This is a genomic window from Klebsiella sp. C349492, from assembly GCF_042055345.1.
Taxonomy (GTDB): Bacteria; Pseudomonadota; Gammaproteobacteria; order Enterobacterales; family Enterobacteriaceae; genus Klebsiella; species Klebsiella scottii.
Window position 1 is genome coordinate 285,745 of sequence record NZ_JANQCE010000006.1, and the last position, 115,343, is coordinate 401,087.

99 protein-coding genes and 3 pseudogenes (1 of these 102 running past the window's edge) are annotated in these 115,343 nt (G+C 58.3%); 59 read left to right on the top strand and 43 right to left on the bottom strand.

The genetic code is table 11. The annotated features are described in order from the left end of the window. The 20 genes from pduB to NWP14_RS21455 form a co-directional block, all read left to right on the top strand. Positions 1-763, top strand: partial view of a propanediol utilization microcompartment protein PduB gene (pduB, locus tag NWP14_RS21360; protein ID WP_095098793.1) — the 3' portion only. 50 nt of this gene lie to the left of the window's left edge; only the last 763 of its 813 coding nucleotides appear in the window; the start codon falls outside the window, past its left edge; the stop codon is at positions 761-763. Between the two features lie 18 nt (positions 764-781). Beyond that, positions 782-2,446 carry a propanediol dehydratase large subunit PduC gene (pduC, locus tag NWP14_RS21365; RefSeq protein WP_095098795.1) on the top strand — a complete coding sequence of 555 codons (1,665 nt, stop codon included), beginning with the start codon at positions 782-784 and terminating at the stop codon, positions 2,444-2,446. Between the two features lie 10 nt (positions 2,447-2,456). Continuing rightward, positions 2,457-3,131 (top strand): propanediol dehydratase medium subunit PduD, encoded by a 675-nt coding sequence (gene pduD / locus NWP14_RS21370; protein WP_159865456.1) that lies wholly within the window; start codon positions 2,457-2,459, stop codon positions 3,129-3,131. Positions 3,132-3,145: 14 nt separating this feature from the next. Beyond that, positions 3,146-3,661 carry a propanediol dehydratase small subunit PduE gene (gene pduE, locus NWP14_RS21375; RefSeq protein WP_095098799.1) on the top strand — a complete coding sequence of 172 codons (516 nt, stop codon included), beginning with the start codon at positions 3,146-3,148 and terminating at the stop codon, positions 3,659-3,661. 9 nt (positions 3,662-3,670) lie between these two features. Further along, positions 3,671-5,503, top strand: a complete 1,833-nt coding sequence (locus tag NWP14_RS21380) for a diol dehydratase reactivase subunit alpha (RefSeq protein ID WP_095098801.1) — start codon at positions 3,671-3,673, stop codon at positions 5,501-5,503. After that, complete coding sequence (locus NWP14_RS21385; RefSeq protein WP_095098804.1) at positions 5,493-5,843, top strand: glycerol dehydratase reactivase beta/small subunit family protein; 351 nt, start codon at positions 5,493-5,495, stop codon at positions 5,841-5,843. The genes NWP14_RS21380 and NWP14_RS21385 overlap by 11 nt, the downstream gene beginning before the upstream one ends. A gap of 19 nt (positions 5,844-5,862) precedes the next feature. Next, the gene (gene pduJ / locus NWP14_RS21390) at positions 5,863-6,138 is read left to right on the top strand and encodes a propanediol utilization microcompartment protein PduJ (protein ID WP_001057755.1); all 276 of its coding nucleotides are present in this window, start codon (positions 5,863-5,865) and stop codon (positions 6,136-6,138) included. Positions 6,139-6,161: 23 nt separating this feature from the next. Then, entirely contained in the window at positions 6,162-6,626 is a 465-nt protein-coding gene (locus NWP14_RS21395) for a BMC domain-containing protein (protein ID WP_375215940.1), read from the top strand. Beyond that, positions 6,626-7,258, top strand: coding sequence for a phosphate propanoyltransferase (locus NWP14_RS21400; RefSeq protein WP_346430752.1), 633 nt, complete (start codon positions 6,626-6,628; stop codon positions 7,256-7,258). Before NWP14_RS21395 ends, NWP14_RS21400 begins: the two co-directional genes overlap by 1 nt. Next, positions 7,255-7,746 (top strand): microcompartment protein PduM, encoded by a 492-nt coding sequence (gene pduM / locus NWP14_RS21405; protein WP_095098813.1) that lies wholly within the window; start codon positions 7,255-7,257, stop codon positions 7,744-7,746. The genes NWP14_RS21400 and pduM overlap by 4 nt, the downstream gene beginning before the upstream one ends. Positions 7,747-7,749: 3 nt before the next feature. Next, positions 7,750-8,025 carry a propanediol utilization microcompartment protein PduN gene (pduN, locus tag NWP14_RS21410; protein WP_095098816.1) on the top strand — a complete coding sequence of 92 codons (276 nt, stop codon included), beginning with the start codon at positions 7,750-7,752 and terminating at the stop codon, positions 8,023-8,025. A gap of 9 nt (positions 8,026-8,034) precedes the next feature. Next, positions 8,035-9,042 carry a two-domain cob(I)yrinic acid a,c-diamide adenosyltransferase PduO gene (gene pduO, locus NWP14_RS21415; RefSeq protein ID WP_375215941.1) on the top strand — a complete coding sequence of 336 codons (1,008 nt, stop codon included), beginning with the start codon at positions 8,035-8,037 and terminating at the stop codon, positions 9,040-9,042. Then, on the top strand, positions 9,039-10,430 hold the full coding sequence (gene pduP, locus NWP14_RS21420; RefSeq protein ID WP_346430749.1) for a CoA-acylating propionaldehyde dehydrogenase PduP: 1,392 nt from the start codon (positions 9,039-9,041) through the stop codon (positions 10,428-10,430). The genes pduO and pduP overlap by 4 nt, the downstream gene beginning before the upstream one ends. Before the next feature lie 12 nt (positions 10,431-10,442). Further along, on the top strand, positions 10,443-11,555 hold the full coding sequence (gene pduQ, locus NWP14_RS21425; RefSeq protein ID WP_095098826.1) for a 1-propanol dehydrogenase PduQ: 1,113 nt from the start codon (positions 10,443-10,445) through the stop codon (positions 11,553-11,555). Further along, positions 11,552-12,907 (top strand): 4Fe-4S dicluster domain-containing protein, encoded by a 1,356-nt coding sequence (locus tag NWP14_RS21430; RefSeq protein WP_375215942.1) that lies wholly within the window; start codon positions 11,552-11,554, stop codon positions 12,905-12,907. The genes pduQ and NWP14_RS21430 overlap by 4 nt, the downstream gene beginning before the upstream one ends. Positions 12,908-12,909: 2 nt before the next feature. Continuing rightward, positions 12,910-13,464 (top strand): propanediol utilization microcompartment protein PduT, encoded by a 555-nt coding sequence (pduT, locus tag NWP14_RS21435; protein WP_346430747.1) that lies wholly within the window; start codon positions 12,910-12,912, stop codon positions 13,462-13,464. Further along, positions 13,464-13,814, top strand: coding sequence for a propanediol utilization microcompartment protein PduU (gene pduU / locus NWP14_RS21440; protein WP_095098836.1), 351 nt, complete (start codon positions 13,464-13,466; stop codon positions 13,812-13,814). Before pduT ends, pduU begins: the two co-directional genes overlap by 1 nt. A gap of 4 nt (positions 13,815-13,818) precedes the next feature. After that, positions 13,819-14,271, top strand: a complete 453-nt coding sequence (pduV, locus tag NWP14_RS21445) for a propanediol utilization protein PduV (protein WP_095098838.1) — start codon at positions 13,819-13,821, stop codon at positions 14,269-14,271. Further along, the gene (locus NWP14_RS21450) at positions 14,256-15,470 is read left to right on the top strand and encodes an acetate/propionate family kinase (RefSeq protein ID WP_375215943.1); all 1,215 of its coding nucleotides are present in this window, start codon (positions 14,256-14,258) and stop codon (positions 15,468-15,470) included. The genes pduV and NWP14_RS21450 overlap by 16 nt, the downstream gene beginning before the upstream one ends. A 92-nt stretch (positions 15,471-15,562) precedes the next feature. After that, the gene (locus tag NWP14_RS21455; protein WP_375215944.1) at positions 15,563-16,462 is read left to right on the top strand and encodes an L-threonine kinase; all 900 of its coding nucleotides are present in this window, start codon (positions 15,563-15,565) and stop codon (positions 16,460-16,462) included. Here the strand turns inward: NWP14_RS21455 and cobD are convergent. Both cobD and amiC read right to left on the bottom strand, forming a co-directional pair. Then, positions 16,433-17,518, bottom strand: a complete 1,086-nt coding sequence (cobD, locus tag NWP14_RS21460) for a threonine-phosphate decarboxylase CobD (RefSeq protein WP_346430745.1) — start codon at positions 17,516-17,518, stop codon at positions 16,433-16,435. The two genes, NWP14_RS21455 and cobD, sit on opposite strands and share 30 nt — an antisense overlap. Positions 17,519-17,533: 15 nt before the next feature. Continuing rightward, positions 17,534-18,787, bottom strand: coding sequence for an N-acetylmuramoyl-L-alanine amidase AmiC (gene amiC / locus NWP14_RS21465; RefSeq protein WP_095098850.1), 1,254 nt, complete (start codon positions 18,785-18,787; stop codon positions 17,534-17,536). Between the two features lie 229 nt (positions 18,788-19,016). On the opposite strand from amiC, the gene argA reads away from it, so the two are divergent. After that, complete coding sequence (gene argA / locus NWP14_RS21470; RefSeq protein WP_041147023.1) at positions 19,017-20,348, top strand: amino-acid N-acetyltransferase; 1,332 nt, start codon at positions 19,017-19,019, stop codon at positions 20,346-20,348. 65 nt (positions 20,349-20,413) lie between these two features. Here argA and recD read toward each other — a convergent pair whose 3' ends face one another. The 12 genes from recD to rppH all read right to left on the bottom strand — a co-directional run bounded on the left by recD (position 20,414) and on the right by rppH (position 38,965). Then, positions 20,414-22,252: an exodeoxyribonuclease V subunit alpha gene (gene recD, locus NWP14_RS21475; RefSeq protein ID WP_375215945.1), complete on the bottom strand. Its 1,839-nt coding sequence runs from the start codon at positions 22,250-22,252 to the stop codon at positions 20,414-20,416. Continuing rightward, positions 22,249-25,794, bottom strand: a complete 3,546-nt coding sequence (recB, locus tag NWP14_RS21480) for an exodeoxyribonuclease V subunit beta (protein ID WP_375215946.1) — start codon at positions 25,792-25,794, stop codon at positions 22,249-22,251. The genes recD and recB overlap by 4 nt, the downstream gene beginning before the upstream one ends. Next, the gene (ptrA, locus tag NWP14_RS21485; protein ID WP_375215947.1) at positions 25,791-28,676 is read right to left on the bottom strand and encodes a pitrilysin; all 2,886 of its coding nucleotides are present in this window, start codon (positions 28,674-28,676) and stop codon (positions 25,791-25,793) included. Before ptrA ends, recB begins: the two co-directional genes overlap by 4 nt. A 129-nt stretch (positions 28,677-28,805) precedes the next feature. Next, positions 28,806-32,177, bottom strand: coding sequence for an exodeoxyribonuclease V subunit gamma (gene recC / locus NWP14_RS21490; RefSeq protein WP_375215948.1), 3,372 nt, complete (start codon positions 32,175-32,177; stop codon positions 28,806-28,808). A 12-nt stretch (positions 32,178-32,189) separates the two neighbouring features. Continuing rightward, entirely contained in the window at positions 32,190-32,513 is a 324-nt protein-coding gene (locus NWP14_RS21495) for a prepilin-type N-terminal cleavage/methylation domain-containing protein (protein ID WP_375215949.1), read from the bottom strand. Further along, positions 32,498-32,905: a DUF2509 family protein gene (locus NWP14_RS21500; RefSeq protein ID WP_375215950.1), complete on the bottom strand. Its 408-nt coding sequence runs from the start codon at positions 32,903-32,905 to the stop codon at positions 32,498-32,500. Before NWP14_RS21500 ends, NWP14_RS21495 begins: the two co-directional genes overlap by 16 nt. Next, positions 32,902-33,465, bottom strand: coding sequence for a prepilin peptidase-dependent protein (locus NWP14_RS21505; RefSeq protein WP_095098867.1), 564 nt, complete (start codon positions 33,463-33,465; stop codon positions 32,902-32,904). The genes NWP14_RS21500 and NWP14_RS21505 overlap by 4 nt, the downstream gene beginning before the upstream one ends. After that, positions 33,456-33,923: a prepilin peptidase-dependent protein gene (locus NWP14_RS21510; protein ID WP_375215951.1), complete on the bottom strand. Its 468-nt coding sequence runs from the start codon at positions 33,921-33,923 to the stop codon at positions 33,456-33,458. The genes NWP14_RS21505 and NWP14_RS21510 overlap by 10 nt, the downstream gene beginning before the upstream one ends. A gap of 334 nt (positions 33,924-34,257) precedes the next feature. After that, on the bottom strand, positions 34,258-35,052 hold the full coding sequence (thyA, locus tag NWP14_RS21515) for a thymidylate synthase (RefSeq protein ID WP_095098874.1): 795 nt from the start codon (positions 35,050-35,052) through the stop codon (positions 34,258-34,260). 6 nt (positions 35,053-35,058) lie between these two features. Next, the gene (gene lgt, locus NWP14_RS21520) at positions 35,059-35,934 is read right to left on the bottom strand and encodes a prolipoprotein diacylglyceryl transferase (RefSeq protein ID WP_095098877.1); all 876 of its coding nucleotides are present in this window, start codon (positions 35,932-35,934) and stop codon (positions 35,059-35,061) included. Positions 35,935-36,175: 241 nt separating this feature from the next. Next, the gene (gene ptsP / locus NWP14_RS21525) at positions 36,176-38,422 is read right to left on the bottom strand and encodes a phosphoenolpyruvate--protein phosphotransferase (RefSeq protein ID WP_346430736.1); all 2,247 of its coding nucleotides are present in this window, start codon (positions 38,420-38,422) and stop codon (positions 36,176-36,178) included. 12 nt (positions 38,423-38,434) lie between these two features. Further along, positions 38,435-38,965 (bottom strand): RNA pyrophosphohydrolase, encoded by a 531-nt coding sequence (gene rppH / locus NWP14_RS21530; protein WP_095098883.1) that lies wholly within the window; start codon positions 38,963-38,965, stop codon positions 38,435-38,437. A gap of 453 nt (positions 38,966-39,418) precedes the next feature. On the opposite strand from rppH, the pseudogene NWP14_RS21535 reads away from it, so the two are divergent. From NWP14_RS21535 to NWP14_RS21555, 5 genes and pseudogenes are all read left to right on the top strand, one after another. Then, positions 39,419-39,559 (top strand): annotated as a pseudogene (locus tag NWP14_RS21535) (hypothetical protein); the annotation flags it as partial. A gap of 88 nt (positions 39,560-39,647) precedes the next feature. After that, positions 39,648-40,343 carry a DNA mismatch repair endonuclease MutH gene (gene mutH, locus NWP14_RS21540; protein WP_375215952.1) on the top strand — a complete coding sequence of 232 codons (696 nt, stop codon included), beginning with the start codon at positions 39,648-39,650 and terminating at the stop codon, positions 40,341-40,343. Between the two features lie 63 nt (positions 40,344-40,406). Beyond that, positions 40,407-41,120 (top strand): TerC family protein, encoded by a 714-nt coding sequence (locus tag NWP14_RS21545; RefSeq protein WP_045857424.1) that lies wholly within the window; start codon positions 40,407-40,409, stop codon positions 41,118-41,120. A 123-nt stretch (positions 41,121-41,243) separates the two neighbouring features. Continuing rightward, positions 41,244-41,462, top strand: coding sequence for a YgdI/YgdR family lipoprotein (locus NWP14_RS21550; RefSeq protein ID WP_004867116.1), 219 nt, complete (start codon positions 41,244-41,246; stop codon positions 41,460-41,462). Between the two features lie 234 nt (positions 41,463-41,696). Beyond that, the gene (locus NWP14_RS21555; RefSeq protein WP_095098891.1) at positions 41,697-42,737 is read left to right on the top strand and encodes an NADP(H)-dependent aldo-keto reductase; all 1,041 of its coding nucleotides are present in this window, start codon (positions 41,697-41,699) and stop codon (positions 42,735-42,737) included. A gap of 57 nt (positions 42,738-42,794) precedes the next feature. On the opposite strand, the gene lplT is transcribed toward NWP14_RS21555, so the two are convergent. Together lplT and aas are read right to left on the bottom strand one after the other, a co-directional pair. Further along, positions 42,795-43,988: a lysophospholipid transporter LplT gene (lplT, locus tag NWP14_RS21560; RefSeq protein ID WP_346430735.1), complete on the bottom strand. Its 1,194-nt coding sequence runs from the start codon at positions 43,986-43,988 to the stop codon at positions 42,795-42,797. Next, positions 43,981-46,140 carry a bifunctional acyl-ACP--phospholipid O-acyltransferase/long-chain-fatty-acid--ACP ligase gene (gene aas, locus NWP14_RS21565; protein WP_375215953.1) on the bottom strand — a complete coding sequence of 720 codons (2,160 nt, stop codon included), beginning with the start codon at positions 46,138-46,140 and terminating at the stop codon, positions 43,981-43,983. The genes lplT and aas overlap by 8 nt, the downstream gene beginning before the upstream one ends. Before the next feature lie 781 nt (positions 46,141-46,921). Between aas and galR the strand changes: the two genes are divergently transcribed. Further along, positions 46,922-47,938 (top strand): HTH-type transcriptional regulator GalR, encoded by a 1,017-nt coding sequence (gene galR, locus NWP14_RS21570; protein WP_346430734.1) that lies wholly within the window; start codon positions 46,922-46,924, stop codon positions 47,936-47,938. On the opposite strand, the gene NWP14_RS21575 is transcribed toward galR, so the two are convergent. From NWP14_RS21575 to NWP14_RS21590, 4 genes are all read right to left on the bottom strand, one after another. Next, positions 47,899-48,378 carry a GNAT family N-acetyltransferase gene (locus NWP14_RS21575; RefSeq protein ID WP_375215954.1) on the bottom strand — a complete coding sequence of 160 codons (480 nt, stop codon included), beginning with the start codon at positions 48,376-48,378 and terminating at the stop codon, positions 47,899-47,901. The two genes, galR and NWP14_RS21575, sit on opposite strands and share 40 nt — an antisense overlap. Next, positions 48,375-49,148, bottom strand: a complete 774-nt coding sequence (locus NWP14_RS21580; RefSeq protein WP_041147044.1) for a GntR family transcriptional regulator — start codon at positions 49,146-49,148, stop codon at positions 48,375-48,377. The genes NWP14_RS21575 and NWP14_RS21580 overlap by 4 nt, the downstream gene beginning before the upstream one ends. A 67-nt stretch (positions 49,149-49,215) precedes the next feature. Further along, on the bottom strand, positions 49,216-50,643 hold the full coding sequence (locus NWP14_RS21585) for a glycoside hydrolase family 1 protein (protein WP_375215955.1): 1,428 nt from the start codon (positions 50,641-50,643) through the stop codon (positions 49,216-49,218). Positions 50,644-50,650: 7 nt separating this feature from the next. Next, positions 50,651-51,988 (bottom strand): PTS sugar transporter subunit IIC, encoded by a 1,338-nt coding sequence (locus tag NWP14_RS21590; protein WP_095098910.1) that lies wholly within the window; start codon positions 51,986-51,988, stop codon positions 50,651-50,653. A 312-nt stretch (positions 51,989-52,300) separates the two neighbouring features. Here NWP14_RS21590 and NWP14_RS21595 point away from each other — a divergent pair, with 312 nt between their 5' ends. Further along, complete coding sequence (locus NWP14_RS21595) at positions 52,301-53,329, top strand: LacI family DNA-binding transcriptional regulator (protein ID WP_189339854.1); 1,029 nt, start codon at positions 52,301-52,303, stop codon at positions 53,327-53,329. On the opposite strand, the gene lysA is transcribed toward NWP14_RS21595, so the two are convergent. Then, complete coding sequence (lysA, locus tag NWP14_RS21600; RefSeq protein ID WP_095098916.1) at positions 53,299-54,561, bottom strand: diaminopimelate decarboxylase; 1,263 nt, start codon at positions 54,559-54,561, stop codon at positions 53,299-53,301. The genes NWP14_RS21595 and lysA overlap by 31 nt on opposite strands. A 134-nt stretch (positions 54,562-54,695) precedes the next feature. Between lysA and NWP14_RS21605 the strand changes: the two genes are divergently transcribed. Next, positions 54,696-55,622 carry a LysR family transcriptional regulator gene (locus NWP14_RS21605; RefSeq protein ID WP_375215956.1) on the top strand — a complete coding sequence of 309 codons (927 nt, stop codon included), beginning with the start codon at positions 54,696-54,698 and terminating at the stop codon, positions 55,620-55,622. On the opposite strand, the gene NWP14_RS21610 is transcribed toward NWP14_RS21605, so the two are convergent. Continuing rightward, positions 55,609-56,301, bottom strand: coding sequence for an aspartate/glutamate racemase (locus tag NWP14_RS21610; protein ID WP_375215957.1), 693 nt, complete (start codon positions 56,299-56,301; stop codon positions 55,609-55,611). The two genes, NWP14_RS21605 and NWP14_RS21610, sit on opposite strands and share 14 nt — an antisense overlap. A gap of 139 nt (positions 56,302-56,440) precedes the next feature. Here NWP14_RS21610 and NWP14_RS21615 point away from each other — a divergent pair, with 139 nt between their 5' ends. The 5 genes from NWP14_RS21615 to NWP14_RS21635 all read left to right on the top strand — a co-directional run bounded on the left by NWP14_RS21615 (position 56,441) and on the right by NWP14_RS21635 (position 61,514). Further along, a complete protein-coding gene (locus tag NWP14_RS21615; protein ID WP_095098925.1) occupies positions 56,441-56,767 on the top strand; it encodes a cupin domain-containing protein in 327 nt (108 codons plus the stop codon). A 518-nt stretch (positions 56,768-57,285) separates the two neighbouring features. Next, on the top strand, positions 57,286-58,176 hold the full coding sequence (locus NWP14_RS21620; RefSeq protein WP_041147051.1) for a carbohydrate ABC transporter permease: 891 nt from the start codon (positions 57,286-57,288) through the stop codon (positions 58,174-58,176). Further along, positions 58,169-59,071 (top strand): carbohydrate ABC transporter permease, encoded by a 903-nt coding sequence (locus NWP14_RS21625; protein WP_045857405.1) that lies wholly within the window; start codon positions 58,169-58,171, stop codon positions 59,069-59,071. The genes NWP14_RS21620 and NWP14_RS21625 overlap by 8 nt, the downstream gene beginning before the upstream one ends. A gap of 12 nt (positions 59,072-59,083) precedes the next feature. Then, positions 59,084-60,211 (top strand): ABC transporter ATP-binding protein, encoded by a 1,128-nt coding sequence (locus NWP14_RS21630; protein ID WP_375215958.1) that lies wholly within the window; start codon positions 59,084-59,086, stop codon positions 60,209-60,211. A 16-nt stretch (positions 60,212-60,227) separates the two neighbouring features. Then, the gene (locus NWP14_RS21635) at positions 60,228-61,514 is read left to right on the top strand and encodes an ABC transporter substrate-binding protein (RefSeq protein ID WP_041147054.1); all 1,287 of its coding nucleotides are present in this window, start codon (positions 60,228-60,230) and stop codon (positions 61,512-61,514) included. Between the two features lie 118 nt (positions 61,515-61,632). On the opposite strand, the gene NWP14_RS21640 is transcribed toward NWP14_RS21635, so the two are convergent. The 4 genes and pseudogenes from NWP14_RS21640 to NWP14_RS21655 all read right to left on the bottom strand — a co-directional run. Next, positions 61,633-62,976, bottom strand: a complete 1,344-nt coding sequence (locus NWP14_RS21640) for a carbohydrate porin (RefSeq protein ID WP_375215959.1) — start codon at positions 62,974-62,976, stop codon at positions 61,633-61,635. A 128-nt stretch (positions 62,977-63,104) separates the two neighbouring features. After that, on the bottom strand, positions 63,105-64,538 hold the full coding sequence (locus NWP14_RS21645; protein WP_375215960.1) for a glycoside hydrolase family 32 protein: 1,434 nt from the start codon (positions 64,536-64,538) through the stop codon (positions 63,105-63,107). Positions 64,539-64,556: 18 nt separating this feature from the next. Next, complete coding sequence (locus NWP14_RS21650; RefSeq protein ID WP_331833588.1) at positions 64,557-65,798, bottom strand: MFS transporter; 1,242 nt, start codon at positions 65,796-65,798, stop codon at positions 64,557-64,559. A gap of 65 nt (positions 65,799-65,863) precedes the next feature. Beyond that, positions 65,864-65,932: pseudogene (locus NWP14_RS21655) on the bottom strand (hypothetical protein); the annotation flags it as partial. Positions 65,933-66,041: 109 nt separating this feature from the next. On the opposite strand from NWP14_RS21655, the gene NWP14_RS21660 reads away from it, so the two are divergent. Then, complete coding sequence (locus NWP14_RS21660) at positions 66,042-67,037, top strand: LacI family DNA-binding transcriptional regulator (RefSeq protein WP_346430728.1); 996 nt, start codon at positions 66,042-66,044, stop codon at positions 67,035-67,037. On the opposite strand, the gene NWP14_RS21665 is transcribed toward NWP14_RS21660, so the two are convergent. Then, complete coding sequence (locus NWP14_RS21665) at positions 67,038-68,456, bottom strand: sugar porter family MFS transporter (protein WP_095098944.1); 1,419 nt, start codon at positions 68,454-68,456, stop codon at positions 67,038-67,040. 308 nt (positions 68,457-68,764) lie between these two features. Further along, positions 68,765-69,526 carry a 2-dehydro-3-deoxy-D-gluconate 5-dehydrogenase KduD gene (kduD, locus tag NWP14_RS21670; protein ID WP_095098946.1) on the bottom strand — a complete coding sequence of 254 codons (762 nt, stop codon included), beginning with the start codon at positions 69,524-69,526 and terminating at the stop codon, positions 68,765-68,767. A gap of 548 nt (positions 69,527-70,074) precedes the next feature. On the opposite strand from kduD, the gene NWP14_RS21675 reads away from it, so the two are divergent. Then, positions 70,075-71,250, top strand: coding sequence for an oligogalacturonate lyase family protein (locus NWP14_RS21675; RefSeq protein ID WP_095098949.1), 1,176 nt, complete (start codon positions 70,075-70,077; stop codon positions 71,248-71,250). 193 nt (positions 71,251-71,443) lie between these two features. Here the strand turns inward: NWP14_RS21675 and NWP14_RS21680 are convergent, their stop codons facing one another. The 3 genes from NWP14_RS21680 to NWP14_RS21690 form a co-directional block, all read right to left on the bottom strand. Beyond that, positions 71,444-72,139 (bottom strand): porin, encoded by a 696-nt coding sequence (locus NWP14_RS21680; RefSeq protein ID WP_095098952.1) that lies wholly within the window; start codon positions 72,137-72,139, stop codon positions 71,444-71,446. A 254-nt stretch (positions 72,140-72,393) separates the two neighbouring features. Then, on the bottom strand, positions 72,394-73,572 hold the full coding sequence (locus NWP14_RS21685) for an acetyl-CoA C-acetyltransferase (RefSeq protein ID WP_331833587.1): 1,179 nt from the start codon (positions 73,570-73,572) through the stop codon (positions 72,394-72,396). A 116-nt stretch (positions 73,573-73,688) separates the two neighbouring features. Beyond that, on the bottom strand, positions 73,689-74,558 hold the full coding sequence (locus tag NWP14_RS21690; RefSeq protein WP_095098958.1) for a LysR family transcriptional regulator: 870 nt from the start codon (positions 74,556-74,558) through the stop codon (positions 73,689-73,691). A 140-nt stretch (positions 74,559-74,698) separates the two neighbouring features. Between NWP14_RS21690 and NWP14_RS21695 the strand changes: the two genes are divergently transcribed. From NWP14_RS21695 to NWP14_RS21720, 6 genes are all read left to right on the top strand, one after another. After that, positions 74,699-75,160, top strand: a complete 462-nt coding sequence (locus tag NWP14_RS21695; RefSeq protein WP_331833586.1) for a multidrug/biocide efflux PACE transporter — start codon at positions 74,699-74,701, stop codon at positions 75,158-75,160. Between the two features lie 135 nt (positions 75,161-75,295). Continuing rightward, on the top strand, positions 75,296-76,525 hold the full coding sequence (locus NWP14_RS21700; RefSeq protein ID WP_375215961.1) for an amino acid permease: 1,230 nt from the start codon (positions 75,296-75,298) through the stop codon (positions 76,523-76,525). Between the two features lie 117 nt (positions 76,526-76,642). After that, a complete protein-coding gene (locus NWP14_RS21705) occupies positions 76,643-77,509 on the top strand; it encodes an aldo/keto reductase family oxidoreductase (RefSeq protein WP_346430727.1) in 867 nt (288 codons plus the stop codon). 403 nt (positions 77,510-77,912) lie between these two features. Continuing rightward, a complete protein-coding gene (locus tag NWP14_RS21710) occupies positions 77,913-78,617 on the top strand; it encodes a flagellar brake protein (RefSeq protein WP_095098970.1) in 705 nt (234 codons plus the stop codon). A gap of 4 nt (positions 78,618-78,621) precedes the next feature. Next, entirely contained in the window at positions 78,622-79,206 is a 585-nt protein-coding gene (locus tag NWP14_RS21715; RefSeq protein ID WP_375215962.1) for a LuxR C-terminal-related transcriptional regulator, read from the top strand. A gap of 160 nt (positions 79,207-79,366) precedes the next feature. Continuing rightward, on the top strand, positions 79,367-80,083 hold the full coding sequence (locus tag NWP14_RS21720; RefSeq protein ID WP_331833583.1) for an EAL domain-containing protein: 717 nt from the start codon (positions 79,367-79,369) through the stop codon (positions 80,081-80,083). Between the two features lie 89 nt (positions 80,084-80,172). On the opposite strand, the gene NWP14_RS21725 is transcribed toward NWP14_RS21720, so the two are convergent. The 8 genes from NWP14_RS21725 to NWP14_RS21760 form a co-directional block, all read right to left on the bottom strand. Further along, positions 80,173-80,775 carry a fimbrial protein gene (locus NWP14_RS21725; RefSeq protein WP_223261780.1) on the bottom strand — a complete coding sequence of 201 codons (603 nt, stop codon included), beginning with the start codon at positions 80,773-80,775 and terminating at the stop codon, positions 80,173-80,175. 62 nt (positions 80,776-80,837) lie between these two features. After that, positions 80,838-81,833 (bottom strand): fimbrial protein, encoded by a 996-nt coding sequence (locus NWP14_RS21730; RefSeq protein WP_095098981.1) that lies wholly within the window; start codon positions 81,831-81,833, stop codon positions 80,838-80,840. Then, complete coding sequence (locus NWP14_RS21735) at positions 81,824-84,310, bottom strand: fimbria/pilus outer membrane usher protein (protein WP_375215963.1); 2,487 nt, start codon at positions 84,308-84,310, stop codon at positions 81,824-81,826. The genes NWP14_RS21730 and NWP14_RS21735 overlap by 10 nt, the downstream gene beginning before the upstream one ends. Before the next feature lie 11 nt (positions 84,311-84,321). Beyond that, positions 84,322-85,023: a molecular chaperone gene (locus NWP14_RS21740; protein WP_095098987.1), complete on the bottom strand. Its 702-nt coding sequence runs from the start codon at positions 85,021-85,023 to the stop codon at positions 84,322-84,324. A 94-nt stretch (positions 85,024-85,117) separates the two neighbouring features. Further along, positions 85,118-85,726, bottom strand: coding sequence for a fimbrial protein (locus NWP14_RS21745; protein ID WP_095098989.1), 609 nt, complete (start codon positions 85,724-85,726; stop codon positions 85,118-85,120). A gap of 487 nt (positions 85,727-86,213) precedes the next feature. Further along, positions 86,214-86,915, bottom strand: a complete 702-nt coding sequence (locus NWP14_RS21750) for a helix-turn-helix transcriptional regulator (protein ID WP_095098992.1) — start codon at positions 86,913-86,915, stop codon at positions 86,214-86,216. A 6-nt stretch (positions 86,916-86,921) separates the two neighbouring features. Beyond that, a complete protein-coding gene (locus NWP14_RS21755; RefSeq protein ID WP_095098995.1) occupies positions 86,922-87,311 on the bottom strand; it encodes an amino acid-binding protein in 390 nt (129 codons plus the stop codon). Further along, entirely contained in the window at positions 87,304-87,630 is a 327-nt protein-coding gene (locus NWP14_RS21760) for an antibiotic biosynthesis monooxygenase (protein ID WP_095098998.1), read from the bottom strand. Before NWP14_RS21760 ends, NWP14_RS21755 begins: the two co-directional genes overlap by 8 nt. A 385-nt stretch (positions 87,631-88,015) precedes the next feature. Here NWP14_RS21760 and NWP14_RS21765 point away from each other — a divergent pair, with 385 nt between their 5' ends. Continuing rightward, entirely contained in the window at positions 88,016-88,228 is a 213-nt protein-coding gene (locus NWP14_RS21765; RefSeq protein WP_095099001.1) for a YdgH/BhsA/McbA-like domain containing protein, read from the top strand. A gap of 95 nt (positions 88,229-88,323) precedes the next feature. Here the strand turns inward: NWP14_RS21765 and NWP14_RS21770 are convergent, their stop codons facing one another. Next, a complete protein-coding gene (locus NWP14_RS21770; protein WP_095099004.1) occupies positions 88,324-89,196 on the bottom strand; it encodes an EamA family transporter in 873 nt (290 codons plus the stop codon). An 81-nt stretch (positions 89,197-89,277) separates the two neighbouring features. Between NWP14_RS21770 and NWP14_RS21775 the strand changes: the two genes are divergently transcribed. Then, complete coding sequence (locus NWP14_RS21775; protein ID WP_346430725.1) at positions 89,278-89,784, top strand: MarR family transcriptional regulator; 507 nt, start codon at positions 89,278-89,280, stop codon at positions 89,782-89,784. Here the strand turns inward: NWP14_RS21775 and NWP14_RS21780 are convergent. Beyond that, positions 89,781-90,737: a nickel/cobalt transporter gene (locus tag NWP14_RS21780; RefSeq protein WP_346430859.1), complete on the bottom strand. Its 957-nt coding sequence runs from the start codon at positions 90,735-90,737 to the stop codon at positions 89,781-89,783. The genes NWP14_RS21775 and NWP14_RS21780 overlap by 4 nt on opposite strands. A 114-nt stretch (positions 90,738-90,851) precedes the next feature. Between NWP14_RS21780 and NWP14_RS21785 the strand changes: the two are divergent. Then, positions 90,852-91,164 (top strand): annotated as a pseudogene (locus NWP14_RS21785) (MarR family winged helix-turn-helix transcriptional regulator); the annotation flags it as partial. 58 nt (positions 91,165-91,222) lie between these two features. Here the strand turns inward: NWP14_RS21785 and NWP14_RS21790 are convergent. Next, positions 91,223-91,696: an Lrp/AsnC family transcriptional regulator gene (locus tag NWP14_RS21790; RefSeq protein WP_189339848.1), complete on the bottom strand. Its 474-nt coding sequence runs from the start codon at positions 91,694-91,696 to the stop codon at positions 91,223-91,225. Positions 91,697-91,847: 151 nt separating this feature from the next. Between NWP14_RS21790 and NWP14_RS21795 the strand changes: the two genes are divergently transcribed. From NWP14_RS21795 to NWP14_RS21860, 14 genes are all read left to right on the top strand, one after another. Further along, positions 91,848-92,459 (top strand): LysE family translocator, encoded by a 612-nt coding sequence (locus NWP14_RS21795; protein WP_095099016.1) that lies wholly within the window; start codon positions 91,848-91,850, stop codon positions 92,457-92,459. Between the two features lie 938 nt (positions 92,460-93,397). Continuing rightward, positions 93,398-94,003 carry a tyrosine-type DNA invertase gene (locus NWP14_RS21800; protein WP_331833577.1) on the top strand — a complete coding sequence of 202 codons (606 nt, stop codon included), beginning with the start codon at positions 93,398-93,400 and terminating at the stop codon, positions 94,001-94,003. 637 nt (positions 94,004-94,640) lie between these two features. Next, on the top strand, positions 94,641-95,237 hold the full coding sequence (locus tag NWP14_RS21805) for a tyrosine-type DNA invertase (protein ID WP_375215964.1): 597 nt from the start codon (positions 94,641-94,643) through the stop codon (positions 95,235-95,237). 495 nt (positions 95,238-95,732) lie between these two features. Beyond that, positions 95,733-96,281: a type 1 fimbrial major subunit FimA gene (gene fimA / locus NWP14_RS21810; protein ID WP_095099025.1), complete on the top strand. Its 549-nt coding sequence runs from the start codon at positions 95,733-95,735 to the stop codon at positions 96,279-96,281. Between the two features lie 71 nt (positions 96,282-96,352). Further along, entirely contained in the window at positions 96,353-96,892 is a 540-nt protein-coding gene (locus NWP14_RS21815) for a fimbrial protein (RefSeq protein WP_143350157.1), read from the top strand. Positions 96,893-96,927: 35 nt separating this feature from the next. Beyond that, positions 96,928-97,653 carry a fimbria/pilus periplasmic chaperone gene (locus NWP14_RS21820; RefSeq protein ID WP_375215965.1) on the top strand — a complete coding sequence of 242 codons (726 nt, stop codon included), beginning with the start codon at positions 96,928-96,930 and terminating at the stop codon, positions 97,651-97,653. A 74-nt stretch (positions 97,654-97,727) separates the two neighbouring features. Then, entirely contained in the window at positions 97,728-100,364 is a 2,637-nt protein-coding gene (locus tag NWP14_RS21825; protein WP_375215966.1) for a fimbrial biogenesis usher protein, read from the top strand. A 13-nt stretch (positions 100,365-100,377) separates the two neighbouring features. Next, positions 100,378-100,905: a fimbrial protein gene (locus tag NWP14_RS21830; protein WP_375215980.1), complete on the top strand. Its 528-nt coding sequence runs from the start codon at positions 100,378-100,380 to the stop codon at positions 100,903-100,905. Positions 100,906-100,917: 12 nt separating this feature from the next. Then, on the top strand, positions 100,918-101,421 hold the full coding sequence (locus NWP14_RS21835) for a fimbrial protein (protein ID WP_375215967.1): 504 nt from the start codon (positions 100,918-100,920) through the stop codon (positions 101,419-101,421). 17 nt (positions 101,422-101,438) lie between these two features. Further along, the gene (locus NWP14_RS21840; RefSeq protein WP_159236240.1) at positions 101,439-102,344 is read left to right on the top strand and encodes a fimbrial protein; all 906 of its coding nucleotides are present in this window, start codon (positions 101,439-101,441) and stop codon (positions 102,342-102,344) included. Then, positions 102,331-103,815 carry an EAL domain-containing protein gene (locus NWP14_RS21845; protein ID WP_375215968.1) on the top strand — a complete coding sequence of 495 codons (1,485 nt, stop codon included), beginning with the start codon at positions 102,331-102,333 and terminating at the stop codon, positions 103,813-103,815. Before NWP14_RS21840 ends, NWP14_RS21845 begins: the two co-directional genes overlap by 14 nt. A gap of 177 nt (positions 103,816-103,992) precedes the next feature. Then, positions 103,993-105,672 carry a ShlB/FhaC/HecB family hemolysin secretion/activation protein gene (locus tag NWP14_RS21850; protein ID WP_375215969.1) on the top strand — a complete coding sequence of 560 codons (1,680 nt, stop codon included), beginning with the start codon at positions 103,993-103,995 and terminating at the stop codon, positions 105,670-105,672. Further along, a complete protein-coding gene (locus NWP14_RS21855) occupies positions 105,672-106,220 on the top strand; it encodes a toxin-activating lysine-acyltransferase (RefSeq protein ID WP_375215970.1) in 549 nt (182 codons plus the stop codon). Before NWP14_RS21850 ends, NWP14_RS21855 begins: the two co-directional genes overlap by 1 nt. Beyond that, the gene (locus NWP14_RS21860; RefSeq protein WP_375215971.1) at positions 106,213-114,558 is read left to right on the top strand and encodes a hemagglutinin repeat-containing protein; all 8,346 of its coding nucleotides are present in this window, start codon (positions 106,213-106,215) and stop codon (positions 114,556-114,558) included. The genes NWP14_RS21855 and NWP14_RS21860 overlap by 8 nt, the downstream gene beginning before the upstream one ends. 291 nt (positions 114,559-114,849) lie before the next feature. On the opposite strand, the gene NWP14_RS21865 is transcribed toward NWP14_RS21860, so the two are convergent. Continuing rightward, on the bottom strand, positions 114,850-115,311 hold the full coding sequence (locus NWP14_RS21865; protein ID WP_375215972.1) for a SymE family type I addiction module toxin: 462 nt from the start codon (positions 115,309-115,311) through the stop codon (positions 114,850-114,852). Positions 115,312-115,343 lie beyond the last annotated feature (32 nt).

Genomic DNA, 115,343 nt, shown 5'->3' on the forward strand with positions numbered 1-115,343 from the left:
AGTGGCAGCGCCGGAACGGCAGGTCATCCCTACTGAAACCCATCCAATACGAGAGACGGCTATGGCAGAGAAAAGCTGCAGTTTAACGGAGTTTGTCGGGACCGCCATTGGCGACACCCTGGGTCTGGTTATCGCCAACGTCGATAGCGCCCTGCTGGAAGCGATGAAGCTTGAGAAACGCTATCGCTCCATTGGCATTCTCGGCGCGCGAACCGGCGCGGGCCCGCACATTATGGCCGCAGACGAAGCGGTTAAAGCCACTAACACCGAAGTGGTCAGCATCGAACTCCCCCGCGATACCAAAGGGGGAGCGGGCCACGGTTCGCTGATTATTTTAGGCGGTAACGACGTTTCCGACGTCAAACGCGGGATCGAAGTCGCGCTGAAAGAGCTCGACCGCACCTTCGGCGACGTTTACGCCAACGAGGCGGGCCACATCGAGCTCCAGTACACCGCTCGCGCCAGCTACGCCCTCGAAAAAGCCTTCGGCGCCCCCATCGGCCGGGCCTGCGGCATTATCGTCGGCGCACCCGCTTCCGTAGGGGTGCTAATGGCGGATACCGCGCTTAAGTCGGCCAACGTCGAGGTTGTCGCCTATAGCTCGCCGGCGCATGGCACCAGCTTTAGCAACGAAGCCATTCTGGTCATTTCCGGCGACTCGGGTGCGGTACGCCAGGCGGTTATCTCCGCCCGGGAAATCGGCAAAACCGTCCTGGCGACCCTCGGTTGCGAACCGAAGAACGATCGCCCGTCCTACATTTGATACCCACGAGGCTGACTCATGAGATCGAAAAGATTTGAAGCACTCGCGAAACGCCCGGTGAATCAGGACGGCTTCGTTAAGGAGTGGATCGAAGAAGGCTTTATCGCGATGGAAAGCCCGAACGACCCAAAACCCTCCATTAAAATCGCTAACGGCGCGGTGACCGAGCTGGACGGGAAACCGGTCAGCGAATTTGACCTGATCGACCATTTTATTGCCCGCTACGGCATCAACCTGAACCGTGCCGAAGAAGTTATGGCGATGGACTCGGTCAGGCTTGCCAACATGCTGTGCGATCCTAACGTTAAGCGCAGCAATATTGTCCCCCTGACGACGGCCATGACCCCGGCAAAAATTGTCGAAGTCGTGTCGCATATGAACGTCGTTGAGATGATGATGGCGATGCAGAAAATGCGCGCTCGTCGTACGCCGTCGCAGCAGGCGCATGTCACTAACGTCAAAGATAACCCGGTACAAATTGCCGCCGACGCAGCCGAAGGCGCATGGCGCGGGTTTGATGAGCAGGAAACGACCGTCGCCGTTGCCAGATACGCGCCGTTTAATGCGATTGCCCTGCTGGTTGGCTCACAGGTTGGCCGTCCCGGCGTGTTGACCCAATGCTCTTTGGAAGAAGCCACCGAACTCAAGCTCGGCATGCTGGGCCACACCTGCTACGCCGAAACCATTTCGGTCTACGGGACTGAGCCCGTCTTCACCGACGGTGACGACACCCCGTGGTCGAAAGGCTTTCTCGCCTCGTCTTACGCATCGCGCGGTTTAAAAATGCGCTTCACCTCAGGCTCTGGTTCAGAAGTTCAAATGGGCTATGCCGAAGGTAAATCGATGCTCTATCTGGAAGCTCGCTGCATCTACATCACCAAAGCCGCTGGCGTGCAGGGTCTGCAAAACGGCTCCGTAAGCTGCATCGGCGTTCCCTCTGCGGTGCCCTCGGGTATTCGTGCGGTACTGGCGGAAAACCTGATCTGCTCCGCGCTGGATCTGGAATGCGCCTCCAGCAATGACCAGACCTTCACCCACTCCGATATGCGCCGCACCGCGCGTCTGCTGATGCAGTTCCTGCCGGGCACCGACTTTATATCTTCGGGTTATTCCGCGGTGCCGAACTACGACAACATGTTCGCCGGTTCCAACGAAGATGCGGAAGATTTTGACGACTACAACGTTATCCAGCGTGACCTGAAAGTGGACGGCGGTCTGCGCCCGGTTCGTGAAGAGGACGTTATCGCAATTCGGAATAAAGCCGCCCGCGCTCTGCAGGCCGTATTTGCCGGAATGGGCCTGCCGCCGATTACCGATGAAGAGGTCGAAGCCGCGACCTACGCCCACGGCTCGAAAGATATGCCAGAGCGCAATATCGTCGAAGACATCAAGTTCGCCCAGGAAATCATCAATAAGAACCGTAATGGCCTGGAGGTGGTAAAGGCCCTCGCTCAGGGTGGGTTTACCGATGTTGCGCAGGACATGCTCAATATCCAGAAAGCCAAGCTGACCGGCGACTACCTGCATACCTCGGCCATTATCGTCGGCGACGGACAGGTGCTTTCGGCCGTGAATGACGTCAATGATTATGCCGGTCCGGCAACGGGCTATCGCCTGCAGGGTGAACGCTGGGAAGAGATTAAAAACATCCCTGGCGCACTTGATCCTAACGAGCTCGGTTAAGGGGTGAGAAATGGAAATTAATGAAAAATTGCTGCGCCAGATAATTGAAGATGTGCTCAGTGAAATGAAGAGCAGCGATAAACCGGTCTCATTTAATGCGCCGGCAGCATCTGCCGTCCAACAGGCCGCAACGCCCGCTGGCGACAGCTTTCTGACAGAAGCTGGAGAAGCCCGCCAGGGCACGCAGCAGGACGAAGTGATTATCGCCGTTGGTCCGGCATTCGGCCTGTCTCAGACCGTTAATATCGTCGGCATACCGCATAAAAACATCCTGCGTGAAGTGATCGCCGGTATTGAAGAAGAGGGGATCAAAGCGCGCGTAATTCGCTGCTTCAAATCCTCGGACGTGGCGTTCGTCGCCGTTGAAGGCAACCGGCTGAGCGGCTCGGGCATTTCCATCGGTATCCAGTCAAAAGGCACCACGGTTATCCACCAGCAGGGGTTGCCGCCGCTCTCCAACCTCGAGCTGTTCCCCCAGGCTCCGCTTCTGACGCTGGAAACCTATCGCCAGATTGGTAAAAACGCCGCGCGCTATGCGAAGCGCGAGTCGCCGCAGCCGGTCCCGACGCTAAATGACCAGATGGCCCGCCCAAAATACCAGGCGAAGTCGGCCATTTTGCACATTAAAGAGACCAAATACGTCGTGACAGGCAAAAACCCGCAGGAACTGCGCGTGGCGCTCTGATAAAGGATAACCCCATGAATACCGAAGCAATTGAATCAATGGTCCGGGACGTTTTAAGCCGCATGAATAGCCTGCAGGATGACGCCCCCGCAACGGCAAGCAGCGGCGCTCCTGGCCAGGCTAAGGTGAGCGACTATCCGCTAGCCAATAAGCACCCTGAATGGGTTAAAACCGCCACCGGCAAAACGCTGGATGACTTCACCCTGGAAAACGTACTGAGTAACAAAGTCACCGCTCAGGATATGCGAATTACCCCGGAAACCCTGCGTCTACAGGCGTCGATTGCTAAAGATGCGGGCCGCGACAGGCTGGCGATGAACTTTGAGCGAGCCGCCGAACTGACCGCCGTACCGGATGACCGCATTCTTGAAATCTATAACGCTCTTCGTCCGTACCGCTCAACGAAAGAAGAGCTGGTGGCTATTGCTGACGATCTCGAAAGCCGTTATCAGGCAAAGATTTGCGCAGCTTTCGTTCGTGAAGCAGCGGTGCTGTACGTCGAGCGTAAAAAGCTCAAAGGCGACGATTAAGGAGCCGGGATGAGATATATAGCTGGCATTGATATTGGGAACTCATCGACAGAAGTCGCGCTGGCGCGACTTGATGAGGCTGGCGTGCTGACGATGACCCACAGCGCGCTGGCGGAGACGACCGGAATCAAAGGCACGTTGCGTAACGTGTTTGGCATTCAGGAAGCGCTCTCCCTCGCGGCAAGACGCGCAGGGATCAATGTCAGCGATATTTCGCTCATTCGTATCAACGAGGCCACGCCGGTTATTGGCGATGTCGCCATGGAGACCATTACCGAAACCATCATTACCGAATCGACCATGATCGGCCATAACCCGAAAACGCCGGGCGGAGTGGGTATCGGCGTTGGGCTGACGATTACCCCAGAGGAGCTGCTGACGCGCCCGGCGGATAGCCCCTATATCCTGGTCGTTTCATCAGCCTTCGATTTCGCCGATGTCGCGACCATGATTAACGCTGCGGTACGCGCCGGATATCGGATTACCGGCGTCATTCTGCAGCGTGACGATGGTGTGCTGGTTAGCAACCGGCTGGAAAAAATAGCGCCGGTTATCGATGAAGTGCGCCACATCGACCGTATTCCGCTGGGGATGCTGGCGGCGATTGAAGTTGCCGTTCCGGGGAAGGTTATTGAAACACTCTCCAACCCTTACGGCATCGCCACCGTGTTTAACCTCACTGCCGATGAGACAAAAAACATCGTGCCAATGGCCCGCGCGCTCATAGGCAACCGTTCCGCCGTGGTGGTTAAAACGCCCTCCGGAGACGTCAAAGCCCGCGCTATCCCGGCCGGAAATATTGAGCTGCTTGCGCAGGGAAAAACCGTGCGCGTCGATGTCGCCGCCGGAGCGGAAACCATCATGAAAGCAGTTTCCGCCTGCAGCCGGCTGGATAACGTCATCGGGGAAGCCGGAACCAACATTGGCGGCATGCTGGAGAATGTTCGTCAGACGATGGCCGTCCTGACGAACAAACCGAGTAGCGAAATCTTTATTCAGGATCTGCTGGCCGTCGATACCTCCGTGCCGGTTAGCGTGACCGGCGGGCTTGCCGGCGAGTTCTCGCTGGAGCAGGCCGTAGGCATTGCCTCAATGGTGAAATCAGACCGCCTGCAAATGGCGATGATTGCCCAGGAAATAAAGCACAAGCTCAGCATTGACGTCCAGGTTGGCGGCGCCGAAGCGGAAGCCGCCATTTTAGGCGCGCTAACCACGCCGGGTACGACGCGCCCGCTGGCGATTCTCGATCTCGGCGCCGGCTCAACGGATGCTTCAATCATCAACCCTCAAGGCGAGATCGTCGCAACCCATCTGGCGGGCGCCGGGGATATGGTCACGATGATTATTGCCCGTGAGCTCGGGCTTAGCGACCGCTACCTGGCAGAAGAGATTAAAAAATACCCGTTAGCCAAAGTTGAAAGCCTTTTCCATCTGCGCCATGAAGACGGCAGCGTCCAGTTTTTCCCGACACCGCTCCCTGCTGGCGTTTTTGCACGCGTCTGCGTGGTGAAACCCGATGAACTGCTGCCTCTTCCCGGCGATTTAGCGCTGGAAAAAGTGCGCGCCATTCGCCGTAGCGCCAAAGAGCGTGTTTTTGTTACCAATGCGCTGCGCGCGCTGCGTCAGGTCAGCCCTACCGGCAACATTCGCGACATTCCTTTTGTGGTGCTAGTGGGCGGGTCAGCCCTTGATTTTGAAGTTCCTCAGCTCGTTACCGATGCGCTGGCCCACTACCGGCTGGTCGCCGGACGGGGAAATATTCGCGGTAGCGAAGGCCCAAGAAACGCGGTGGCTACCGGGCTGATCCTCTCCTGGTACAAGGAGGTTGCGCATGGAGAGTAACCACACCGCGCCGGCAATCATCATTATCGCCCTGGCCGACTGCATCAACCTCTGGCGCGAAGTGCTGCTGGGTATTGAAGAGGAAGGCATTCCATTCCTGCTTCAGCAGCAATCGGCCGGGGACGTAACCAGCTGCGCATGGCAGGCGGCGCGAAGCTCGCCGCTGCTGGTTGGCATCGCCTGCGACCAACGCACGCTGGTCGTGCACTACAAGAATTTATCCGCATCCGCGCCGCTTTTTACGCTGATGCGCCATCAGGACAGTCAGGCCCAACGCAGTACAGGTAACAACGCGGCACGGCTTGTCAAAGGGATCCCTTTTCGGGATCTAAATAGCTAAGCAACAGGAGAACCGTAGTATGAACAACGCACTGGGACTGGTTGAAACAAAAGGGTTAGTGGGTGCCATTGAAGCTGCTGACGCGATGGTGAAATCCGCCAACGTGCAGCTGGTTGGCTACGAAAAAATTGGCTCCGGCCTTGTTACCGTGATGGTGCGCGGTGATGTCGGCGCGGTAAAAGCAGCCGTCGATGCGGGCAGCGCGGCGGCAAGCGTGGTTGGCGAAGTGAAGTCCTGCCACGTTATTCCACGGCCGCACAGCGACGTTGAGGCCATTTTACCGAAATCAGCCTGATCGAAGCCAATAAGGAACACCGCGTGAAGCAATCACTGGGATTACTCGAAGTTTGTGGTCTGGCACTGGCTATCAGCTGCACCGATATCATGGCGAAATCCGCTGCTATCACGCTGGTCGCCCTCGAAAAAACCAATGGGTCAGGCTGGATGGTTATCAAAATTACCGGGGATGTGGCCTCCGTGCAGGCGGCCATTATGACCGGTAAACAGTTTGCCGAACGGCATAGCGGTCTGGTTGCCCACAAGGTTATCGCCAGACCCGGAGAAGGGATCCTGCCTACGGACTCCCCTCTCTCCTCCGTTATGCCGCCTGAATCCGATGAACCCGATACGGCTGACGTCATCGTTGCAGAAGCGCCGGCAGATGAAGAACCGTCGGCCGCCGAACGGGTCAGTTGCAACCTGTGTCTGGACCCACAATGCCGGCGCCAGAAGGGCGATCCTCGTTCACTCTGCCTGCATTCAGGTAAGCGGGGTGAAGAGTAATGGATAAACAGCTGCTGGCCTCGACGGTGAGCAAAGTTCTCGATGAGATGCGCGAGCGCCCGATTCCTCTGGGCGTCTCGAACCGCCATATCCATCTGTCCGCACAGGATTACGCGAGGCTTTTCCCCGGCCACCCGATTGCGGAGAAAAAAGCGCTGCTGCAGCCAGGACAGTATGCCGCCGAGCAGACCGTCACCCTGGTTGGTCCGAAGGGCCAGCTAAATAACGTGCGCCTGCTGGGGCCGCTGCGCTCAGCAAGTCAGGTAGAAATATCGCGCACGGATGCCCGCACGCTGGGGATTACGGCGCCGTTAAGAATGTCCGGTAACCTGCAGGGGACGCCCGGCATCCGCCTGGTCAGCCCATTTGCCGAACTGGATTTACCCTCCGGGGTTATCGTCGCCCAGCGGCATATTCATATGTCGCCCCTTGATGCGCTGATCCTTCGCGTAGCCCACGGCGACCGGGTCTCCGTGGCGATTGAAGGTAACGACCGTCGGCTGATCTTCGACAACGTCGCCGTACGCGTGGCGGCGGAAATGCGCCTCGAAATGCATATTGATACCGACGAAGCCAACGCCGCAGGTGCCGATAACCCGCAAGCCTTCGCCAGGCTGGTAAGTTCGCGATGAACGGCGAAACCCTGCGGCGAGTTATTGAGGAGGTCGTCTCCCGGCTGCAGCAGCGCGCCCGCAGCACGGCCACGTTGAGCGTGGCGCAGCTTCGCCAGATGGACGGCCTGAGCCTGTGCTGTCAGTACGCTTCGCTGCGCATTGTGCTCATCGACCTTCCCCTGCTGGGCCGGCTTGTACAAAGGGAAACCGCAGATCCGGGGGTCGCGATCATTCATCACGCCATTGCTTTGGGTATCCACGTCGAGCTCGCCCTGCATAGCGGTCTGCTGCAGGCTATGCCACTAAAAAAACTGGCCCGTCTACCGGTGACGTTTACCGACGAGCATGGGCAGCCGCTCGTTCTGCATGCCGCCCCGGTGCTCAGCTATCGCGATGTCGCCGGTCGGGACGCCGGGCGCGTGGTCCTCCACCGCCGGTGCGTGGTTACCGCTCTGGCGCGGGAGGCAGCGAGCGCGCGCAATATTCAATTAATCAAGCAGGAGTAAATCATGCATCTGGCACGAGTCACGGGCGCGGTTGTCTCCACGCAAAAATCGCCCTCCCTGATAGGGAAAAAGCTGCTGCTGGTCCGTCGGGTCAGCGCCGATGGCGAACTTCCCGCATCGCCGACGTCAGGCGATGAGGTTGCCGTTGACTCCGTAGGCGCAGGCGTCGGTGAACTGGTGCTGCTCAGCAGCGGCTCCAGCGCCAGACATGTTTTTTCCGGGCCGAATGAGGCCATTGACCTCGCCGTGGTTGGCATTGTCGATACGCTTTCGCGTTAAGGGGAAATTATGGCGATTTATACCCGAACGGGTGACGCAGGCACCACCTCACTATATACCGGCCAGCGCGTGAGCAAAACCCACCCACGCGTTGAAGCCTACGGCACGCTGGATGAGCTGAATGCGGCGCTGAGCCTGTGTACCTGCGCCGCCGCGGATGAAAACCATCGCACCTTACTTGAGGCCATCCAGCAGCAGATTTTCTGGTTTAGCGCCGAGCTGGCCAGCGACAGCGAGCAGCCGTCACCAAAGCAGCGCTACATCAGCAGCGAAGAGATCTCCGCGCTTGAGGCCGCAATCGATCGGGCGATGGACCGCGTCGAACCGCTTCACAGTTTTATTTTACCCGGACGCAGCGAAGCCGCGAGCCGCCTACATTTTGCCCGTGCGCTGGCCCGTCGGGCCGAACGTCGCCTGGTTGAGCTGGCGGGAGAAGTTAACGTTCGCCAGGTATTGATGCGCTACCTCAACCGGCTATCGGACTGCCTGTACGCGCTGGCTCGTGCCGAAGATAGCGTTGCGCATCGCAACAGCATCATTAGTGAAATCAGCGCGCGCTATCTGGCTGCCAGCCAGCCCCCCCGCAGCAAGGAGACTCTTATGGCCCTCTCATTCAACGATCTCCATCAGCTTACGCGGTCCGCCGTTGAGCGCGCCCGGCAGCTTGAGGTGCCGGTAGCGATCGGCATCGTCGACGCGCACGGCACGCAAACGGTGATTTGGCGGATGCCGGACGCTCTGCTGGTCAGCAGCGAGCTGGCGCCAAAGAAAGCCTGGACCGCGGTGGCGATGAAAACAGCCACTCACCTGCTTTCAAGCGCGGTGCAGCCCGGCGCGCCGCTTTATGGTCTGGAGAGCCAGATGCAGGGAAAGGTCGTCACCTTTGGCGGCGGATACCCCTTGTGGCGTGAAGGCCAGTTGATTGGCGGCCTGGGTATCAGCGGCGGCAGCGTTGAACAGGACATGGATATTGCACAGGCCGCCATGGCGGCTATTAACGTGGGAACTAATCAATGAATACTTGTGAACTCGAAACCCTTATCCGCACCATTTTGAGCGAGCAGCTGGCCCCGGCACAAGCGCCTCATCAACCGCAGGGCAGCGGCGTCTTTCAGTCCGTCAACGCAGCGGTTGATGCCGCACACCAGGCTTTCTTACGCTACCAGCAGTGTCCGCTCAAAACTCGCAGCGCCATTATCAGCGCCCTGCGCCTGGAGCTGACGCCCCATCTTTCTCCCCTTGCCGCCGAAAGCGCGGCAGAAACGGGAATGGGCAATAAAGAGGATAAGTTCCTCAAGAATAAGGCAGCGCTGGACAACACGCCGGGAATCGAGGATTTAACCACTACCGCGCTCACCGGCGATGGCGGGATGGTGCTTTTTGAATATTCACCGTTTGGCGTTATCGGCTCCGTTACGCCGAGCACTAACCCGACGGAAACGATCATCAACAACAGCATCAGCATGCTGGCGGCGGGCAACAGCGTTTATTTTAGCCCACACCCGGGAGCAAAAACCGTCTCTCTGAAGCTCATCAGCATGATTGAAGAGATCGCCTTCCGCTGCTGCGGTATCCGTAACCTGGTGGTCACCGCCGCGGAGCCAACGTTTGAAGCCACCCAGCAGATGATGGCCCATCCAAAGATTGCCGTACTGGCTATTACCGGTGGTCCGGGAATTGTCGCTATGGGAATGAAAAGCGGGAAAAAAGTCGTGGGCGCCGGAGCCGGTAACCCGCCCTGTATCGTTGACGAAACCGCTGATTTAGTCAAAGCCGCCGAAGATATCATCAACGGCGCGGCGTTCGATTACAACCTGCCGTGCATTGCCGAGAAGAGCCTGATTGTGGTGGAGAGCGTCGCCGATAGTCTGGTACAGCAAATGCAGGCATTTGGCGCCTTGCTGCTAACCACCGCAGAGGTCGACAGGCTCCGCGCCGTCTGCCTGCCGGAAGGACAGGCGAATAAAAAGCTGGTCGGGAAAAGCCCGGCAGCTCTGCTGACGGCGGCCGGCATTAGCGCGCCGGCAAAACAACCTCGCCTGCTGATAGCCGTCGTCAGCGCCGACGATCCGTGGGTCACCAGCGAACAGCTGATGCCGATGCTGCCCGTTGTCAAAGTGAGCGATTTTGATAGCGCGCTGGCGCTGGCCCTGAAGGTGGAAGACGGCCTGCACCACACCGCCATCATGCACTCGCAAAACGTTTCACGCCTGAACCTCGCAGCCCGCACGCTGCAGACCTCCATCTTCGTGAAAAATGGGCCGTCCTATGCCGGTATCGGGGTCGGCGGCGAGGGCTTTACGACCTTTACTATCGCTACGCCAACGGGTGAAGGCACCACCTCAGCGCGAACGTTTGCTCGCTCCCGGCGCTGCGTACTGACCAACGGCTTTTCTATCCGCTAACGAGGTAGGGTAATGAAGACCTTTTCGCTACAAACCCGGTTGTACAGCGGTCAGGGGAGCCTGCAGGTGCTCAGACGCTTTACCAACAAGCATATCTGGATAATCTGCGATGGCTTCCTGGCGAGCTCGCCGCTCATCGGGACGCTGCGCGCTGCGCTGCCGGCGGATAATCGTATCACTATTTTTAGTGAGATAACGCCGGACCCTACTATCGATACCGTCGTCCAGGGGATTGCACAAATGCAGGATCTGCAGCCCCAGGTCGTCATCGGGTTTGGCGGCGGTTCGGCGCTGGATGCGGCGAAGGCTATCGTCTGGTTCAGCCATCGGTTCGGCATTGAAATTGAAACCTGCGTTGCCATTCCTACCACCAGCGGTACCGGTTCAGAAGTGACCAGCGCCTGCGTAATTAGCGACCCTGATAAAGGTATCAAATACCCGCTGTTCAACAATGCGCTGTATCCGGATATGGCGATCCTCGATCCAGAGCTGGTGGTCAGCGTCCCGCCGCAGATCACGGCCAATACCGGAATGGACGTACTGACCCACGCGCTGGAAGCCTGGGTTTCGCCACACGCCAGCGACTTTACCGATGCGCTGGCGGAAAAAGCCGCCAAACTGGTATTCCGCTATCTGCCCACTGCGGTGGAAAAAGGTGACTGCGTGGCGACGCGGGGAAAAATGCATAACGCCTCAACGCTCGCAGGTATGGCGTTCAGCCAGGCCGGGCTCGGGCTTAACCACGCAATAGCCCACCAGCTCGGCGGGCAGTTTCATCTGCCGCACGGTCTGGCCAACGCGCTGCTGTTAACCCCGGTTATCCGCTTTAACGCCGGCGTTCCACGTGCCGCCAAACGCTACGCGCGGCTGGCCAAAGCCTGCGGCTTTTGCCCGCCAGAGGCCAATGATGTCACGGCGATAAATGCGCTGATTCAGCAAATCGAACGCCTCAAGCAGCGCTGCGCTCTCCCCTCATTGGCCGTCGCACTTAAAGAAGGAAGATCCGACTTTTCAGCGCGCATTCCGGCAATGGTGCGGGCCGCGTTGGCTGACGTCACGCTACGCACTAATCCGCGCCCGACCAGCGCCGAGGAAATTCGGGAACTGCTGGAGGAACTGCTATGAGTACCGCCGCCAACACCGTTGCAATGCCCCATAGCGCGGATGAAATTCGTGAGCGCGTTCGCACTGCGGGCGTGGTTGGTGCGGGAGGCGCGGGGTTTCCCGCTCACGTCAAGCTCCAGGCGCAGGTGGAGATCTTTCTGGTTAACGCCGCCGAGTGCGAACCCATGCTCAAGGTTGACCAGCAGCTGATGTGGCAGCAGGCTTCGCGTCTTGTACGCGGCGTGCAGTACGCGATGACGGCAACCGGCGCGCGCGAAGGGGTGATAGCCCTGAAAGAAAAATATCGCCGGGCCATCGATGCGCTAACCCCGCTGCTGCCTGCAGGTATCCGGCTCCACATCCTGCCCGATGTCTATCCGGCTGGCGATGAGGTGCTGACCATCTGGCTGGCTACCGGTCGCCGGGTCGCGCCTGCCGCGCTGCCGGCCAGCGTCGGCGTGGTCGTTAATAACGTGCAAACCGTCCTCAATATTGCCAGAGCGGTCGAGCTGCGGTATCCGGTAACGCGCCGAACGCTGACCGTCAACGGCGCCGTTGCCAGGGCGCAAACGCTCACCGTGCCTATCGGCATGTCGTTACGCGAAATCCTCAACCTTGCCGGCGGGGCAACCGTCGACAATCCGGGGTTTATTAACGGCGGGCCAATGATGGGAAGCCTGGTGAAATCGCTGGACTCTCCGGTGACCAAAACCACCGGTGGGCTGCTGGTGCTACCGAAAAGCCATCCTCTCATTCAGCGACGGATGCAGGACGACCGCACGGTCCTTTCCGTTGCCCGCACCGTCTGCGAACAGTGTCGGCTGTGCACCGATCTCTGCCCAAGACACCTGATTGGCCACGAACTCTCGCCCCATTTGCTGGTTCGGGCAGTGAACTACCTGCAGGGCGCTACGCCGCAGCTGCTGCTTAGCGCACTCACCTGTTCGGAGTGCAACGTCTGCGAAAGCGTAGCCTGCCCGGTAGGCATCTCGCCAATGCGCATTAATCGCCTGCTGAAGCGCGAGCTGCGGGCGAAAAACCTGCGCTATGAAGGGCCGCTGCATCCGGCCGACCAGATGGCGAAATATCGCCTGGTGCCGGTGAAGCGGCTGATCGCCAAACTGGGGCTAAGCCCCTGGTATCAGGAAGCGCCGCTGTCCGGGTGCGAACCTTCTGCCGAAAAAGTCACGCTGTTGTTACGCCAGCATATTGGCGCAAGCGCAGCGCCGTGCGTGGCAGTAGGGCAACCCGTCGTGCGCGGGCAATGCGTCGCCGATATTCCAGCGGGCGCGCTGGGCGCCCCTGTGCACGCCAGCATTGACGGCACGGTTTCGGCCATCAGCGAACAGGCTATTACGGTTGTAAGAGGTTAACTATGTCTCAGGCTATCGGTATTTTAGAACTCACCAGCATCGCCAGGGGAATGGAGCTCGGCGATGCGATGCTGAAAAGCGCGAACGTCGACCTGCTGGTCTGCAAGACCATTTGTCCGGGTAAATTTCTGTTAATGCTCGGCGGCGACGTCGGCGCGGTACAGCAGGCGATTGAAACCGGCACCTCGCTTGCCGGAGAAATGCTAGTCGACAGTCTGGTGCTGCCCAATCTTCACCGCGATATTCTCCCGGCAATAAGCGGCCTGAATAGCGTTGACCAGCGCCAGGCCGTCGGGATCGTCGAAACCTGGAGCGTCGCAGCCTGCATTAGCGCGGCAGATCGGGCGGTGAAAGCCTCGAACGTTACGCTGGTACGCGTGCATATGGCATTCGGTATCGGCGGCAAGTGCTATATGGTCGTCGCGGGTGAGATTTCAGACGTCAACAATGCGGTAGCTGTGGGTAGCGAAAGCGCGGGTGAAAAGGGGCTGCTGGTTTACCGCTCGGTAATTCCGCGCCCGCATGAGGCAATGTGGCGACAGATGGTGGAGGGATAATGGAAAAGCAGCAAACAACAGATCGCATGATTCAGGAATACGTCCCGGGTAAACAGGTCACGCTGGCGCACCTTATCGCTAATCCAGGTCAGGACCTGTTCAAAAAGCTGGGTTTGCAGAATGCGGTATCGGCGATCGGCATTCTCACCATTACCCCCAGTGAAGCCTCAATAATTGCCTGCGATATCGCCACCAAATCGGGCGCGGTAGAGATAGGCTTTCTCGATCGCTTTACCGGCGCCGTGGTGCTTACCGGGGACGTTTCCGCCGTTGAATATGCGCTGAAGCAGGTTACACGCACGCTGGGCGAAATGATGCGCTTCACCGCTTGCCCAATTACACGGACCTAAGCTCATGAAACGTTTGATGCTTATCGGCCCCAGCCAGTGCGGCAAGACGTCCTTGACCCAAAGCCTGCGCGGCGAAGCGCTCCATTATAAAAAAACGCAGGCGATTGAATGGTCCCCGATGGCCATCGACACGCCGGGTGAATACCTCGAAAACCGCTGTCTTTACAGCGCGCTGCTGGCCAGCGCCTGCGAAGCCGACGTTATCGCACTGGTGCTGAATGCCGACGCGCAGTGGTCGCCGTTTTCTCCCGGTTTTACCGCCCCGATGAACCGCCCGACCATCGGCCTGGTGACCAAGGCCGATTTAGCGCCCCCGCAGCGCCTTTCTCTGATTGAGGGCTGGCTTGAACAAGCCGGCGCGCAGCGGATCTTTATTACCAGCGCGCTCAATAAATCGGGACTCACCGCCGTACTGGCTTTTTTGAATGCGAAGGAACCCCTATGTCTCACAAAATAATGGCCATTAACGCCGGCAGCTCATCGCTAAAATTTCAGCTGCTGGCAATGCCTCAGGGTGAAATGCTCTGCCAGGGATTGATAGAGCGTATTGGTATGGCGGACGCCCGGGTGACGATAAAAACGCCAGCCCACGGCTGGCAGGAGAGGGTCCCTGTTGCCGATCATCGTGAAGCCGTGACTCTGCTGCTGGAAAAGCTCCTCCGCCACGGCGTGATCGGCAGCCTGCATGAGATTGACGGTATCGGCCATCGCGTCGCCCACGGTGGAGAGCACTTTAAGGATTCCGCGCTGATTACCGAGGGGTCGCTGGCTGAAATTGAACGCCTTGCGGAGCTGGCGCCGCTGCATAATCCGGTCAATGCGCTCGGCATTAACGTCTTTCGCCAGCTGTTGCCCACCACACCCGCCGTCGCAGTGTTTGATACCGCCTTTCACCAGACGCTGGATGAGCGCGCCTATCTCTACCCTCTTCCCTGGCGCTATTACAGTGAACTTGGTATCCGCCGCTATGGTTTCCACGGCACCAGCCACAAATACGTCAGCGCCCTGCTCGCAGAGCAGCTCGGCGTTCCGCTCAGCGCGCTGCGGGTGATCTGCTGCCACCTGGGCAATGGCAGCAGCGTTTGCGCGATTAAAGGCGGCCATTCTATCAATACCTCAATGGGATTTACGCCCCAGTCCGGCGTGATGATGGGGACCCGCAGCGGCGATATTGACCCATCAATCCTGCCGTGGATTGCCCAGCGGGAGGGGAAAACGCCCCAGCAGCTTAATCATCTGTTAAACAATGAGTCCGGGCTGCTCGGCGTCTCCGGCGTTTCGCATGATTACCGCGACGTCGAGCAGGCGGCAGATGCAGGCAATCACCGGGCGGCTCTCGCCCTGTCGCTTTTTGCCGAGCGGATCCGCGCGACGATCGGCAGCTACATTATGCAGATGGGCGGCCTGGACGCGCTGATTTTTACCGGCGGCATTGGCGAAAACTCCGCGCGCGCGCGATCCGCAATCTGCCATAACCTGCATTTTCTCGGCCTGTCGATCGATAGCGAGAAAAACCAGCAGAATGCGGCCTTTATCCAGGCCGACGGCTCGGTCGTTAAAGTGGCGATTGTGAATACAAATGAAGAGCTGATGATCGCCCGCGACGTTATGCGCATCGCCCTCTCCGCGCGGGCGGATCTGTGCGTTTCGGCGTAAAACAGCCGCCCTCAGGCTTGAGTGAAATCATGGTAATAGCGGGATCGCCATGACACTATGCGCCATGAAAAATCGAGTGGAAAGGTGAACCGGTGGCCGTTGCACAATGTCCCGCATCCTGCGGAGAGCTCATCCAGGGCTGGATCCTTGGCAGTGAAAAGCTGGTCTCCTGCCCCGTCGACTGGTACAGCACCGTCGAGGTGAGCGCCGCGCCGCCTCTGCCTGATGAACGCCCGCTTTCCCGGGCAATGGTCGAGCGGCTTTTAGACTACTGGCAATACCCGGCAGGCCTGAGCCGCGACATCCGTATCGAGGTGCACTCGTCGATTCCTGTCGCCAAAGGGATGGCCAGCAGTACGGCAGATATTGCCGCTACCGCGGTGGCCACGGCGCATCATCTCGGCCATACGCTGTCGGAGTCCGAGCTGGCGCGGCTTTGCGTCTCCCTGGAACCCACCGACAGCACCATTTTTCGCCAGCTCACGCTTTTCGACCATAACGACGCCTCGACGCAAATTGCCTGCAAGTCCCAGCCACAGCTCGATCTTTACGTTCTCGAAAGTCCCGTAACGCTACGCACAACGGATTATCATCGCCTGCCCCGCCGGTCCCGGCTGCTCGCCAGCTCGGCTACGCTACAGCTGGCGTGGGAAAAGATACAGGATGCCTGTCTTAGCGGCTGCCCGCGGCGGATGGGGGAAGCGTCGACGCTTAGCGCGATTGCCAGCCAGCTGCTGCTGGCAAAACCCGGTTTTACCTCGCTGCTGGCGCTGGTGGAAGAGTGCGACTTATACGGTCTGAACGTCGCTCACAGCGGCAGCGTTGTCGGCCTGATGCTGGACCGGCGGCGGCACGATATCGGCTATATACAGTGGGCGCTGGCGAAGAGGAGCATGAGCGAGCACTGGCCGCGGCAGCACCTGCTGAAGATGGTGCAGGGCGGCGCCCGCCTGCTTGCCGCTTCAGGCGTTCGCGCCAGCGATGCGCCTTAATGCGCTAATCAGCCGCTGATTCTCCTCCGCGCTGCGGATCGCCACGCGGAAATAGCCCGCCCCGAGGCCGGGATAGTTGGCGCAGCTGCGAATCAAAATATGCTGCTGCAGCAGCGCATACTGCAGGTCGATCCCCGGCATATCGGCGCGCAGAAACAGATAGTTTGCCTGACCCGGATATACCGTTAAGCCGGGAAGCCGGCGGAGCTGTTGGTAAAAACGCCGCCCCTCTTCGGCCAGCCACTGCCGGGTCTTCTGCTGGTAGGCGCTATCCTGCAGAATAATTTCCCCCGCCAGCGCGGCAAACGCGTTGATCGACCACGGCATTTGCCGCTCGCGCATCCGGGCGACGGCGCGCTCATCGCCGTTGACCAGATACCCCAGACGCAGGCCGGGTATGGCATAGAACTTCGTCAGCGAGCGTAGTACCCAGATATGCGGGTTATCGCGCAGCAGAGGGATAAACCCCGGCTGGTCGGGAATAAAATCGATAAAGGCTTCATCCAGCACCAGCGCGATGCTTAACGCTTTGCAGCGCTCGGCAATCGCCGCCAGCAGCCGGCGCTCCGGCAGCAGGCCGGTTGGGTTGTTGGGCGTACACAGGAACAGGCAGTCCAGGTCTGGCGTCAGGGCCGCGAGAAGGGCCTCGGTCAGCTGCCAGCCATCCTCTTCACGCAGAACGAACTCGCGGATCGCGCAGTCCACCGAGCTCAGCGCGCGGCGATATTCGGCAAAGCCGGGTATCACGATCATCGCCTGACGCGGCTTCAGGCCGTTTACGACGGTGAAAATAGATTCGGTTTCGCCATTCCCCGCCACGATCCACGAGGCGGGAATGTGGTGATGCTCGGCCAGGGCCTCGTGCAGCTGCTGATAGTCCACGTCGGGATAGCGCTCTGCGCGGTCAAGATTATCGATCAGAGCGCGCTTCAGGCTTTCAGGCATGCCCAGCGGATTAATATTGGCGCTAAAATCCAGCAGCCGATCGGGCTTAATGCCCAGCAGCGCCGCCGCCTCCCGCGTATTGCCGCCATGCGCGCTCTTTAACAGAGCCATATCCCGCTCCTTTTATCAGCCACGCCTTGCCAGCGTTGCGCCATCGGCGAAGTAGGCCTTAATCCCCGCCAGTATCGACTCGGCAACTTCCTGCTGGAAGGTCGCCGTTTTCAGCTTACGCTCCTCCTCCACGTTGCTGATAAACGCGGTTTCGACCAGGATCGACGGAATATCCGGCGCTTTCAGCACCGCGAAGCCGGCCTGTTCAACCTGGTTTTTGTGGAGGTTATTAATTTTGCCCATCTTTTGCAGCACCGCCTTACCAAACTTCAGGCTATCGGCGATGGTCAGCGATTGCACCATATCAAACATCGTATGGTCGACGTAGCGATCGCCGCTCTTGCTGACGCCCCCCACCAGATCGGAGGCGTTCTGGGTTTGCGCCAGATACTTAGCCGCGGTGCTGGTAGCGCCTTTGGTTGAGAGCGCAAATACCGAAGAGCCCCTCGGCTGGCGGCTGGTAAAGGCATCGGCGTGAATCGAGACGAACAGATCGGCACGCTGCTTTTGCGCCTTGGCGACGCGCACCTTCAGGGGAATAAAGACATCTTCGTTGCGGGTCATATAGGCCTTCATATTCCCCTCTTTTTCGATCAGCGCCCGCAGCCGGCGGGCAATCTGCAGCACAACGTCTTTCTCGCGGGTATGGTATTTGCCTACCGCGCCGGAGTCTTCACCGCCGTGTCCCGGATCGAGCATAATCACAATCGGCCGGTCGCGCCCGGCTTTACCCGGCTTCGGCCCGCTTTCTGCCGGCGGCACCTGACGATCGAGATCGCCCTTGTTGTAATCTTCCAGCAGCGCCAGCAGCGGGTCCTGCACATCGGTCGCCGTAGACGGATAGAGATCCATCACCAGGCGCTCTTTAAAGCCGGCAACCGGCGCGAGGGCAAAGAGCTGCGGTTTCACATTCTGTTTGAGCTCAAACACCATGCGCACCGTTTGCGGATCGAACTGCCCGACGCGAGCGGACTTAATATAGGGATCGTCGTCGCGAATGCTAGTTCCCATGCCTTTTAGCACGGAATTAAGGTTAACCCCTTCCAGATCGACCACCAGCCGCTCCGGATTGCTCAACGCAAACTGCCGATATTTCAGCACATGGTTGGATTCCACCGTAACGCGCGTATAGGTTGACGACGGCCAGACGCGCACGGCGACGACCTGTGCAACGGCAGCTAAACCAACCGGACTGACGCTCATTAACCACATAGCGCTCGCCCCCTGTAAAAAACGGCGACGGCTTAATCCTGACTTGTATCCCGGCATGCCACTCCCAAGCAATAAAAACGCATTCGTATCCAAAACAAACAGATTGACCAGAAACTTTAACGAAAGCCGTATAACCTGTCATCAATAAAAGGGTAAACAATCTTTGGTAGCGCGCTTTAAGTCACAGTTCTTTCGCAGGTTCGGGACAAATTTTGGCTTGCGTTTACGGGGAAAACAGAATAAAAATACACTTATTACGAATAATCATGCATTGAGGGTTGTTGTCATGGTGAAGGAACGTCGCACCGAACTGGTAGAAGGATTCCGCCATTCTGTTCCCTATATTAACGCCCATCGGGGAAAAACGTTTGTCATCATGCTGGGTGGCGAAGCCATTGAGCATGAGAATTTCTCCAGCATAGTCAATGACATTGGTCTGTTACATAGTCTGGGCATTCGCCTGGTGGTGGTCTATGGCGCGCGTCCTCAGATAGACGCCAACCTGGCCGAACATCATCATGAGCCGCTTTACCACAAACAGACGCGCGTGACTGACGCCAAAACCCTCGAACTGGTTAAACAGGCCGCCGGCATGCTGCAGCTGGAAATTACCGCGCGCCTGTCGATGAGCCTCAACAACACCCCGCTCCAGGGCGCCCACATCAACGTCGTGAGCGGCAATTTCATTATTGCCCAACCGCTTGGCGTTGATGATGGCGTCGATTATTGCCACAGCGGGCGCATTCGTCGTATCGATGAAGAAGCGATCCATCGCCAGCTTGATAATGGCGCCATCGTGCTGATGGGCCCGGTTGCGGTATCGGTCACCGGCGAAAGCTTTAACCTGACGTCAGAAGAGATTGCCACCCAGCTGGCTATTAAGCTGAAAGCGGAAAAAATGATCGGCTTCTGCTCTTCACAAGGGGTGTACAGCCAGGAGGGTGAGATCGTTCCCGAACTGTTCCCGAACGAAGCCCAGGCGCGGGTTGAAGAGCTGGAAGCGGAAGAGGACTACAACTCAGGTACCGTGCGTTTCCTGCGCGGCGCGGTGAAAGCCTGCCGCAGCGGCGTGCGTCGCTGCCACCTGATCAGCTACCAGGAAGATGGCGCTCTGCTGCAGGAGCTGTTCTCGCGCGACGGTATCGGTACTCAGATCGTCATGGAAAGCGCCGAGCAGATTCGCCGCGCCACCATCAACGATATTGGCGGCATTCTTGAGCTGATCAGCCCGCTGGAGCAGCAGGGGATTCTGGTGCGTCGCTCCCGCGAGCAGCTGGAGATGGAAATAGATAAATTCACCATCATTCAGCGCGATAACACAACAATTGCCTGCGCCGCGCTCTATCCGTTCCCGGAAGAGAAAATCGGTGAAATGGCCTGCGTGGCGGTCCATCCGGACTACCGCAGCTCATCGCGCGGGGAAGTGCTGCTGAACCGCATTGCGACCCAGGCAAAGCAGATGGGGCTAAGCAAACTGTTCGTGCTGACTACCCGCAGCATCCACTGGTTCCAGGAGCGCGGCTTTACGCCAGTGGATATCGACCTGCTGCCGGAGAGTAAGAAAGAGATGTACAACTATCAGCGCCGTTCCAAGGTGATGATGGCCGACCTTGGCTAAGTGAGCGCCCCCTTCCCGGCTAAGCGTCGCGCGGGCCGGGAAAGGTGAAGCGCTGAAGGTTGAGGCTACCCGCCGCTGGCGAAGATGTCCGCCAGCCCGCTGCGCCGTTCGGTGCGCGCCACGATAGCCTGAGTAAGCACCTGCTCATCGGCATAAATCGACAGCTGCCGTTTAGCTCGCGTTATCGCGGTATACACCAGCTCACGCGTCACCAGCGGCACGCTGCGGGAAGGCAAAATCAGGGCCGCGTGGTCAAATTCCGAGCCCTGCGATTTATGCACCGTCATCGCCCAGGCGGTATCGTGTTCCGGCAGGCGGCTCGGCTGCACCGACTTAATGCTGCCATCCGGCATCGGGAACCAGACGCGAAGCCCTTCTCCCCTTTCCAACGCAATTCCAATATCACCGTTAAACAGCCCCAGCGCGCTATCGTTGCGCGAGATCATGACCGGGCGGCCTTCATACCAGCGCGAATGCCGCGGCAGCGCAATAGCCCGCTTACGATTGAGCATCAGCTCCAGCTGTTCGTTCAGCCCGCCGACGCCGTAGGGCCCCTCGCGCAGGGCGCACAGTAGCCGGAACTCGCCGAAAGCGGCTATCGCCGCCTCTGGCTCCGCCCGCTCGCGCAGCAGCCGAAGATAGCGATCGTAGCCGGCCTGCGCCTGCGTCAGCATCGTTTCATACTCCTCGGTGGTGCTTAGCGGGTGCAGGGCGATATCGTCGAACGGCTGACGCAGGGTCGTTTTGACGCCATGCCGATCGCCGGCGTTAACCGCCCGGGCCAGGCTACCTATACCGGAATGGCTGCCAAAACGATAGCTTTTCTGCAGCAGGCACAGGCTGTCGCGCAGGGCGCCCGCCGCCTCGCCCTCGCCGGCAGGTACCGGCAGTCCGGTCAGCCGCTTTAGCTGCGCCGCGCGATCGGCGGTATAGCCGGCATTAACCCAGGCACAAATATCCCCCAGCACCGCGCCGGCTTCCACCGACGCAAGCTGATCGCGGTCGCCGAGAAAAATCACCCGACCGTGCGCTGGCAGCGCGTCAATCAGGCGAGCCATCATCGGCAGATCGATCATCGAGGCTTCATCCACCACCAGCACGTCAAGATGCAGCGGGTTACCGGCGTGATAGCGCATACGCTGGCTGCCCGGCTGAGCGCCCAGCAGACGGTGCAGGGTGCTGGCCTCTGTCGGCAGCTGCGCCTTCTGTTCATCCGTCAGCGGCAGCTGGCGCAGCGCGCTGCCCAGCGATTCGGTCAGGCGCGCGGCGGCTTTCCCGGTGGGCGCCGCCAGGCGGATACGACAGCGGGGCCTATCCGTCGTCTGAATCAACGCCGCCAGCAGCCTGGCGACGGTGGTGGTTTTACCGGTGCCTGGGCCCCCGGAAATAACCGCAATGCGCCGGGTCAGCGCCACCGCCGCCGCCACCTTCTGCCAGTCAATATCGTCCCCGGCGGGGAATAGCGCATCCAGCGTCGACGCCAGGCGCGTTTCATCCACGCTCAGCACCTGATTGGCTTCGTTAAAAAAGCGCGCGACGGTCAGCTCGTTACGCCACATACGGTTAAGGTAAAGCCGTTCCCCGCAGAGGATCATCGGCGTCGGGCGCTCCCCGCGGCTCACCGCCGCAGAAGAGAGCAGCAGCGTCGACCAGTCATCAGTCGCTCCGGCCTGCGCCAGCAGCTGCTCGCGCAGAGCGGCGGCTTTCCCGCTCAGCGCATCGTCCGCCGCAAGGCGGGAGAGCGGCAGGCATACGTGCCCTTCGCCGGCATCGCGGCTCAGTATCGCCGCCGCCAGCCTCACCGCCGGGTGCGCATCCTGAGCGACCGTCAGCGCAAACTGGACGTCAAGCGGACGTAACAAACGCTGGTTTGCTGCCTCAAGCAGCAGCTCATCCATGGTCATGAGGCGATCTCCTGAACTTCGCCGGCAAACAGGGCGTCCAGGCCGTCGATTAGCGGCCGCTCGGGGCGCGTGGTAAATATCCCCTGCCCGCCGTCCTGTCCGTCCATTCCGCGTAAAAAGAGATAAATGACGCCGCCAAAATGGCGCTCATAGTCATAGTCAGCAATGCGGTGGCGTAAATAGCGGTGCAGCGCCAGGCTATAGAGCTGGTACTGTAAATCATAGCGGTGCGTGCGCATCGCCTGCGCCATCGCCTGTCGGGTGTAGGCTTCGCGATCGTCCCCCAGCCAGTTGGATTTGTAGTCCAGCAGGTAGTAGCGATCGTTATGACGAAACACCAGGTCGATAAACCCTTTCAGCATTCCGCGTACCTGACGGAAATCAAGCTCCGGGCACTGCGCCGAAAGCGGGTCGTAGCGGCGAACCAGCGCGTCCAGGCGCCGTGGATCCAGCGGGGCCGCAATGGGTAAATAAAACGCCATCTCAACCTGCTTATCCGCCGCAGTCAGCTGATTCAGCGCGATACCGGCGCCCGGCAGCGGCGTGCGCAGCACATCATCCAGCCATTGGGTCAGCACCGGCGTCCACTGTTCGCCAAATCCGCCGGACTGCAGCTTTTCCGCCATCCAGCCGGCGGGAACCGGCAGGGTAAAGTCGAGGTCTTCAAACAGGCCGTGCAGAAATGTCCCCGGCGACGCCCCGCGCGGGAACTGATGGGGAGTGAGCTGTGGCTCCTCGATCACCTCTCCCACGCCGGCCGCGTCAACGTCAAGACGGGGCAGTAAATCCTGCGCCGGGCTGTGGCCATGCTGCTGTAGCCCGGAGTAGCTGGTTACCCGCCAGTCATCGACGATCGCACGCGCCAGCATTCGCGCCGACAGCGGGGGGAGAACCTCCTGCGGCGCCTGCCAGGGTTGCCGATCGGCGACGCCGGGGGTTTGCAGCGCAATATCCGCGCTGCAGAATGCCTGCAGGCGGGCCGTCAGCCCCGCGGCATCCATCGCTTCGCCTCCCTGCAGAAGGCGCCCCAGCGCGCTGTGGTGAAAATCACTGTCGCCCGGCTTGTCGCTGCGCCGGGTGCTGAGCGGCGCCACGCCAAGACTGCAGTGCCAGACCGCTCGCGTCAGGGCCACGTATAGCAAACGCAAATCCTCCGCCAGACGCTCCGCTTCCGCCAGCTCGAGGCTCCCCTCATTCTGTTCAAGGTCGAGCACCGCCGCAAAGGAGTCGCGATCGTGATAAAACGCCTGATCCTGCTTACGGAAGCGGGCGATAAACGGCAGCCACACCAGCGGGTATTCCAGCCCTTTCGATTTATGTACGGTGACGATTTGCACCAGATGCTTGTCGCTTTCCAGGCGCATCTGCTGGCTGGAGGCATTGCTATCCGGCTCGGCGATGCGCTGCGTCAGCCAACGCACCAACGCATGCTCGCTTTCCAGCTGGTTGGCCGCTTCCTGCAGCAGTTCGCTGATATGCAGGATATCGGTTAAGCGCCGCTCGCCGCCGCTCGTCACCAGCAGATTTTCGGCGATGTTCCGGGTGGTCATCAGCGCTCTCAGCATCGGCATGACCCCGCGCTGGCGCCAGATGCGGCGATAGTCGCTAAACTCTTCCACCAGCGCATCCCACGCGCGCTCATCCTGGTTCAGGTTTTCAATATCGAGAGCGTTCAGACCGAAAATCGAGGTCGCCAGCGCGCTGCGCAGCGTGTTTTCTCGTTCGGGCGCCAGCGCCGCCTGTAGTACCCACAGCAGCTCCTGCGCTTCCGGCGTTTCAAATACGCTATCGCGGTTGGAGAGATAGACCGATGGAATGGCCAGAACCTGCAGCGCATCGCGGATCAGCGACGCCTCCTGGCGATTACGCACCAGCACCGTGATATCGGAAGCCTGCACCGGCCGAGCGCGATCGTCGCGCCACAGCAGCGCCCGCCCCTGCTGGCCGGCGCTAAGCCAGTCACGAATTTGCGCTGCGCAGAGCTGCGCCATAAAGGTTTGATAATCCCCCGCGCCCACCGCTTCGCCCGGCATCAGCCAGATGTTCATTGCCGGAACCACGTCGTTGTCGACGGTAAAACGCAGATGCTGGTTTTTCGGCGCCGACTTCACCGGCAGGAACGGGATTTCGCGGAACATGAACGGATTATCGCTGAGGCTAAACAGGCGATTGACGCTATCCACCATCCCCGGAGAGGAGCGCCAGTTGGTATCCAGCGTGTAGTGAGCGGCAACGTCGCCGCGCGCCTTCATATAGGTAAAGATATCCGCGCCGCGAAAGGCATAAATGGCCTGTTTGGGATCGCCAATAAGCAGCAGCGCCGTATCCGGCTGCCGCCGCCAGATGCGGCGAAAAATGCGGTACTGCTGCGGGTCGGTATCCTGGAACTCATCAATCATCGCCACCGGAAAACGCTGACGGATCGCGCTGGCCAGCGCTTCGCCGCTTTCGCTGCGTAGGGCATCATCGAGGCGGCTGAGCATGTCATCAAAACCGAGCTCTCCGCGGCGACGTTTTTCCCGCGCCACCGCTTCGCGGATCTCCACCATTGCCCGGGCGATCACCAGATCGGTAAGGGTCAGCGGCGCGGAGAGAAGCGCCTCAATCGCGCTAAACAGCGGGTGAACCGGCGGTTCGCCACCCGCTTTGGTACGTTCATGCAGGAACGGCCGGGAGAATTTCTCCAGCGCCTCCGGCAGCCGGTAGCTCAGGGTCTCTTCCTGCGCCCAGAGGCTGACTTTCTCTATCCATTTCCCCTGATTGCCGCGATTGAATTTACGCCGATCGAGGCCGGAATTTTCCAGCACGCTTTCAATCTCGCCCACCTGCTCGCGCCACTGCAGCTTCACCGCGTCGATGCGATCGATGATTTGCCGATGGCGTTCGGCCAGCGTCTCTTCCTGCGCCGGCGGGGATTTAAGCTGCGGGGCTTCGCCCTGTAGCCAGCGGTCGAGGGATTTCAACAGATCGCGCGGGCCTTTCCACGCTTCGTGGATAACCGCCGCGATCTCGCGCGGGAGCGGGTAGCAGTGGCGGCGCCAGAAATCGGCGCAGGCCTGGTAACGGAGCCGGGATTCGTCCTCGATCAGCTGCTGTTCGAAGAGCATGCCGGACTCAAACGCGTTGAGGCTGAGCATGCGCTGGCAGAAGCCGTGAATGGTGAAAACCGCCGCTTCGTCCATCTGCCTTTCCGCCAGCATCAGCGTTTGCGCGGCCTGGTTTTTGTCCGGAATTTCCGCCAGCAGCGCGGCGTAGAGAGGGTCGGAGGCCGTTTCACGCAGGCAGGCGATACGCAGAGCGTGGATATTGCTGCGGATACGACCGCGCAGCTCCTCGGTCGCCGCCTCGGTGAAGGTCACCACCAGCAGCTCCTCCACGCTTACCGGCCGGGGAAAGGCGGATTCTCCGCCCAGCCCCAGCAGCAGCCGGAGGTACAGCGCCGCGATGGTAAAGGTCTTTCCGGTGCCCGCAGAGGCTTCTATCAGGCGCTCGCCCGTCAGGGGCAAGCGCAGGGGGTCAAGAGGCTCGGCGGTTTCGGTCATTCATTCTCTCGCATCAGGGGTAAGGATTTCTGCAATGCGCTGACGGTTTCCCAGACTTTGCCACCCGGCGGAAGGGCGTAATCCGTTTTACCGTTCTGGCTACCGGATACCTGGGATAATATCGCCATGCCCTGCGGATCCACCACCGTCTGATGGAAGAAGTCGGCAAGCTTTTGCGGCGTCAGCAGTTTAATCTGAGCCACTACTTTATCACGTGAATCGAAGCGCATATTACCGCGATCGAAATCTTTGCTCAGCTGCGAGGCTTCCCCGCCCAAAGTTTGCGGTGCCTGCATCATCTGGGCGATCGTCGCCTGCTGAATTTGGGCAAACTCTTCCGGGGTCATCGCCCTCAGCTTTGCTTCCGCCGTCGGGAAGAAGGCCTGGAAGCGCTGCCACAGGAAGGCGGGCTGCTTATCGCTGCTTTGCAGCAGGAAGCCGACGCCCCACTGGCGGCCAACGTTCATCGAGAACGCGAAGACCGCATAACCCAGCTGTTCTTCTGTGCGCAGCTGGTTATAGAACCACGGCTGGATAATTTGCCCGAGCAGAGAGCTGGCGGCAGAGCTGCTGTACTCATCGATATTGGGCGGCGCAAAGACCGCGGCCAGCGCCGAGTCGGTGCTGCTGCCGGTTTTTTCAAAAATGGCCAGCTGCTTGCTATTCACCAGCACGTCTTTGTTCCGGCACCATTCGTTCCCGTCGGAGCCCAGCTGTTGCTGAATGTGGCGCGCCATATCGGTGGATTGCCCGGCGGTCAGGTTGCCAATCACCAGCAGCTCCGGACGCCCTTTCGCTTTCAGGTTGTCACGGTATGCCAGAACCTCCTTGAGGGTGATTGCTGGCAGCAGCGCCCGGCGCTCCTCACGCTGGAAGTACGGCACCTGCGACACCATCTGGGCCGGCATAATCGCCTGATCGTACGCTTTGCCTTTATCCGCCGAGTCCATCATCTGCGCGTACCAGGATTTCGCCTGTTCCAGCTGCTCTTCGGTCGGCGCGTAGCTGAAGTAGCCGTCCAGCAGCGCGGTGAACAGCTGCGGCAGCCGCTGGGTATAGCCGTTAGCGTTAACCATCAGCCCGTTGTTAGCGCCGGTAGAGAAAGTGATGCCTCCCACCGCGGCCTGGTTGCTGAGCTGGTCGAGGGCAATCCCCGCCAGATAATCGTTGAGGGCAAACATCACCTGGCTTCTGGCGCTGTCCATCGCCTGCGGATTACGCAGCACCAGCGACACGTCGGCCTTCGGCTCGCTGGCGAAGAACTGGCTCGGGGCATAAACCACCCGCAGGGTCGGCTCATCGACGATCAGCTGCGGATGCGGATAGGCTTTATCGCTGTTGATAAGCGTGAAGTCGTCCGGAATATAGGGGTTCAGCACCGGCAGATTCAGCGCGATCGCGCTGGCTTTCTGCTGCCAGTCGCTAAAGGTCTGCGGGCTGATTTTATCGACCTGATACGGCGCGTTGACGAAATAGGCCGTTTTGTTATGCGGCTCCTGCGGGCTGATATACCAAACGCGCGCGTTTTGCGGGGTCATCATCGCCAGGCGGTCTTTAATCGCCTGCGGATCGTAGCGATCGGCAATATTCACCACGTCCAGAGTATGCTCTACCGGCACGCGGATCATGGTGTCCGCCAGCCATTCAACGTAGTCCATATCGCGGTTGATTGAGGGATAGCGGAAGTCGAGCGCCAGGACATGCGCCAGCTCGTCGAAATAGCGCTTATCGATGCCCTGGGTGCGCAGCAGGCTGAGGTAGCTGAAGATCGCCGCGGCAACCTCGTCACGATGCGCCAGGCCCTTATCGGTCAGGGTTGCGGAAATCGCCAGCACCCCGCTGTTGCCGTTCACCACCGGATCGGAGTCCGCGCGTATACCTTCAACCAGGCCCTGCTTCTGCAGCCAGTCGGACAGCGTGCCGGGGCTGCGGTTGCCGATCATATAGGTCACCAGCTCGTCGGTCTTGCTGCGGAACTGCTCGCTGTTGTTATCGATGCGGAATTCAACGCGCAGCACTTTACGAGGCATCGCCGGCACGTAGTGGATGATGATGCCCTTTTGCGCATCGGTCACTACCGGAACGTTAATCACCGGCCTGTCGATATTATGATTCGGCACCCGGCCGTAGGTTTTGGCGGCGATACTCGCCAGCTCCGGCAGCGGTTTATTGCTGTAAATAACCGCCTTCATCAGGTTAGCGGAGTACCAGCTGTCGCGGAAGGTATGCAGCGCATCAAGAACCGATTTTCCCGGCTTGTCGCTTAGCGTTTCAAGGTTACCGCCGGAAAAATGCGCCGCCGGGTGCGACGGGTTTATGGTTTCGGCACTCACCTGAGCCATGCGCATCCCGTCACGGGTCCGCGCCATGGTCAATTCGGCATTGACCGCATTGCGCTCACGGTCGGCATATTTTTTATCCAGCAGCGGAGAGGCAATGGCATCCGCCAGGCGATCGACCGCCCCGTCCAGCGCATCATTTTCAACTTCGAGATAGAAAGCCGTGCGATAGGGCGCGGTGCTGGCGTTGTGGCTGCCGCCGTGCATTTTCAGGAACTCTGCGAGGCTGTCGGGCTGCGGATAGTTCTTCGAGCCCATTAGCGTCATGTGCTCGAGAAAGTGCGCCAGGCCCTGGTGCTCTTCCGGGTCCTGCAGCGACCCCACCGGCACCACCAGCGCCGACAGTGATTTTACCGCCTGCGGATCGGAAACCAGCAGAACGATCATGCCATTATCGAGGTGGATCGCCTGATACTGACGCGGATCTTTTTCGCTTTTACGGATGGTTTCCTGAACGGGCAGCCATCCGCTATCTGCCTGACTTAACGGCGCCCAAAGGGCTGCCAGCACTACAATAACCTTGAACCATAAACTACGGGGCATTCACGGACCTCACCATTAACAAACTTTTCGCTGTGCAGAGCCAGCGTTGATAAAAAACATCAGTCCGTGATTCGTTGCGCATGATAATTGAAGAGCCGTCATCTGCGCAATTTTTATACTATGACAATTTTATTCGGACTGATGGAAACGAAATACCGGCAACAGATAACGCTGCGCCTGAGCAATAATTTCGTCATAGTAAGCAGGCTCAAGGGTGCGCCACAGGCGCTGGTACCAGACATCGCTACCCTCACCGCTAATCACCATATTGCCTTCATACGCCTGCAGAAACTTGCTGCGCGCTTTTTGCTGCGTCTCGTCGTCCAATAACATGACATCCTTTTCGGCGTCATAACAGGCTTTTAGCCATGCCCCCGCGCTTTCAGGCAGCAGCAGCAGCGGCTTTGACATGCCCTGTAAATAGCCGGCAACCAGCTCATCAAGATATGCCTTCGCCTGCTCCTGCGCCAGCGGCGGGAAACGCCATTCGCCCTCTTTACGCACCAGCAGACGGCTGGTGCCGGAGCCGCCGCCAGCACAGTAGACAAGGTGCTCCAGCCAAAGTTGCATTCCCTGCGCCACGCTGAGCAGCGAAGGCCGCCAGCGCAGCAGGCCGTCAGATTGTACCTGCTGCAGCCACCCCGTAATGTTGACACCGTTACATTGCAGATCGATTTCCATGCTTTGCCCCGGCTGGCGGCTGGCCACCACCCGTTCCGCGAGGTTCTGCATCTCCTGGCGCTGGGTCTCCCAGGCCAGTTCGCCGAAGGCTCCGTAGGGTAATTCGCCCGCCGCGCGGAAGCGGCGGTACATCACCGAGGCATCCTGCTGTTCAATCAGCGTATTCAGCAGCTGCTGATTGAGCTGGTAGCGGCTCAGCCCTTCGAGGGTGAACGGTTCGTCGTCCGGGATCTCGCTCTCCTCGGAGCGGAAGTTGACCCGCAGCCGCTGCTGGAAGAAGGCGCGAACCGGGTGCTGCCAGAAGCGCAGCAGCTGCTCAAACGGCAGGCTTTCGATTTCCGCCGCCGGCAGCGGCTGGATAAAGTCGCCGTGCGCCTCCCCCTGCTGGCTGGCGGCGGCCAGCCACTCCCGGGCGTAGCTTTGATCTTCGTCGTCGCGGAAGTTGGCCGTATCGAAGGGCATGCGGCTATGCAGATGGGTAATATGCGCTTTGACCCGCCGCTCGCTGGCGTCACAGTCCAGTTCCTCATCGCCCGCCAGGCAGTGGCTCTGGCCGATATAATCCGCCAGTTCCTGTACCAGCACCGAAGGGTAGCGTTCGCTGTTGTCCTGGATTGAACGGCCGATATAGCTGATATAGAGCTTCTGCTCGGCCGACATCAGCGCTTCCAGGAACAGGTAGCGGTCATCATCGCGACGACTGCGGTCGCCGCGCTGCGGCTTCTGACTCATTAAGTCAAAGCCTAGCGGCGCCAGGGCGCGGGGGTAAACGCCGTCATTCATCCCCAGCAGACAAACGACTTTGAACGGAATAGAGCGCATTGGCATCAGGGTACAGATATTGACCGGGCCGGCCAGGAAACGCTGGCTGATACGCTGCTGATCGAGGCGCTGCGCCAGCTCATCGCGCAGTAAAGAGAGCGGCACCGTCTGCGCATACTGAGCCTGCGCGCCTTCGCCAATCACCGCCTGCCACTGCTGTTCAATCAGCGCCAGCGCGGCTTCCGTTTCGCTGTCGGGCAGGAAAAAGTCGTTCAGCAGGCCCCGGCACAGCGGCAGCCATTCCGCCAGCGGACGTTCAACCGCGAGCTCCCGACGCCAGAGGTTGAGCTGCATCAGCAGCGACGCCAGGTTGCCCACCAGTTCGGCAATCAGCCCGCTGGACTCGTCGTACGGCAGGACCGACTGCCACTCTCCCTGGCTGCTGTCCATCGCGTAGCCCAGCAGCATACGCGTGAGGCCAAAGCGCCAGGTGTGCTGCCCGGTGGCCGGGAGATCCAGCTCGCGCACGTTATCGTCATCCATGCCCCAGCGCACGCCGGATTCGTTCACCCACTGACGCAGGTAGCGCAGCCCTTCTTCGTCGATATTAAAACGCGCCGCCAGCACCGGGACATCCAGCAGAGCCAGCACGTCTTCGCTGGCAAAGCGGCTGTCGGGCAGGGAAAGAAGCGTGATGAACGCCTGCAGCGCCGGATGCGATTCGCGGGCCCGGCGGTCCGAGATGGCCCACGGCAGCCAGCGCTCGCCGCTGGCGGCACCGAACACCGCTTGTATATAGGGGCTGTAGCTGTCGATATCCGCCACCATCACGATAATATCGCGCGGCGTAAGGTCGGGGTCCTCCTCCAGCATCGCCAGCAGCCGGTCGTGCAGCACTTCTACTTCGCGCTGCGGGCTATGGCAAACGTGAATGCTCAGGCTGCGGTCGTTGGGGGCGAGCAGGCGCTTGCTGCGGCTATGAGCAAACTCTTGCGCCGTACGCCCCGCCACCGCCATATTGCGCAGCTCAAGGATGTCAGACTGCAGGTTATGCAGCAGGTTATCCGGAGCGATATCCACAAATGCATCCAGCTCTTCGTAACGCTCCAGCCCGGCCAGCAGATAGATGTAGTCCCGCCCCAGCTTGCCCCATGAGGCCAGCAGCGGGTTACCGATATCCTGTTCACCGTCGTCGTTAAACAGGCCGGGTGCCTGCTCTGCATCGCGAAATAGCGGTAGCTCTCGCGGCTCGCGATGGTGGCGGCGCTGGCGCGACATCAGCTTTGCCAGAAACGCCGGATCTTTAATATCGCCCCAGTAGTAGCGGCACGGGTTGGTGAAAAGAACGTATACATCAACGTGTTTTCCGAGAGCCTGCAGCGCCTGCAGGTAGACCGGCGGCAGCGCCGAAATGCCGCAAATAAAGACCCGCGACGGCAGCCCGGCCGGCGGCTCATCCGCGGCCTCAAGCGTGCTGATAAAGCGCTGGTACAGGTTGGCGCGATGCCACAGCGGCTGTCCCAGCTCGGCGGTATGTTCGACTAACGCCTTCCACAGCGGCGCCTGCCACTGCTGGGCGTCTCCCAGGCCGTCAACGCGTTCATCGGCTTCCCAGCGCATCAGCCATTCCGGGCGATAGACCAGATACTGGTCGTAGAGATCCGCCACCCTGGCGGCCAGCTGGAATAGCTTACGCTTGTCGCTGTCGTCGCTGAGGTAGTGGCGCAGCAGGGCGAAGGCTTCGTCATCCAGCCTCTGCGGCAGCAGGGTCATCAGCTTCCAGCTCATGCTCTGTTTGCTAAAAGCGCTTTCACCGGGGATATCGGACAGCACGCGCACAAACATATCCCAGATAAAGCTCGCCGGGAGAGGAAAGTCGATGTTGGCGGCAATGCCGAAGCGTTTTGCCAGCGTCATCTGCAGCCATTGCGCCATCCCGGTACTTTGCACCAGCACCATTTCCGGCTTGAAAGGGTCGTCCAGCCGCTGGCGCTCGACGATAAACTCCATCAGCGCTTCAAGGACATCCAGACGGTTTGAGTGGTACACCCTTAACATATTCGCTCCTGACTACTGGCTGACCGGGCAGTGCAGCCGGGTCATCTGTACCCGCTTTTCCAGCGGCATGGTGATCGTTACCCTGATGCTGACACATCTTGCTGTCGATGTCTGCAGGCGGGTGACGCTCCCGCCTGCCGGGGATTCTGGCGGCTTGAGCTGCCCATAGCGCCACGCGTCTCGCCACAGCTGGCGATACTGGTTTAGCTGAGTAAAGCCGCCGGCCAGCCCCCGCTGGTAGCCGCTAAGGGCGGTAATAACCATCACCAGCAGCGCCGTTGCGATGATCGTTTCCGGCAGGCTAAAGCCCCGCTGGCGGCTCAGGGCATCTGACATAGGCTCGGCTCCTTCAGCGGGCAAAAATCGCTCCAGCCGTGGGGCGAGAAGCGCACGCTTCCCTGCTCCACCCGGCCAGACTGCCACAGCAGCACGCGGCCGCTGGCGGCGATCAGCAGCGCCGACGCATCGCTAAATACCCGCAGACAGACGTGCCAGCCTTCGGCGCCCGACCGTCGACACGCCTGCGCCTCCTGCGCTGACCAGGTTAGCGTTTTCCCCCACTGCAGGGCGGAGTGCGCGCCAGCGGTATCGCGCAGCGCCCGGGTTTCGCCGGCGGTTTGCGCCAGCAGCGAGCGCTGCTGCTGGTTCAGCCCCTGCAGCAGCAGGCTGCCGAGCGCCAGCAGGAGCAGCACCATCAGCAGCGAAGAGAGCCCGCGCTGACGGTTCACAGGTTATACCCCGTCACGCTGTATTCCGCCTGCGCCGTGATGCGGTGATCCAGCGTCGAGCGCGCGGCCAGCATGATGCTAAGCTCCGGAGCGAAGCCGGTAATATTGTGGCGCTTAACCTGAAAGCGGGTCACCTCGATGGCGCTGGGGTTGGTCATTCTCTCCCAGCCTTGCTCGCCGCAGCTGGTCGCGCCGCGCCGGGTTTCGAGCGCGCCATTGCGCAGCCGAAACCCCGTCGCATCAGACATAGCCTCCGGCGAGGTATTCCAGACGCCGTCGCTCGCGCTGTCCCAGCGGACGATCGCGCAATCACCGCTGCCGGCAATGTGCAGCGGCTGCCCAACGCAGCTGCCGCGACAATAGCCGGCTCGCTGCAAATGCTTAGCAACCGTGAACAGCCGCTGCCAGAGCTCATTATCCAGGGAGTGCTGTTGGGTCTGTTTCAGCACCTGTCGCTGCAGCGCGGGCAGAAAGCGCGCGGTTCCGAGGAGCAAAACGGAGCCAATGGCCATCGCAATCAGCGTCTCTGGCAGCGAGAACCCTCGCGCGTCTACAGACATGATGCCGTCTCCATCCCACGACAAAGGCGGATACGTCCCCAGTTAGAGACGATGATATTCCAGCCATCGCCGGCGCTTTGCAGACGGATATGCCCGGCCCAGGCGCTGTTGCGCAGGCCGTAAAAGCCCAGGCCCGGCGTGATGTTAGTCAGCGAGACTTCAGGCCAGTGCGGATGCAGCGTAAAGGGCCCCTTCGCCGCGCAGTCGGCCGGGGTATCAGAGGCGCTCAGGCACCAGCCCTGAGCTGCTTGCCCAACGCTCAGCAGCCGATCGCTGTTATGCCAGTTGGCGTCATCGCGCAGCAGCACCAGATAGTCGCGGACCTGAACGGCGGTTTGCCACAAGCGCTGCTGCTGCTGCCAGCTATTCCAGCCGAACATCCCGGTGGCGCCGAGAATCATCACCAGCGCCAGCGTCACCAGGGTTTCAATAAGGGTATAGCCACGTTGTCTGTTCATAGGGCGAGTATGGGGATGACCCGGCCCCCGTGCGAGGGGCAGATCAGCCATTAGCGTAGCGCGTCGAAGAGTATCGGGAGATTTACAGGGAGTTGCAGAAAATCAGGAAGCGGGCGAGCAAAAGCGGCGCCGGCCAGAACGCTCAGTCCGGCGAAAGGCCCAAGAAGTCCGGGCGCAAAAACCGGCGCAACGCGCGTCATCGCGGTTGGTTAACAGAAGTTACGCCCAGCGACGATTATCGCGGCCGGAACAAAAAAAATGCCAGTCGGCGGCTTAGCTGACTGGCATGGGCGCGGCGGGCGCCGGCTTTGCTTATCGCGAGATAGCTGCGGAATTAAATCGCCACCGGCGCTTTAATGCCCGGATGCGGATCGTAGCCTTCGATATCAAAGTCTTCAAAACGGTAGTCAAAAATCGACGCCGGTTTGCGCTTGATCACCAGCTTCGGCAGCGGACGCGGCTCGCGGCTCAGCTGCAGATCGGTCTGCTCAAGGTGGTTGCTGTAGAGGTGAGTATCCCCGCCGGTCCAGACAAAATCACCCACTTCCAGATCGCACTGCTGCGCCACCATATGCACCAGCAGCGCGTAGCTGGCGATGTTGAACGGCAGGCCGAGGAACACGTCGCAGGAGCGCTGATAGAGCTGACAGGAGAGCTTGCCGTCCGCGACGTAGAACTGGAAGAACGCGTGGCACGGCGCCAGCGCCATTTTATCCAGCTCGCCGACGTTCCACGCCGAAACGATGATCCGGCGCGAGTCCGGGTCGTTTTTCAGCTGTTCCATCACGGTGCTAATCTGGTCGATATGGCGGCCGTCCGGCGCAGGCCAGGAGCGCCACTGTTTGCCGTATACCGGCCCCAGATCGCCATTTTCATCCGCCCATTCATCCCAGATGGTGACGTTGTTTTCGTGCAGATACGCAACGTTGGTGTCACCCTGCAGGAACCACAGCAGTTCATGGATGATGGAGCGTAAATGACAGCGCTTGGTCGTCACCAGCGGGAATCCCTCCTGCAGGTTAAAACGCATCTGATGGCCGAAAATCGAAATCGTGCCGGTACCGGTGCGGTCATTTTTTTGCGTGCCCTCGGCGAGCACTTTCTGCATCAAATCAAGATACTGTTTCATGGTTCCTCAAGAAGTTTGTTGCTGCGGAGGACGACGGTACGCCCAGACCATCATAATGATACCCGCAAGCACCATTGGAATCGAAAGAATCTGCCCCATGCTGATGTACTGGACCCATTCGCCGGTGAACTGCTGATCCGGCTGGCGGAAGAATTCAACGATAATACGGAACAGACCGTAGCCGATCAGGAACAGGCCTGAGACTGAGCCGGTCGGGCGCGGTTTACGGATAAACAGGTTCAGGATCAGGAACAGCACGATACCTTCCAGCGCCAGCTCGTACAGCTGCGAGGCGTGTCGCGGCAGGGCTCCGTAGGTGTCGAACAGCGATTGCCATTCCGGATGCGAAGGCAGCAGCGCCATGTCTTCCGCCCGCGAGCCGGGGAAGATCATCGTGTAGTGGAAGCTCGGATCGACGCGGCCCCACAGCTCACCGTTAATGAAGTTGCCCAGACGACCGGCGCCGAGGCCAAACGGGATCAGAGGCGCAATAAAATCAGCAACCTGGAAGAAGGTGCGCTTAGTGCGTTTGGCGAAAATGATCATCACCAGAATCACCCCGATCAGACCGCCGTGGAACGACATACCGCCGTCCCAGACGCGGAACAGATAGAGCGGATCCTGCAAAAACACCGGCAGGTTGTAGAACAGGACGTAGCCGATACGCCCGCCGAGGAAGACCCCGAGGAACCCGGCATAGAGCAGGTTTTCAACTTCGTTTTTAGTCCAGCCGCTGCCCGGACGATTGGCCCGACGGGTGGCTAACCACATCGCAAAAACAAACCCGACCAGGTACATCATGCCGTACCAGTGAAGGGCGACTGGCCCAACGGAAAATATTACCGGATCAAACTCCGGAAAATGCAGGTAGCCACTATTCATCTGTCACCATAAAGACTTGTTATTCCGCCGAAAGTGGACAGCGGTGATCTTGCGCACTCGCAGAAAACGGGCGCTCCAAAGGTTGCGAATGATAGCATAAGCGCCCGGCGCGATCCGCGCCGGGCGTGTAAAAGATATGTATACGAATGCGAATAAGCGCCGGAAAATTTCCCTGCGGCCGGCGCGATGCGCCCGTCCGGGCCGGGAATACCCGGAGAGCGGCGCAAACGCCTCATCAGAACTATCGACCGCCGCGAATCAGGCCACCCAACCCTCGACGCTCCATAAAGGCCGCAACCTGATGGCGAACTTCCGTCGTCATCTGCGCCTCCAGGCTACGCCGGGAAAGCTCCTGGGCCTCTTCGATGTCAATGCGGCGCAGCAGGTATTTGACCCTTGCCACCGACCGGCCGTTCATCGACAGGTGGCGATAGCCAAGGCCAATCAGAATGGTGACGCACATCGGATCTCCGGCCATTTCGCCACAAAGCCGCAGGTCGATGCCGAAGCGCTCGGCGTCGCGGGCAATCATCGCCAGCGCCCGCAGCACCGCAGGATGCAGGCTGTCGTACATATTCGCCACCCGGGTATTGTTGCGATCGACGGCGAGGATGTACTGCGTCAGGTCATTGGTGCCGACGGAGATAAAATCGACGCGGCTGGCCAGCTGCGCCAGCATGAAGACCATCGACGGCACCTCCAGCATCACGCCGATGCGCGGGCGCGGAATGGCGTAGCCAATCATCTCTTCAACTTCGCGGCTGGCGCGGTCGATCAGACGGCGCGCCTCGTCGACCTCATCGAGGCTGGTGACCATCGGCAGCAAAATGCTGAGGTTGCCGGTGGCGGCATTCGCGCGCAGCATCGCCCGCACCTGAATCAGGAAGATCTCCGGCTGATCGAGCGTAATGCGGATCCCGCGCCAGCCGAGGCACGGATTCTCTTCGCTGATCGGCATATACGGCAGCTGCTTATCCGCGCCGATGTCGAGGGTACGCAGCGTAACCGGCTTCTCGTTAAACATCTGCAGCATGCCCTGATACTGGGCGACCTGCTCCTCTTCCGACGGAAAGCCGCTCTGCAGCATAAAGGGGATTTCGGTGCGGTACAGGCCGATACCGTCAATAAAGCCGCCGAGCTTCTCTTCATGACCGAGGCTCAGGCCGGCGTTCAGCATGACCTTAACCCGCTCACCGCTTTTCAGCTCAGAGGCGCGCTCAAGGTCATCTTCCGCCAGGCGGCTGAGTTCGTTCTCTTCGCTGATCAGGCGCTGATACTCTTTCAGCAACGCCGGTTCCGGGTCGACCAGCAGCTCGCCGCGGTAGCCGTCCACAACCAGGGTATGCCCATGAAGCAATGAAGGCTGAATGTCGGCCCCCATAACCGTCGGGATCCCCAGCGCGCGCACCATGATGGCAGCATGCGAGTTGGCCGCTCCATCGCGTACGACAACGCCTACCAGCCTGTCCTGGGGGACTTCCGCCAGCGTCGTCGCCGAGAGCTCGTCGGCGACAAGGACGATACGTTCCGGCCAGGTGTTTGGCCCCTGAGTCGTATCGTCAAGATGAAACAGCAGCCGCTGGCCCAGCGTGCGCAGATCGCCGGCCCGTTCTTTAAGATAGCCGTCGCTGAGCGCCGCAAACTGCTCAGCGAATTTCTCGATAATTTTTTTCACCGCCCATTCGGCGACGGCCCCTTTGTCTACTTCCGCAAAGAGTTCGCGACGCAGGCGCGCGTCGGAGAGCAGGTGTGAATAGAGGTCGAAGATAGCCGACGTCTCTTTTTGCGCCCCGGCGGCGTAGCGCTTACTGTAGCGACGAAACTCGCTGGCCGCCTCTTCCAGCGCTCCGGTGAGACGCTCGCGCTCGGAAGCCGTGTCCAGCGTTGAGGCTTCGTACACCTGCTCCATCTGCGGCAGGCTGACGTCCATCCAGCCTTCGGCGATTGCCACCCCCGATGAGGCGGGCAGCGCGCGGATTCGCGTCTGGCGATACTGGCCAAATAGCGCGGTCAGCTGCGACTGGGAGAGAATGGCGGCCATCTGCGTCGCCAGGGTAACGAGGAAGGACTCCTCGCTTTCGTCAAACTGACGCAGCTCGCGCTGCTGCACCACCAGCACGCCCAGCAGCTGACGGCGCTGGATAATCGGCACGCCAAGAAAAGCGCGGAAGCGGTCCTCTTTTACGGCCGGAATATATTTAAAGCTGGGGTGTTTTTGCGCATCGGCAAGGTTGATGGGCTCCGCAAGGCGCCCGACAAGACCCACAAGGCCTTCGTCAAAAGCGAGCGCAACGGTGCGACCGCGAGGTTTTTTCAGCCCGCGAGTCGCCATCAGGTAGTAGCAGCGTCGGTCGTGGTCGGCCAGATAAACCGAGCAGACTTCCGTTTCCATCGCTTTGCAGATATCCGTAACCAGGATATCCAGCGCCTCGTTTAAACGCGGGGCACTCGCGACCTTCTCGACGATTTCTCGTAACCGAGTGAGCATAATGTGCGTGGCTTAACCTCTTTTACGTCGATATGCAGGCGCGCTTTGCGGCTTAGGTGCCGTTTCGGCCAGCGACATCGTGACGCTGGCGAACTCTTTCATCACCCGGCGGTAAACGTCGCGCTTAAACGATACCACCTGACGAACCGGATACCAGTAGCTTACCCAGCGCCAGCCGTCGAACTCAGGCGTGCTGCTGGTTTGCATATTGACTTCCGTATCGCTGCCGATCAACTGCAGAAGAAACCACTTCTGTTTCTGGCCGATACAAACCGGCTTCGTGTCCCAACGCACCAAACGTTTAGGCAATTTGTAACGCAACCAGTTACGGGTAGAGGCCAGAATGCGGACATCTTTACGACTTAGCCCAACCTCTTCAAACAATTCCCGATACATTGCCTGCTCGGCTGATTCTCCTGGATTAATGCCCCCTTGCGGGAACTGCCACGAGTGCTGACCATAGCGCCTGGCCCACATAACCTGGCCCTGGCGATTACAGATTACAATACCGACATTTGGGCGGTAGCCATCGTCATCAATCACCGGACTACCTCAAAATAATCTTCAATGTGAACGATTGTTTCACACTCGCCGGAAACGGTAAACCACTCTGTTGTCACACGGCTCACGAATAACATTTGAATAACTCACAGTTATCAGCAGAGTTATAAACAGCGTTAGCCATCACAGCGCCATTTTATTCACTTTTTCTGTGGATAGAGTTGTGAAGAAGTATGGAATTACCCAGGGAAAACCCGGAGTAGTCCTAAACGCTTACCCATAGCCATATTTAATAATGGCATTATATTCATTAAGTTAGAATGCATTATTTTCATAAATTACAGCATAACGTGATGATCATCACACATGCGATCCCGGAACTGATGAAAGATCGAACAATGTCGGTTTTATCCACAGATTACGCGAGCTCATCGGACATATTTTGTCTAAAAATTCGATTTTCGTCGCACGTCAAGGCTGTAAATGGAAACAGTAGTGACGCTTTTCCCCAGTTATCCCACTTTTCTGTGGATAACATGGTGTAAGATCCTGTTCATTGCCAGTGACCAGTTCTGGAAAACCCGCCGCGGTAATTTTTTTCGCGGCAAAAAAGACAAAAAAAAGTCATATGAATCATCAAATTGTCATACTTACCCAGGAAAAGGTAAACTCTATCCACAACGCACAAAAATAGCGCTTATTTTTTAACCAGAGGTTTCATCTTATGCCCACCCTCTCGCCCCTGCTTGCACCGCCGCAAACCCAGCAGCAGCTTTTAGCCCAGGCCCAGCGGCTGGCGGGCTATTCGCTGGGTGAGCTAGCCGCGCTGGCGGGTATTCCGATTCCGCGCGATCTGAAGCGCGATAAAGGATGGACGGGCATCCTGCTGGAGATTTGGCTAGGCGCCAGCGCCGGGAGTAAACCCGAGCAGGATTTCGCCGCGCTGGGCGTCGAGCTGAAAACGATCCCCGTGGACGCCCAGGGGCGGCCGCTGGAAACCACCTTTGTCTGCGTCGCTCCGCTCACCGGCAACAGCGGAGTTACCTGGGAGAGCAGCCACGTCCGCCATAAGCTCAAGCGCGTGCTGTGGGTGCCGGTAGAGGGCGATCGCGCGATCCCGCTCGCGCAGCGTCGGGTCGGGGCGCCGCTGCTTTGGACCCCCAACGAAGAAGAGGATCGGCAGCTGCGAATGGACTGGGAAGAGTTAATGGATGTGATCGTGCTGGGTCAGGTCGAACGCATTACCGCCCGCCACGGCGAAGTGCTGCAGCTGCGCCCGAAAGCCGCCAACAGTAAAGCCTTAACCGAGGCTATCGGCGCACACGGCGAACCGATCCTCACCCTGCCGCGCGGTTTCTACCTGAAGAAAAACTTCACCGCCGCCCTGCTGGCTCGCCATTTTCTGCTCAGCCACGATTAATTTTTTGTTCTGCCTGCCGGGTTGCATATAATTGCTACTTTCTTTTTTGCAGGACTTTGAACAATGTTATTTGCATGGATAACCGATCCTAACGCCTGGCTGGCGCTGGGTACGCTGACGTTGCTGGAAATCGTACTCGGGATCGACAATATTATTTTTCTCTCTCTGGTTGTTGCCAAACTACCCACCGCCCAGCGCGCCCACGCGCGACGCATCGGGTTAATGGGCGCAATGCTCATGCGTCTTGGGCTGCTGGCCTCTATCGCCTGGGTCGTTAAGCTGACCAATCCGCTGTTTAGCGCGTTCGGCCACGACGTCTCCTTCCGCGATCTGATCCTGCTGCTCGGCGGCCTGTTCCTGATCTGGAAAGCCAGTAAAGAGATCCACGAATCGATCGAGGGGGAAGAGGAAGGGCCGAAGACCAACGTCCACTCTTTTATGGGCGCAATTGTGCAGATTATGCTGCTGGATATCATTTTCAGCCTCGATTCGGTGATCACCGCCGTTGGGCTCTCGGACCATCTGTTCATCATGATGGCCGCGGTGGTTATCGCGGTGCTGGTGATGATGTTTGCCGCCCGCTCGATTGGCGACTTTGTTGACCGCCACCCGTCGGTGAAAATGCTGGCGCTGGCGTTTTTGATTCTGGTTGGCTTTACCCTGATGCTCGAAAGCTTCGGTATCCATATCCCGAAAGGCTACATCTACTTCGCGATGTTCTTCTCGATTGCCGTCGAAAGCCTCAACCTGCTGCGTAATAAAAAAAATCCGCTGTAACCCGCAAAAATGCAGCCCAAACCTGGGCTGCAATCTTTTTTAAGACTTTACTGCTTTTTATGTCTCACAAATCAGGCTATTAATACACTGGTGTGAGGTGCGACCATTATAGAGGTGTTAACGATGAAAAAATGGGCAGTGTTGATTTCCGCCGTAGGACTGGCCTTCTCGGTTTCCGGTTGCAGCAGCGATTACGTTATGGCGACAAAAGACGGGCGCATGATTTTGACCGACGGTAAGCCGGCGGTTGACGACGATACCGGTCTTATCAGCTACGAAGATCAGCAGGGCAATAAAATGCAGATCAATCGTGACGACGTTTCACAAATTATTAAGCGCTAAAAGATTGCGGCGGCTCGCCGCTTGCCGGCAATCGCCTGGCAACGCGCCCTCTGCAACCAGCCTCGGTGTTGAGAAAAGAGTCGGGTAAACCTGATACGTCCGCGACAGCAGCCTGCGGACCCCACCAGCCCGGCTTTTTTGATCTTTTTACTTCCTCTTTTTCTTCCCCTCTGCCATTTTGATACTCCTTTGTCGGGGAAAGCCTGACCTTGTCGATAAAAAAGGAAGCCGGCTATGCAGTATCACCGTATCCCACACAGTTCTCTCGAAATCAGCACGCTGGGGCTGGGCACTATGACTTTTGGTGAACAGAATAGCGAGGCCGACGCTCACCAACAGCTCGACTACGCTGTCAGCCAGGGCATCAACCTGATTGATGTCGCTGAAATGTATCCTGTCCCGCCGCGCCCGGAAACTCAGGGGCTGACGGAAACCTACGTCGGCAACTGGCTGGCGAAACACGGCAGCCGCGAAAAGCTGGTTATCGCCTCCAAAGTCAGCGGCCCTGCGCGTAACAACGACAGCAGCATCCGTCCGAATCACGTTCTGGATCGCAAAAATATCCGCGACGCTCTGCACGATAGCCTGAAGCGCCTGCAGACCGATTATCTCGATCTTTACCAGGTTCACTGGCCGCAGCGCCCGACCAACTGCTTCGGCAAGCTGGGCTACACCTGGACCGACTCCGCGCCGGTGGTCACCCTGCTGGATACCCTGGAAGCGCTAACCGAATTCCAGCGCGCCGGCAAAATCCGCTATATCGGCGTTTCCAACGAGACGGCGTTTGGCGTGATGCGCTATCTGCACCTCGCGGATAAGCACGACCTGCCGCGTATTGTCACCATCCAGAACCCGTATAGCCTGGTGAACCGCAGCTATGAGGTTGCGCTGTCGGAGGTAAGCCAGTATGAAGGCGTAGAGCTGCTGGCCTACTCCTGCCTGGCATTCGGTACGCTGACCGGGAAGTATCTCAACGGCGCGAAGCCAGCCGGGGCGCGCAACACCCTGTTCAGCCGCTTTACGCGCTACAGCGGCGAGCAGACACAGCTGGCGGTCGCGGCATATGTCGATATCGCAAAACGGCATAACCTCGATCCGGCACAAATGGCGCTGGCCTTCGTGCGCCGTCAGCCGTTTGTCGCCAGCACTCTGCTCGGCGCCACTTCGCTGGATCAGCTGAAGACCAACGTCGAAAGCCTGCATCTTGAACTCAGCGAGGAGGTTCTGGCGGAGATTGAAGCGGTGCACCGGATTTATACCTACCCGGCGCCGTAAACGGCTTATCCGGGCTACGGCAGCCGCACCGTCGTAGCCCGGTAAGCGCAAGACGTTCTAGCGCCGCCGTCCCCAGAGCCACAGGGCGGCGATGGCCAGCGCGAACACCGCACCAAAACCAACCCCGACGCCAACGACCGGAATACCCGCCTTGACCGCCAGCGAATAGAGCCCCAGCATCAGCAGCATGGCGACGTTTTCGCCGAGGTTTTGTACCGCTATCGCGTTGCCCGCGCCGACGGTATGCCTGCCGCGCTCCTGCAGCAGCGCGTTAAGCGGCACGATAAAGAAGCCGCCGAACACGCCGAGCAGCAGCAGCAGGCCAAACGCCGGCAGAAGCGCATGCTGAAGGGTAAAAAAGATCACCGCGATACCAATCAGAATCCCGGCAGGCATGCAGCGGGAGACCGTCTGCAGCGTCACCAGCTTCGCCGCCGCACCCGCACCCAGCACAATCCCCACCGCGACCATCGCATTAAGGTAGGTGGGCATGGCGTTGCTGGCGATCCCAAGCGCCACGGGTACCCACAGCACCAGCAGGAAGCGCAGCGTTACGCCGGCCCCCCAGAACAGGCTGGTTCCCACCAGCGAAAAGCGGGTCTCCCCGTTGCGCCACAGCGTTTTGCAGGCGCTGAAGAAGCTGTGGGTCATCGGCGTAAAGCGCCATGATTGTCCCGGACGGGCCGCGGGCAGTTTCGGGATCCACAGGTTCGCCACCACCGCTGCGCCGTAAACCAGCGCGCAGAGGGCCAGCGCCGCCAGAACGTGCCAGTCCGCAAGGATGCCGCCCGCCATCGAGCCCAGCAGAATCGCCGCGATGGTCGAGGACTCCATCAGGCCATTGGCTTTCACCAGCTTATCGCCGGTGGTCAGCTCGCCCAGGATGCCGTATTTCGCCGGGGAATAGGCGGCCGCGCCGATGCCGACCAGGGTGTAGCCGAGAAACGGGTTCACGCCGAAGCAGATACAGCCGGCGCCAACCAGCTTCATGCCGTTGGCGACCATCATCACCCGTCCCTTGGCGAAGCTGTCGGCAAACTGCCCGACAAACGGCGCAAAGAGAATGTAAGCGCCCACAAACAGCATCTGCATCACCGGCTGGCTCCAGTCCGGGTAGAGCTGCTGCTTCATCAGCGCGAGGGTCGCAAACAGCAGCGCGTTATCGCCAAATGCCGACAAAAACTGGGCGCAGATAACCGCCACCATCCCCTTCGAGTACAGCGAATTGTTAGTGTGTACTGACTCACTCATCAGAATGTTCCGTCTGTTCAACCATACTTTTAAGGGTGACAAAGTCCGGCTTGCCGCTGCCCAGAACCGGGAGCTGCTTCAGCCAGCGAATGTCGCGCGGAACCGCCAGCTCCGGCACGCCGTGTTCACGAGCGTAGCGCAGCAGCTTTTCACGATTCAGTTCATTATCGGTGGTGAAGAGCACTAAGGCCTCGCCTTTGCTGGCATCCTGCCTGATGGCCGTACCGTGCATCCTGTCAGGAGAGACCGCCAGCGCCATCTGCTCGACCATCTCCAGCGACACCATCTCACCGGCAATTTTAGCAAAGCGCTTCGCGCGCCCCTGAATACGAACATATCCCTGCTCGTCGAAGACGACGATATCCCCGGTGTCATACCAGCCGCTCTCCATTTCGCCATGCTGGTTTTCCGCCTCCGGCGCTTCCAGCACGCCCGGATTTTCCACCCGCAGATAGCCGTTCATAATGTTCGGCCCTTTAAGCTGCAGGCGACCGCCCTGTTCAATGCCCGGCATCGCCAGCAGGCGCGCGTCCATTCCCGGCAGTATCCGGCCAACGGTGCCCACCTTAGCCGCCATCGGGACGTTAATTGACACCACCGGCGCGCACTCGGTTACGCCATAACCTTCGAGGATGCGCAGGCCAAACTTGTCCTGCCACAGCTGTTTAGTGCTGTCCTGAAGTTTTTCCGCCCCGGCCACCACGTAGCGCAGACGATAAAAATCGTAGGGATTGGCGAAGCGGGCATAGTTCCCGAGGAAAGTTGAGGTGCCGAACAGCACCGTACAGTTGCGGTCATATACCAGCTCCGGCACCACGCGGTAGTGCAGCGGGCTGGGATAGAGAAACACTTCCGCTCCGGTAAACAGCGGCGTGAACAGGCCAACCGTCAGGCCAAAGGAGTGGAACAGCGGCAGCGCCGACATAAAGCGGTCGTTGGCGGTAAAATCGGCGATGGTTTTAATCTGCTCGACGTTGGCAAGAATGCTCTTGTGGCTATGCACCACGCCTTTGGGGTGGCCTTCCGAACCGGAGGTGAAGAGAATGATTGCCGCATCTTCCGGCTGCTGCCTGACCTGCGCCAGCTTCGGCATCAGCAGATGGCTGAAGATCCACAGCTTATCGGCGCTGGTCACCTCGCCTTTTAAATCCTCCAGAAATACCCAGCGCACCTGGGTCAGCTGCTCCGGCAGGTGCCAGAGCTTGCCCTTATCGAGGAAGGTGCGGGAGGTGAACACGGTTTTGATTTCAGCGGCGGTAATCGCGCTGCTCAGGCCTTTTACCCCGGCGGTATAGTTCATCATCGCCGGAATACGCCCGCGCGCAATCGCGCCAAAAATCACCGCCGCGCTGATCCCGGCGTTCGGCAGCATCAGGCCGATTTTTTCGCCCTGAGCGCTGTATTTTTCCAGAATACGCGCGACAAACAGCGTTTTGGTCAGCAGCTTGCGATAGGTATCCGGCTGGAAGTTAATATCTTCCACGCAGTTTTTCCGCGCGCCGAAACGGTCCTGCGCCGCCAGCAGAGATTCATACAGCGTTTCCCGCGGACGTACCGCCATCCGCGCTTCCATCATTATCTGATGCAGCATTTCGCCGGCAATTTTGCGGCGATCGCGGGCCCGCGGCGCTTCCGGCATCGGCAGATGCGTTGGCGGCAGCAGGTGCAGCCGGATACGCGGGAACAGGCGGCGTCTGACCAGCCCTTTCAGGCGGCTGAACGGGGTCAGCTCGGCGCCTTCGATACGCAGCGGAATAATGGTGGCCTGCGACTTCGCGGCAACGAACGCGGCCCCATCATAGATTTTCATGAGCGATCCGCTCACCGAGATGCGTCCTTCCGGGAAGATAACCACCGGCCGCCCCTGCTCAATCAGGCGCACGAGGTGTTTAATCGACATCGGTTTTGTCGGGTCAAGCGGGACAAAGTCGATAATCGGCGACAGCGCGCGCATAAACCAGCGCTGGCTGATGGAAGAGTACACCGCAAAGACCGGGCGAACGGGTAGAAACAGCGCCAGCAGGACCCCGTCAAGGAAAGAGACGTGGTTCGGGGTAATCAGGACCTTTTTGCCTTGCAGAGCCTGCGTGTCACCGGTCAGCCTGACCCGGTACATTCCTTTGAACAGCAGCCTGAAAAATGCCAAAAGCATAACAACTCCATTTGACCGGTTATTAAGTCATTGCAGGTTACACGAGAAGGCGCTTGAAAGCAGTGTGGGGGAGAATTTTCAGGATAAAAAAAACCTGCGCATCTGCGCAGGCCGGTGCAAGATAATCAGTACGAAATGCGTACTTAACAAACTCACCTATCAATACCTCTGGGACCCTGATTGTCAGGTTTTTTAGCCCCGAGACACCAGCGTTAAAACGCAAGGGAATAAGCCTAAGTGCAACCAGTTATTACCATTTTCGCTAACTGTAACAGCGGCGGATAGCAGGAAAAAACGGTGCGAGGATTTTGGCGGTTTTTTTGTGTTCAGGCTGGTTTGGGTGAGGACGTTTTCTTTCTCTGTGTTCGGAGGAAGGTTCCGTTCATGGTTGGTGCGAGCATCCTGATGATTTCCGCTGCGGGTGAACGGCACGGGGCGTTACGACGGGCAAAAAAAACCTGCGCATCTGCGCAGGCTGGTGTAATTAGAGTGGTCAACGTGAAGTCGACTCCACCTATCAATACCTCTGGGATAACAAGAATATCAATGCAGTGAACAGAGAAACCAGCGAACATTCGCAACAGCTAATCGCAAAGTGTAACCAAAGGTGTGAATTTACCGCTCGCCGTTTCATTCACCGCGCCGGCTGTGTGTAACTTTGTCATCAGCAAGGCAAACCTGCATCACATTTGCGTTAACCCGTTAGCCCTTATCCTTGAATCTGCCGAGCTTTCCCGTAACATAACCTCAATGTAAACGCTTACCCTATAAAAGGTCTGGTATGGCGACAATTAAGGATGTAGCCCGACTCGCTGGAGTGTCCGTCGCTACCGTATCCCGCGTGATCAACAACTCCCCGAAAGCCAGCGAGGCTTCCCGTCAGTCGGTCACCGCGGCGATGGAAACGCTGAATTACCACCCGAACGCGAACGCCCGCGCGCTGGCGCAGCAGTCAACGGAAACCGTAGGCCTGGTGGTGGGCGACGTATCCGACCCCTTTTTCGGCGCCATGGTCAAAGCCGTCGAGCAGGTCGCCTACAATACCGGCAACTTTTTGCTGATTGGCAACGGCTACCACAGCATCCAAAAAGAGCGCCAGGCGATTGAACAGCTCATCCGCCACCGCTGCGCGGCGCTGGTGGTACACGCTAAAATGATCCCCGATGACGAGCTTGCCGGGCTGATGAAGCAAATTCCCGGCATGGTGCTTATCAACCGCATATTGTCCGGCTTTGAGCAGCGCTGCGTTGCCCTGGACGACCGCTACGGCGCGTGGCTGGCGACCCGGCATCTGATCCAGCAGGGCCATACCCGCATCGGCTATCTGTGCTCCAACCATGCGATTTCGGATGCCGAAGATCGTCTGCAGGGCTATTACGACGCGCTCAAAGAGAGCGGTATTGCCATTAACGATCGGCTGGTGACGTTTGCCGAGCCTGATGAAAGCGGCGGCGAACAGGCGATGACCGAACTGCTGGGACGCGGCAGGAATTTCACCGCCGTCGCCTGCTACAACGACTCGATGGCCGCAGGCGCGATGGGGGTGCTGAACGATAACGGCATCGACGTACCGCGCGAGATTTCGCTGATTGGCTTTGATGATGTTTTGATATCCCGCTACGTTCGCCCGCGTCTGACCACGGTGCGCTACCCGATTGTCACCATGGCGACCCAGGCGGCCGAACTGGCGCTAGCGCTGGCGGACAGACTCCCGCCGCCGGAAATCACCCACCTGTTCAGCCCGACGCTGGTTCGCCGTCACTCGGTGATCGCCCCATTAGAGAGCGACAGGTCGTAGCGGTAGAGGTGCACGGCGGTGGCCGGATAATCGAGGCCTTCGCCGATATAGCGCCAGCCGAAGCGCTCATAAAAATCCCGGCAGGCGGAGTAGAGATGCAGCTGCGGATAGCCGCTCCGGCGGGCATAATCAATAACATGCTGCTGCAGTTTCCCCGCCAGCCCCTGCCCGCGCGCCGCTTCGGCAACGTACAGCGCCGCCATCCACGGAAACAGGTCCTGGCGGCTGATCAGATCGCAGCGCCAGAGCCCCACCGTTCCCAGCAGAAGCTCGCCCTCAACGGCAATAAAGGTCAGCGGCAGCGCCCCCGGCGTCTGGCTGTGGGCGACGATGCTGGCAAAAAACGCCCGCGGCAGCGTCTCGCCGCCAAAGGCCTGCCACAGCCACTCCGCGACCTGCGGCGCGTGCTGCGGCGCGGCGTACAGGGGCAGAATGGTCATACCGGCTTTCCCTGAAAGATCGGTACCGACTCAAACAGGTAGCCGTCGAAGTCCGGCGCGTCTTCGTCCGACAGCTCCAGCAGGCTGTTTTTAACATTTTCCAGGTGCTGCCACATCGCCTGCCAGGCGCCCATCACGTCGCGACGGCGCAGCGCGGCGAGAATCGCCTGCCGTTCACCGAGCCACTTCAGGCGATAGGCGCGGCTGGCTATATGCGCGTTAAACTGCTGCCAGAGCGGGCTGCTGTCCATCTGCAGCCAGATACGCTCAACCGTTGCCAGCAGCATCTGGTTTTGCGTCGCCCCGGCCAGCACCAGGTGAAACATCCGCGCGTTATCCTGGGAGGCGTCGTTGCCGGCAATCGCCCGCTGCTCCTGCTCGATGATGCGCTTGAGGTTGTCGATATCGGCACGCGTCGCCATTTTTGCCGCAAAGGCGGCAATATTGCTCTCCAGCAGCTGGCGGGCCTGCAGAATTTCAAACGGACCGACGTCGCTGCTCAGCATCTGCTCTTCCTCGCTATCATCCTCGTGGGGGATACGCATCACGTAAACTCCCGAGCCCTGGCGAATATCGACCGTGCCCTGCAGCTCCAGCATCAGCAGGGCTTCGCGGACGATGGTGCGGCTGACGCCGTAGGTTTCGGCGATATTGCGTTCCGGCGGCAGTCGCGACCCGATGGGGTAACGCCCCTGCGCAATCTGGGCGCGTAAATCATCGCCAATTTCCTGGTAGGGTTTCTTTTCCGGCGGAATGATAGCCTTCTCCACAATATCACCTGTGCCTTGTCTGCGAGTGAATCCATATCGGCGCTATCTTAGCAAAATTTACGCCGGGCTAGCGCAACTCATCGTCGATATCCAGCGTCAGCTCGCGGCTTTCGCGCAGCGTGCGAAACCAGCTGGCGGAAGCCTTCGGCCGCCGCGCCCGGTCGTTCTGCAGATCGATTTCAATCAGCCCGTAGCGATTTTTAAACGCGTTCATCGGCGACACGTTGTCGGTAAACGCCCACAGCATGTAGCCGTGACAGTTGGCTCCCGCCTCCCGTGCGAGCAGCGTTTGCCAGAGATGCTCGCTGATAAAGCGAATGCGGTACTCATCGACAATCATGCCTTCGCCGTTGCGAAACTGCCCTTCGTTTTCGACGCCCATGCCGCTTTCGGCGATAAACCACGGAATATTGCGGTAATCATTTTTAATCCGCATCGCCATATCAAAAACAATACGCGGATAGATTTCCCAGCCGCGGGAGGCGTTCATTCGCCGCCCGGGCAGCTCGAAGGGTTCGTAATACCAGGCCGGATGGAACGGCGTCTGCGGGTGCCAGGCACGCGACGGCGCCTTCACCCGGTGCGGGTAGTAGAGGTTAATGCCCAGCTCATCCACGGTATTGTCGCGGATAATCGCCAGCTCTTCGGCGCTGTAGTCCCAGGCGACGTCGTGCTGCGCCAGCAGCGCAAATAGCGCTGGCGGGTATTCGCCGTGGACCAGCGGGTCGAGGAAGATGCGGTTATAGAACAGATCGTAAACTTCGGCGGCGCGCACGTCGTGAGCCGCCGCTGAGCGCGGGTAGGTCACTTCCGGATTGAGAATGCAGCCTACCGTTCCGCGATAGCCCTTGTCGCGAAACAGCCTGACCACCTTCGCCGTCGCCAGCACCTTGTGGTGGTTCCACTGCATCCAGGTCCCGGTATTTTGCTCGTAGGGCCAGCGCAGCGCGTCAAGGTAGACGCGGGTTTGCACGACAATCGGTTCATTGAAGGTAAACCAGCGCGTGACCTTTTGGTGATAGCGGGCAAACACCTTCTCCGCGTAGCGGACGAACAGCTCGACGACCTTTTTTGCCGCCCAGCCGCCATACTGCTCCAGCAGGTAGCCCGGCAGCTCGTAGTGTTCAAGGCAGATCATCGGCTCGATGCCGTTAGCCAGCAGCTCGTCGAACAGCTGGTCATAGTAGGCCGCATACTCCTCATCAACCGTGACGTTTTCATAATCGGTCAGAAAGCGCGACCAGTTGATTGAGGTGCGGTAGTGGGTCAGGCCCGCCAGCTTCATCAGCTGGACGTCCTCGCGAAAGCGGTTGATAAAATCGGTGGCCACCGCCGGGCCGTAGCCGTTATGCCAGACGTGGCGGTCGCGTTTATACCAGAGATCGGGCCAGGAGTCCTGCCCCGCTTTCTTGCCGCTCCAGCCCTCGGTCTGCCAGGCGGAGGCCGCCGCGCCAAGGATAAAATCGTCGGGAATCGCAATCCTTTTTGTACTCATCATATCCTCAGGCGTTGTTGGCGATCTGTGAGTTTTCCGCCTGCCGCTGCGCGGTTTCCAGACGGCGGGAGGCAATCTTCACAAACGGCAGGTAAATCAGTACCGCGGCGATGATACAAACCAGCTGGGTCACCACCGCCCCCATCGAACCGGCGGTAGAGAGCCAGGCGTTAATCAGCGGCGGCGTGGTCCAGGGCACCATCACCACCGCTTTTCCGGCAAACCCGGCCACCGTCGCGAAGTAGCCGATGCTGCCGGTCACCAGCGGCGTGATGATAAAGGGGATCGCGAGGATCGGATTGAGCATGATCGGCATACCGAAAATCACCGGTTCGTTAATATTGAACAGCCCCGGGCCAATCGATAGCTTAGCGATCTCTTTCATCTCCTTGCGCTTGCTGGCGATCATTACCGCAATCAGCAGGCCAATGGTCAGCCCCGAGCCGCCGATGCTCATATAGACGTCCCAGAACGGCATGGTGATGATGTTCGGCACCTCTTTTCCCTGCTCAAAGGCGCTCATATTGACGGTAATCGCGCCCAGCAGCAGCGGCTCGCGGATCGGTTTGATCATCTGATTGCCGTGAATACCGATAACCCAGAACAGCTGGGCGACGAACATCAGCAGCAGGATCCCCGGCAGGCTTTGCACCACGCGCTCCAGCGGCTGCTGCACCACCAGGTAGACCGCGTCATACAGATACATGCCGGTTAGCTGATGGAAAATAAAGCCAAAGGTGGCGATGGCGGTGGTGGTAATAATCGCCGGGATCAGCGCCGAAAACGACGCCGCCACGTTCGGCGGCACGGTATCCGGCATCTTTATCTTCAGGCCCTTGCGCGTCTCCAGCCAGCAGTAAATCTCTACCGACAAAATGGCGATAAACATGCCGAGGAACAGGCTGCGGGTATCTGAAAACTGGCGCAGCAGCACGTCTTTGACCACGTGCAGCTGCCCGTCAACCATCATCTCGACGGTGGTTGGGGTGACGCAGATAAAGCAAATCACCGCCAGCAGGCCGGGGAACAGGCTCTTGATACCGTTAATGCGCCCCAGCTCGATGCCGATCAGAAACACCGCGCCGATATTAAGGAAGTTGAGGGTCGCATAGTTGATAGCGCTGGTAATCGGCTTGAGCGCGGCGAGAAACGATAGCGACTGAAAGCTGGCGAGTCCGTTTTTCGGGTCCAGCACCATGTTTGAGATCAGCACCGAAAAGGCGCCAACGATGATCACCGGCATCAGGGTAATAAAGGCGGATTTTATCGCCATGATGTAGCGGTAGCTGTTGAATTTCGTGGCGAAACTCCCCAGTGAGTCGATCAATTTTTCCTGCAATGCCATAAAGGATACCTCAGGTTTAAGGGCTTCTTGCGCGCCAGGTGTACAGCCGAACACCTTTTGGCATACCAAAAAATAGTGAGAGGTGGTAAAAACTTCTGTGATTAAGATCTCAATGCGCTATTTGGTATTCCAGATTTTTATAAAATTAAATATTGGCATACCACATTGACAACATCGCTTTCACCGCGGCGCAGTTCCTGCAAAAAGCGTGATCCCGATAGTTTTTTGCACGGCGTAGAGGTCATATCCCCCTGAATGTCTGTGATAAACTGCAAAACACCACGTGATATCAGGAATCGATGAATGGCTACAATGCTGGATGTCTCAATTCGCGCAGGCGTCTCTAAAGCGACGGTTTCCCGCGTGTTGAACGGCACAGGTCAGGTAAAAGAGAGTACCCGCCAACAGGTATTCAAAGCGATGGAGGAGCTGGGGTATCGGCCGAACTTTCTCGCCCGTTCGCTGGCCAACCGCACGAGCAACAGCATCGGACTGGTGGTGTCCACCTTCGACGGCTTCTACTTTGGCCGTCTGCTGCAGCAGGCTTCGCGCCAGACGGAAGCCTGGGGCAAGCAGCTGATTGTCACCGACGGCCACGATGCGCCGGAGCGCGAAGAAGAAGCGGTGCAGATGCTTGCCGATCGCCAGTGCGACGCCATCATCCTCTATACCCGCCATATGAGCGAAAAGAAGATCATGTCGCTGATCGACTCCGTCGATATGCCGCTGGTGGTGATTAACCGCGACGTCAGCCTTGCGCGCGAGCGCTGCGTGTTCTTCGAGCAGGAGGATGCCGCATTCCAGGCGGTTAATTATCTGATTACTCAGGGCCATCGCGAGATCGCCTGCCTGACCGTCCCCATGCACACGCCAACGGGCAAAGCCCGCCTGCAGGGTTACCGTAAGGCGCTGAAGAAAAATGGTATTGCGTGGGACCCGGAGAAAGTTAAATACGGCGATTCAACGATGACCCGCGGCTACGAGCTGTGCCGGGAGCTGCTGGAGGAAAAAACGCCGTTCAGCGCGCTTTTTTCCTGTAACGATGATATGGCGCTCGGCGCCTCAAAAGCGCTGCATCAGGCCGGGCTGCGGATCCCGCAGGACGTTTCGCTATTTGGTTTTGATGACGCCCCCAGCGCAAAATGGCTGGAGCCGGGCCTGTCGACGGTCTATCTGCCCATCGATAATATGATCACCACCGCCATCGACCAGGCGATCAAGCTTGCCAACCATCAGCCGATCGAAACGATCCCGCCGTTTACCGGCACGCTGGTGCTGCGCGAGTCGGTAACGACGGGTCCCTTTTTAGATCAGACTTGCTCTAAGACCAGCAGTTCCTGAATGGTCTGGCGGCGGCGAATCAGCCGCGCGCTGCCGTTATCGAACAGCACTTCCGGCAGCAGCGGGCGGCTGTTGTAGTTCGAGGACATAGACGCGCCGTAGGCGCCGGTATCGTGCAGCACCAGATAGTCGCCCGGCGCCACGTCAGGCAGCAGGCGCGTTTCCACTTTCCCCCCTTCCTGCTGCGTGAAGACGTCACCGGATTCGCACAGCGGCCCGGCGACCACGGTTTCAATCATCGGCGCCGCGCTAAGATCGCGACCGTCCGCCGCCAGGGCGCTGATATGGTGGTAGCTGCCGTACATCGACGGACGCATCAAATCGTTAAAGCCGGCGTCAATCAGCACAAAGTGACGGCTGCCCATCTCCTTCACGCTGCGAACCTGGGAGACCAGAACGCCGGATTCCGCCACCAGGAAACGACCCGGTTCGATCTCCAGCTTCACCGGATGCCCCAGATGCTTCGCCACCTGCTCGCGGGCGGCGTTCCACAGGCCGTAATAGTGATCGGTATCGATCGCCTCTTCGTCTTCGTGATAAGGGATCGACAGTCCGCCGCCGGCGGAGATCGCCTGCAGATCCTGACCAAACTCGATCACCTGGCGCACCATCGCGCCGCACACCTGCTCCAGGTGAGCATAATCCACCCCTGAGCCAATGTGCATGTGAATACCCACCAGCTGCAGCTGATAGCGGCGCATCACTTCCAGCGCCGCCGGCAGATGGCTATACCAGATACCGTGCTTGCTGTTTTCACCGCCGGTATTGGTTTTCTGGCTGTGGCCGTGACCGAATCCCGGATTGACCCGCAGCCATACGCGATGGCCCGGCGAAACTTCCCCCAGCTGGCTCAGCATATCCACCGACCCGGCGTTCACCGGGATCTGCAGCTCCTTCACCCGCTCCAGCGTTGCGTCGTCGATCAGATCGGCTGTAAAGACAATATCTTCCGGATGCTGCTGCGGATCGTAGCCCGCCGCCAGCGCGCGCTCAATCTCCCCGAGGGAGACGGAATCCACCTTCACGCCCTGCTCGCGCATCAGGCGCAGGATATGAATATTCGAACACGCCTTCTGCGCAAAGCGCACCACGTCAAACTTGCTGAGCTGGGCAATCTGGCGGCGAATAATCTGCGCGTCGTAGACCCATACCGGGCAGCCAAACTCGGCGGGCAGGCGCAGCAGGTTATCTGCGGTCAGGTCGGTATCGGTGGCGTAAAGCGAGCGTGGCATGGTGAACTCCGGCGTTGTCTGCGTTGTGCGTGTTTTTTATGATTACGCCATAGCCTGAAGGGAATAAAAAATATCGTTTTATCGTGAGTCTATGCAAAAATGATATGGACACCTGATGCCACCCGAGAGCCGCCATGCCCGCCGTCAATTTGCGTCATATCGAAATCTTCCACGCGGTGATGACCACCGGTAATCTGACCGAGGCCGCCCGCATGCTGCATACTTCCCAGCCGACGGTCAGCCGGGAGCTGGCGCGCTTTGAAAAGGTGCTGGGACTGAAGCTTTTTGAGCGCGCTCGCGGCCGCCTGCAGCCCACGGTCCAGGGGCTGCGGCTGTTTGAAGAGGTGCAGCGGTCGTGGTACGGGCTGGACAGGATCGTCAGCGCGGCGGAAAGCCTGCGCGAGTTTCGCCAGGGCGAGCTGTCGGTGGTGTGCCTGCCGGTATTTTCCCAGTCCTTTTTACCGCTGCTGCTGCAGCCGTTTCTGGCGCGCTATTCGGAGGTCAGCCTGCAAATCGTCCCCCAGGAGTCGCCTCTGCTGGAGGAGTGGCTCTCCGCCCAGCGCCACGATCTTGGCCTGACCGAAACCCTGCATACGCCCGCCGGAACCGAACGCACGCCGCTGCTGACGCTGAATGAAGTCTGCGTCCTGCCGCAGGGCCATCCGCTCGCCGCCAAGCAGGTTCTGACCCCCGCCGATTTCCACGCTGAAAACTACATCAGCCTGTCGCGGACCGACAGCTATCGCCAGCTGCTTGACGCCCTGTTCCTTGAACATCAGGTCAAGCGGCGGATGGTGGTCGAAACGCACAGCGCCGCGTCGATTTGCGCGATGGTGCGCGCGGGCGTCGGCATCTCGGTGGTTAATCCGCTCACCGCCCTCGATTATGCCGAAAGCGGCGTCGCGGTGCGCCGCTTCAGCATCGATGTGCCGTTTACCGTCAGCATGATCCGCCCGCTGCACCGCCCCGGCTCGGCGCTGGTCGACGCCTTTATTCACCACTTGCAGCACAGCCTGGCGCAGATCCAGCGCCCGCTCGATACGGTGCTTAAGAAAGCATAAATTCCACCGCATCCGCGGCATGAATGGCCGCGGTATCAAATACCGGCAGCGGGCTGCTTTCTACGGGCACCAGCAGGCCAATCTCGGTGCAGCCGAAGATAACGCCTTCCGCCCCCTGCGCCGCCAGCGCCTCGATAACCTGCAGGTAATAGTCGCGCGAAGCCTCGCTAAAGGTGCCGAGACAAAGTTCATCAAAGATAATCTGGTTGATCCGCTGGCGATCGTCAGCGGACGGAACCAGCGTCTCGATAGCAAACTGCTGCTGCAGGCGGCCGCGATAGAACTCTTGTTCCATGGTATAGCGCGTCCCCAGCAGGGCGACGTTGCGCATGCCCTTTTTCTCAATCGCCCGCCCTGTCGCATCGGCGATGTGCAGAAACGGCACGCCGCAGCGCGCTTCAATGGCATCGGCCACTTTATGCATCGTGTTAGTACAGAGCACGATGCCTTCGGCGCCCGCCTGCTGCAGGCCCAGCGCCGCCTGCGCCAGCATATCGCCGGCACGTTCCCATTCACCGGCGGCCTGACAGGCTTCAATCTCATGGAAATCAACGCTATGTAACAACAGGCTGGCGGAGTGCAGCCCGCCCAAACGCGCTTTGATACCCTCATTGATCAGGCGGTAATAAGGAATGGTGGATTCCCAGCTCATTCCCCCCAACAGGCCAATCGTTTTCATTATTCGCTCCTTTTATGGTTACCCCCCAGTGAAACAAACTTGTGATCAACTTTCCACTTCTCCCGTCGATCGTTTCTTTTTAGAAAATTGTGGGATAAATTAAATGAAACATTGTTTCACTTAACCACAGGACCAGCGGATGTTTATTTTTCATAAAGAGACCACCCTCGACGATCTGGGCAATGGCGTGACCCGGCGCATTCTGGCGCACGATGGCAAAATGATGGCGGTTGAGGTTAACTTTGACGCCGGCGCCATCGGGCCTATGCATAACCACCCTCACGAACAGCTGACCTACGTGCTTTCAGGCGAGTTCGAATTCACTATTGGTGATGAGAAACATGTGGTTAGCGCCGGCGACACGCTCTACAAGCGGCCAAATATTATGCACGGCTGCGTGTGCCTGAAGGCGGGAACCCTGCTGGATACCTTTACGCCCGTGCGTCAGGATTTTCTGCAAAGCTAATCTTCCCTGGGCATGTCCGGCATGCCCCTCCCCCGCCCGAGCAATCCCTCCTCCGCAATATTATTTGTTAAAAAATATGTGCAAACACAATCATTAGTCGGGCAATAAAACGCCGTAAACCTGCGCAGCTTCACCTTCCCGGCATCGCTCACCAGCCCTTATGGTCCGGACAAAACGCCCGCCATCTCATTTTTTGAAACATCGTTTCGACTTCGATCACATTTCCGTTATGAATCGAATGACTCTGTAATAAATCGCAATAAAATAAATTTAAAACGGCGTTTTATAAAATTAAGGGCGCCGGGCATAGCAAAGCCGAACCGGTGCACGCTCAGCAGGGAGCTGCGGGTGACAAACCATGACAAAAACAGGGTCCAACAGGGAAGGAAGCGCCAGCACAGACACCAGCAACAGATCAACTTTTCCGGCTGCTTTCTGCGCGGATGACGCACGCAGCTTGAAGTACGCCGGGTATAAACCGAATCCGTTTTACAAACTCGTAAGCCAGGTAGGTATGTATGAATGAAAACAAGCTGCTGGGATTGGCATGGATATCGCCCTATATTATCGGGCTGATAATCTTTACCGCCTTTCCCTTTGTTTCATCTTTCTTCCTCAGTTTCACTGAGTACGATTTGATGAGTCCGCCGGTATTTAACGGCATTGAAAACTATCGCTACATGCTGACCGAAGATTCTCTCTTCTGGAAGTCTATGGGCGTCACCTTCGCCTATGTCTTTTTAACCATTCCGCTGAAGCTGGCCTTTGCGCTGGGCATCGCGTTTGTTCTCAACTTTAAACTGCGCGGCATCGGTTTTTTCCGTACCGCTTATTACATTCCTTCGATCCTCGGCAGCTCCGTCGCCATCGCCGTACTGTGGCGCGCGCTGTTCGCTATCGACGGCCTGCTGAACAGTTTTATCGGCGTGCTGGGCTTCGACCCGGTCAACTGGCTCGGCGAGCCGTCGCTGGCGCTGATGTCGGTGACCCTGCTGCGCGTCTGGCAGTTCGGTTCGGCGATGGTGATCTTCCTCGCGGCGCTGCAGAACGTTCCGCAATCGCAATACGAAGCGGCGATGATCGACGGCGCCTCGAAGTGGCAGATGTTTATGAAGGTGACGGTGCCGCTGATTACGCCGGTGATTTTCTTCAACTTCATTATGCAAACCACCCAGGCATTCCAGGAGTTTACCGGACCGTACGTGATAACCGGCGGCGGCCCAACCTACTCCACCTATCTGTTCTCACTCTATATCTACGACACCGCCTTTAAGTACTTCGATATGGGCTACGGCGCGGCGCTGGCATGGGTGCTGTTCCTGGTCGTCGCGGTGTTTGCCGCTATCGCCTTTAAGTCTTCGAAATATTGGGTGTTCTACTCCGCCGATAAGGGAGGCAAAAATGGCTGATATCCAACAAATTTCCGCGGCCCGGGACATCGCCGAGCGCGAGGTTGCCAGAACGCTGCGGCGTGAAAAAATGAACGCCAGCATCCGCTATGTGATCCTGCTGTTCGTTGGCCTGCTGATGCTCTACCCGCTGGTGTGGATGTTCTCGGCGTCGTTCAAACCGAACCACGAGATCTTCACCACCCTCAGCCTGTGGCCCGCTCACGCGACATGGGACGGGTTTATCAACGGCTGGAAGACCGGGACTGAATACAACTTCGGCCACTACATGCTGAATACCTTCAAGTACGTCATCCCGAAAGTGATCCTGACCATTATCTCCTCCACCATCGTGGCGTACGGCTTTGCCCGCTTCGAGATCCCGTGGAAGAAATTTTGGTTCGCCACCCTCATCACCACCATGCTGCTGCCGAGCACCGTGCTGCTTATCCCGCAGTACCTGATGTTCCGCGAAATGGGCATGCTGAACAGCTATCTGCCGCTGTACCTGCCGCTGGCCTTCGCCACCCAGGGATTCTTCGTCTTCATGCTGATTCAGTTCCTGCGCGGCGTGCCGCGCGATATGGAAGAGGCGGCGCAAATTGACGGCTGCAACTCCTTCCAGGTGCTGTGGTACGTGGTGGTGCCGATTTTAAAACCGGCGATTATCTCGGTCGCACTGTTCCAGTTTATGTGGTCAATGAACGACTTTATTGGTCCGCTGATTTACGTCTATAGCGTCGATAAGTATCCGATCGCGCTGGCGCTGAAAATGTCCATCGACGTCACGGAAGGCGCTCCGTGGAACGAAATTCTGGCAATGGCGAGCATCTCCATTCTGCCATCCATCATCGTATTCTTCCTGGCTCAACGCTACTTCGTACAGGGCGTCACCAGCAGCGGAATTAAAGGTTAAGAGGGAAATATCATGGCTGAAGTTATTTTCAAAAAACTGGAAAAGGTCTACTCCAACGGCTTCAAAGCGGTACATGCTATCGACCTGAAAATCGCTGACGGGGAGTTTATGGTGATCGTCGGGCCATCCGGCTGCGCCAAATCCACCACCCTGCGCATGCTGGCAGGCCTCGAAACCATCAGCGGCGGCGAAGTGCGTATCGGGGAGAAAATCGTTAACAACCTCGCGCCAAAAGCGCGCGGGATTGCGATGGTGTTCCAGAACTACGCGCTCTATCCGCATATGACGGTGCGTGAAAACCTCGCTTTTGGCCTCAAGCTGAGCAAGCTGCCAAAGGATCAGATTGAAAGCCAGGTTAACGAAGCGGCAAAAATCCTCGAGCTGGAAGAGCTGCTCGACCGTCTGCCGCGCCAGCTTTCCGGCGGCCAGGCCCAGCGCGTGGCGGTTGGCCGGGCGATTGTTAAAAAGCCGGACGTGTTCCTGTTCGATGAGCCGCTCTCTAACCTCGACGCCAAGCTGCGCGCCTCAATGCGTATTCGTATCTCCGATCTGCACAAGCAGCTGAAGAAGTCCGGCAAACCGGCGACCACCGTCTACGTCACCCACGATCAGACCGAAGCCATGACCATGGGCGACCGTATCTGCGTGATGAAGCTGGGCCACATCATGCAGGTTGATACCCCGGACAATCTGTACCACAAGCCAAAAAATATGTTTGTCGCGGGCTTTATCGGCGCGCCGGAGATGAACATCCGTCCCTGCAAGCTGGTTGAGCGCGACGGCCGCCTGCATATGCGCATCGGTGACGAACTGCTGCCCCTCAACGACGCGCTGCAGAGCAAAGCCGAAGGCTACAAGGACCAGACGCTGTTCTACGGCGTGCGCCCGGAGTTTGTCTCCATTGCGGACCAGCCGTTCGCCGAAGGCTGCGGCTCCGGCGAGATGGTTCGCGTGGAAAATATGGGCCACGAGTTCTTCGTCTATATGAAGGTCGCCGATTATGAGCTGACCGCCCGCGTCCCTTCCGACGAAGCCAGGCCGATGATCGAAAAAGGGCTGCATCGTAAGGTCTATTACCGGTTCGATCTCAACAAATGCCACCTCTTTGATGCGGCGACCGAACAGAACATCTCTCTGTAATCACTGGAGTATTAAAATGAAAAAAGTGCTCTTAAGCGCCGCAATCTCCGCCACTCTGGGCCTGACCGCGCTACCTTCTCTGGCACAGGATGTCGACCTGCGCATGTCCTGGTGGGGCGGCAACGGCCGCCATCAGGTGACCCTGAAAGCGCTGGAAGAATTTCATAAGCAGAATCCGGATATTAACGTCAAAGCGGAATACACCGGCTGGGACGGCCACCTCTCGCGCCTGACCACGCAAATCGCCGGCGGCACCGAGCCTGACGTGATGCAGACCAACTGGAACTGGCTGCCTATTTTCTCGAAAAACGGCGACGGCTTTTACGACCTGAATAAGATGAAGGACGTCATCGATCTCAGCCAGTTTGACGCGAAGGAACTGCAGTCCACCACCGTGAACGGCAAGCTCAACGGCATTCCCATTTCCGTGACCGCCCGCGTGTTCTACTTTAACGACGAAACCTGGAAAAAAGCCGGCGTCGCCTATCCCAAAACCTGGGACGAGCTGATGGCGGCGGGAAAAGCCTTTGAAAGCAAGCTAGGCAAGCAGTACTACCCGGTGGTGCTGGAGCACCAGGACACCCTGGCGCTGCTGAACTCCTATATGATTCAGAAGTACAACCAGCCGGCTATCGACGATAAAACCAAAAAATTCTCTTACAGCAAAGAGCAGTGGGTAGAGTTTTTCCAGATGTATAAAAAGCTTATCGACAGCCACGTTATGCCGGATACCAAATACTACGCCTCCTTCGGCAAAAGCAATATGTACGAGATGAAGCCGTGGATTCAGGGCGAGTGGGCGGGAACCTACATGTGGAACTCCACCATCAATAAATACTCCGACAACCTGAAGCCGCCGGCGAAGCTGGAGCTGGGTGAATACCCAATGCTGCCAGGAGCCACCGACGCCGGTTTGTTCTTTAAACCCGCGCAGATGCTCTCGATCGGTAAATCAACGAAAAACCCGGAAGCGGCGGCAAAGGTCATTAACTTCCTGCTGAACAGCAAAGCCGGGGTCGATACCTTAGGACTCGAGCGCGGCGTGCCGCTGAGTAAAGTGGCGGTGCAGTACCTGACCGAAGACGGCACGATCAAGGCCGACGATCCGGCGGTTTCCGGGCTGAAGCTGGCGCAGTCCCTGCCGGCGAAACTCTCCGTGTCGCCCTACTTCGACGACCCGCAGATCGTAGCCCAGTTCGGCACCTCCCTGCAGTACATCGATTACGGGCAGAAATCCGTAGAAGAGACGGCGGCGGACTTCCAGCGTCAGTCAGACCGCATTCTCAAGCGCGCCATGCGCTAATTCAGCCCTGCCAAACCTCCCCCGCGGCTCAGGCTGCGGGGGATTTTTTCGCACGGCGCCCGTCACGAAAGGCAAAATCATCCCGCCGGGCTTTGCGACCGGGCGACCTGCTTTACCCTCAGAAGAGATATTTGAAGCGCACGCGCGCGCCGTAGCGTTCGTCCGGGCCCGTGCTTTTCTCCGCCGACGAATCCAGCCACGAAGCGTAGGCGCCGAGGTAAATATTAAAATTCGTCATATCCATGATATTCGGCAGCAGCCATGAGGCATGCAGCGTGTGGATGTCATAACGCCCCGGGGCGAGTACCGCGCACTCGTTGTCGCATTCTGCGCTCACGCCCGCCAGATTAAACTGGTCGATTTTGTTATGCGCATAGATATAGCCCAGCTCCACGCGATGCCATAACGCGTTGATACCGGCGCTGAAGTCCTGCTCATCCGTGGCATCAAGATAGGCGGTACTCAGATTCACCACCGCGCCATCCCGGGCATCGGTTTTCAGCGTGTTCCAGCTCATGGTCATGCCGTAGCCGGTACGGCTCGACTGATCGACCCAGCGGCCGCGCGGGTCCTGATAGCCGTAGGCGTTATTGACGAGGTTGCTCTCCAGCGCCGCCGCCGCCGACCACGCGCCGGACTGCCACGCCACCACCGGGCGCACGTAGACGACGTTTTTCTGGTTATCCAGCGCGTTGCCGTGATAGTTGCGATCGACAAAAAGCGTGCTGCCGTCTTCCACCAGCGTATTCACTTCAAAGTACCAGCTATCGAGGGTTTTACTCAGCAGGAAGTTGCCGCCGCTGCTGCTGCGACCGCGCCCCTCTTTCATCATGTAAATATAGCCGTAGCCGTCGCTGTAAAGATCGTTCGCCGTATTGCCGGAATATTCAATAAAGGTATCCTGATTAAGCGGGAACATATCATAGGCTTCGAAGCGGCCAATTTTAATTTTCCAGTCATCCTGCTGACCAAAGAAAAAGGCCGCATCGTCCAGATTCATCTTGCCATTAATATCCGCCAGCGGCTGCACGCTGAAGCCCGCATACTTGCCATCAGCCCCTTTCCGCTGGCCATCAAAGCCGAGAAGAATACGCCCGTTAATATCCCAGCGCTCTTTTTTCCCCGGCGCCCAGCTTTTATTCGCGCTGGTTCTCACCGAGGTCAGGCTACCGCTGCGGCTGGCGCCGTCCATATTAAACTCAACGTCGCCATAAAATTTTAATTCGCCATAATCATTGAGCTGCAGCGTAGGTTTAGCCGCCGCGGCGCTGACCGCCGCGGCTGGCTTCTCCTGACGTTTTAGCGCACGAATCTCCGCCTCGGCGCTGGTCGCCCGCTGTTCGGTCTCCTGCAGCCGCTGCTCCATTTGCGCCAGCCGTTCCTCAAGAGATAACGACGGCCCGGCATAGGTCAGAGGGGTAAATAAAGACGTCAGCATGCAGCCGACCCAGATTTTATTCATCGGTAAACCCTTTTATTATTTAATAAAATAAAGTTTTTTAGTTATGGGTAAAGCACGACAATGATGACAATAATAACCCGCCCATCGTCGAAGACGGGTTATTAACGACAGAATAAACAGTAATTATATTATTCGAGCTGCCAGGCGCCGGCCTCAGATAAGCTGGCCGATCCGCTCCAGGCAAATAATGTTAATTCACGACGCGCGCCATCCGGATAAATACGGCTGCTGAGGCAGGCTTCACCATCATTAACGAAGACCTCCACGGAAGAGCTGTCGAAGAATACCCGTAGCCTGAGCGGCGCCCCGGCGGTTAACGGAACGCTGCGCACGCCGCACAGGCCATGCTGCGGATAATGGCGTTCCAGTACCAGGCGCTGCATCTGCGCATCAACGTAGACCCGCAGGCCGTCGCCGAAGCTGAGGCCATACTGCTCAGCGCTGCAGCTGGCGCTATCCCAGTGCAGGATGACCTCCATCGCCTCACAGTTTTCCACCAGCATGGTCTGCTGGTTTTTCAAGGTGCTCACCGGCCACGGGAACCATGCCCCGCGCAGGCTTTCGACCTCCTTAGCCGGGCGCATCTGCAGCCGGCTGTCCGCGCTCAGGCTCAGCTCGCGCGGCAGCGAGAGCATCCCCGCCCAGCCGTCCTGCTGTTCCGGCAGCGGCGATTCCCACATATCCAGCCAGCCGATAACGATCCGGCGACCATCCGGAGCCAGGAAGCTCTGCGGCGCATAAAAATCATGCCCGCTGTCCATCTCAACAAACTCGCCTTCGCGCACAAAGGCGCCGCCGGGCTGCCAGTCGCCGAGCATATAGCCGCTTTGGAACAGGTTCCGATTCTGATAGCCCTGCGCCGCCATGCCCTGCGGAGAAAACATCAGCACGCGCCTGTCGTTGAGGGCAAAAAAGTCCGGGCACTCCCACATATAGCCCATCTCTTTTTCCGCCTCATCAAGCACGCCCGCGTCCTGCCACTGGCGCAGATCGGCCGAACGGTACAAGCGCACCTGGCCGACATCGCCGAGGCGCGCGCCGACAATCATGTACCAGCTATCGCCCTCGCGCCACACCTTAGGATCGCGGAAATGGTGCAGCCCCGGCGGGGTATCGAGGACGATCCCCTGCCGCTCAAAGTGGATGCCGTCGCGGCTGGTCGCCAGGCACTGCACCTGATAAAGGTTGGCCTCGTCGCTCGGATCGCCGTGGAATTTATGCCCGGTATAAATCAGCGCCAGCGTATCGCCGTTGACCACCGCGGAGCCAGAGAAACAGCCGTCTTTATCCTCCGGGCCTTCCGGCGCCAGCGCCACCGGCAGATGCTCCCAATGCACCAAATCTTTACTGCGCGCATGGCCCCAGTGCATCGGCCCCCACTGCGTTGAGTAGGGATGATGCTGGTAAAAGGCGTGGTACCAGCCGTCAAACCACACCAGGCCGTTAGGATCGTTGATCCAGCCCGCGCGGGCGGCAAGATGGTAGCGCGGGTACCAGCGCAGGTTCAGCGCATCGCTTTTAGCCTGCAGTTCCTGTTCGGCGTTGCTAATTGAGTACGTCATAGTCTTCACTCTTTTCATTCAAATAACGGAGGGTTGCGGCATCAGCGGGTCCGAAGGCGACTTAGCCGATCGCAGCAAGAAGATGGAGATAAAGGTGGTGAAGAACACCAGCAGGCCCATAATCAAATAGGACCGGGCAAAGCCGTATATCTCGTAGCTATAGCCCGCCAGCGGCGACAGCACGGTTGCGATAACCGAGCTGGTGCAGGCAAAGCCCACCAGATACAGCGTCGATGAGAGGCGTTTATCAAAGTTTAAGCTGTTGTATTTAAAGATAGATACCAGCAGAACCGGCAGCTCAACCGCATGCAGCAGCTTGGTTATCGAGATTAGCAGCGGCCCCTCCACCAGCCCGGAGGCCACCATCCGCAGCGCCATCACCATACCGGCGAAAATCAGGCCATTTTTCGCGCCAATGCGGTTAACCAGCCAGGGCGCGCAGAACATCCCCGCCGCCTCAAGAAACACCTGGAAAGAGTTCAGGTAGCCGTACATGGCGTTGCCCTCCTGCAGGGTGGCGAACTGCGAGGAGAAGTAGACCGGGAACTGCTGGTCGTAGACGCCGTAAATACAGGTGCCGACGACGAAAAACACCAGCGCCCAGAAGCGGCGCAGGGTGAGCAGACGCAGCGCGTCCTCCAGCGTCACCTTGCCGCCCGCCACCGCTTCCTCCATCGCCTGCGGCGCAGAGGAGACCCGCAGCCGCGCCAGCAGGACGAAGAATACCAGGCCGGAGCAGCTGGCGACGGCAAAGTTCAGCTTCGGGTTGATGTTAAACAGCAGGCCGGCAAAAAAGGTCGCCACCGCCCAGCCCAGCGATCCCCACATCCGCGCTTTGCCGAACTCAAACTGGCTCTGGCGCGCCACGCGCTCGGTGTAGGACTCCAGCACGCCGATACCGCCGTTGAAGGTCAGGCCGATGTAGATCCCGCCAAAAATACTGCCGAGAAAAATGTTAATGCCCAGCAGGTAGCCAAACAGCAGATAGGCCGGCCCGGAGAGGATCAGCAGCGCGGTGATATACCAGAGCAGGTTTTTACGCAGGCCGAGCTTATCCTGAATAAAGCCGTAGCAAATTTGGGCAAACAGCGCTGAGACGGAGAGAACCGCATAGATAATGCCGGTATCCCCCGCTTTCAGACCAACCTCCTGATGTAGCCAGATAGAGAGCAAAGAGCCGGACGAAGACCAGGTTACGAAAAAGAAAAACAGTAAGGCGCTGAGTATCGGATAGCTGTGAGAGTGATGTGCTTTCATCATGACGTTCTCTGTTGGAGTAATGCGTCAATGGTAACGTTAACAAAACCCAAAACTCATGCCCTTTAGCTGAGATACATGATGTTAATCACATAAGTTAACGTTAACATAACAGAGATGCGATCGCGATCAAATATTCCTCGTCAGCGCGGCCGCACAACCTGCGATAGAATATCGCATGATCCTTTTACATCAGCGACTTAGTTGTATAGCCTGTTGCCTGGCGGCAACGTTGGAGTAGTAAATATGGCATCCTTGAAAGATGTGGCAAAACTGGCAAATGTCTCTCTGATGACGGTTTCCCGCGCGCTGAACAGCCCGGAACGCCTGAAGCCGGAGACTCTGGCTCGCGTCCAGTCCGCCATTGAACAAACCAACTACGTCCCCGATCTCTCCGCCAAGAAAATACGCGGCGCCCACGCGACGCCAAACACCATCGGGGTACTGGCGCTGGATACCGTCACCACCCCCTTCTCGGTGGAAATTACGCTCTCAATCGAAGAAACCGCGCGGGCGCACGGCTGGAACAGCTTCGTGGTCAATATGTTTTCCGACGATAGCCCGGAAACCATCGTCGATCTGCTGCTCTCCCACCGGCCGGACGGGATTATCTACACCACGATGGGGCTGCGCCAGGTGCCGCTCCCGGCCAAGCTGCTGACAATCCCCTGCGTGCTGGCCAACTGCGAAAGCCTGCACGACCCGGTGGCCAGCTATATCCCGGATGATGAGCAGGGTCAGTATACGGCGGTGCAGGCCCTGCTGGCGGCGGGCTATCGCCGTCCGCTGTGCCTGCATCTGCCGGCTAAACATCTGGCGACCGTGCGCCGACGTCAGGGGCTGGAGCGCGCCTGCCGGGAAGCGGATCTCGATCCGCATACGCTCGAACACTGCTACATGGAGTATGGCGATGAGCACTACCGCGATATTCCGGCGATGCTGCTGGCAAATATCCGCGAGGGTAAGCCGCAGTTCGATGCGGTGATTTGCGGTAACGATCGTATCGCTTTTATGGTTTATCAGACGCTGCTGGCGCAGGGCCTGCGCATCCCGCAGGACGTGGCGGTGGTGGGTTACGATAATATGGTCGGCATTGGCGATCTGTTTTTACCGCCGCTCTCAACGGTACAGCTTCCGCATTATGAAATAGGGCGCCTGAGCGCCCTGCATATTATTAACGGCGACAGCCATCGGGATACGGTGCGGGTTGCCAGCCCCTGGCTCCCGAGGGACTCGCTGTAATCAGTTGCCAATATCGCGCAGTTTCTTACCGGACATCAGATTGCGCTCGATGTGCTCAAGGGTGACGTTTTTGGTTTCCGGGATCAGCCAGAAGGTCACCCCGATAAAGGCGACGTTCAGCACGGTATACAGCCAGAAGGTGCCGGCGGCGCCGATCGCGTCGAGCAGCGTCAGGAAGGTCGCGCCGATAATCATATTCGACACCCAGTTGGTGGTGGTGGAACAGGTGATACCGAAGTCGCGGCATTTCAGCGGCTGAATTTCCGAGCACAGGATCCACACCACCGGGGCGGCGCTCATCGCGTAGCCGGCAATACACATCATGGTCATGCCGACGGAAAGCCAGGACAGGCCGCTTGAGGCGGTGCCGTTATCAAACTGCATCAGGCAGTAGCCGAGCACCAGCGTGCCCAGCGCCATCACGCTAAAGCCGATTTTCAGCGCCGGTTTACGCCCGGCTTTATCCACGGTAAACACCGCAATAAAGGTGGCAAACATAAAGGTCAGGCCGACGACGAGGGTCGCCATCATCTGCTGCTCGGTGGTGGTGAAACCCGCCATTTTAAAAATACGCGGCGCGTAGTACATGATGATATTCATCCCGGTGAATTGCTGCATCGCCTGCAGCAGCATGCCGAGGAACACCGCCCGACGGACGTTGCGGTTGATCTTAAACAGCGCCCAGCCGCCCTGCTTGAGCTTCAGGCTTTCGCGAATTTCATTGAGCTCGTCCCGGGCTTTTTCCGAGGTATCGCGCAGCATGCGCAGCACCTCTTCCGCCTCGACGTGCCGCCCCTTCTCCGCCAGCCAGCGCGGGCTGTTGGGCAGGAACACGACCAGAATAATCAGCAGGACCGCAGGCAGCGCCAGCACCCCCAGCATGGCGCGCCAGTTGCCGCTGTAGCTAAATGCCGTATCGGATAAAAACGCCATCACGATACCCAGCGTCACCATCAGCTGGTACATGCTTATCATCTTACCGCGGACATTTTCACTGGCCATTTCAGAGAGATAAAGCGGCGCGGTGTAGGAGGCGATCCCGACGGCAACGCCAAGGAGAACCCTCGCCAGCAGAAGGACCTCCACGTTGCCGGCAAAGGCGGAGCCGATGGAGCCGGCAACAAACAGTATCGCCCCGACCATTAAACTGTATTTACGCCCGAGGCGGAAAGAGAGCCAGCCGTTGAACAACGCGCCGATAGCGGCGCCCAGCATCATGCTGCTCACCACCCACTCCTGCAGGCGGCTGGATAAGGCAAAATGATCGGTAATAAAGGGCAATGCCCCGGCAATTACCCCAATATCGAGGCCAAAAAGGAGCCCGGCCACCGCAGCGGCAATGGAAACAAACTGGTTCATGCGCCGGGTATCGCGCTGCGTACGCGGCATTAACGTAGAGTCATTATTAATTGAGGTCATTTTTCCCTGCCAGAACATAGTAAGACGTGATCAGAAAGTACGGGATCGGCGGGGCAATGTGTCAGGGTGGAGATGCCAAAGATATGGACTAAATAGCTACCATCAATCGTTTTGTGATGGACATTCAACTTTCATAAAGGCGAGACGATTTCTCATCAACATAAAAATTCTTAATATCCATGCGATTCATTGTCACTCTATAACTAATTAATATGGATTTTTTTAGTTTATCGATATGGACGATTAATGTTCACACATAAAAAAACCTGCCGTCTGCGGCAGGTTTTTGTACGGCACAGCGGGAAAAATTAGCGCGCCAGCCAGCCGCCATCAACCGCGACGGTATAGCCATTGATGTAATCAGACGCGCTGGAGGAGAGGAACACCACCGGCCCCATCAAATCGCCCGGCAAACCCCAGCGGCCCGCCGGAATGCGCTCAAGGATTTCGGCACTGCGCTGCTCGTCGGCGCGCAGCTGCTGGGTATTATTCGTCGCCATGTAGCCCGGCGCGATCGCGTTAACGTTGATATTGTGCTTCGCCCACTCGTTCGCCAGCAGCCGGGTCACGCCCATCACGCCGCTTTTCGAGGCGGTGTAGGAGGGAACGCGAATGCCGCCCTGGAAAGAGAGCATGGAAGCGATGTTGATGATTTTGCCGCCGTTGCCCTGGGCAATGAAATGCTTCGCCGCCGCCTGAGACATAAAGAACACGCTCTTGATGTTCAGATCCATCACGTCATCCCAGTCCTTTTCGCTGAATTCGAGGGCATCCTGACGGCGAATCAAGCCGGCGTTGTTGACCAGAATATCGATATGGTCAAATTCAGCGACGGCGCGCTCCAGCAGCTGCGGGATCCCCTCAATCTGGCGCAGATCGGCGGTCAGGCTGAGAAAACGACGGCCCAGCGCGGTAACGCGCTCAATCGTTTCCGTTGGCTCAACAATATTGATACCGACAATATCGCAGCCCGCTTCCGCCAGCCCTACCGCCATGCCCTGGCCCAGCCCGGTGTCACATCCGGTCACAACGGCCACTTTACCCTGGAGAGAGAATGTATCGAGTATCATACCTGGTTCCTTTATCTTTCAGATAGCCCGTACTACACAGGCGAGGTTCTATCGGTTCGACCGGCTGCTTGCGCTGGCCATTATGGTAAGAAGAACTCTCTGGGGCGGCCCCATCATAAAAATAAAACAGAGTTCCGTTTTGCTAGTGGAACCATCTTATCTCCGGGCAAAGTCATTTTCAATTATTATTAAAACATCGTTTCAATTTTTAGGTAAGCAAATGCTAAAAATGCAAAACAGATCACGAAGCGTTGGCCCGACATGAGGGAAAAACGAATTAAATTCATTTAAATACAATGCATTATATAAACTTAGAAAATCGGCATCAGATCGTAAAAAGTCAGCATAAAAACAAAGTTCCCTCTCTATACCGCTCTCAGCAGCCAAAAAAAGTGCGATCCAGAGCAGGAAGTTATTGCGAACTGCGCTCGCCATCACAAATAATGAAACAATGTTTTGATAAATTGACACCCATCTTTTAAATCAATCTCATCTGGTAAACCGTCCCTTTGGGAAGCGATACCGCAGGAAGGAAAAAGGAGTACATCATGGCTAAAGGCATGCGGGTAAAACTCAACTATGAAGTCAGCCGCGACCCCGATACCGGGGCAGAGGTCACCCGCTTAACCCCACCGGAAGTGACCTGCCATCGTAACTATTTCTATCAGAAATGCTTTTTCAATGACGGTAGCCACCTGCTGTTCGCCGGTGAATTCGACGGACACTGGAACTACTACCTGCTGGATATCGCCGCGGCCGAAGCCGTCCAGCTCACCGAAGGGGCTGGCGACAATACCTTCGGCGGCTTCCTCTCGCCGGACGATACTTCGCTCTATTACGTTAAAAATGACCGCACGCTGCTGGAAGTTAACCTCACTACGCTGCAGGAGCGCGAAGTCTATCGCGTCGCCGATGAGTGGGTTGGCTACGGAACCTGGGTCGCCAACAGCGACTGCAGCAAGCTGGTCGGCATTGAGATCGCCAAAAGCGACTGGACGCCGCTTAACGACTGGCAGACTTTCCACGACTTCTTCCATAAAGGCCCGCACTGCCGCCTGCTGCGCGTCGATTTGCAAAGCGGCGAAAGCCGCACCATCCATGAAGAGAAAAACTGGCTGGGTCATCCTATTTATCGGCCTTTTGATGACCACACCGTCGCCTTCTGCCACGAAGGCCCGCACGATCTCGTTGATGCGCGCATGTGGATGGTGAATGAAGACGGCACCGGCGTACGTAAAGTCAAAGAACATGCGCAAGGCGAAAGCTGCACCCACGAGTTCTGGGTGCCGGACGGCTCCGCGCTGGTGTACGTCTCCTACCTGAAGGGTCAGCAGGGACGAACCATTTACAGCTTTAACCCGGATAGCGGCGTGAACGAAGCGCTGATGCAGATGCCCGCCTGTTCGCATCTGATGAGTAATTTTGACGGCACGCTGCTGGTGGGCGACGGTTCCGGCACCCCGGTGGACGTGAAAGATACCAGCGGCTATACCATCGATAACGACCCCTATCTGTACGTTTTCGACGTGGCGAAACGGGCTTATTTCCGCGTTGCGCGCCACGATACTTCATGGGCGACGATCGCCAACAGCCGCCAGGTGACCCATCCGCACCCCTCCTTTACGCCGGACGACAGCGCGATTTTGTTTAGCTCCGATAAAGACGGTAAACCGGCTATCTATATCGCGAAGATCCCTGAGCAGCGCGAAATGCTGCAGGCATAGCGCGTTGTGACCTGAGTTTGATTGAGTGTTTCTGTAACTGGCCTTGCCCTCCTTTTGGAGGGCTTTTTTTTTGGCCTGCTGCCGGCCACATTCAGGCCGTCCTCGCGCGTAATAATCAACGGAGGACGGCGGCTGATTAACGACAAAACCCCGGCTAACTGCGCCGGGGTAAACGATGAGACTGTTGTTTATGTCAGAAGGTATACGCCACGCCTACGCGGAAGCGGGTCTGGCGGTCGCTGCGGTCATTGACGCCAACGTTACCCACCTCGCCGTAGGGCGCCCAGTTTTTATCCAGCTTATAGGCCAGCTTAACGTTATATTCCTGGGAGTAGGGTTTATTGTCGTTACGATTTACGCCTTCGCTACTGCGGGCATAAACGTAGTTCAGCTCGGTACGCCAGTCGCCCATCACGAAGCCAGCCCACGCATCGCCGCGGTTAACTTTATCATCCTCTTTGCCCGCGTTTGCCGGATAGCGGGTGTAGTCATAACGGTAGCGGGCGGCAACGTAGAAACCGTTATCGAAGCTATACTGCACGCGCAAATTCGGCTTATAGATCGAGCGGCTGTCGTTACTTTCAATATTGAAGCCCGGCGTTACGGAGAAATTCTTGTTCGCCTTCCACTGCCAGCTGATGGTTTCTTCATGGCCGTTGCCAACAAAGTCTGAATAAGGCTGATCGGTGTTATCCCCTCCTGATTTCCACTTTGCCTCAACGGAGAAACCAAAACCGTTGGCGAACCGGTGCGACACGGAGACGCGGTCGGCGTTGGTTTTATCGGTTTTACCGCCGTCGATGAATTCATGACGCAAATCCACCGTGACGGCCGAAGCAGCAAAAGACGCGGCGCAGAGAGCAGCAAGGGCCAGAGATCGTGCAAACATAGGGTACCCCTCAAAAGTAAAATTATGTTTCTATTTTATGAAACTGCATTTTATTTTTTAAGGGATGATGTTTTAGTGATCGAGATCGTAATTATTTGTTTCAAAAAACATGGCACATAAAGACGTGACAAAGCTCAACAAATAGGGCCGTTATTCGCCCTTTTTGCTGAGATCTATCGCGGAAATCGTGCCCGGTGGCGAAAAAAAGCCCCCTGCTAACAGGAGGCTAAGAAGGGGAAACTCTTTTTTGGCCGCTACTCTCGTTCCACCGCCAGCGCGACGCCCTGGCCGCCGCCGATGCACAGCGTGGCCAGCCCTTTACGGGCGTCCCGTTTGATCATTTCATGGACCAGAGAAACTAAAATGCGGCAGCCGGAGGCGCCGATAGGGTGGCCGAGGGCAATGGCGCCGCCGTTGACGTTGACCCGCCGCTCGTCCCACTCCAGCACCCTGCCCACCGAAATAGCCTGCGCGGCAAACGCCTCGTTGGCTTCAATAAGGTCAACCTCGTCCAGCCGCCAGCCCGCTCTTTCCAGACAGCGGCGGGTCGCATGTACCGGCGCAATACCCATCAGCGCCGGATCGACGCCTACGCTTGCGAACGCGCGGATCCGCGCGAGGATCGGCAGGCCAAGCTCCAGCGCTTTCGCCTCGCTCATCATCATCACCGCCGCCGCGCCATCATTAATCGTGGAGGCATTGCCTGCGGTCACCGAACCCAGGCGGTCGAAGGTCGGCGGCAGACAGGCCAGGCCTTCCGCGCTGGCGTCAACCCGCGGCTGCTCATCGGTATCCACCCGCCGCGGCGCGCCGTTCTGCTCGGTCATCACCGGGACAATCTCGTCGCGAAAGCGCCCGGAGTCGATCGCCCGCCGCGCCTTGTGCTGCGAACTCAGCGCCCAGGCGTCCTGCAGCTCGCGGCTGATGCCGTACTCCCGCGCCAGATTTTCCGCCGTCACGCCCATATGATAATCATTGAACGCATCCCACAGGCCGTCGTGAACCAGGCTATCGATCAGCTGGCTGTTTCCCAGCTGCGCCCCGGTGCGGCTATCGGTTAACACGTGCGGCGCGCGGCTCATATTCTCCTGGCCACCGGCAATCACCACATCCGCCTCGCCACACTGAATGGCCTGCGTGGCGAGATGCAGCGCCTTCAGCCCGGAGCCACAAACGTCGTTAATCGTGATCGCCGAAACGGTATTCGGCAGCCCGCCGCGGATCGCCGACTGGCGCGCAGGGTTCTGCCCGGTGCCGGCGGTTAGAACCTGCCCGAGGATCACTTCATCAATAGCGTGGGGATCGATTCCGGCGCGTTCGACTAAAGCCTTAACCACCAGGCTCCCCAGCTCCACCGCCGAGTGGCGGGATAGCGTCCCCTGGAAGCAGCCAATAGGCGTCCGCAGCGCGCCAACGATCACGACATCTTTCATCCTCTACCTCTGCCTGCCTCTGTGCAAAGAAACAACAACATAGTAGAGAATTGTTATCAAAAAATTTCGCAAATGTTTAAAAAAAGTGAGGTGAATCACAAAGATTTGCGGCGATTTTACTGCTCCTGGCGCTGTAAATGCTGGCGTAGCCAGCTCCCCGCGACTCCCGGAGGCGCCCGCTTATTCCATAATAAATCCACGGATATCGCCCGCGGCCAGCCCGCAATGTCGAGCGGCACCAGCGTTCCGACGCCGGCAAACTCCTCAACCAGCGCGCAGGGCAAAATGCACCACCCCAGCCCCTGTACCGTCATGCTGAGCAGCAGCAGATAGTTGGGTGCCGACCACACCTGTCCCTGGGCAGGATCGGCCCGGCTCTCCAGGTAGGTGCTCAGCCGCAGCTCGCGCCAGCTATGCAGCTCATCCCAGACAACCCTCCCCTGCGCCGCCAGCGGGTGCCGGGGCGCCACGTAAATCGCCATCGCGGTTTGTAGCGGCAGGCGCGTACAGCCGATTTCCGGAGGATAGCTATCCCTGGCCTCAATCAGCCCCACCTGCGCCCGCTCCTTTTGCAGCAGGTCGACGACGTCCTCATCCTCGCCGATCAGGCACTCAAATTCGGTGTGCGGAAAACGGCGGTCGAACTGCTCCAGCAGATCTTCAAGGACATCGGGATGCAGCGTATCGGAGAGCACAAAGGTGAGCCGGGCTTCCGTTTCGCCGGACAGAGAAATAGCCAGCTCGTCCAGCCGGTCGCTTGCCGCCAGAATCGCTTTCACATAGCCCAGCACCTGCTCGCCCTGCGGCGTCAGCACCGGCTGGCGGGCTGAACGATCGAACAGCGTCACGCCGAGATCGGCTTCAAGATTGGAGATGGCGGTGCTGACGGTGGACTGGCTTTTACGCAAGCGGCGCGCGGCGGCAGAAAACGATCCGCAGGCAGCGGCTTCGACAAAAGCGGTTAAAGCTTCGGGAGAATAGCGCATGACCTATCTACTTTATCGATGGGAACTATCTTTTGTTTATCATATTTTCCCATAAAATGCGGAGTAATTTCTTATCACCCGTTCAGCCGGCATCGCGATTAAACGGCTGCGAACGACGGCTTTACCCGGAGGTAAAAACCATGCAACAGAGCAACCTGCAGCGTAAGTCGCTGATGGAACGTATTATTCACGCGGTCAGCTTTGAGGGCCTCGCCACGCTGATCCTCGCCCCCACCGCGGCCTGGCTGATGCAGCGTTCGGTGGTCGAAATGGGCGGCCTGAGCGTTCTGCTCGCGACGCTGGCGATGGTCTGGAACCTGATCTATAACGCGGCCTTTGACCGTATCTGGCCGGTTTCCCGCGTCACAAGAAACCTGAAGGTTCGCGCCCTGCACGCCATTGGCTTTGAGAGCGGGTTTATCATCATCGGCGTCACCGCCGTCGCGCTGCTCCTCGGCGTGTCGCTGATGCAGGCATTTATGCTGGAAATCGGCTTTATGCTGTTCTTCCTGCCCTACACCATGCTGTTCAACTGGGTATGGGACACGCTGCGCGTGCGGGTGCTGAAGCGCCGCCGGCAGCGGATCCCCGCGCGTAGCTAAGCGCCGGCGGATCGCCGCGGGAACTCCCGGCGATCCGCCGTGCTACCCATCGTATAAAACTATCGCCACGACCAAAACATAGATGTGGTAAATTACACTCCTTTTTTTTGGTTTTACGGTTGATAAATTCATACAATGTCTAAAATTTGGTCTAAAGAAGAAACTCTCTGGAGTTTTGCCTTATATGGCACTGCCGTAGGCGCCGGCACTCTGTTTTTGCCGATCCAGCTGGGGTCCGCTGGCGCCGTTGTTCTGCTCATCACCGCGCTGGTCGCGTGGCCGCTGACCTACTGGCCGCACAAGGCGCTGAGTCAATTTATCCTCTCCGCTAAGGTTGCTCCCGGCGTTGGCATCACCGGTGCGGTCAACCACTATTACGGTAAGAAGGTCGGGAATCTGATCACCGGGCTCTACTTCCTCGCCTTTTTCGTGGTGGTCCTGATTTACGCCGTGGCGATCACTAACTCTCTTGCCGAACAGCTGGCACGACATATGCCGATTACCGCCGGCGTCCGCGCGCTGCTCAGCCTCGCAGTCGTCCTGGTGCTGAACCTGATCTTCCTGATGGGTCGTCACATCACGATTAAGGTGATGGGTTTTCTGGTGTTCCCGCTGATTGCCTGCTTCCTGTTCCTGTCTATCTACTTAATCGGCGACTGGCAGCCCGAGCACCTCACCAGCCAGATGCAGCTGAACTCGCATACGTTCCACCAGGTCTGGATCTCAATCCCCGTGATGGTTTTCGCTTTTAGCCATACGCCGATTATTTCAACTTTTGCTATCGACCAGCAGGAGAAATACGGCGAGCTGGCCATGGGTAAATGCAAAAAAATCATGAAAGTGGCCTACACCATCATCTGCGCCAGCGTGATGTTTTTTGTCGTCAGCTGCCTGCTGGCGATACCGGCCTCTTATATTGAAAGCGCGCGAAATGAAGGCGTCACCATCCTGTCCGCGCTATCGATGATGCCCGGCTCCCCGGCCTGGCTGGCGGTCACCGGAATTATCGTTGCGGTCGTGGCGATGTCAAAATCCTTCCTCGGGACCTATTTCGGGGTGATTGAGGGCGCCAGCGAAATCGTGAAAACCTCGCTGGGGCAGATGGGAATTCGCAAAAGCCGCGCCTTTAACCGCGCGATGTCGATCCTGCTGGTCTCGGCGCTGACCTTCGCGGTGTGCTTTATCAATCCCAACGCTATCTCGATGATATATGCCATCAGCGGACCGCTGATCGCCATGATCCTGTTCATCATGCCGACGCTATCGACGTACATCATTCCCGCCCTCAAGCCGTACCGATCGCTGGGTAATTTCATCACCCTGGTCGTCGGCCTGCTGTGCGTTTCGGTGATGTTCTTCAGCTAATTCTCCCCCTGCGGCGACGGCCACTGCCGTTGCCGCACGTTCTGCTAATATTCCCGCCGCTAGAAACCTCCTGACCGGTTTACACTTAGGACTTGCACATTATCAGGGGGAGTTTCCATGTCCAACGTACAGCTATCCGGAACCGGTACTTTAGGCGACCGTCAGGTTTATCGTCTGGGATACGGGGCAATGCAGCTGGCAGGCCCGGGCGTATTCGGCCCGCCGGAAGATCCTGACAACGCGATTCGCGTACTGCAGGCGGCGGTGGCCGCGGGGGTCAACCATATTGATACCTCCGATTTTTACGGTCCGCATATCACCAACCAATTGATCCGCAAGGCGCTGCATCCCTACCCTGACGATCTGTGTATCGTGACGAAAGTCAGCGCCCGCCGCGATGAAAAAGGTAACTGGCTCCCGGCCATGTCGCCGGCGGAATTGACCCAGGCGGTCGAGGATAATCTGCGAAACCTCAATCTCGATGTGCTGGAGGTTGTGAACCTGCGCAGTATGCTGGGTACCCACGGCCCGGCGGAAGGGTCGCTGGAAGGCCCGCTGACGACGCTGCTTGAGCTGAAAGAGCGAGGGTTAATCCGCCATATTGGGCTCAGCAACGTCACGGCCAAACAGGTCGCTGACGCGCAAAAGCTGACGCCAGTTGCCTGCGTTCAGAATCAATATAACGTCGCGAATCGCCTGGACGATGGGCTTATCGACGCGCTCGCCGCACAGAATATTGCCTACGTTCCCTTCTTCCCGCTGGGGGGTTTTACTCCGCTTCAGGCACAGGAGCTGAACGATATCGCCGCCGCGCTTGAGGCGACGCCAATGCAGGTCGCCCTCGCCTGGCTGCTGCAGCGTTCAGCCAATATTTTGCCGATCCCCGGCACCTCATCGCTCCAGCATCTCGAAGAAAACCTGGCCGCCGCCACCTTAACCCTGCCCGCCGATGCGCTCAGCATATTAGATAACCTCAAAGTCTGAGCCACTCCCCTGCCCATGGCATTTCTAAGCCCATGGCGACAGGGGTATTCTGTCGCTAATATTTGCCTGGAATTAACTCAACGCTGCTGGCACTATAGATCCTACAAATGGGTATTTGCCCCAGCCGTCCTTTCGCAAGTAACCCTATACATAGCATCATTTTATACTATTTCGACCGGCCTCCTTATTGGAGGCCGCGGTCGTTTGTATCTATCCTAATTTTTTGAGCTCTTGATTACAGGAAAAACAACCGCTGATTCGACGTTTATACAAATCAATTTAGCTGCAAAGATAGCTAATAACATCAAATGCTCATTAAAACATCTGATTAACACAATCAGAATGTTGTCATTGCTATAAAAAAAAATCCACACACACAATATAAAATTAACAAGGACTTCACATGACAGAGGGAACAATAAAGACCAGTAAGTATGAGATCATTGCTATTTTCAGGGAGGAACTCAGAAAACAGTCTGAGATAGAAATTTTCTATAATAACAAAAACTTCATTACACAACTGGCGCGTGTAGATTTTTCAGAATTCCACATCGTCACCAACAGTAAAATCCCTCCGGGACATAAATTCAAATTTGTTCTGCATAGCGATTCAGGGAAGATAGAGTTCTGTTCAACCCTGAAGAAACATTCAGGGAGTGGTACGGCTAAAAGCAATAAAGTCTCATTTACCCTACCTGAATGTATCCAGGTGGTTCAAAGACGGCGGGACCCGCGATTTCGCTTACAGCATAAGCATGATTTTTTTTGTCATGGCCGCCATAAAAATGGGGAGAACTACACGTTTGAAATTAAAGATATTTCAGATGGCGGCTGTGCGCTGATGGCCAAAAATCCCAACCTCAAGTTTCTCACCCACAATTCAATCCTCAAAAATTCGATTCTTTCCGTCGCCGAATATGGAGAAATCACCGTCGACCTGGTGGTCAAAAATGTCGTGATGGTGACCCTCGATGAGGATGATGAAAAGGGGGAAAGCTATCATCAGGTTTCCTGTCAGTTTAAGTTTCGACATCACGATGATAAGAGAAAGATAGAGAAAATCTTGCTTGATTTGATTCTGGAAGCCAAGAGAAAAAAGAGAGTTTAAGCCCTTGGACAGTATATTGCTATACACCGATGATAACCTCATTGGTCAATCAATACATCGTTACATGATTGATAACGATAAAAACATTACCGCCTTAAGTTATCAGAACATCATGCGGGGCGCCGCCGTCCCCCAGGCTAAAATCATTATTTTCAACGTTATTCATAAGGATATTTCTGCTGCTGATACGGTGCATTTGCTTAACAAACTGCGCTTCTGCCTGGCGCGCTGCGTGCGGCTGGTGCTGATCGTCAGAAGCGATATCGCCGGACTGTGTCGGGAGCTGATTTTTTTGGAAAACTTGATAATTTTAACTGAAAAATCATCACTTAAAGATTTTTCAGACATAACAAACATGCCGACTTCCGCCGTGGATTACCGGTTTCTGTTAACCCAAAAAAAGCTCTCGGTGAGAGAGGTTCAGGTGCTGGAACTGATTATGGCCAGCTATAACAACAAGCGTATCGCCGCGGTTCTCAACATTGACCATAAAACGGTACACAGCCATCGAATTCACATCATGAAAAAACTCGGCATGGGCAGTTCCCGGATTATGAATACAAAAATAGTCCACATGCATCAGTGTTAGACGTTTTTTTCGACCCGGCCTGAAAACAAAAGCAAGTGACCAATCAAAATACTGTCATCAATTGGTCACTTGCTTTTAATAAAAATTCACATCGGCATAAAGGTCACTTATAATATTTTCACCCTGCAGCCTACGCTTGCTAAATTTCCGACACGAGAAAATGAACGCTAATATATTTTCAGACCATAACTTATCACGTGGCGATATCTCTGTTCGTTATGTTTTTCAGAAAATGTTCTCACCGCAGGACACACTGGTTGCCGTGGAATGCCTGAGCCGCTTCGATCATATTCCCGTGGCGCCTGAGTATTTCTTCCGCCACGCCAATAAAGCGCTCCGTGAAAGTATTTTCATGGAGCAGCTGGCGCTGATTGAGAAGCATCAAGCGTGGTTTATTAAGAATAATATTTCTGCCACCATCAACGTGGACGACCATATCCTCAGCATTTTACGCCAGCCGCAGATCGAAGAGTATATCCAGCGCCTGGGCTGCGTACATTTTGAAGTGACGGAAAATTCTAATAACCTGCTTAATAATGCACTTAGCGCCTGGCAAAGCACGCAAACCACCACCCTCTGGCTGGATGATTTCGGCGCCGGCAATGCGGGCATTAACGCCATTCGGGGATATCATTTCGATTATGTAAAAATCGACAAAGACTTTTTCTGGCATTTAATGCAAAAAGAGTCCGGTCGACCGCTAATGGATGCGCTGGTTACCTTCCTGTCCCATAATAACCACAACGTTATTATTGAAGGGGTCGAAAGCGAGGCGCATAAAAAGTGGCTACAGGGAATGTCGTGGTTTGCGATCCAGGGCCACTACTGGAAAGAGGTCAGCATTGAAGAGCTGGTCGAAGAAGATAAAGTGATTTAAAAAATGCCGGGCTCGCCGGCATTTTTTTCGTTCGGATAATGTAAACGATCCGCCGCAACGCGCGTTTTTGAGCCTGCTGACATAGGCTCTTAATTATAAACCAGCTCCCAGGTTGCCCAGCTGGTCATCGGACCGGAGGTGGCTTTTTCCGGCGCCGGGGAAACGTACCCGATATAATAGGTAAATACGCCACCATCTACCGCTTTTTCTTTAATCTGTACCCGATTTTGCAGCGGGTCGGCCGGCACAATTTTATTGCTCTTATCCAGCGTATTATTGTCATTGGTCGACAGCGCCAGATAAATGTTACGCGCGCCGTCCGGCAGGGTGTTCGCCAGATAGCCCGCATTTTCATTGTCGACGGTGTTCACCATAAACCCGTCGATCCAGCGAACGTTCACCGACCGGACTTCGCTTTGATCCGCCGCACCGCCATTGTGACGCAGCTGGCAATTCGACAGTTCGAGGGTAAAAGGCTGCGCTTTCATAAAGGCCCCGGCCCCGCGATCGTGCACTTCCGCCAGGCTTACCGGCGCCAGCCAGACGCTGCCGCTGCCGGCATTATGGCCACCGTTAAGCGCCACGCTGCAGGAGATATCGGTGACCCGGCCGACAAAATCCACCCGCCCGTCATCATAGTTGGTCATAAAACCCGAAGCGGAAGAAGCGACAAGCAGGCCGCTCATCGCCATCAGGCCGACAAGTCGTTTGCCGTTTTTCTTATATCCATTTTCCTTCATACCCGCCTCCCGAATTAATCGTACGTCAGGTTAAAGATCATATGAGACTCAACCTCGCCGGTGCTCGTGGCCGCCGCATACTGATAAAAACGCGCAAGGAAAGGCAACGTGATGTAGCGAGTTTCCTGACTGCTCAAGGTGCCGACGTTGTAATTCTTGTTGAACTCAACCGGCACGCCGTCTTTCAGCACCTGAATCCCAATCCCTTTGGCAATAGAGCTGCCGGCTTTTTCGTTCAGCAGCGCTCCGCGGGTGACGGTAGTGCCGGTAGCCAGGGTACCGGAGAAAGAGGCCTCGATATTGGCATATCCGGATGCGCTTAGCCCGCCGCTGCACTGAAGCTCAATATTAAAATTTTTGCCGCCGGCGTAAGTGCCGACGCCGTTCAGATCGCTGCGCTTAATGGTCCCGACATCAACGTTCATATTCTTACCGCTGAGTACCGTACAGGACGGCGAGACCACGGTAATCGCATTCGCACTCAGGTAGGTTTCCAGAATCGGGTTGTTGCCCCGCTCCCAGTCGTAGGAGGTATATTTCCCCGCCGCCAGAGTACCGCTGCCGGTAGTCGCGGCCGTTTTAATAATCTCCAGCGTAAAGCGGGAGCCTTCCAGCGAGTAGTTGGTGGTCCGGTTGATGGTGGATGAGAAAACGTCGGGATAGGTGATGTTCACCGTCGCGCCGCCGCGGCTAAAGCGCATGCCGATACCGGGCACGTTGGTGGAGTAGATCTTATTCCCCAGATCGGTGGAGCCTGTAGAGACAATCTTCGCCGCAAAGCGGTTGGTACCGGCGGTACAGCTGTAGCTGGCCCCGCCCGGCGCATTCATCGTCCAGTCCCGGGAGACAATCACCGAGCCCACCGGCAGATCGGGGGGAACCACAACCCTGCCGACCACCATATCCAGGTTCACCGTAGGCTGTGAAAGGCGCGTACAGGCGGCCCAGGCGGAGGTGGTCCCCAGCGCCATTAAGCCAATAAAAAGCGTCAGTTGTTTACTCAGCGACATACCCTTTCCTTTGATTTTGCCTTGCCCAGTTCCACCGTGCACTGCCCGCCGCTCCACTTAACGGTCGCGTGCTGAACGCTGGCGTCACTGATAAACATCATGCTGCCCTGGCCGACAACGCCAATCTCTTTGCCGCTCGGATCGAAAATGCTGGCAGCGAACGGCAGCGGCTGGTTATTCGCCTGGCGCGCCTGAATCGTAATGTTGTTCTGTACCGTGGTGCCAAACGAGACCTTCACGACGCTACCTTCCCAGGGCACGACCTGGGCCACGGTACGATCGAAGGCGATATCATCCTGGCTGCCCTTCGGATCGATCTCGATGGAGTTAATCCGGTACGGGCGCAGATATGGCAGGATGGCGTAGCCGTTGCCGTCGACGCGGGTGCCCGGTGAGCCTGGCAGCATAGCGCCTGCGGCATCTTTCGCTTCGATAAGCGCCATCGTGCTGCCGCTTTCCGGCGAGAACACCACGCCGTGGCGATGGGCGATCAGCGTCCCGCTGGCGCCCAGGCCGCTCTGGCGATACCCCTCGCCCTGGCTATAGCTGCCGTTCAGCGTGGTCCACGGCGTGCGGTAGCTTCCGTTCAGCGCGACATCATGCTGGCCGCCGGTGGCGGTGGTCGTTGAAACGCCGTAGTTGAGGTTGTTCTCACTATCCAGCGAACCGTTGATCCCGATCTGCGAGCTGCTAAAGCGGGAGTTATTAAACGAGGTATTCGACGTCAGGTTGGCGGTCCGGTTTTCGCCAAACCACAGCGGATAGCTGAAGTTAAGCGAGATGCGATCGTCGCGATTGTGGCCGGAGCTGTCCGGCGTATAAACGCGCTGCGCGCTGGCGGACCACGAGAGGCGGCCGAACATATTGTTATAGCTGAGCTGATACTGCTTCTCGGTGCCCGAACGGTTCCAGTAATCGGAGATCCGGCCGCTCAGATAAAAACCGCCCCAGCCGTCCGGCAGGTTCTGGTTAACGGTGAAGGTCATGCCGTTTTTCTGCCGCCACAGGGTGTAGCTACTGTTGCGGTTCTTCTCCTGGTCGACGGCGTACAGCGCGTCGTTCAGGTTGTAGTAGCCTTTGGTGGAGTAGCGATAGGCCGCCAGCACGATGCTGGTCTGGGTATCGGTAAACATCCGGTTAAAGGTGGCGCGGTAGCTCTGGCCGCTCTCGTCGAGGGTGTCGCTTTTCAGCCGGGAGTGGGTGATATCTAGCGACAGCGCGCCGATACCGGTATTCATCCCGGTCCCCAGCAGGAACGCCTGATAGTCATCAAATCCCGTAACGCCGGTATAGCCGGTAAAGACGTTATTCAGGCCGTGCTGCCAGGTTGCCTGGTACAGCATCGGCTTATTCCGCAGCCCGCTGTCATCGACCTTACCGGCCGACAGCGCATAGCGGGTCATCCCCGGACGCAGCAGCTGCGCCACCGAGGCATAGGGAACGCTAAACACCTGCACCGAGCCATCGGCCTCTTTGACCGAGACTTCAAGGTCGTTACCGTAGCCGGAAGGGTATACGTCCTGCAGAGTAAACGGACCCGGCGGTACCGAGGTCTGATAGATAATGTTGTTTCCCTGACGCACCGTCACCAGGGCGTTGCTCTGCGCCACGCCGCGAATTTCCGGCGCGTAGGAGCGCATTCCGTCAGGGAACATGTTGTCATCGGTCGCCAGGTTTACCCCGCGCAGACCAATGGTGTCGAAAAATTCACCGTTGGTAAAAATCTGCCCGCCGCTGACGATCGAGTTGATCTGCGGGATCGGCCGCTGGAGATAGGTCTGGTTGCTGTTCCAGTGCGCTTTCCCCTGCTGCTGCTGCCAGTTCAGGTTGCCGACATGCTTGAGCAGCCAGCCGTCCCAGGAGAGACCCGCGTTAAGCCCCAGATAGGCGCTGCTGTTATCAGAGCCATTATTTGCCGAGGTGTGGCTGGTCCAGGTATTCGCCATCCAGCCGAGGTTCAGCGCCGCAATGCCTTTATCCCAGAATTCCGGGCTGACATAGTTTTTCAGGCGCTGATCTTCGTAGATTTGCGGCACGGAAATTTCCAGGCGCAGAGAGGACTGGATCAGGTTGTCTTTAACGTTTTCTTCGCTACGCCACTCCTTCAGGCGCCCGCAGTAGCCTTCCTGCTTCCCCAGCAGTGGGTTGAGCTTTTCCGCGGCAATGCCGTAACGTTCGAGCATCTCTTTGGTGTAGCAGATCCCCATGTTGCCGTCTTTATCACGGGTAACCTTCAGCTCATAGCGCCCTTTCCACTCGTTGTTGGTATAGACGTCGAGCGAATAGGTCCCCTCAGAGATCGCGCTGGCGGAGAAGCGTGACAGATCGACCTTTTCCCGACTGCCAACGATAAAACCGTCGTTAAACTGGTATACCGTTCCCGGGTTTTCCTGTCCGCTGGAAAATGGCGGAAAGCAGAACAGCGCCATGGCGATCGCCGAACTTAACCTTCCCGGGCAGATGGTCCTCTGCTTCATGATAGTGTCCCTTATTTAACGGCTACTTTCACTGCCACATCTGCACCATAGTCATTGATATTATTAATCGTCAGGGTCTCGCCTCGGCTAACGGCAGAAGAGAGGGCAACGGTCTGACTGGACTGTGGAGCAAGCATCACCGTTTTGCTGTTCAGGGCTTTGCCGCCGTCACGGGAAATACGGCTCACGGTGAGATAAAATGGCGTAGGGTTGCTGACCGACAGGCTGCTACCGCTGGCTGAAAGCGCTAATTTCTCCGGCGCAGCGTCACGGTTGCCCAATCCGGTCGGGCGGTAGATAAACTTAAAGCGCGAACGAATTGCCAGCTGCAGGATGTTCTGTCCTTCATTTTTTTGATTAGCCTCTACCGGCGGTATTTCCAGCAGATTAAGCCACCACAGCGTCTCTTTATCTTTGGCAAGCCCGGCGCTGCTGCCAAGCTTAATACGTAATGTTTGCCCGCTTTTAGCATCCACGCGGGATATTGGCGGAGTAATAATAAATGGCGTGGTAATCGTATCCGGCGTGGCGTCGGCGTTGCCGTTATCCAGCCATGCCTGCGCCAGCGCCGGGCGATCTGCGGTATTAGAAAGCTGTACCGTTATTTCTTTTTCATTTCCGGGATAAATAAAGCGGGTGCCGTTAACAATAATATTATTGGCGTGGGCCGCAAAACTAAAAATGAAACAGAAATAAAGGGCAATACGCTTCATGCTGACCTCAGACGGGAAAAATAAGCGGCAGCGGCTGCCGCTTTATCAATGCATATAACCGCCTCAATCAAGGCGGTTTATTTTCAGACGATAATTACTGGTAGGTAATTTCGTAAGTCGCGTAGCTGTTAACCACGCCGGTAGTGACGGTAGCCGGGGTGCTGGTAGCATAGCCAACGAAGTAGGTGAAGCGCGCGCCATCCTGAACGGCAGAAGCATCGCCAGTTGCTTTAGGCTGAGTGCTGTCGCCCGGGATGATTTTGTTGTTCAGAGTAGTGGCATCGTCTGTAGACAGAACCAGCTGGATGTTTTGTGCACCGGCAGCTTCGGTGTTAGCCAGGTAGCCAACCTGTTTGCCAGCAGCGCCAGCCAGCAGGTTACCGCCGGTCCAGTTCACGCCCAGTTTAGATACGTCGTCTTGTTTGGTGCCGTCGGCAGCCTGGCAATCAGAGACGTCAATGGTGAAAGATTTCGGTTTCAGGTAGGTGTCTGCACCCGCCGCTTTCACTTCAGTTAAGGTTACCGGAGACAGGTAAACGTTAGCATCGCTGCCCTGACCGTTTACGGAAACAGTACAAGATACGTCGGTAACTTTACCGAAGAAATTAACCTGGCCACCGCCAACGCTGGTATCAGCCGCATTTGCCGCTGCCATACCGAAAAATGCCGTTGCCATTGCTGCAGAGAGAAGAACCTTTTTCATTGCCATTTCCTTGTCAGAGTGAGTTTTGTATCAATAAACCAACAGTAAATCTGCAGACGATAAGAAGCGTTATGCGATGCCCACCGCTGCAACTGTGAATAGAAACTTCGACTGACCGGAAGCCGCAATATTTAAGGCGTCAGGACGCGAATTCAAATAATGAATTCGATAATGCTGTCGGCGTCAAAGAATGCTATTTTTCGCTGATAAATATACATTTGCTTATAACTTGTTACATCACGCTGACGATAGCCACCACCTATTAATTATCCATAAACAATAATCAAAAACGATGTGTTTGTTATTTACTTCAGGAAGGATAAGGCGCAAAGGATATATCTGTGGGGGGAAATATAATGACAAATATTGCTATTTGATGACCATCGGGAACAATCTGAATAATAGCGATGATAGGGTGACGCAAAATCCAATACAAAACGTTCTGCCGCCGCGCTGAGGTGACGGCCGCGCCCGGCGCCCACTGGCCCTACAGCTGCAGTTGGAAGTGCCGGGCCAGGGCGCGCTGTCCTTCCTCGCTAACGGAAACCTCGCGAAAGCCCGGCGTCAGAACAAACCAGCCCTTCTGCTGACCATGCCGTAGTATTGCGGCGCCGACGCTCCCGCCGGCATGAAAGCGCCTTTCGCTCCAGTCCAGGCAGGCGCAGCACGCTTTGCGTCGGCTATCGCCGGTTAATACGATCCCAAGACGGGAAAAGTGCGCTTCGCCTGCCGGCGTCACCGCCGAACCGTCGGGCGTAATCCAGGCCTCGCGCAGTAAAAAGTGATAAATGCCCACCGCCAGCTCGCCGGCGAGGTGATCGTAACAGGTCCTGGCCCGGCGTAAATTAACCGGCGTCCGGGTCGTCAGCGTCAGCGCGCCCTTCCCGGCCATAGTCATCATATTCTCCACCAGGCCGGCGACGTCCGCGCCCGCCAGCCGGTAGTAACGGTGCCTCCCCTGCGCCAGGCAAACCAGCAGGCGGCTGTTCACCAGGCGGCTCAGGTGCGCGCTGGCAGTAGAGGCGGAAATGTCCGCCGCCGTGGAAAGCTCCGTAGCCGTCCAGGCCCGGCCGTCCATCAGGGCGCAAAGCATCTTTACCCGCGAGCTATCGGCCATGGCGGAAGCTATCGCCGCCACGGCGACGGCCAACGACTCATCATCGGTAATGACTGCGGCAGGTTTGAGCATAATGCCTCACGCGTTAGTGGCCCAGCGGCGCGTCGCCTCCTGCGCCAGCGGGAAATTATCGGTAACCAGAATCAGGCGATTATCATGGTCGCTGTACTGGGTCAAAATATTAACCCCCTGCCCGGCCAGCGCGCGGGCGATAGCCCCCAGCTCTCCCGGCTGCTCCTGCTTCAGCCGGCGAATGAGCGGCTGAGTGACCGCCATCACCGGGATCCCGGCCTGTTCCAGCACCGCTCTGGCGCGCGCGCCATCGGCTACCAGAAAATGGGCATGACACTGGTCGTTCACGGTGAAAACGCCCCCGCCCTCCAGGCCCACGCCGCCGCTGCCGAGGGTTTGCCCGAGCAGCGCCAGCGCTCCCGGCCGATTTGGCAGAATCACATAAATATCATACATGGCCGCGATCCTCGCCTTTTTCCGCGCCGTATTCGCGGATCAGCCGGGCAATGCGAATCTGATAGGCGGCAAAGATATTCGTTTTTCCCTCCTGCTGGGCCTCCCGATGGGCGAGGTTATTTTTCCAGGCCAGCACCGCCTGCTCATCGCGCCACCAGGAAAGCGACAGGATCTTCCCCGGCGTCGTCAGGCTCTGAAAACGCTCAATACTGATAAAACCATCGATGGTGCTGAGCAGCGGCTTAAGCTCCGCCGCGAGCTCCAGGTAACGCGCCTGGCCTGCTGGCGCAACCTCGGCTTCAAAGAGTACGGCAATCATTGTGTCATCCTTATTTATTCAGCGGTGCCGCCACTCTATGCCTCCCGCGCCCCCAATGCTTCGCCGCCGGGCGAAGTATTCCCTGCGCCGAACGGGTCAAAAAACCGCCAATGCATTCACCAAAACAATAGCTAAAGCCCTGGGGAAGAAAAATCTCAGCGCCGTCGGCGTTTATTTCGCCTGAGCAATAAATCACAGAGAATTTCAACAACCTGCTGTTTTTATTGATTAAGTAAAATTAAAACGTCACCTCACCGTCATCTTAATGGCACAAAAGTGTGATCTAAATCGCACTTTTTGCAACGCACGTTATAGTTAGCAAGCTTATTATAAACCCATCGAAAGCACAGCGCTTTCCACCTGAAAAGTTAAAAGGAAAAACACCATGAAAAACGTAAAATTACTTGCCGCCGCCGGTATGCTGTCCCTGGTTTCTTTTGCTAGCTTCGCTCAGCACCCGGTCAGCGTGACCGCAGATACTCTGGACAACGCGGAAGCTAAAATCGCGACCATCGCTAAAGATCAGGGCGCGTCTTACCACATTACCGAAGCCTACACCGGTAACCAGGTTCATATGACCGCCGAACTGTCCAAATAAGAGAATGGTTGCAGAGGGAGCTGCCGGACTGGTCGCCTGAAGGCGGCCCGTTTGGCTCCCGCCGCGCAATAACCATGCAGCAATGTCGGGCCCCTTTATGGGGCCTTTTTTGTTAGCGCGCGCTGAATCGACAGCACGCTGAGCAGCACCACGATCAGCCCCACCAGCGCCAGCCCCTGAATCTTCTGCCCGAGAACAATCCAGCCCAGCAGCACCGCGGTAACCGGACTGAGCAGGCTCAGCGCCGATACGGCCACCGGCGAGAGGCGGCTAATCCCGCGGAACCACAGACCGTACGCCAGCATCGCCCCCGCCACGCACAGCCACAGATAGCCCGCCGCCTGGGTCAGGGTCACCTGCTGTAAAGGAGGATCGACCAGCAGCGCAATCGGCGCCAGCACTATACCGCCAATCAGCAGCTGCCAGCCCGTCAGCGCCACCACCGGGAGCGATATCGCCCAGCGTCGGGAGAGCCAGGTGCCCAGCGCCATGCTTAGCGCCCCTAAAAACGCCGCGCCAATGCCCAGCGGCTCCAGCACCGTCTGCGGAGAAAGCAGCAGCAGCGCCATGCCGATAATACCGGTACAGGCCGAAGCAACCGCCATCCACGGCGATCGCTGCCTGTCCACGGACCAGGCCAGCAGCATCACCAGCAGCGGCTGAATGGCGCCGATCACCGCCGCCAGCCCGCCGGGTAAGCGATAGGCGGCAATAAACAGCAGCGCCTGGAATGCGCCAATATTGAGGATCCCGGTGACGATCAGCTTCCACCACTCATCGCGAAGAGGAAAGCGGCGGCACCAGATTAACAGGGCGATCCCCGCCGGGAGCACCCGCAGCAGCGCCGCGATAAACGGCCTGTCCGCCGGTAATAGCTGCGAGGTCACGATATAGGTCGTCCCCCAGATAGCCGGAGCCAGGGCGGTCAACAGCAGGTCAAAAACGGGCGAGCGCGAGAGAAAGGTCATGATTTTATCTTCACATCAAGGTAAATTAGTCAGCAAAGTATGTATCGATAGATATCTTGATATCAAGGTAAGTGGGCACGAATGGACAAATCACCTCAGGCAGACGCCGTAGATCGAATTCTTGAACAGTGGAAGCGGGAACGTCCCGATCTTGACTGTAGCCCGATGGGGCCGATTGGCCGCCTGAAGCGCTGCGCCATGCTGCTGGAACCGCGCGTCGAAGCGGCGTTTATCCGCCACGATCTGGTGCGCTGGGAATTTGACATGCTGGCGACCCTGCGCCGGGCGGGAGAACCGTTTACCCTTTCGCCGACCCAGCTTTTTTCAACGCTGATGATCACCTCCGGCACCATGACCCACCGTCTGAAAGCGCTGGAAAAACGGGGATTCATACACCGCTTAGCGAATCCGCAGGACGCGCGAAGCATGCTGGTGGCCCTGACGCCAGAGGGGCGGGAGCGAATCGATCGCGCGGTCGAAACCCACGTCGAAAACGAACGCCAGCTGCTGGCGGGACTCTCTGCAGAACAGCGCCAGCGGCTGAATGACGCGCTGACGGTCCTGATGCGCCTGCTGGAAGAGGATTAGCAGCCGGCGGCGATATAGTCGCCGTTGGCGCTAATCGGGATCACCGTCAGGAACAGCACGCAGGCAAACAGAATCAGAATGATGCCGCCGGCAATCTTCACCGCCGGAACCAGCAGCTTCAGGCGACCGCCGTTACCGGCAAACAGGCTGACCGCCCGTTCGCGCGCGTAGCGTACCGCCAGCGACAGGCCGAGGATCGACAGGGCCGTCCCCAGCGACATGGCCATCACCGCGGCAATCCCCCAGCTGACGATCCCCAGCGCGTTGGCAAACAGCAGGATCATAATCGCCCCGCTGCAGGGCCTCGCGCCTATCGCCAGCACCACCCCGAGACGGGTTTTCCAGTCCACCTGCGCCAGCTCGCGCCCGACGCCGTGGTGGCCGCAGCCGCAGTTCGGACTATGGTCGTGCAGAGGGGTCAGCGTGCCGATCGCTATTTTTCGCGGCCGTAGGTTTCTAAGCGTTTGATAAATAATAAATGCACCGAAGGCACCGACCATCAGCGCGCTGATTTTTTCCACGTACCAGCGGCTGGCGCTAAGATCGCCGGAGGCAAGATTCAGCCCTACCGCCAGAATAAAAACAAACAGGATGGCGCACACGCCCTGCATCAGGCTGCCGAGAAACGGCACCGCCCGCGCCGCAAGCAGGCTCTCCTGATTAGTGCTGAGATAGGTGGTAACGATAAATTTTCCGTGCCCCGGCCCCACGGCATGCAGCACGCCGTAGAGGAACGCCCCGCCCAGCAGCCATACTCCGCCGCTATATTGATGGTTGTTGAGCTGCAAAAGATACATCACCAGATAGCGGTGTAGCGCGATCTGCGTTGCCAGGCACCACTGAATAAATGCGCCCCAGTGCGCATGGAGCCCCCATCCGCACGACAATAACGCCAGCGCAGGCAAGCCCAGCGACAGCAGGCGCCAGTCACGCGCGAGAATGCGAGTTGTCATCATTTTTCGCCATTAAGTGGATCTGAATTGACCGCCGGGCGGCCTACGTTCCTCCTCCGCCAGCCCGCTAAATACGCATAACATCAGCCCAATCTATCGTCGTCAGGCAAGGAGATGCTTGTGGAACACCATACCGCTTCTGAGCGCCAGACAGCCACGAAAGCCGCTTCCATAAAGAAGAGCTCCCTTTTTCTGGGTGGTCAACGTCTATGCAAAGTATACCCGGCAGGTGGAAGTCGAATTAAAAAAAATCGACATCGACCTCTCCCGCTTTCGGGTGCTGATGCTGGTTCATCAGTACCACCGGGCCAGCATCTCCCGCATCACTGAATACGCCGTCAGCAAAATGCCCACCGTCACCAAAATTGTCGGCCGCCTGCGCGACGATGGCCTGCTGACCACCCACGTCAGCGCCAGCGACGGGCGCGGCCGTTCATCACACGTAGAATCCTCCACTTCCCTCACTCACCGCGCCTTCAGCGGCGCTATCGCGACGGATTCAGGCTCTCCAGCGGAAACGGACGATCCTGCACCACGGTTTTCATGACCAGCGTCGATCGCAGGTGCTGAACGCCGGGCATCGCGGATAGCTTGTCGTCATACAGTTTTTGAAACGCCGGAAGATCGCGGGTCACCACGTGCATCAAATAATCCGGATCGCCAAACAGGCGCTGCGCCAGCACGATCTGCGGGATCTCTTCAACCGCCTCTTCAAAGGCGCTCACCGCTCGCCTGTCCCCCTCTTTTAAGGTTGCAAAGACGATCGCCGTAAAGTTAAAGCCCATTTTTACCGGGTCGAGGCTGGCGCGATAGCCGGTGATAGTACCGTCCTGCTCCAGCGCGCGCAGCCGTCGATGGCACGGCGAGAGGCTAAGATTGACCCGCTCCGCCAGTTCAGTGATCGAGAGGCGGCCATCGGCCTGCAGCTCGGCAAGAATTTTTCGATCTATGCTGTCCATTTGGAAGATTTTCACTTTTAAAGGGTGTTTTAAGCATAACATTGAAAGCTCATTGCGCATCATTCCCGATATTCTTGCTGTTAACTTTTCGCAAGAGTTTGAGCGCAATAGCCATGCAAAATGCACCAAACCACGGTGGGGACCGCTCACTATGGAAATGAGTTTTATCGCGAGCTTCTGGCTGGTCTCTTTTCTGCTGATTATCACGCCAGGGGCCGACTGGGCCTACGCTATCAGCGCCGGTATTCACGGGCGGCGGGTGGTTCCTGCCGTGGCAGGACTGATGTCCGGGCATCTGCTGGCAACCCTCGCGGTGGTCGCCGGCGTTGGGGTGCTGATCGCCGGGCATCCGCTGGCGCTGTCGACCATCACGCTGTTCGGCGCGGCCTATCTGCTGTGGCTCGGTATCGCCATTTTGCGCCATCCATCGGCGCCGTCGGCCGCAGAGCAGCGGGCGGATAGCTGGCAAGGCTGGGCAATAAAAGGACTTTGCATTAGCGGCCTGAATCCAAAAGTCTTTCTTTTATTCCTCGCCCTGCTGCCGCAGTTTACCGATCCGCAAGGCAGCTGGTCGGTGGCGATGCAGATGTCGGCACTTGGCTGCCTGCACCTGATAACCTGCACGTTTATCTATTTACTGGTCGGCTATGGATCGAAAACGGTATTAGGCACCCGACCCCAGATGGCGCAAAGAGTCAGCATACTTTCAGGCATCATCATGGTGATAATTGCTCTGTTATTATTCTACGAGCAGCTCGGATAATGCCGCCGTACGGGCGCAAAGGCAGGAATATCGTCCTGATCGTTTAATCCCTGACGCCGCTGCGTAAATTTATGGCGCAGCGGCCAGCACTATTTTGGTCAGCTTCCCGGCGTGGATTCCGCCTCGTGGAATACCCTCCGGCGCGGATCAAAAAGATCGCTTCAGACGCAAATAATAATAGCGTCAAAAAACCCGATAAAATTAGCCTGCTTATTCAGGCGTAAAAAACACCGGCACCGAAAATTCCAGATAGCTCCAAAAGACTCCGAACCCCCGTAAACAAGGCGTTCAGCTGGTTCAGCGGCGCCGGGGAGATTTCGCCCTCACCCGCCGCGTTAATAATTGATCGCTGGCGCCACACATATCGCTTTACTTATTATTACTATTCTCCGCCTGAATTTTGCAGTATGGTTTAACCGCTGTTGTAGTGATGCAGTGAATGCTATCCGGCGTGCATATCGTTCTTCGCAAGCTGCGGGACATTTACGCAATATTCATCTGCGGTACGCGGCCAGAACCCTCCGTCAGGGAATGATGGCGAGCCCGCCGGGAGTTTAATTATTACAGTACTATGAGTCAGGAAAGCTCCAGACCCATAGCCTATGCCTCTATATTTACGGAGCGCATAATCAGGAGAAAAGCAGGATGAACCGGACGTTGAAGCCCCCAGGAAAACCGTATTCTTTCAACAAGATAAAAAACCATCCGTCACTCTTTATGAAGCCACCGCTCCTCAACTGCGGGGATCTTTATGTTTCATTCATTATCTCAAACATAATGACCTGCCGGCAGTAATATATGCTGGAATACTTTTCCTGCTCCCCTGAAAGTACCGCGGAGAGGTAGAGTTAACGATTACAAATTACAGTCGGATGTAAAAGCTGGCCTGCTGACGATGGCCAGAACGTAATGTATGCCTGCAATTAAAAGGGATGATAATGAAAAATAACACCGATATCAAAAAAAGGAACTTCCTGACTCAAGCCGAAATAGAGTCGCTGTTGAAAGCTGCCAATACGGGAGTGCACGCCGCGCGTAACTACTGCCTGACATTATTGTGTTTTATTCATGGTCTGCGCGCCAGTGAAATATGCCGCCTGCAAATATCCGATATCGATCTCCGTTCAAAATGTATTTATATTCATCGTCTGAAAAAAGGATTCTCTACTACCCACCCGTTACTAAATAAAGAGATTCAGGCATTAAAAAACTGGCTGGATATCCGTACCGGCTATCCCGATAGCGACAGCGAGTGGCTATTTTTGTCACGTAAAGGCAATCCCCTCTCACGCCAGCAGTTTTACCAAATTATTTCTTCATCCGGAGGCAATGCCGGGCTGTCGTTGGAAATACATCCGCACATGCTCCGCCACTCCTGTGGATTCGCGTTAGCCAACATGGGGATAGATACGCGATTAATCCAGGACTATCTCGGACATCGAAATATCCGCCATACCGTCTGGTACACCGCCAGTAACGCCGGCCGCTTTTATGGTATCTGGGACAACGCCAAAGAGAAGCGGCGTATTAGCCTTATCCAGTAATCTTACCTGACGCCAGGGAAGGCGTTGTCACGAGCAGTAAGCGGGGAAACATTAATAAATATTAACCATGCGTTAATTGAGATTAATGTTCCCGCAAGTTCTTATTTACTCAGCAAAGAATCAAATAGCGATATCCCTGTATATATTCCGGATATCCATTCGCTATTTATAACCAGACCAGGAACCTGTCCCGCCGGACGTAATTGCCGCAGTCAGTCTGGACACCGACAGCGCGGAGCAGCCGGAGCGTACGCCTGGTACGTAAGGATTATTCGCCACGTTTACCCATTGGAGCGCCCTGCAGGACGTGGCAAATAAATAGCCTGACGGGATAGCTTCGAAACCATTCAGCGCTATTTTTCATCTATAATATCGCCACCAATATCTTTTTCCCTTTTGATTTTATGGACCTGGCAACGATTACCGGCGACTCTATTGTGGTATTGAATAAAATCCATAAAAATAAGAATTATCGCGTGGCGATATTTTGGCTATGTGTAAATGTAATGTGATCGCCTATTTGAACTTAAATACCTTCATATAATACGGTTTTAACATCGCGGATTATTTTTTAATCAGCCTGAACATTTTTTCAGGCTGAGGCCTTCGTGTAAATTAAATACAGGAGCAATGTATTGTGAATCGACGTCGTTTTCTTACCGCCAAAGAAGTTCAGGCTATGATGCTGGCCGTACGGCACGGACCAACCGGCGAACGTGATTATTGTCTTATTCTGCTGGCGTTTCGCCACGGCATGCGAATCAGTGAATTACTCAACCTGCACTACCGCGATCTTGACCTTAGCGAGGGGCGCATCAACGTCCGCCGGCTGAAGAACGGATTTTCAACCATCCACCCGCTGCGCTTTGACGAGCTGGAGGCGATTGAGCGCTGGACTCAGGTCCGCGCCGGCTGGAAGGCCGCGCAAACAAGCGACGCTATTTTTATCTCCCGCCGCGGCACCCAGCTCTCGCGGCAGCAGGCGTATCGTATTATCCGCAGCGCCGGCGAAGAGGCCGGAACCGCGACCCACACCCACCCGCACATGCTGCGTCACGCCTGCGGCTATGAGCTCGCCGAAAGAGGGACAGATACGCGTTTGATTCAGGATTATCTGGGACATCGAAATATTCGCCATACGGTGCGCTATACCGCCAGCAATGCCGCACGTTTTGCCGGATTATGGGAAAGAAATAATTTGCTGGATAAAAACGTCCCTGAGCAGAAGAAATAAATTATTACTTTGATAAATAAGATAAATTTCGTGAATGAACAGGTCAATTGGGGCCAAACTGTTTATATCATAAAAATGTTTTGTAATCTTTTGCAACTGGCAAGTGCATATATTTCCAAAAATAATAAATATCTAATTGATTAAAAACACTTTTTACCCCGACATTTATTTACTTTCATTTCCATACCATTCGTAACTCTGCCTTGTCCTCTCCGCTGACTCAGCCGCTCTGCCTACGCTACCAAAAATAAAAATACAGCATAAAAAACCACAAAATAGAAAGCAAAAGGCCTTAAAAGCCAAATAAACACTGAAAAATCCAAACTTTAAGCATTTTAGTCCAATGAGTCAAAATGGCCCCAATTGACTCATCGTTGGGGCAAAAACTGAGCAGAGCCGGCAGTCGGACCATTCGGCTGACATATGGAATGCCTGGAAGGCACAAAGACTGCCAATTTCGGTTCGTAATATCGACATTGTTTAAAGGAAAACAACATGAAAATCAAAACACTGGCAATCGTTGTTCTGTCAGCCCTGTCCCTGAGCTCCGCGGCGGCTTTGGCCGATACCACCACGGTAAACGGCGGGACGGTGCACTTTAAAGGGGAAGTGGTCAACGCAGCCTGTGCAGTAGACGCCGGCTCTATCGATCAAACCGTACAGCTGGGCCAGGTGCGTTCAGCCAAACTCGCTACCGCGGGCAGCACCAGCTCCGCCGTTGGTTTCAACATCCAGCTGGATGACTGTGATACCAGCGTTGCAACTAAAGCATCCGTCGCCTTCTCCGGCACGGCGGTCGATAGCACCAACACTACCGTACTGGCGCTGCAAAACTCTGCAGCCGGCGGCGCAACTAACGTCGGCGTACAGATCCTCGACAGCACCGGCACCGCGCTGGCGCTTGACGGCGCAACTTTCGGTGCCGCCACCACGCTGAATGATGGCACCAACATCATTCCATTCCAGGCTCGCTACTATGCAACCGGCGCGGCAACTGCCGGTACCGCTAACGCCGACGCGACCTTCAAAGTTCAGTACGAGTAATTGACACATCACGCACGGATGCTCGTCGGGCCAGGATGGCCCGTTATCCATACAGGACTGGGGTAATCACGATGCAAGGAATGAAATCAGGTCTGTTGATCTTTTTGCTGCCGCCGCTGGCGCTGGCCGGTAACCAGTGGAACGTAACCCTGCCCGGCGGCAACATGCGTTTCCAGGGCGTCATTATCGCCGAATCCTGCCGCGTTGAAGCAGGGGATCGGCAGTTGACGGTCAATATGGGGCAAATCAGCAGCAATCGGTTTCATTCAGCAGGAGAAGATACTGACCCCGTCCCTTTCGCGATCCATTTACAGGATTGCAGCACCGCGGTCAGCCAGCGGGTGGGAATGACGTTTCACGGCGTTGCTGATGGCAAAAATCCGGACGTGCTCTCGGTGGGCGAAGGCCCAGGGATCGCTACCGGCGTCGGCGTCGCGCTGTTTGACAGCCAGGACCATCTGATCCCGCTTAATAGCCCACCAACGACCTGGTCACAGCTGTATACGGGACCAACCACGCTACATTTTGTCGCCAAATATCGGGCGACCGGACGTCAGGTGACCGGCGGAGCCGCAAATGCTCAGGCCTGGTTTTCGCTGACCTATCAGTAACCAGCCAGCAGGCATACCGGATACGGGAAACAACGGTGAGTATAAAAGGGGAAAACGTGAGAAAGAGACTGGGGATAACGCGCAGCCTGTTAGCGGGATTTTTGATGATAGCCACCGGCGGGTTTAGCACCTATGCCGATGCGGGCGTGGCGCTGGGAGCCACCCGGGTCATCTATCCTGCCGGACAAAAACAGGTCCAGCTGGCGGTAACCAATAACGATGACAACAGCACCTATCTGATTCAGTCGTGGGTAGAAAATGCCGACGGTCAGAAGGACGGACGCTTTGTGATCACCCCGCCGCTGTTCGCCATGCAGGGTAAAAAAGAGAACACCCTGCGGATCATCGACGCCACCAACAATCAGCTGCCGCAGGATCGCGAAAGCCTGTTCTGGATGAACGTTAAGGCGATCCCGTCGATGGATAAATCGAAGCTCAGCGACAATACCCTGCAGCTGGCGATTATCAGCCGCATCAAGCTCTACTATCGCCCGGCTAAGCTGGCGCTCTCGCCGGACCAGGCGACGGAGAAGCTGCGCTTTCGCCGCAGCGCGAACACCCTCACGCTGATTAACCCTACTCCCTACTACCTGACGGTGACCGAACTCAACGCCGGAACCCGGGTGCTGGAAAACGCGCTGGTTCCGCCGATGGGCGAAGCCTCGGTGAAGCTGCCGCCGGACGCCGGCAGCGAGATCTCCTGGCGGACGATTAACGACTACGGCGCGCTGACCCCGCGGATGAAGGGCGTCGCGCAATAGCTACGGGGAAACCAGCGTTATCCCCTGAAATATAATAAGAACTGACAGCCGGGCGACTTCGGACCGGAGGGATTATGTCACATCTGAAATATGGACCGAACCGTTTGGTTTCTCCTCGCGCCCGGCGTCATGCCCCGCTTTTTGCACGACGGCTGGTGCAGTTCCCGCTGCTGCTTGCGCTTGCCACGCAGGCCTTTGCCGCGCGGGCGGAACTCTATTTTAACCCGCGTTTTTTGGCTGACGATCCGGCGGCGGTAGCGGACCTCTCCAGTTTCGAAAAGGGACAGGAGGTACCGCCCGGCACCTATCGTGTCGATATCTACCTGAACAACGGCTTTATGACCACCCGCGACGTGACCTTTAAGGCCGGGGAAGAGGATCATCGGCTGGCGCCCTGTTTGACCCGCGGACAGCTGGCGAGTATGGGCGTCAATACTCCCGCCGTGGCGGGAATGGATGCGCTGGCCGCCGATGCCTGCGTACCGCTGACCACCATGATCAAAGAGTCCACCAGCCGCTTCGACGTCGGCCAGCAGCGCCTGTACCTGACCGTTCCCCAGGCCTTTATGGGCAACCGCGCGCGCGGCTATATTCCCCCTGAGCTCTGGGATGACGGAATTAACGCCGGGCTGCTGAACTACAACTTCACCGGCAACAACGTGCACAACGATATTGGCGGCAGCAGCAGCTATGCCTACCTGAATCTGCAAAGCGGCCTCAACCTCGGCGCCTGGCGCCTGCGCGATAACACCACCTGGAGCTACAGCAGCGGCGGCAGCTCATCGAGCAACGAGAATAAGTGGCAGCACGTTAACAGCTGGCTGGAGCGGGATATTATCCCCCTTCGCTCGCGCCTGACGCTCGGCGACAGCTATACCAACGGCGACGTGTTCGACGGCATCAACTTCCGCGGCGCCCAGCTGGCCTCTGACGACAATATGCTGCCGGACAGCCAGAAAGGTTTCGCCCCGGTCATTCACGGGATTGCCCGCGGGACGGCGCAGGTCTCGATCAGGCAAAACGGCTACGAGATCTATCAGAGCACGGTGCCGCCCGGGCCGTTCACCATCAACGACCTCTATGCCGCAGGTAACGGTGGCGATCTGCAGGTCACCATCAAAGAGACCGACGGCACCCGCCAGGTCTTTACCGTGCCGTGGTCAACGGTGCCGGTGCTGCAGCGCGAGGGCCATTCGCGCTTCGCCCTGACGGCGGGGGAATATCGCAGCGGCAACGACCAGCAGGAGAAGCCGAAATTCTTCCAGGGGACGCTGCTGCACGGCCTGGCGGCGGGCTGGACGCTGTACGGCGGCTCCCAGCTGGCCGACCGCTACCGCGCCTTTAACCTCGGCGTAGGTAAAAACATGGGCGAGTTCGGCGCCGTGTCGCTGGACGTGACCCAGGCAAACGCCACCCTGCCGGACGACAGCAAGCATCAGGGGCAGTCGCTGCGTTTTCTCTATAACAAATCGCTTAACGAAATCGGCACCAATATTCAGCTGGTCGGCTACCGCTACTCCACGCGGGGCTATTACAGCTTTGCCGATACCACCTATAGCCGGATGAGCGGCTACGACGTCGAGACCCAGGACGGCGTTATCCAGGTGAAGCCCAAATTCACCGACTACTACAACCTCGCCTACAGCAAGCGCGGCAAGGTGCAGGTCAGCGTCACCCAGCAGCTGGGACGCACCGCCACGCTCTACCTGAGCGGCAGCCATCAAACCTACTGGTCAACCGGCAAAGCGGACCAGCAGCTGCAGGCCGGGCTGAACGCCGCAGTGGACGATATCAACTGGACGCTGAGCTACAGCCTGACCAAAAACGCCTGGCAGCAGGGGCGCGACCAGATGCTGGCGGTCAACGTCAACATTCCGTTCAGCCACTGGCTGCGCTCGGACAGCAAATCAGCGTGGCGCCACGCCAGCGCCAGCTACAGCATGTCGCACGATCTCGATGGCCGGATGACCAACCTCGCCGGGCTCTACGGCACGCTGCTGGAGGATAACAACCTCAGCTACAGCGTGCAGACCGGCTACGCCGGAGGCGGCGCCGGCAGCAGCGGCGGCACGGGCTATACCGCCCTGAACTACCGCGGCGGCTACGGCAACGCCAACGTCGGCTACAGCCGCAGCGACGGCTTTAAGCAGCTCTACTACGGCGTCAGCGGCGGCGTGCTGGCCCACGCCAACGGCGTGACCTTAAGCCAGCCGCTGAACGACACGGTGGTGCTTATCAAAGCGCCCGGCGCGGAGAAGGTGAAGGTGGAGAATCAGACCGGCGTGCGCACCGACTGGCGCGGCTACGCGGTGCTGCCTTACGCCACCGAGTACCGGGAGAACCGGGTGGCGCTGGATACCAACACCCTCGCCGACAACGTCGATCTTGACGACGCCGTGGTCAGCGTGGTGCCCACCCATGGCGCGATCGTGCGCGCCGACTTTAAGGCCCACGTCGGGATGAAATTGCTGATGACCCTCACCCGCAACGGCAAGCCGGTGCCGTTCGGCGCCATGGTGACCTCGGCGAGCAATCAGAGCGGCAGCATTGTCGCCGATAACGGCCAGGTCTACCTCAGCGGGATGCCGCTGGCCGGCCGGGTGCAGGTGAAGTGGGGAGACGGGCCGGATGCCGGCTGCGTGGCCGAGTATCGCCTGCCGCCGGAGAGCCAGCAGCAGTCGCTTAGCCAGCTCTCCGCGGTGTGCCGCTAAGGAAAGGATCATGATGACAAAATCGTTCTATTTGCTGCTGGCCGTGCTGTCGCTTGCCGTCGCCAACGCGTGTGCCGCCGACAGCACCATCTCCATCAGCGGCTACGTGCGGGATAACGCCTGCGCGGTGGCGGGAGAATCAAAGGATTTTACCGTCGACCTGCTGGATAACGCCGCCAAACAGTTTCATGCCGTCGGCGCCACCACGCCCGCGGTGCCGTTTCGCATCGTCCTGTCGCCCTGCGGCAGTTCGGTTACCGCGGTAAAGGTGGGCTTCACGGGGGTGGCGGATAGCCTCAACACCGGCCTGTTAAAGCTGGACAGCGGCGCGTCGGCCGCGGCGGGGATGGGGGTGCAGATCCTCGATACGCAGCAGGCGATGCTGCCGCTGAACGCCGCCTCCTCGGCGATAGCCTGGACCACCCTGACCCCGGGGCAGACCAATATTCTGAACTTTTACGCCCGCCTGATGGCGACCCAGGTCCCGGTCACCGCCGGACACGTTAACGCCACAGCGACCTTTACGCTGGAATTTCAGTAACCGGAGGCTGAGATGAAATGGACTCCCCCAGGCTGGCTGGTAGCCGGCGCGCTGCTCATGGCCGCCTCCTCGCTACAGGCTGCCGACGTCACCATCACCGTGAACGGCAAGGTGGTGGCAAAACCGTGCACGGTGTCGACCACCAACGCCACCGTCGAACTCGGCGATCTCTACACCTTCAGCCTGGTGTCGGCTGGGGCCGCTTCGGCGTGGCACAGCGTGGCGCTCGATTTAAGCAACTGCCCGATTGGCACCTCGCGGGTGGTCGCCACCTTCAGCGGCGCCGCGGACGGCACCGGCTATTACAAAAACCAGGGCACCGCCGGCAATATCCAGCTCGAGCTACAGGACAGCGGCGGCACCACGCTGAACAACGGCGCCACTCAATCGGTGCAGGTCGATGACGCCACCCAGTCCGCCCGTTTCCCGCTGCAGGTCAGGGCGCTGACGGTGAACGGCGGCGCCACCCAGGGAACCATTCAGGCGGTGATTAACGTCACCTACACCTACGCCTGAATCAGGAGAGTACGTTTATGAAAAAAATAGTCACCCTGCTGGCCGCGCTGGCGATGATGGGCTGGTCGATTAACGCCTGGTCCTTCGCCTGTAAAACCGCCAGCGGACAAACGATCCCCATCGGCGGCGGCAGCGCCAACGTCTACGTGAATCTCTCTCCCGCGGTGAGCGTCGGGCAAAACCTGGTGGTCGACCTCTCGACGCAGATTTTCTGCCATAACGACTATCCGCAGACCATCACCGACTACGTGACCCTGCAGCGCGGCTCCGCCTACGGCGGCGTGCTGTCGAGCTTCTCCGGTACCGTAAAATACAACGGCAGCTCTTATCCGTTCCCGACCACCACGGAAACCTCGCGGGTGATTTACGACTCGACCACCGATAAGCCGTGGCCAACCGTGCTCTACCTGACGCCGGTCAGCACCGCCGGCGGGATCGCCATTACCTCCGGGTCGCTGATCGCCGTGCTGATCCTCCATCAGACCAACAACTACAACAGCGATTCCTACCAGTTCGTCTGGAACATTTATGCCAATAACGACGTGGTGGTGCCGACCGGCGGCTGCGACGTCTCCGCCCGCGACGTGACGGTGACCCTGCCGGACTATCCCGGCTCGATGGCGGTGCCGCTGACGGTGCACTGCGCGCAGAACCAGACGCTGGGCTACTACCTGTCGGGCACCACCACCGGCTCCGGCAACGCCATTTTCACCAATACCGCCTCCGCCTCGCCGGCGCAGGGGATCGGCGTGCAGCTAACCCGCGGCGGTACGGCGGTGTCCGCCAACAGCCCGGTATCGCTGGGCACGGTCGGCACGTCGCCGGTGAGCCTTGGGCTGACCGCCGAATACGCGCGCACCAGCGGACAGGTCACCGCCGGCAACGTGCAGTCGATTATTGGGGTGACGTTTGTCTACCAGTAGGGCGCCGGTCCCGCCGCCCGCCCCGGCGGGGGAGTGCATACTCTCGCCCTGTTCGATGGCGGCGGAGGGGCTCTCTTCGCTGATCGGCGCGGGCGGGCGGCGGCCGACGTTTTTATCCCCTCAGGCCCATGATGCGCCGTCGCTGCCCGACCCGGCGACCTTCCGGCGGATCGTGGTGTTTCTGCCCGACGACCCCTTCTGGCTGCTGTTCACCCTGCGCCAGGCGGCGCTGCTGCTCGACCGCAGCGCCGACGCGCTGCCGATGCTGATCCTCAGCCGCAGCCCCGCCGGCTGGCTGTGGCAAACGCTGCTGCACCTGGTAGGCAACCGCCGCCGCCTTGCCGCCGTCAAAACCGTCGCCTCCGACCTGCCCTTCCGGCAGCTGGCCTCGCTGCTGGGCCAGGCTGCGCCGGACTACCCTTCGCTGGAGATGCTGGCCTGTGAGGAGGCGGCCGCGCGCGGCATTCCCCCGACGGGCCTGAGCAAGCCCGAATTCAACGCCGCGCTGGACTGGCTGCGCGGATACAGCATCACTCGCCAGGCCGAGCTGCGGGGCGTGAGCCATAAAACCCTCTATAACCAGAGACTGTCAGGACTAAAAAAGATGGTGGAACATCATCCGCATCTGGCCACCCGCTTCCCCGGAGGCCAGGCAAAAGGGCACAAAGCGCAGGCTTTCGCCACGCTTTCGGCGTTTGAGCGCGAGTTCGTGCACGCGATCCACTGTCGGCAGGTGTTTCCGGTATTCCAGCCCATTACCGATGGCCGGCTGATGCTCAAGGGGATTGAGGTGCTGTCGCGCTGGCGGCGCAGCGGCAGCGTGCTGCTGCCCGGCGAGTTTCTGCCGCTGGTGCGCGCGGAATATGCCTGGCTGCTGTTAACGGCCTTTGCGCTGCGGGAAGCGGTTCAGGGGATCAACCAGCATCGCGGGGAGTACTACTTCTCGGTAAACGTCCCGCCGGTCATCGCCGGTCATGACAATCTCATGCGGATGATGGAGGCGGCCCGCCAGCAGCTGCTTGAACCACGCTGGGCGGAGAGGCTGGTACTGGAATTTGCCGAAACCGTCGATCTCAACCGCCAGGGGAAGATCGGCAGCAATATCGTGAAATTACAGCAGCAGGGCTTTCGCATTATGCTCGACGACTGCTTTTCACAAAGCAGCGTGATGTTTCCGGTCCGCGCGGTGCGCTTTAGCGAGTACAAGCTGGACATGAGCATCGTGAATGATTTCCAGCACGACGCCCACGCGCTGGCGCTGGTAAAAAGCCTGATCTACTACTGCCAGCTAACCGGCAGCCGCTGCGTTGCCGAGGGGGTGGATAGCCTGGAAAAGCTGAATATGCTGAAGGCGCTGGGGATCGACAGGTTTCAGGGCTATCTGATCTCGCCCCCGGTCAGTCGCGAAAACCTCGAGGATATTATTCAACGCTTTTCGCCGGGACGCTGCGCCGCACCCGCGGCCGGATAGAACGCGCTTCCTGCTGAAAACACGGCAGTTTATGTCAATCTCCCTCTCTTTTCCCCTCTGCGTCTCAACGGGGACGCACGCTTTTTTCGGAATATGCCAGGTTCCCTTTCCTTGACAAAAATTGAACAATTTTACACAAACTCACATTTTGTTCATTTTCACATTGCAAGGATGCCAATGAACCGCAAAGCCATTCTTTGCCGGGCGATCGCCTCAGCGATAGGCCTGTTTTTTCTCCTGCCGGCCCGCGCCGCAGGCCCGGACGATCAGTTTATCATTCAGCAGCAGCGTCAGAAGGCGCTGGAGCAGCAGCTGACCCCGCCGACGCCCGACGTGCGCCTCTCCGAGCCCGCTTCCGGCTTCGGCCGCATTCCCTTCCCGCCGGAAACGCCCTGCTTTCCCATCCACCGCGTGGCGCTGAGCGGCCAGCAGGCGCTCCCCCGCTGGCTGCCGCTGCAGCGCATCGCCGACCAGGCGCAGGGGCGCTGTCTCGGAGGGAAAGGGATTAACCTGCTGATGAGCACCCTGCAAAACCGGCTGGTCGACGGCGGCTGGATCACCACCCGTGTGCTGGCGCCCTCCCAGGATTTGAAAAGTGGCACCCTGAAGCTGACTATTGTGCCGGGCTACGTGCGCCACGTGCGGCTGACGCCGCAGAGCGACGACTACATCCAGCTGTATAGCGCCTTTCCGGCCCATGAGGGCAATTTGCTCGACCTGCGCGATATCGAACAGGGGCTGGAAAATCTCCAGCGTCTGCCTACCGTCGAGGCCAGTATGGAAATTGTCCCCGGCGACAATCCCGGCGAGAGCGATATCGTTATTACGCGCAAACAGTCGAAGATGTGGCGTCTGGGGCTCTCGCTGGACGACTCGGGCACGGAAACCACCGGCCGCTATCAGGGCGGCGTGACGCTATCTCTGGACAACCCCTTCTCGCTAAGCGATTTACTCTATCTCTCCGCCAGCCACGATCTGAACGATAGCGGCGGCAAGAGCAGCCGCAACTACATTGCCCACTACTCGGTGCCTTACGGCTACTGGATGCTAGGGGTCACCGGCAGCGACTACGACTATCACCAGACGGTGGCAGGCCTTAACAGCGATTACCGCTACAGCGGCAAAAGTAAAAATCTCGACGTGCAGCTAAGCCGCGTTCTGCACCGCAGCGGTACGCAGAAAACGACCTTCACCTACGACGTTCTGGCCCGCGAAACCCGCAACTACATCGACGATACCGAAGTCGGCGTACAGCGTCGCCAGACGGCAGCCTGGCGCGTGGGGCTACAGCATCGCCACTATATCGGTCAGGCCACTCTCGACCTCGGCGCCAGCTACCAGCGCGGCACCCGCTGGTTTGGCGCGCGGCCCGCGCCGGAAGAGTACGTCGGCGATGCCACCGCGCTGAGCAAAATCACCCAGCTCAACGCCCAGCTCGACCTGCCTTTTACCCTCGGGACACAAAATTTCCGCTACAACGTGCAGTATCTACGCCAGATCAGCAACACCCCGCTGACGCCGCAGGATCAGTTCGCCATCGGCAACCGCTGGACGGTACGCGGATTCGACGGCGAGCGCACCCTCAGCGCCAGCCACGGCTGGTACGTCCGCAACGATCTGGCCTGGCGCACCCCGCTGGAGAGCCAGGAGCTCTATCTCGGCGCGGACTACGGTGAAGTCGGCGGCTACAGCTCTGATTACCTCATCGGCCAGCACCTGGCGGGCGGCGCGATCGGCGTTCGCGGCAGCGCCTTCAATACCGGCTATGACCTGTTCGCCGGAACGCCATTCTCGAAGCCGGATGGGTTCCACACCAGCGCCGTGACTCTTGGCTTCAACCTGAACTGGAGCTGGTGATGCGCGTTGGACAATACGAGATTAAGGCGCCGCTGATCTTCGGCGGCACTGACAACGAAGCCGAAGTGCTGGGGGCCAGCGTCTGGCTATGGATGCATTCGCCGATGCACCGGGATGCCCCGCTGCACGCCCTGCCCACGCTGCTGATGCCGATCATCAAGCGCCGTCAGTATGTGCTGGTTATCCAAAACGAGCGGCCGGTGTTTTTTCTCAGCTGGGCGTGGCTCAGCCGGGAGTCGGAAGCCCGCTACCTCACCCGTCCGGCGATTGAGATGCGCGAGACTGACTGGGACAGCGGCGACCGGATGTGGTTTTGCGACTGGATCGCGCCGTTCGGCCATACCGCCGCCATGAACGCCCTGATGCGCCAGGACATCTTTGCCGACCACTGCGCGCGGGCGCTCTATCACCGGGGCGAGCAGCGCGGCAAGCGGGTGGTGACGTTCCACGGCCGCCGCGTCAGCCGCGAACAGGCAAGGGCCTGGCGGCGGACTCACCCGCTCGCCGTCAACCTGCCGGAAGCGTTTAAAGGACTAAACCATGAATAAGAACCTCTACCGTATTGTGTTCAACAAAGCGCGCGGCATGCTGATGGTGGTGGCGGACATCGCCCGATCCGGACGCGCCGGCTCCGCACGTTCTTCCGCGCCGGGACGCCTCCCGCGCCAGCTGCACGGCAAGGTCAGCGCCATCAGCCTCAGCCTGTGGCTGGCGATGGGCGTTATTCATCCGGCGCAGGCCAATATCGTCGCCGACGCCGGAGCGCCGAAAAACCAGCAGCCAACGGTGTTGCCGAGCGCCAACGGTACGCCGCAGGTCAATATTCAGACCCCGTCTGCCGCCGGGGTATCGCGCAATACCTACAGCCAGTTCGACGTCAACCAGCAGGGGGCGATCCTCAATAACTCGCATAAAAACGTGCAGACCCAGCTGGGCGGCATGGTGGCGGGGAATCCCTGGCTGGCGAAAGGGGAAGCGAAGGTCATTCTGAACGAGGTGAATTCGCGCGACCCCAGCCGGCTAAACGGGATGATAGAAGTGGCCGGGAAAAAGGCCCAGGTGGTGATCGCCAACCCGTCCGGCATTACCTGTAATGGCTGCGGCTTTATCAACGCCAACCGCGCCACCCTGACCACCGGCCAGGCGCAGATTAATAACGGCAATCTCACCGGCTATCAGGTCGAACGCGGCGAAGTGACCATCGAAGGCGCCGGGATGGAGAGCTCGGGGGCCGATTACACCGATATTATCGCCCGCTCGGTGAAGGTTAACGCCGGGCTGTGGGCGAAGGATCTGCAGGTCACCACCGGACGCAACCGGGTGGATGCCGCCCACCAGCGCATCGAAAAAACCGGCGACGATCCGGCAACGCGTCCGCAGCTGGCGGTGGATGTCGCCAGCCTCGGCGGCATGTACGCGGGTAAAATCCGCATGGTCGGCACGGAGAGCGGCGTCGGGGTGCGCAACGCCGGCGCCATTGGCGCCCAGGCCGGGAGCGTGAACCTGACCGCCGACGGCCGCATTGAAAACAGCGGCACGCTGCGCGCCAGCGAAAACGCCGCCGTCCGTACCGCCGGCGAGTTCAGCAACGGCGGCGCGCTGACCGCCGGCCATAATGTGGACATTCAGGCGGCCAGCCTCACCAGCAGCCGCAGCAGCGTGCTGGCCGCCGGAGTACAAAATGACGGTAAGCTGGCGGAGAGCGGCGACCTGCGGCTGCACGCCGGCGGCCAGCTGAGCGTCCACGGCCAGACGCTGGCCGGCGGAAACCTGCACGCCAGCGGCCAGGGGGTGGACGTCAGCGGCAGCCGGACCCAGGGCCAACGGGTCGAGCTGGACAGCGGCGCGGGCCACCTGCTCACCCAAAATGCCGAGGTCAACGCCCGGGATCTGACCCTGCGCAGCGGCCAAACGCTCAACAACGACGGCGGCACGCTCAGCGCCGACGCGATAACCCTCTCCGCCCGGCATCTTTCGAACCGCAAAGGCAAGCTGGTGCAGACCGGCAGCGGCGCCCTGGCGGTCAATCTGCCTGGCGATATCGATAACCGGGAGGGGGAGATTGCCGCCAACGGCGATATTCAGCTCGCGGCGCACTCCGTCGATAACCAGGGCGGGAAAGTGCTGGCGGCGCAGAGCGGCAGCCTGACGGCACACGCCGGGACGACGCTGGATAACCGCAAAGGCACCCTCGCCGCGGCGGGCGATACCCGGCTCGACGCCGGCATTCTCAATAATAACGAGGGGCTGATTTCCGCCGCTACCGGCAGCGGCGAGATCCGCAGCACGCAGGCGGTCAGCAACGGCAAAGGGCGCATCGAAGCGGCCAAAACGCAGACCATCAGCGCCGCCGGGCTGGATAACCAGCAGGGCGTTATCGTCGCCGACCGGGCCACGCTGGCGCTCGCCGACGGCACCTTCAACAACCAGTCCGGCTCGCTGTATTCGCACAGCGCGCTGAATATTCACAGCGGCGCGCTCAATAACCAGCGCGGCTACCTCGCCAGCGGCGGCACGCTCACCTTCAAAGGGGGCGATGTTGATAACCGTGCCGGTCAGTTCGCCGCGGAGCAGGCCCTGAACGCCAGCTTCAGCTCCTTCCTGAACCACGAGGGCAGCCTGAAGGCGCTGGGCGCGATGACGCTGAACGGCGGCACGCTGGACAACGTCCGGGGGATCGTCGGCGCGGGCGGCGCGCTCGACGTTGGCGTCACCAGCCTCGACAACCGCCAGGGCACCCTGTTCAGCAACGCGGATGCCCTGCTCCACGCCGACCGGCTGGACAACCAGGGCGGCCAGCTGGCGGCGCAGCGGACGCTGAGCGTTAGCGGCGGGCAGCTGGTCAACGATAGCGGCGGCCTGATCCAGAGCGGCGAGGGCCTGACTCTCGCCGCCGACGATATCAGCAACCGCAGCGGCAGCATCAGCAGCAGCGCAGCCGCCACCCTGCGCAGCCGGCACCTGCACAACGGCGGGGGAGAGATCCAGAGCGTCGGCGACCTGCTGATCGACAGCGCCCGCGGCATCGTGGATAACGTTTCCGGGCTGATGCGCAGCGGCGCGACGCTAACGCTCACGGCCGCCAGGCTTATCAACCAGAATACCCTCGGCGACAATCAGGGGCTGGAGGCGCAGAACATCGCCCTGGCAACCGAGACGATCGATAACCAGAGCGGGATGATCCTGGCCGATAAATCGCTGACGGTACGCAACGGCGGCGAGCTCAACAACCGCAGCGGCGGGCTGGCGGCCTCCGGGACGGTGGATATTCGCGGCGACGGGCTGGCGCTGCTAAACCAGGGCGGCACGGTGAAAGCCGGCGAGATGCTGCGCATCGAGGCGGAGAGGCTCGACGGCGGCGGCCAGCTGCTGTCACTCGGCGATATGGCGCTGAGCAGCCGCCAGTCGCTGAATAACAGCGGGACGATGGTGGCCAACGGCAGCTTCACGCTCACCTCCGCGGGGGATATCACCAACGGCGGTAAGCTGCTGGCGGGCAGCAGGCTCGATCTCACCGGCCGCAACCTGAACAACGGGGCCAGCGGCGAAATTAACGCCGGGCAAAACACGCTTAACGTCAGCGACACGCTGTTCAACGCCGGGCTGATCGACGGCGGCTATACGCGGATTAACGCCGGAACCCTCACCAACAGCGGCAGCGGGCGCATCTACGGCAACGCCGTTGGCGTCAATGCCGTCACCTTCAACAACCTGGCGGAAAACGGCACGGCGGCGACCCTTGCCGGGCGCGAGCGCATCGACCTCGGGGTGCAGACCCTGAATAACCGCGACCACGGGCTGATCTACAGCGGCGGCGATCTGCTGATTGGCGGCGCGCTGGGGGATAACGGCGCCGCGATCGGCCGGGCGGGAACGATCGATAACCATAGCGCGACGATCGAGTCCGCCGGGGATATGACGATCGCCGCCGGGCAGATCAACAACATCAACGATCGCTTCGCCACCGGGATCGTCACCGTTGCTCAGGAGCAGGTGACCGAATATCAGCACACCGGCTCCCCCAACCGCTGGAACGCCGCGGACGACGGCGTGTTTGTCGACAGGAACTCCGCCGATGGCCTGCGCAATCTGAATACCCCGGACGACACCGGCAGTAATAACGATAGCTTCAACCAGTTCGACTATACCCGCACGGTGGAAGAGACGCGGGTCCTCGAATCCGACCCGGCGAAGATCCTCGCCGGCGGCAATATAACGCTCACCGGCGACCGCCTGCTGAACGATAAGAGCCAGGTCATCGCCGGCGGTACCCTGGCGATCGCCGGCCTGCAGGAGGTGAAAAACGACGACGTAACGGGCGAGCGGCGAACCACCGACGTCGGTACCGCCACCCACTACTACCGCATTCGCCACAAAGGGGGCGACGAGCAGGGCCGCGACCGTACCGCATATACGCCGCCGACCGAAATTCAGAGCATTTCCCTGAAGCCGGGGCAGCTTATCAGCGGCGGCAGCGTCGAGGGCACGCCGCTCACCATCGCGCCGCTGACCCCGCAGGGCACGGCGGCGGCGATCGGCGTGGCGGGCGCCGTCGCCGGTCAGCACACCGTTTCGCCCGGCGAGCCGGTCACGCCGCCGGCGGGCCAGCAGTTTGAGGTCACGCCCGCAGAAGGGGCGATTCGCATCGTCGGCCCGAACACCACCCTGCCGGATAACAGCCTGTTTACGGTCAACCCCGCCGCCGACGTGCCGTATCTGGTGGAGACCGATCCGCGCTTCACCAACCAGAAGCAGTGGCTCGGCAGCGACTACATGCAGCAGGCGCTGGCCGGCAACGGCGACACGACGCTGAAACGGCTGGGAGACGGCTACTACGAGCAGCGGCTGATCCGCGAGCAGGTGGTTGCCCTGACCGGCCAGCGCTATCTTGACGGCTACACCAGCGACGAAGAGCAGTTTAAAGCCTTGATGGATCAGGGTATTACCTTCGGCAAACGGTACGCGCTGAAGAGCGGCGTGGCGCTGACCCCCGAGCAGATGGCGCTGCTGACCGGGGATATCGTCTGGCTGGTGAACACCACGGTGAAGATGCCGGACGGCTCGCTGCAGAGCGTGCTGGTGCCGCAGGTCTACGCCAAAGTGAAACCGGGCGACATCGACGGCTCCGGCGCGCTGCTCGCCGGGAATAACGTCAGCATCAGGCTCAACGGCGATCTCTTCAACAGCGGCACCCTTAACGGCCGCCGCGTCCTGCAGCTTGACGCCGACAATATCACCAACCGGGCGGGCACCCTGACCGGCGACGACGTGCGCCTGAGCGCCCGCAACGATATCAATAACATCGGCGGCATCATCCAGGGCGACAGCAGCCTGCAGGCGGTGGCCGGACGGGACATCAACGCCACCACCACCCTCGCCGACGCCCGGAGCGTCAGCGGCGATAACCGCTTCAGCCGCACCACCATCGACAGCGTCTCCGGCATTTATGTCCAGGGCGATGACGGCAGTCTGACGCTGCACTCCGGCCGCGATATCACCCTCAGCGGCGCGCAGGTGGTCGCCAGCGGCGAACGCGGCGAAGTCCAGCTGGTGGCCGGGCGCGATATCCAGCTCAACGACGTCACCACCGCCTGGCGCGATAGTCTGGTGTGGGATGCCGACAACGCCCTCAGCCAGAGCCAGAGCAGCAGCACCGGCAGCGAAGTGACCGGCAAAGGCAGCGTCACGCTGAGCGCCGGGCACGACCTCAGCGCCCGCGGCGCCCTCCTCTCCTCCGGCGCAGCGCTGAACCTCGGCGCAGGCAATAACCTCACCCTCGCGGCGGGCGAAAACAGCCAGGCGCTGGACGAGCGCCACAAGGTCACCGGCAGCAGCGGGTGGCTGTCCAAAACCACCACCCGCACCGAGGACAGCGTGTCGCGGCAGACGGCCCAGGGCAGCGAGCTGAACGGCGACAGCGTCAGCATCACCGCCGGCAACGACCTCACCGTGCGCGGCAGCAGCGTGGCCGGCAGCGGCGACGTGGCGCTGTTGGCGGGCAACAATCTGCGGATCGACACCCAGGATGAGTACAACAGCGAGCAGCACCTGAAGCAGGAGAAAAAATCGGGGCTGATGAGCTCCGGCGGGATCGGCTTCAGCTACGGCACCCAGAGCGTGAAAACCACCGATACCGGGGCGGAGGTTACCCGGGCAGGCAGCACCGTCGGCAGCGTGAACGGCGACCTGACCCTGCGCGCGGGCGACAACCTGACGGTCAACGGCTCCGATCTGATCGCCGGCCAGGACATGGCCCTGAGCGGCAAAAACGTCGCCATTACCGCCGCCGAAAACCAGAGCCGGCAGACCCACGTGGTCGAACAGAAAACCTCCGGCCTGACCCTGGCCCTCTCCGGCACGGCGGGCAGCGCCCTCAACAGCGTTGTTCAGGCCACCCAGGACGCCAAATCCGCCGGCAGCAGCCGCCTGCAGGCCCTGCAGGGCGTGAAGGCGGCCCTCTCCGGCGTGCAGGCCGGTCAGGCCGCCCGTCTGGATGCGGCGCAGGGCAACGATCCGACCAACAACAATACCGTTGGCGTCAGCCTCTCTTACGGCAGCCAGTCGTCGAAATCGACCCGGCGCAGCGAGCAGACCACCGCCCAGGGCAGCAGCCTGACGGCGGGGCGCGACCTCAGCATCACCGCCCGCGAAGGCGATCTGAGCGCGGTCGGCAGCCAGCTGAAGGCGGGCAACAACGTGGCCCTCTCCGCCAGCCGCGACCTGAACCTGGTCTCTGCTGAAAACACCTCGCTGCTTGAAGGCAAAAACGAAAGCAAAGGTGGCACGGTCGGCGTCGGGATTGGCGTGGGCTCCGGCGGCTGGGGGATCAGCGTCTCCGCCAGCGCCAACAAGGGCAAAGGCAGCGAAAGCGGCAACGGCACCACCCACAGCGAAACCACCGTCGATGCCGGCAACAATCTGATCCTCAACAGCGGACGCGACACCACCCTTACCGGCGCCCAGGTCAGCGGCGACACGGTTATCGCCGATATCGGCCGCAACCTGACCCTCACCTCTGAGCAGGACAGCGACCGCTACGACTCAAAACAGCAGAACGCCAGCGCCGGGGGCAGCTTCACCTTCGGCTCCATGAGCGGCTCCGCCAGCGTCAACCTCAGCAAGGACAAGATGCACAGCAACTACGATTCCGTGGTGGAGCAGACGGGCATCTTTGCCGGCAAAGGCGGCTATGACATCACCGTCGGCGAGCATACGCAGCTGGATGGCGCGGTGATTGGCTCGACGGCGACGGCGGACAAAAACCGCCTCGACACCGGCACGCTGGGCTGGGGCGATATCGACAACCGCGCCGATTTTAAAACCGAACACCAGAGCGTCGGGTTCAGCACCGGCGGCAGCATCGGCAGCCAGTTCGCCGGAAACATGGCCAACGGCCTGCTGACCGGCGGGAACAACGAAGGCCACGACAGCAGCACCACCCACGCGGCGGTCTCCGACGGTACGCTCATTGTCCGCGACCAGGGTCAGCAGACCCAGAACGTGGCGAACCTCAGCCGCGACGTGGAGCATGCCAACCAGACCCTGTCGCCGATATTTGATAAGGAGAAGGAGCAGCAGCGCCTGCAGCAGACCCGGCTGATCGGCGAGATTGGCAACCAGGTGGCGGATATTGCGCGCACCGAGGGACAGATTAGCGCCATCAACGCAGGTAAGGCCGAGCTGGCGAAGGAAAAGATCAACGAGCCGGAGAAAGGCGCCAGCAAGGAGGCCTGGGAGCAATATAACGCTCAGCTGGCCGCGACCGAAGGCTATAAGGCCGCGCAGCAGCAATGGGGTACCGGGAGCAGCGTCCAGCAGGCGATTCAGGCGGCAACTGCCGCCGTGCAGGGCCTGGCGGGCAGCGACCTGAAGGCGGCGCTGGCCGGCGGCGCGGCGCCGTATGTGGCGGAGGTTATTAAGCAATACTCACCGAATGAAACCAGCCGGGTAATGGCTCATGCCGTCATGGCCGGGGTTGCGGCTGAATTACAGGGAAACAGTGCAGCAGCAGGCGCTGCGGGTGCCGCAACGGCGGCTATCGGAACATCAGTGATAGCGAAAGCGCTATATGGTACAGATGATTTCAGCAAACTGAGCGAAACACAAAAACAAACGGTGTCTGCGCTAAGCACGCTGGCAAGCGGTCTGGCGGGCGGGCTCGCCGGGGGAGATACAAGCGGTGCAGTGGCAGGCGGCCAGGCTGGTAAGAACACATCAGAGAACAATGATATGTTCAGCCTGCCATCCGGGCTGAATGACTATGGCGCTGCAGCAGCTTCCTGGAATCAATATGCAGTAGATAAAAACCTGACGCCGGAGCAGACACAGGCTGGACTGGATAAACTGGCTAAAGGTGACCTGCCTGAAGGTGCTAACATCACAAAAGTGATTGTGGATGGCTATAAGGATGGGGTACTGATTGCGGGAGCCGCGTATTTAGGGCCTGCGGCGTCGGTTGGTAAAGTTGTAGGTGGCGGAGTTATTGCAGAGATAGCCAACGGAAGCTACCAGTGGTTCGACCTGAGTCAACCGGGCAATGAAAACAAAAACTGGGACTGGAAGGGCAGTGTCAGTGCAGGCATTACAGGTATGCTCGCACCAGGAAGAACTGTCGGACAAAATGTCGGAATTGCTGCAGGAGGTGCTTTCTTTACCGATGGTCCGGATGTTGGTTCTATTGGAGGGGCCGCTATAGGTTCCTGGGCCGGCGGGAAGTTTGGTGAGTTAGCTCCAGGGTTTGTGAGTTCAGTATCAGGAAAAGAAATCCCTGGTTTTATATTTGATGCGACAGGTTCCTTCGGTAGTGAAATTTTGGGTGGATATGTAAAAGATGCAGTAAATGGCAGCCAGCCTTCTTCCGAAAGGCAAAAGGAGATAAAGGAATGATTCCTTATATTAAGTTATTCATATATTCATGTGTCTTTTGCATTGTATTTGGCTTCTTGCTTATAGGTGGGGGGGCATTATTTATTTATCTAACAAAAGGATACTTCTTTTTTCCTGTTTACCATGTGGAAAGGATAGTTGTGTTTGGGTGTATAGCTGGCTCTGCGATTACACTGGCCACAATAGTTTTTAATCTGATAGATAAATTTAACTCTCGTAAAAAGCCTCCTTCAGATCCGGACTGATCCTCACAAAAATCCCGGCCGCCGAGCCGGGATTTTACTTTAAAATTCAGTCACGGCTTCGCTTCAGGCAATCATAGCGGGGCTTCTCCCGCCGGATGACCGGCAGGTCACCGGTATCGTTAAGCGCACCGGGGAACGTCTTGATCCACAAGTCCATTTTCTTCTTGCTGAAATGAGCCGCGCTTAACCCTTCGGCACAGCCGAACAGCTCTCGGCTGTTCTGGGCGGTGATCACAATGCAATCTGGCATTACTCTGATTTTTACCGGCATACTCGGCGTAAATCCGGCCTGCGAAAGCCAGTCACCCTGGAGCGGGATATAGTCATGCCGCATACGGTCATAAAACTCCGTGCGGTTAAGCGGTTGTGATGACTCCGTAGTGGATCTATTCTGCAAGTGCTTAACGGTTTTTTTACGTAGCAGCTCGCAATTTTCGCTACTGGTTTCTGATTCATCAGAATCTATTTTGGCAATAGCACTTTCTGGCTTAAAATTCTGCTCAGCCATATTCAACTCCTTGATAGTTGTCTGTGGTCAGC

What these genes read in the sequence shown, in the direction of transcription:
- pduC (WP_095098795.1), top strand. Translation starts at nt 782, where the DNA reads ATGAGATCGAAAAGATTTGAAGCACTCGCGAAACGCCCGGTGAATCAG.
- pduD (WP_159865456.1), top strand. Translation starts at nt 2,457, where the DNA reads ATGGAAATTAATGAAAAATTGCTGCGCCAGATAATTGAAGATGTGCTC.
- pduE (WP_095098799.1), top strand. Translation starts at nt 3,146, where the DNA reads ATGAATACCGAAGCAATTGAATCAATGGTCCGGGACGTTTTAAGCCGC.
- NWP14_RS21380 (WP_095098801.1), top strand. Translation starts at nt 3,671, where the DNA reads ATGAGATATATAGCTGGCATTGATATTGGGAACTCATCGACAGAAGTC.
- NWP14_RS21385 (WP_095098804.1), top strand. Translation starts at nt 5,493, where the DNA reads ATGGAGAGTAACCACACCGCGCCGGCAATCATCATTATCGCCCTGGCC.
- pduJ (WP_001057755.1), top strand. Translation starts at nt 5,863, where the DNA reads ATGAACAACGCACTGGGACTGGTTGAAACAAAAGGGTTAGTGGGTGCC.
- NWP14_RS21400 (WP_346430752.1), top strand. Translation starts at nt 6,626, where the DNA reads ATGGATAAACAGCTGCTGGCCTCGACGGTGAGCAAAGTTCTCGATGAG.
- pduM (WP_095098813.1), top strand. Translation starts at nt 7,255, where the DNA reads ATGAACGGCGAAACCCTGCGGCGAGTTATTGAGGAGGTCGTCTCCCGG.
- pduN (WP_095098816.1), top strand. Translation starts at nt 7,750, where the DNA reads ATGCATCTGGCACGAGTCACGGGCGCGGTTGTCTCCACGCAAAAATCG.
- pduO (WP_375215941.1), top strand. Translation starts at nt 8,035, where the DNA reads ATGGCGATTTATACCCGAACGGGTGACGCAGGCACCACCTCACTATAT.
- pduP (WP_346430749.1), top strand. Translation starts at nt 9,039, where the DNA reads ATGAATACTTGTGAACTCGAAACCCTTATCCGCACCATTTTGAGCGAG.
- pduQ (WP_095098826.1), top strand. Translation starts at nt 10,443, where the DNA reads ATGAAGACCTTTTCGCTACAAACCCGGTTGTACAGCGGTCAGGGGAGC.
- NWP14_RS21430 (WP_375215942.1), top strand. Translation starts at nt 11,552, where the DNA reads ATGAGTACCGCCGCCAACACCGTTGCAATGCCCCATAGCGCGGATGAA.
- pduT (WP_346430747.1), top strand. Translation starts at nt 12,910, where the DNA reads ATGTCTCAGGCTATCGGTATTTTAGAACTCACCAGCATCGCCAGGGGA.
- pduU (WP_095098836.1), top strand. Translation starts at nt 13,464, where the DNA reads ATGGAAAAGCAGCAAACAACAGATCGCATGATTCAGGAATACGTCCCG.
- pduV (WP_095098838.1), top strand. Translation starts at nt 13,819, where the DNA reads ATGAAACGTTTGATGCTTATCGGCCCCAGCCAGTGCGGCAAGACGTCC.
- NWP14_RS21450 (WP_375215943.1), top strand. Translation starts at nt 14,256, where the DNA reads ATGTCTCACAAAATAATGGCCATTAACGCCGGCAGCTCATCGCTAAAA.
- cobD (WP_346430745.1), bottom strand. Translation starts at nt 17,518, where the DNA reads ATGGCTCTGTTAAAGAGCGCGCATGGCGGCAATACGCGGGAGGCGGCG.
- amiC (WP_095098850.1), bottom strand. Translation starts at nt 18,787, where the DNA reads ATGCCGGGATACAAGTCAGGATTAAGCCGTCGCCGTTTTTTACAGGGG.
- argA (WP_041147023.1), top strand. Translation starts at nt 19,017, where the DNA reads ATGGTGAAGGAACGTCGCACCGAACTGGTAGAAGGATTCCGCCATTCT.
- recD (WP_375215945.1), bottom strand. Translation starts at nt 22,252, where the DNA reads ATGACCATGGATGAGCTGCTGCTTGAGGCAGCAAACCAGCGTTTGTTA.
- recB (WP_375215946.1), bottom strand. Translation starts at nt 25,794, where the DNA reads ATGACCGAAACCGCCGAGCCTCTTGACCCCCTGCGCTTGCCCCTGACG.
- ptrA (WP_375215947.1), bottom strand. Translation starts at nt 28,676, where the DNA reads ATGCCCCGTAGTTTATGGTTCAAGGTTATTGTAGTGCTGGCAGCCCTT.
- recC (WP_375215948.1), bottom strand. Translation starts at nt 32,177, where the DNA reads ATGTTAAGGGTGTACCACTCAAACCGTCTGGATGTCCTTGAAGCGCTG.
- NWP14_RS21495 (WP_375215949.1), bottom strand. Translation starts at nt 32,513, where the DNA reads ATGTCAGATGCCCTGAGCCGCCAGCGGGGCTTTAGCCTGCCGGAAACG.
- NWP14_RS21505 (WP_095098867.1), bottom strand. Translation starts at nt 33,465, where the DNA reads ATGTCTGTAGACGCGCGAGGGTTCTCGCTGCCAGAGACGCTGATTGCG.
- NWP14_RS21510 (WP_375215951.1), bottom strand. Translation starts at nt 33,923, where the DNA reads ATGAACAGACAACGTGGCTATACCCTTATTGAAACCCTGGTGACGCTG.
- thyA (WP_095098874.1), bottom strand. Translation starts at nt 35,052, where the DNA reads ATGAAACAGTATCTTGATTTGATGCAGAAAGTGCTCGCCGAGGGCACG.
- lgt (WP_095098877.1), bottom strand. Translation starts at nt 35,934, where the DNA reads ATGAATAGTGGCTACCTGCATTTTCCGGAGTTTGATCCGGTAATATTT.
- ptsP (WP_346430736.1), bottom strand. Translation starts at nt 38,422, where the DNA reads ATGCTCACTCGGTTACGAGAAATCGTCGAGAAGGTCGCGAGTGCCCCG.
- mutH (WP_375215952.1), top strand. Translation starts at nt 39,648, where the DNA reads ATGCCCACCCTCTCGCCCCTGCTTGCACCGCCGCAAACCCAGCAGCAG.
- NWP14_RS21545 (WP_045857424.1), top strand. Translation starts at nt 40,407, where the DNA reads ATGTTATTTGCATGGATAACCGATCCTAACGCCTGGCTGGCGCTGGGT.
- NWP14_RS21550 (WP_004867116.1), top strand. Translation starts at nt 41,244, where the DNA reads ATGAAAAAATGGGCAGTGTTGATTTCCGCCGTAGGACTGGCCTTCTCG.
- NWP14_RS21555 (WP_095098891.1), top strand. Translation starts at nt 41,697, where the DNA reads ATGCAGTATCACCGTATCCCACACAGTTCTCTCGAAATCAGCACGCTG.
- lplT (WP_346430735.1), bottom strand. Translation starts at nt 43,988, where the DNA reads ATGAGTGAGTCAGTACACACTAACAATTCGCTGTACTCGAAGGGGATG.
- aas (WP_375215953.1), bottom strand. Translation starts at nt 46,140, where the DNA reads ATGCTTTTGGCATTTTTCAGGCTGCTGTTCAAAGGAATGTACCGGGTC.
- galR (WP_346430734.1), top strand. Translation starts at nt 46,922, where the DNA reads ATGGCGACAATTAAGGATGTAGCCCGACTCGCTGGAGTGTCCGTCGCT.
- NWP14_RS21575 (WP_375215954.1), bottom strand. Translation starts at nt 48,378, where the DNA reads ATGACCATTCTGCCCCTGTACGCCGCGCCGCAGCACGCGCCGCAGGTC.
- NWP14_RS21585 (WP_375215955.1), bottom strand. Translation starts at nt 50,643, where the DNA reads ATGAGTACAAAAAGGATTGCGATTCCCGACGATTTTATCCTTGGCGCG.
- NWP14_RS21590 (WP_095098910.1), bottom strand. Translation starts at nt 51,988, where the DNA reads ATGGCATTGCAGGAAAAATTGATCGACTCACTGGGGAGTTTCGCCACG.
- NWP14_RS21595 (WP_189339854.1), top strand. Translation starts at nt 52,301, where the DNA reads ATGCTGGATGTCTCAATTCGCGCAGGCGTCTCTAAAGCGACGGTTTCC.
- lysA (WP_095098916.1), bottom strand. Translation starts at nt 54,561, where the DNA reads ATGCCACGCTCGCTTTACGCCACCGATACCGACCTGACCGCAGATAAC.
- NWP14_RS21605 (WP_375215956.1), top strand. Translation starts at nt 54,696, where the DNA reads ATGCCCGCCGTCAATTTGCGTCATATCGAAATCTTCCACGCGGTGATG.
- NWP14_RS21610 (WP_375215957.1), bottom strand. Translation starts at nt 56,301, where the DNA reads ATGAAAACGATTGGCCTGTTGGGGGGAATGAGCTGGGAATCCACCATT.
- NWP14_RS21615 (WP_095098925.1), top strand. Translation starts at nt 56,441, where the DNA reads ATGTTTATTTTTCATAAAGAGACCACCCTCGACGATCTGGGCAATGGC.
- NWP14_RS21620 (WP_041147051.1), top strand. Translation starts at nt 57,286, where the DNA reads ATGAATGAAAACAAGCTGCTGGGATTGGCATGGATATCGCCCTATATT.
- NWP14_RS21625 (WP_045857405.1), top strand. Translation starts at nt 58,169, where the DNA reads ATGGCTGATATCCAACAAATTTCCGCGGCCCGGGACATCGCCGAGCGC.
- NWP14_RS21630 (WP_375215958.1), top strand. Translation starts at nt 59,084, where the DNA reads ATGGCTGAAGTTATTTTCAAAAAACTGGAAAAGGTCTACTCCAACGGC.
- NWP14_RS21635 (WP_041147054.1), top strand. Translation starts at nt 60,228, where the DNA reads ATGAAAAAAGTGCTCTTAAGCGCCGCAATCTCCGCCACTCTGGGCCTG.
- NWP14_RS21640 (WP_375215959.1), bottom strand. Translation starts at nt 62,976, where the DNA reads ATGAATAAAATCTGGGTCGGCTGCATGCTGACGTCTTTATTTACCCCT.
- NWP14_RS21645 (WP_375215960.1), bottom strand. Translation starts at nt 64,538, where the DNA reads ATGACGTACTCAATTAGCAACGCCGAACAGGAACTGCAGGCTAAAAGC.
- NWP14_RS21650 (WP_331833588.1), bottom strand. Translation starts at nt 65,798, where the DNA reads ATGATGAAAGCACATCACTCTCACAGCTATCCGATACTCAGCGCCTTA.
- NWP14_RS21660 (WP_346430728.1), top strand. Translation starts at nt 66,042, where the DNA reads ATGGCATCCTTGAAAGATGTGGCAAAACTGGCAAATGTCTCTCTGATG.
- NWP14_RS21665 (WP_095098944.1), bottom strand. Translation starts at nt 68,456, where the DNA reads ATGACCTCAATTAATAATGACTCTACGTTAATGCCGCGTACGCAGCGC.
- kduD (WP_095098946.1), bottom strand. Translation starts at nt 69,526, where the DNA reads ATGATACTCGATACATTCTCTCTCCAGGGTAAAGTGGCCGTTGTGACC.
- NWP14_RS21675 (WP_095098949.1), top strand. Translation starts at nt 70,075, where the DNA reads ATGGCTAAAGGCATGCGGGTAAAACTCAACTATGAAGTCAGCCGCGAC.
- NWP14_RS21680 (WP_095098952.1), bottom strand. Translation starts at nt 72,139, where the DNA reads ATGTTTGCACGATCTCTGGCCCTTGCTGCTCTCTGCGCCGCGTCTTTT.
- NWP14_RS21685 (WP_331833587.1), bottom strand. Translation starts at nt 73,572, where the DNA reads ATGAAAGATGTCGTGATCGTTGGCGCGCTGCGGACGCCTATTGGCTGC.
- NWP14_RS21690 (WP_095098958.1), bottom strand. Translation starts at nt 74,558, where the DNA reads ATGCGCTATTCTCCCGAAGCTTTAACCGCTTTTGTCGAAGCCGCTGCC.
- NWP14_RS21695 (WP_331833586.1), top strand. Translation starts at nt 74,699, where the DNA reads ATGCAACAGAGCAACCTGCAGCGTAAGTCGCTGATGGAACGTATTATT.
- NWP14_RS21700 (WP_375215961.1), top strand. Translation starts at nt 75,296, where the DNA reads ATGTCTAAAATTTGGTCTAAAGAAGAAACTCTCTGGAGTTTTGCCTTA.
- NWP14_RS21705 (WP_346430727.1), top strand. Translation starts at nt 76,643, where the DNA reads ATGTCCAACGTACAGCTATCCGGAACCGGTACTTTAGGCGACCGTCAG.
- NWP14_RS21710 (WP_095098970.1), top strand. Translation starts at nt 77,913, where the DNA reads ATGACAGAGGGAACAATAAAGACCAGTAAGTATGAGATCATTGCTATT.
- NWP14_RS21720 (WP_331833583.1), top strand. Translation starts at nt 79,367, where the DNA reads ATGAACGCTAATATATTTTCAGACCATAACTTATCACGTGGCGATATC.
- NWP14_RS21725 (WP_223261780.1), bottom strand. Translation starts at nt 80,775, where the DNA reads ATGGCGATGAGCGGCCTGCTTGTCGCTTCTTCCGCTTCGGGTTTTATG.
- NWP14_RS21730 (WP_095098981.1), bottom strand. Translation starts at nt 81,833, where the DNA reads ATGTCGCTGAGTAAACAACTGACGCTTTTTATTGGCTTAATGGCGCTG.
- NWP14_RS21735 (WP_375215963.1), bottom strand. Translation starts at nt 84,310, where the DNA reads ATGAAGCAGAGGACCATCTGCCCGGGAAGGTTAAGTTCGGCGATCGCC.
- NWP14_RS21740 (WP_095098987.1), bottom strand. Translation starts at nt 85,023, where the DNA reads ATGAAGCGTATTGCCCTTTATTTCTGTTTCATTTTTAGTTTTGCGGCC.
- NWP14_RS21745 (WP_095098989.1), bottom strand. Translation starts at nt 85,726, where the DNA reads ATGAAAAAGGTTCTTCTCTCTGCAGCAATGGCAACGGCATTTTTCGGT.
- NWP14_RS21750 (WP_095098992.1), bottom strand. Translation starts at nt 86,915, where the DNA reads ATGCTCAAACCTGCCGCAGTCATTACCGATGATGAGTCGTTGGCCGTC.
- NWP14_RS21755 (WP_095098995.1), bottom strand. Translation starts at nt 87,311, where the DNA reads ATGTATGATATTTATGTGATTCTGCCAAATCGGCCGGGAGCGCTGGCG.
- NWP14_RS21760 (WP_095098998.1), bottom strand. Translation starts at nt 87,630, where the DNA reads ATGATTGCCGTACTCTTTGAAGCCGAGGTTGCGCCAGCAGGCCAGGCG.
- NWP14_RS21765 (WP_095099001.1), top strand. Translation starts at nt 88,016, where the DNA reads ATGAAAAACGTAAAATTACTTGCCGCCGCCGGTATGCTGTCCCTGGTT.
- NWP14_RS21770 (WP_095099004.1), bottom strand. Translation starts at nt 89,196, where the DNA reads ATGACCTTTCTCTCGCGCTCGCCCGTTTTTGACCTGCTGTTGACCGCC.
- NWP14_RS21775 (WP_346430725.1), top strand. Translation starts at nt 89,278, where the DNA reads ATGGACAAATCACCTCAGGCAGACGCCGTAGATCGAATTCTTGAACAG.
- NWP14_RS21780 (WP_346430859.1), bottom strand. Translation starts at nt 90,737, where the DNA reads ATGACAACTCGCATTCTCGCGCGTGACTGGCGCCTGCTGTCGCTGGGC.
- NWP14_RS21790 (WP_189339848.1), bottom strand. Translation starts at nt 91,696, where the DNA reads ATGGACAGCATAGATCGAAAAATTCTTGCCGAGCTGCAGGCCGATGGC.
- NWP14_RS21795 (WP_095099016.1), top strand. Translation starts at nt 91,848, where the DNA reads ATGGAAATGAGTTTTATCGCGAGCTTCTGGCTGGTCTCTTTTCTGCTG.
- NWP14_RS21800 (WP_331833577.1), top strand. Translation starts at nt 93,398, where the DNA reads ATGAAAAATAACACCGATATCAAAAAAAGGAACTTCCTGACTCAAGCC.
- fimA (WP_095099025.1), top strand. Translation starts at nt 95,733, where the DNA reads ATGAAAATCAAAACACTGGCAATCGTTGTTCTGTCAGCCCTGTCCCTG.
- NWP14_RS21815 (WP_143350157.1), top strand. Translation starts at nt 96,353, where the DNA reads ATGCAAGGAATGAAATCAGGTCTGTTGATCTTTTTGCTGCCGCCGCTG.
- NWP14_RS21825 (WP_375215966.1), top strand. Translation starts at nt 97,728, where the DNA reads ATGTCACATCTGAAATATGGACCGAACCGTTTGGTTTCTCCTCGCGCC.
- NWP14_RS21830 (WP_375215980.1), top strand. Translation starts at nt 100,378, where the DNA reads ATGACAAAATCGTTCTATTTGCTGCTGGCCGTGCTGTCGCTTGCCGTC.
- NWP14_RS21835 (WP_375215967.1), top strand. Translation starts at nt 100,918, where the DNA reads ATGAAATGGACTCCCCCAGGCTGGCTGGTAGCCGGCGCGCTGCTCATG.
- NWP14_RS21840 (WP_159236240.1), top strand. Translation starts at nt 101,439, where the DNA reads ATGAAAAAAATAGTCACCCTGCTGGCCGCGCTGGCGATGATGGGCTGG.
- NWP14_RS21850 (WP_375215969.1), top strand. Translation starts at nt 103,993, where the DNA reads ATGAACCGCAAAGCCATTCTTTGCCGGGCGATCGCCTCAGCGATAGGC.
- NWP14_RS21855 (WP_375215970.1), top strand. Translation starts at nt 105,672, where the DNA reads ATGCGCGTTGGACAATACGAGATTAAGGCGCCGCTGATCTTCGGCGGC.
- NWP14_RS21860 (WP_375215971.1), top strand. Translation starts at nt 106,213, where the DNA reads ATGAATAAGAACCTCTACCGTATTGTGTTCAACAAAGCGCGCGGCATG.
- NWP14_RS21865 (WP_375215972.1), bottom strand. Translation starts at nt 115,311, where the DNA reads ATGGCTGAGCAGAATTTTAAGCCAGAAAGTGCTATTGCCAAAATAGAT.